The following is a 110,850-nucleotide window of genomic DNA, read 5'->3' as shown; positions in this document are numbered from 1 at the left end:
TGATCGATGACCGTACCGCTTACGGCCAGGGCGTGGCAGACGAGTTCGAGAAGGGCGTGAAGGCCTCCGGCGGCAAGGTGGTGGGTCGCGAGTTCACCAACGACAAGGCCACGGACTTCAGCTCCATCCTGACCTCGCTGAAGGGCAAGAAGCCCGACGTGATCTTCTTCGGCGGCATGGACGCCGTGGCCGGCCCGATGCTGCGCCAGATGAAGCAGCTGGGGATCGAAGCCAAGTTCATGGGCGGCGACGGCATCTGCTCGGGCGAGCTGCCCAAGCTGTCGGGCGGCACCATGGGTGACGGCCAGGTGGTGTGCGCCGAAGCCGGTGGCGTGGAAGGCGAATCCAAGAAGTCCATGGACGACTTCAAGGCCCGCTTCAAGGACAAGTACAAGGTCGAAGTGCAGATCTACGCACCGTACGTGTACGACGCGCTGAACGTGATGGTCGCCGCCATGGTGAAGGCCGGCTCGGCTGAACCCGCGAAGTACCTGCCGGTGCTGGCCAAGACCGAAGGCTACAAGGGCGTGACGGGCACGATCAGCTTCGACAACAAGGGCGACATCAAGAACGGCGCCCTGACCCTGTACACCTACAAGGGCGGTGCCCGCGAGCAGATCGCGGTCGTGCGCTAAGCATCAGTGCCTCGGCAGGCTCAGGCCTGCCGAGACCTGAAAGTCGAACGCCCACTTCGGTGGGCGTTTTTCATTGGTGGCTCGCCTGGCGAATGAGGGCTGGCAAGACCTGACCCCGTGTCAGGCCTGAACCCGTGTCAGGCCTGCATCGCACAAGACCTGACCCCACGCCAGGCCATGCAGCACAAGGCCACTTTCCGGGCCGCAGACAAGTGCCCCGGCAGGCGCCGGGCTCAGAACTGATTGCGGATCAGCCCCACGGCCAGGCCCTCGATGGCGAAGGGCTCGTCGCCGGTGACGACGATAGGCTGGAAGTCCGGGTTCTCGGGCAGCAAGGTGATGTGCTGGCGCTCCTTGCGGAAGCGCTTGACCGTGACCTCATCGCCGATGCGGGCGACGACGATCTGGCCGTTCTTGGCCTCGGCACATTTCTGCACGGCCAGCAGGTCGCCGTCCATGATGCCGACGTCACGCATGCTCTGGCCGCGCACGCGCAGCAGGTAGTCCGGCTTCCTGGCGAAGAGGCTGGGCTCGACGCTGTACTGCTGTTCGATGTGCTCCTGCGCCAGGATGGGCGCGCCGGCGGCCACGCGGCCCACCAGGGGCAGGGTCAGCTGGGCCAGGCCGGGAATGGGCAATGCAAATTGCGCATCGCTGCTGAGGGAATCGCGCAAGGTTTCCCGCATCGATTCCCTCATTTCGCGGGCCCTGTTGAGCGCCTTCAGCGCGGCCCCCGGCAGGCGAATGCCCCGGGAAGTGCCGCCCACCAGCTCGATCACGCCCTTGCGGGCCAGCGCCTGCAAATGTTCCTCGGCGGCATTGGCGGACTTGAAGCCCAGCTCGGCGGCGATTTCGGCACGGGTGGGCGGAGCGCCGGTTTCCTCGATACTCTGGCGCACCAGATCGAAAATCTGCTGCTGCCGGGCGGTGAGTTTGGGGCTGGCGTCCACGGGCGACCTTTCGGTGATGGGGCTGGCGCTGGCCTCCGGCCCCGGGATTCATGAGATCTGGATATTCATCCAGTGGCTGTATTTTTATCCAGGACCTCGGAAATTGCAAAACAAAGTTGCGGACTTGATCGTCATCCTCGGCACGGGCGGCACCATTGCCGGCAAAGCCGCCCAGGCCAATGACAACGTGGGCTACAAGGCCGGTGAGATCGGCGTCGACGCCCTGGTGGCGGGCGTGCCCGGCCTGTCGGCCTTCAGACTGGAGGCACGGCAGCTCGCCCAGCTGGACAGCAAGGACATGGACTTCCCGACCTGGCGCCGCCTGGCCCTGGCCGTGGAGGCGCAGCTGGCGCGCGAGGAGGTCCGCGGCGTGCTGATCACGCACGGCACGGATACCCTCGAGGAGACCGCCTACTTCCTGCACCGCGTGCTGGCGCCGGGCAAGCCGGTGGTGCTGACCGCCGCCATGCGCCCGGCCACGGCCCTGCAGCTGGACGGGCCCCAGAACATGCTGGATGCGGCCCATCTCCTGAACGATCCGGCGGCCTGCGGGGTGATGGTGTGCGTGGCGGGCCAGGTCTACGGCGCCGACCAGGTCCAGAAGGCCCACAGCTACCGCGTGGACGCCTTCCGCGGCCGCGACGGCACGGTGCTGGCGCAGGTGGAGGAGGGACGGGTGCGCTGGCTCTCGCGGGCCCTGGCGGCTCCGCAGGCCATCGGCAGCGCCTTGCTGCCGGCCGAGGGCGAGGCCTGGCCGCGCGTGGAGATCGTGCTCAACCATGCCCATGCCGACGGCCGCCTGGTGCGGCTGCTGGCGCACGAAGGCGTCGAGGGCCTGGTGGTGGCCGGTACGGGCAATGGCACGCTCAGCACGGCCCTGGAACAGGCCCTGCTGGACGCGCAGGCCGCGGGTATCCAGGTGCTGCGCAGCACGCGCTGCGATGGCGGGCCTGTGGCCGAGAACGGGCGTGGGCTCCCTGCGGCGGGCGGGCTCAGCCCTGTCAAGGCGCGGGTCGAGTTGCTGCTGCGCCTGCTGGGGGAGCCCGCGCAGTCCTGAGTGCAGCACCTGGCTCCGCCGCAGCAATGAAAAGCCGGTCGCAAGGACCGGCTTTTTTCATGGGGTCAGGTCTTGACTGGCTCAGACCAGGGTCAGGCTGACGTCGATATTGCCCCGGGTCGCATTGCTGTAGGGGCAGACCTGGTGGGCCGCGTCCACGAGTGCCTGGGCGGCGGCACGTTCCATGCCGGGCAGGCTGATGCGCATGGCCACCTGGATGCCGAAGCCTTGGGGGATGGGGCCGATGCCGACGTCGCTGGTGATGGAGACATCGTTGGGCACGGCGATCTTCTGCTTGGCGGCCACGGCCTTGATGGCGCCGATGAAGCAGGCGGAATAGCCGGCAGCGAACAGCTGCTCGGGGTTGGTGCCGTCGCCGCCGGCGCCGCCGAGTTCACGGGGCGTGGACAGGTCGATCTTCAGCTTGCCGTCACTGGATTCGGCCGTGCCCTGGCGGCCGCCCGTGGCGGTGGCGGTGGCGGTGTAGAGCACTTTTTCGAGAGCCATGATGAGTCCTTTCGTGGTGAGCCCGAGGGCGGGGGTGTCAGGCAGCGTCCTGGACGCTGCGTTGGAGTTGATTGCGCAAGGCATGCAGGCGCTGGGTGAGGGCAGCCAGCTCGTCCAGCGAGCAGGCGCTGGCGCAGGCCAGGGCTTCGGGAATCTTGCGGGCCGGGGCCTTCAGGGCGCGGCCTTCGCGGGTCAGGCTCAGCAGCACGCGGCGCTCGTCCTGGGCGTCGCGCAGACGCACCAGCAGCCCGGCCTGCTCCATGCGCTTGAGCAGCGGCGTCAGCGTGCCGGAGTCCAGCGAGAGGCGCTCGCCCAGGGCGCTGACGGACTGGCCGTCCTGCTCCCACAGGGCCAGCAGCACCAGGTACTGCGGATAGGTCAATCCCAGCGGCGCCAGCAGGGGCTTGTAGAGCTTGGTCATCGCCAATGAGCTGGAATACAGGGCAAAGCACAGCTGGCTGTCCAGGCGCAGCCACTGGTCACGGGGGTCCGCGGCCTTGCTGGAACTGCTCTTGCGCGAAGTCTTGTTCGATGCCATGGGGTGAACTGTAGACAACAATTAAATTGCACACAATTTAAATGGTCTTTCGATCAAGGCCGTCCAGGATCCGGGAATTCCCGCGTGCTGCAGGTGACACGGCCGGGCGGTGGGCTGTGCAAAGATCGCGCCCCTGATCATCCGCAAGTCGGGAAGGAGCGTTCGCATGCATGCAGTGGCATCCCTGCTGGTGGCCCTGGTGGGCCTGATCCACGTCTACATCCTGGTGCTGGAGATGTTCTGGTGGACGACCCCGAAGGGCCGCAAGGCCTTCGGCCTTACGCCTGAGTTCGCGCAGGCGAGCAAGGTCCTGGCGGCCAACCAGGGCCTCTACAACGGCTTCCTGGCCGCGGGGCTCTTCTGGGGCCTGCTGCGGGCAGACGTGCCCACCCAGGGCTTCTTCCTGGGCTGCGTCTTCGTGGCCGGCCTCTACGGTGCGGCGACGGCCAGCCGCAAGATCCTGTTCATCCAGAGTCTGCCGGCTGCGCTCGCAGGGCTGGCGCTGGCGCTGGCCTGAGCTCGGCCCGGCCCCCGCGCCTTGGGCGCGGGGGCCGGCGGCATCACGGTGTTGCAGCGGTGGACGCATCGCCCTGAGAGGCGGGGCCGGGGCTTCCCGCCTGCGCAGGCCTCAGGCCAGGGCGTGTGCCTGCCGCCCGGCCGGCCGGATCACAGCCCGGCAGCGGTGGTGATGGCCTCGATCTGCTCGCTGAGTTCCAGCCAGCGCATCTCCAGCTCGTCGATCTCGTCGCCCACGGCCTTGAGGCGGCGGCCGCTCTCCGCGATGGCTGCGGGGGCGAGGGCGCCCGTGGCCAGCTCGGCCTCCAGGGACTCGCGCTCCTGGCTCAGCTTGGCCAGCTGCTTGTCGATGGACTCGATCTCCTTGCGCAGCGGTCGCGTCTGCTCGTTGAGCTTGGCGCGGGCCTGCGCGGAAGCCTTGCGGTCCTCACGCTGATTGGCCGGGCTTGCGCTGCTCTGCGCCTTCTGGGCCTCGGCGGCGCTGCGGCTGGCCTCCTTGATGGCCCGGGCGGCCTCGCGGGCGGTTTCCAGCAGCCAGCGCTGGTAGTCGTCCAGGTCGCCATCGAAAGGCGAGACCTGACCCTTGGCGACCAGCCAGAACTCGTCGCAGACCTCGCGCAGCAAGGCGCGGTCGTGGCTGACCAGCATCACCGTGCCTTCGAACTCGTTGAGCGCCATGGACAGCGCCTCGCGGGTCTGCAGGTCCAGGTGGTTGGTCGGTTCGTCCAGCAGCAGCAGGTTGGGGCGCTGCCAGACCAGCATGGCCAGCACCAGGCGGGCCTTCTCGCCGCCGGAGAGGCTGCCCACGGCCTGGTTGACCATGTCGCCGGTGAAGCGGAACTGGCCGAGGAAGTCGCGCAGCTCCTGCTCGCGCGCCTGCGGGCTGACCTCCTTGGCCAGGCGGCTCATGTGGGCCAGCGGGCCTTCGTCGGGCCGCAGCACGTCCATCTCCTGCTGGGCGAAGTAGCCGATGGCCAGGCCCTTGCCCTCGGTGAGCGTGCCGGCGAGGGCCTTCTGCATGCGGGCGACGGTCTTGACCAGGGTGGACTTGCCCTGGCCGTTGGCGCCCAGGATGCCGATGCGCTGGCCGGCCAGCACGGTGCGGTTGATGTCGCGCACGATGGTGGTCTCGCCGTAGCCGCAGGCCACGTCGCGCAGCGAGAGCATGGGGTTGGGCAGGGACACCGGCTCGCGGAACTCGAAGGCGAAGTCCGCCGAGGCCAGCACCGGCGCGAGGCGCTCCATGCGCTCCAGCGCCTTGACCCGGCTCTGCGCCTGCTTGGCCTTGGTGGCCTTGGCCTTGAAGCGATCGATGAACTTCTGCAGGTGGGCAATGCGGTCCTGCTGCTTCTCGAAGGCCGCCTGATGCTGCTCCATGCGCTCGGCGCGCATGGCCTCGAAGGCCGTGTAGTTGCCGCCGTAGCGGGTCAGCTTGGCCTCGTCCAGGTGCAGGGTGACGCGGGTGATGGCGTCGAGAAACTCGCGGTCGTGGCTGATGATCAGCAGCGTGCCCTCGTAGCGCTGCAGCCAGGCTTCCAGCCAGACCAGGGCGTCCAGGTCCAGGTGGTTGGTGGGCTCGTCCAGCAGCATGAGGTCGGCCGGGCACATCAGCGCGCGGGCCAGCTGCAGGCGCATGCGCCAGCCGCCCGAGAAGCTGTTCACCGGGGCATCCACCTGCGTGCCCTTGAAGCCCAGGCCCATCAGCAGGGCCTGCGCGCGGGCACGGGCATCGAAGGCGCCGGCATCGCTCATGGCGACATGGCCCTCGGCGATGCCGTGGCCGTCCCCTTCGGCTTCGGCCTTGGCCAGCAGCTCGCGGGCGGCCATCAGGCGGGTGTCACCTTCCAGCACGAAGTCGGTGGCGGAGGCCTCGGTCTCGGGCATGTGCTGGGCGACCTCGGCCATGCGCCAGTGCTTCGGCACTTCCACATCGCCGCGGTCCGCATGCAGACGCTCGGTCAGCAGCGCAAAGAGGCTGGACTTGCCGGCGCCGTTGCGGCCCACGAGGCCGATCTTCTCGCCGGGTTGCAGCACCACGCTGGCATCGTCCAGCACGACCTTGGTGCCGCGTCGCAGCACCACATTCTTCAAGGTGATCATGTCTTGTTCAGTTGAGACCGGCGAGCAGGGACTCGCGGGTCACGAGCAGCACCTGGTCCTCGCCGGCGCTGCATTCCATCCAGGCCACTTCCAGGCGCGGGAAGGCGGCTTCGAAAAACTCGCGCTCGTTGCCGATCTCCAGCACCAGCGCGGCATTCGGGTTCATCTGCTGCGGCGCGCTGGCGAAGAGCTTGCGCACGAAGTCCATGCCGTCGCTGCCGCCGGCCAGGGCCAGCTCGGGCTCGGCGCGGTATTCGGCTGGCAGGGCGGCCATGGACTGGCTGTTGACGTAGGGCGGGTTGCAGAGGATGAGGTCGTAGGGGCCCTGCGCCGGGGCCAGCGCGTCGCCCTGCAGCAGGCGGATGCGGTCGGCCAGGCCGTGTCTGTCCACGTTGATGCGTGCGACGGCCAGGGCGTCCTCGGAGAGGTCGATGGCATCCACCTGCAGCTCCGGCCAGGCCATGGCGGCCAGGATGGCCAGGCTGCCGTTGCCGGTGCACAGGTCCAGGGCCCGTGCGGTGCTGTCGGACAGCCAGGGGTCGATGGTGGCCTCGGCGATCAGCTCGGCGATGAAGCTGCGCGGCACGATGGCGCGCTCGTCCACGTAGAAAGACACGCCCTGCAGCCAGGCCTCGCGGGTGAGATAGGCGGCGGGCTTGCGCGTGCGGATGCGCTCGTCCACCAGGGTGTCGATGCCGGCTTGCTGTGCGGCGTCCAGCAGGTCCTCCTCGTGGTCGCCCAGGCTGTCCAGCGGCAGTCCCAGCTTCCACAGGACCAGCCAGGCCGCCTCGTCAAAGGCATTGGTGGTGCCATGCCCAAACGCGACGCCCGCCTTGACGAGGCGGGCGGCTTGGGCTTCGATGCAGTCGATCAGCTTCACAGCAGCAATTGTTCCAGGCAGAGGCAGTAGATGGCGGCCAGCGGGCCGACCTGGTCCACGGGCACGTATTCGTCGATCTTGTGAATGCTGGCGTTGAGCGGCCCGAACTCGGCCACCTGCGGGCAGACCTTGGCGATGAAGCGGCCGTCCGAGGTGCCGCCGGTGGTGGACAGCTCGGTCTGCGCGCCCGTCACCTCGCGGATGGCCGCGCCCAGCGCGTCGCTGAGGCTGCCCACGGGCGTCAGGAAGGGCTCGCCGCTGAGGTTCCAGTCGAGCGCGTACTCGAGGCCGTGGCGGTCCAGCAGCGCATGGACGCGGGCCTTGAGGCTGTCCGGCGTCGACTCGGTGGAGAAGCGGAAGTTGAAGTCCAGCACCAGCTCGCCCGGGATGACGTTGGTGGCGCCGGTGCCGGCCGCGATATTGGAGATCTGGAAGGTGGTGGGCGGGAAGTAGCTGTTGCCGCGGTCCCATTCGGTGGCCGCGAGCTCGGCCAAGGCCGGCGCGGCCTGGTGCACCGGGTTGCGGGCCAACTGCGGATAGGCCACATGGCCCTGCACGCCGATCACGCGCAGGCGGCCTGAAAGCGAGCCGCGGCGGCCGTTCTTGACCGTGTCGCCCAGGCGCTGGACCGAGGTCGGTTCGCCGACGATGCAGAAGTCCAGGCGCTGGCCGCGTGCCTTCAGCCGTTCCACGCAGACCACGGTGCCGTCCTTGGCCGGGCCTTCCTCGTCGCTGGTCAGCAGGAAGGCGATGCCGCCTGCCGGCGCCGGATAGCGCTCCAGAAAGGCCTCGCAGGCGGTGACCATGGCGGCCAGCGAGGTCTTCATGTCCGCCGCGCCGCGGCCGTAGAGGCGGCCGTCGCGGTAGCTGGGCACGAAGGGATCGCTGGACCAGGCGCTCAGCGCGCCGGTGGGCACGACGTCCGTGTGGCCGGCGAAGACCAGCACCGGGCCATCGCTGGCGCTGCCCGGGCGCAGGGCCCAGAGGTTGCTGACGCGGGCTTCCTCGGGGCCGCTGTCCATGCGCTCCAGCTGGAAGCCCAGGGCGGCCAGGCGCGCGCCCAGCAGGTCCAGGCAGCCCTCGTCGCGCGGGGTCACGGAGGGGCGGCTGATCAGCTGCTCCAGCAGCTGCAGGGTGGGTTCGCCGAGGCGCTCGGCCAGCGCGCCGGCCTCGTTCACGCGGGGATTCATTCGGTGCGCACGTCCAGGGTGATGGAGGTGAAGCTGGCGGTGTCCTCGGCCGGCTCTTCCTTCTTCTTGTTGCCTTCGCCCTTGCCCAGCGCGGGGCCTTCGTTCTGCAGGCGCCACAGCAGGTTGGTCGGGGAGTCGGCAAAGGCCAGGCCTTCTTCCTTGCTGATGATGCCTTCCTTGATCAGGTGGGCGAAGTGTTCCTCGAAGGTCTGAGAGCCTTCGGCGATGGACTTCTCCATCGCTTCCTTGACGCCGTTGAAGTCCCCGTGCTCGATCAGCTCGGCGGTCAGCTTGGTGTTGACCAGGATCTCGGTGACGGGCACTCGGCCGCCGGACTGCGCGCGCACCAGGCGCTGGGACACCACCGCCTTGAGGCCCGCGGCCAGGTCATTCAGCAGGGCAGGGCGGCTTTCCGGTGTGTAGAAGGACAGGATGCGGTTCAGCGCGTGGTAGCTGTTGTTGCCGTGCAGGGTGGCCAGCACGAGGTGGCCCGACAGGGCGTAGGAGATGGCCGCGGTCATGGTCTCGCGGTCCCGGATTTCGCCGATCAGGATGCAGTCCGGCGACTGCCGCAGCGCGTTCTTCAGCGCCACGTGCAGCGAGGCGGTGTCCCGGCCCACCTCGCGCTGGTTGACCACCGAGCGCTTGTTGCTGAACAGGAACTCGACCGGATCCTCGATGGTCAGGATGTGCCCCGCCATGTTCTGGTTGCGCTGCTCCAGCATGGCGGCCAGCGTGGTGCTCTTGCCGGTGCCGGTGGCGCCCACCATCAGGATCAGGCCGCGCTTTTCCATCACCAGCTTGGAGAGGATGGGCGGGAGGTTGAGGCTGTCCAGCGAGGGGATGACGTGCGGGATGTGGCGGAACACGGCCGCGATGGAGCCGCGCTGGCGGAAGGCCGAGAGGCGGAAGCTGCCCACCTTGGAGATGGACACGGCCATGTTCAGCTCGCCCGTTTCGTCCAGTTCGGCCAGGTTGCGGGCGTCCAGCACCTCGGCGATCAGCTGGCGCGGCTGGCTGGGCGTCAGCAGCTGGTCGGACAGCTGCAGCATCTGGCCGTTGATGCGGATCAGCACCGGCATATTGGCCGAGAGATAGATGTCCGAGGCGCCCTTGTCCGCCATCAGGCGCAGGATGCGCTCCATGTTTCCGCTCATGCCGTCTCCACACCAAATCAGAAAGTCAAACGGGCTTCGCCGCCCGGGAAGGCGTGCGAAGCCCGAATCATCGCCTAGTTTTGCGGGCCGCAGCCCGGGGGAACGTCCTCAGGCGCGCAACAGTTCGTTGATGCTGGTCTTGGCGCGGGTGCCGGCATCGACCTTCTTGACGATGATGGCGGCGTAAAGGCTGTACTTGCCGTCCGCCTTGGGCAGGGAGCCGCTGATCACCACCGAGCCGGCGGGCACGCGGCCGTAGGAGACCTCGTCCTTCTCGCGGTCGTAGATGGGCGTGCTCTGGCCGATGTAGACGCCCATCGAGATGACCGAGTTCTCCTCGACGATCACGCCCTCCACCACCTCGGAGCGGGCGCCCACGAAGCAGTTGTCTTCGATGATGGTCGGGTTGGCCTGCAGGGGCTCCAGCACGCCGCCGATGCCCACGCCGCCGCTCAGGTGCACGTTCTTGCCGATCTGGGCGCAGGAGCCCACGGTGGCCCAGGTGTCGACCATGGTGCCTTCGTCCACATAGGCGCCGATGTTGACGTAGGAGGGCATCAGCACCACGTTCTTGGCCATGAAACTGCCGCGGCGGGCCACGGCGGGCGGCACCACGCGCACGCCGGTGGCGCGCAGCTGGTCTTCGCTGAGACCGGCGAACTTGGTGGGGACCTTGTCGAAGAAGGCCAGGTCGCCGCTGCCCATGGCGCGGTTGTCGTTGAGGCGGAAGGACAGCAGCACGGCCTTCTTGACCCACTGGTGCACCGTCCACTGGCCCACGGCCTGGCGCTCGGCCACGCGCAGACGGCCGGCGTCCAGCTCGGCCAGCACATGGTCCACGGCCTCGCGCACGGCGGCAGGGGCGCTGCTGGGGCTGAACTGGGTGCGGTCTTCCCAGGCTTGGTCGATGAGGGTCTGCAGGTCTTGGCTCATGGTGTTCTCGGGTCAGGAAGAGGGAGGGAAGGGCGCCGCCGCGATGGCAGGGGGGCGCCCCGTGCGCCGGGTACCGGGCTTCAGGCTGAGTACGCGCGGGTGAATTCGACGATGCGGTGGGCGGCTTCCAGGCATTCGGCTTCCTCGGCCACCAGGGCCAGGCGGATGCGCCCGCGGCCCGGATTGACGCCGTGGGCCTCGCGCGCCAGCAGGCTGCCAGGCAGGACCGCCACATTGTATTGAGCGAGCAATTCGAGGGTGAAGCGGATGTCATCCCCGCCCGGGACGCCGGCCCAGAGGTAGAAGCTGGCATCGGGCAGGGCCACGTCCAGCACCTCGGCCAGCAGGGGCGTCACCGCGGCGAACTTGGCGCGGTAGGCGTCCCGGTTGGCGACCACATGCGCCTCGTCATTCCAGGCGGCGATGCTGGCGGCCTGCACCATGGGGTTCATGGCGCTGCCGTGGTAGGTGCGGTAGAGCAGGAACTTCTTCAGCAGCGCGGCATCTCCGGCCACGAAGCCCGAGCGCAGCCCCGGCACGTTGGAGCGCTTGGAGAGGCTGGTGAAGGCCACGAGATTGCGGAAGTCCGGGCGGCCCAGCTGCACGGCGGCCTGCAGGCCGGAGAGCGGCGCTTCGTTGCGGAAGTAGATCTCGGAGTAGCACTCGTCCGAGGCGATCACGAAGCCATGGCGGTCCGAGAGCTCGAAGAGCTGGCGCCATTCCTCCAGGGGCATGACGGCGCCCGTCGGGTTGCCGGGCGAGCAGACGTAGAGCAGCTGGGTGCGGGCCCAGGTGGCGTCGTCGATCTGGCGCCAGTCGGCAGCGAAGTTGCGCGCCGGGTCGGAGTTGGCGAAGGCGGGCTTCGCACCGGCCAGCAGGGCCGCGCCTTCGTAGATCTGATAGAAGGGATTGGGGCAGACGACGGTGGCGCCGGGGCGCGAGGCGTCGATCACCGTCTGGGCGAAGGCGAACAGCGCCTCGCGAGAACCGTTGACGGGCAGCACCTGCCTGGCCGGGTCGAGGGCCAGGCCATAGCGGCGCTGCAGCCAGCCGCAAATGGCCTCGCGCAGCCGGGGCTCGCCAGCGGTGGCGGGGTAGACGGAGAGGCCCGAGAGATGCGCCATCAGCGCGTCCTCGATCAGCTTGGGGGCTGGGTGCTTGGGCTCGCCGATCCCGAGGCTGATGGGGCGCAGGGCCGGGTTGGGCTGCAGGTCCTTCGTGAGGGCGCGCAGGCGCTCGAAGGGGTAGGGCTGCAGCGTGTCCAGCAGGGGGTTGTGAGGCGTTTGCATCCAGCGGGGCGCCGCTCGTGGCGGCTCAAAGACGACCCTGGCAATTGTCGGCCCCACAGCGGCATTCCAGCCGGCCTTCATGGTGGGTCAGGCCGTAGGACACGGTTATTTCTTCGCCAATCGCGATTTCGCGCAGGGCGAAGAAGCGCACCTCGCCGTCCTGCACCTCGATGCGGGCATTGGCCGCGCAGCTGTGGTTGGTGAAGCGCATGGCGTCGTCGGAGCGGCTGCAGTCGATGGCGCGCGAGGGCGAGAGCTCCACCAGCATCAGGCGCGGCCGGCCCTGGGCGCGGCGCCGGGCCTCGGCCACGGTGATGGGCTCGCCCGTCAGGTCGCCGATGTGGCGGCCGGTGGCGATGGGCTCGTCCGCGAAGACGCCGAAGCCGTCGATGCGGCTGCGTTTCACGCGGACGGCGGCGTACTGGTGGGTGCTGCTGGTGCTGAAACTCATGAAGGATTGTGCCCCTCGCCCAGCCCCGCCGCGCTGGACGCGGGCGGGGCTGGGCGGTCCCCCGAGGGGACGGCGCTGAGGGCGGCCTGGCGCCGCCCTCAGCGCCAGAAGGGCCGGCTTGGGGCGGCCCGGTGCTCGGCCCGGTGCTCGGCCCGGCGCTCGGCCCGGCGCTCGGCCCGGAAGGCCAAGACTCGGCGTTCGGCCCTGATTGGCAAGGCCCGGCGGCGGCTTACAGCAGACCGGTCTCGGCGCCGTGCTGGGGCAGGTCCACGCGCGGCTGGGGCTTCCAGCCCTTCTTGCGGTGCTCGACGACGACGTTGGTGTAGATGCCGCCGCGCACATACCACTTGGCGGTGATGCGGATGAAGCGCGGGTTGGTGACCTTCACGATGTCTTCCAGGATGGTGTTGGTCACCTTCTCGTGGAAGGCGCCTTCATCGCGGTAGGACCACATGTACATCTTCAGGCTCTTGAGCTCGACGCAGTACTCGTCCGCGATCATGTCGATCGTGAAGTGGGCGAAGTCGGGCTGACCGGTCAGCGGGCAGAAGCAGGTGAACTCGGGCACCTGGAACTGGATGGCGTAGTCACGCTGCGGGGCCGGGTTGGGGAAGACGTGCAGTTCCTTGCTGGGGCGCGAGGGCGGGTTCACCGGCATTTCGCGCATCTTGGGCGCGGCCTTGGTGGATGCCTTGGTGGCGGGCTTTGCAGCGGCCTTGCTCACGGGCTTGGCGGCGGCGGTCTTGGTGTTCTTGCTCATGTGGATTCCAGGCCGGCGCCCGCCACTGACTTGGGCGTCAGCGCTGGCGCATGGGGAAGGATTTGGGGGAGGTGGGCGATGTTATCATCCGGCCCCGAGATTTGCCCCTGTTGAGGGGCATTTCTGTAAATAAATCAACGCCTTAGCTTCTGCTTCAACGCCGGCTTCGGCGCAACGCCTCGTGCGGACTTCGGGATTCTTAGAGCCAGCCTAGCCGTCCATGCGCCTGAACTCGATCAAGCTCTCGGGCTTCAAGTCCTTTGCCGAGCCCACCAATTTCCAGCTGCCGGGGCAACTGGTGGGCGTGGTCGGGCCCAATGGCTGCGGCAAGTCCAACATCATGGACGCCGTGCGCTGGGTGCTGGGCGAGAGCAAGGCCAGCGAGCTGCGTGGCGAGTCCATGCAGGACGTGATCTTCAACGGCTCCGGCAACCGCCGCCCGGCCAGCCGCGCCAGCGTGGAACTCGTGTTCAGCAACGAGGACGCCCGTGCCGGCGGCCAGTGGAACCAGTTCGCGGAGATCGCCGTCAAGCGCGTGCTGACCCGTGAAGGCGGCAGCAGCTACTTCATCAACAACCAGCCGGTGCGCCGCCGCGACGTGCAGGACGTGTTCCTGGGCACCGGCCTGGGCCCGCGCGCCTACGCCATCATCGGCCAGGGCACCATCAGCCGCATCATCGAGTCCAAGCCCGAGGAGCTGCGGCTGTTCCTGGAAGAAGCCGCGGGCGTCTCCAAGTACAAGGAACGCCGCCGCGAGACCGAGAACCGGCTCAAGGACACGCGCGAGAACCTCACCCGCGTGGAAGACATCCTCCGCGAGCTGAACAACAACCTCGAGAAGCTGGAGCGCCAAGCCGAGGTCGCCGCCAGCTACCGCTCCTTGCAGGACGCCGGCACGCTGAAGCTGCACCAGCTGTGGTTCCTCAAGCACCGCGACGCCGCCACCGAGCAGGACCGCGTCAAGAAGGAGCACCTGGACGCCGTCAACGCACTGGAAGCCCGCCTGGCGGAGCTGCGCGCCGTCGAGGCCGAGCTGGAGACCGTGCGCCAGGCCCATTACGCCGCGGGCGACGAGCTGCACGCCGCGCAGGGCCGCATGGCCGAGGCGCAGCTGGAGGTGAGCCGGCTGGAGGAGCGCATCCGCTATGTGGTCGAGGGCCGCCAGCGCGTCGAGAGTCGCCTGATCGAGCTGCAGGCCCAGAACCAGCAGTGGGAGGAGCGCGCCGCGCAGGCCGAGGCGGAGCTGGAGGACATCGCCGCGAAGATCGCCGAGGCCGAGGAGCAGAGCGAGATCCTCGCCGCCCAGGCCGAGGAGCAGGCCATGAACCTGCCCAACCACGAGGACGCGGTGCGGGCACACCAGGCCCGGGCCAACGAGCAGCGCACCCAGGTCAGCCAGGTCCAGCAGCAGATCCAGGTGCTGGCCGCCGAGAGCCGCAACATCGACGAGCAGAACCGCCAGCTGCGCACGCGCCGCGAGCGCCTGGCCACCGAGAGGCAAGGCCTGACCCTCCCGGACCAGGGCCGCCTGGAGGAACTCAAGCTCCAGAGTGCCGATGCCGACGAGCAGCGCGACCTCGCCGACGCCCGCCTGCACGAGCTGCAGGAGCAGGTGCCGCAGCTGGACGAGTCCCGCCGCGCCGCCCAGGACGACGCCAACCGCCAGCTGGCGCGCCAGGCCGATCTCTCCGCCCGCCTGGAGGCGCTCAAGGCCCTGCAGGAAAAGGTGCAGACCGAGGGCAAGCTCAAGCCCTGGCTCGCGAAGCACGGTCTGGACGGTCTGGCCGGCCTGTGGACGCGCCTGCACATCGAGACCGGCTGGGAAAACGCCCTCGAGGCCGCCCTGCGCGAGCGCATGGGCGCGCTGGAGGTCGGCCGCCTGGAGACGGTGCGCGCCTTCGCCACCGACGCGCCGCCCGCCCGCCTGGCCTTCTATTCGCCGCCCGCCGCGGCCATCGCCAACACCCACGAGACCCTGCCGCGCCTCACGGACCTGCTGCGGCTGGACGACGCCGGCCTGAAGGCCCTGCTCAACGACTGGCTGGAGGGCGTCTACACCGCGGCGTCGATGGACGAGGCCCTGGCCGGCCGCGGCAAGCTCTCGCACGGCGAGGTCATCATGACCCGCGAGGGTCACGCGGTGAGCCAGTTCGCCGTCAGCTTCTACGCGCCCGATTCCGAGGCCGCCGGCCTGCTGGCCCGCGCGCAGGAGATCGAGAACCTGGGTCGCGAGCTGCGCGCCCAGACCCTGATCGCCGACGACGCCAAGACCCACCTGATCCGCGCCGAGGCCGCCTACACCGAGGCCTCGCAGCGCCTGGCCGCCGTGCGGCGCGAGGCCAGCGAGTCTCAGACGCGCGCCCACCAGCTGCATGTGGAGCTGCTGCGCCTTTCGCAACAGGCCGAGGCCGCCAGCACCCGCAAGGCTCAGCTGGAGGACGAGATCGCCGAGATCGACGCCCAGTCCGAGGAGCTGCAGGAACGCCGCATGACCGGCGAGGCCCGCTTCGAGGAGCTGGACCTGCAGCTGGCGGATACGCAAGAGCGCCATGCGCAGCTGGAAGAGGGCGTGATCGCGGCCGAGCGCAAGCTGGCCGAGGCCCGCGAGCAGCTGCGGGCGCTGGAGCGCCGTGCGCAGGAATCGCAGTTCGCCGCCCGCGGCCTGGCCGCGCGTCGGGGCGAGCTGCAGCGCGGCATCGAGACCGCCGGCCAGCAGATCGCGCAGAACAAGGCCTCCGCCGAGAACCTGCAGGCCGAGCTGGACACCCTCAACGACGCCGCCGCGCAGGCCGGCCTGCAGGATGCGCTGGCCCTCAAGATGGAGCGCGAACAGCAGCTGGCCGCCGTGCGCAGCAGCTATGACGACCTCAGCCTGCGCCTGCGCCGCGCCGAGGAGCAGCGCCTGAGCTTCGAGCGCAGCCTGGAGCCCCTGCGCGAGCGCATCACCAAGCTGCAGCTGGACGAGCAGGCCGCGCAGCTGGGCGGCGCCCAGTACCTGGAGCAGCTGAGCGCCGCAGGCGTGGACCTGGAACAGCTGGCCAGGACGGTGGAAGAGGGCGAGGTCAAGCTGTGGGGCCTGCAGAGCGAGATCGACCGCATCAACCGCGAGATCGCCGCCCTGGGTGCCGTCAACCTGGCCGCGCTGGACGAGCTCACCGCAGCCCGCGAGCGCAAGACCTTCCTGGACTCGCAGTTCGGCGATCTCACCAGCGCCATCAACACGCTGGAAGACGCCATCCACAAGATCGACCTGGAGACGCGCGACCTGCTGTCCGCCACCTTCAATCAGGTCAACGAGCATTTCGGCCGCATGTTCCCCAGCCTCTTCGGTGGCGGCAACGCCAAGCTGGTGATGACGGGGGACGAGATCCTGGACGCCGGCGTGCAGGTCATGGCCCAACCGCCGGGCAAGAAGAACAGCACCATCCACCTGCTCTCGGGCGGCGAGAAGGCGCTGACGGCCATCGCGCTGGTGTTCGCCATCTTCCAGCTGAACCCGGCGCCCTTCTGCCTGCTGGACGAAGTGGACGCGCCGCTGGACGACGCCAACACCGAGCGCTATGCGCGCCTGGTCGCGCAGATGAGCGCGGGCACGCAGTTCCTCTTCATCTCGCACAACAAGATCGCGATGGAGATGGCGGAACAACTGATCGGGGTGACCATGCAGGAGCAGGGCGTGTCCCGTATCGTGGCGGTGGACATGGAAGCCGCCCTGACCATGGCAGAGAGCTGATGAGGACTATTGCAGTGGACCGCTTGGCGTGTGAAGTGATGGAGGTCGGGGCATGACGCTGACCGCAATGCTGGCCATCCTGGGCGGCCTGGTGCTGGCCGCCGTGATTGCCCATGGCGCCTGGACCGCCCGCAAGGCCGGCCCCAGGCGTGCCGACCCGCCGCAGGAGCCCGGCCTGGGCGAGCGCCAGGAGCCGGGGCTGGGCGAAGCCCGCGCCGCCGTGGGCGAGCCCTTCGCCGAGGACCCGGGCATGGCGGACACCGTCCCCATGCCCGGCCGCCACCCGCTGCCACGCAAGCCTTCGGCCCGCATCGACGCCCTGATCGATGCCATCGCCACCGTCACCGTGGAACTGCCGGTGAGCGGCGAAATGGCGCTGTCCCACCTGCCCGGCAGCCGCCGCGCCGGCACCAAGCCCTTCCACATCGAGGGTCTCAATGCCGAGACGGGGGACTGGGAGCTGCCCGCGCCGGGCCAGCGCTACAGCGAGTTCCAGGCCGGCGTGCAGATGGCCAACCGCAGCGGTGCCCTGAACGAGATCGAGTACTCGGAGTTCCTCCAGAAGGTGCAGGGCTTCGCCGACGGCATCACCGGTTTCCTGCAGGCCCCCGACATGCTGGACGTGGTGTCGCGGGCACGCGAGCTGGACCAGTTCGCCAGCGAACACGACGCCCAGCTGGCCGTGGTGCTGCGCGCCAAGACGGCTGCCTGGACCCTGGGTTATGTGCAGCAGATGGCCCTGCGCCACGGCTTCGTGCCCGGCGCCATTCCCGGCCGCCTGGTGCTGCCTGCGGCGGAGGAGGGCGCGCCGCCCGTGCTGCTGCTGAGCTTCGAGCCCCAGGCCGCGCTGGCCGAGGATCCGGCTGCCAGCAGCCTGCGCGAGCTGACCCTGTCCCTGGACGTGCCCCAGACACCCGAATCCCTGGAACCCTTCGCCGCCTGGCAGGAGTGTGCCCGCCAGTTGTCCCGCGACTTCGAGGCCGACGTCTGCGACGACCGGGGCCAGGTCTTGCCCCTGGTGGCCTTCCAGCACATCGGCCAGGAGCTCTCCACGCTCTACAAGGCCCTGGCCTCGCGCGACCTGGCCGCGGGCAGCCTGGCGGCGCGGCGGCTTTTCAGCTGACCCAGCCGGTAGTGGCAGGACTACACTGGGGGCCCGCCACTCCTGATGCCCGCCCTTGAGCACCAGCCTCCTGCTCATCGCCCTGCTGATCGCCGCCAGCGCCTTCTTCTCGATGGCCGAGCTGTCCCTGGCGGCCTCGCGCCGCCTGAAGCTGCGCCAGCTGGCCGAGGAAGGGGATGAGCGCGCCGAGCGCGTGCTGCAGGTCCAGGAGCAGCCGGGCCACTACTTCACCGTGATCCAGATGGGCGTCAACACCGTCGCCATCCTGGGCGGCATCGTGGGCGAGGGCGCCTTCACGCCGCATTTCGCGCAGGCCCTGTCCCTCGTGATGGCGCCCGAGCAGGCGCAGACCCTGGGCTTTGCGGCCTCCTTCGCTGTGATCACCGCACTGTTCATCGTGCTGGCGGACCTGGTGCCCAAGCGCCTGTCCATGAACGAGCCCGAGCGCGTGGCCCTGGTGCTGGTCGGGCCCATGCTGGCGCTCGTGAGCCTGCTCAAGCCCCTGGCCTGGGCCTTCAGCAGCCTCACCGAAGGCCTGATCCAGCTGATGGGCCGGCCGGCCACGCGCGACAACAGCATCACCCATCACGACATCCTGGCGCTGGCCGAGGCCGGCAACGAGGCGGGCGTGGTGGCCGATGCCGAGCAGCAGGTCATCGAGAACGTCTTCGAGCTGGACACCCGCACGGTGGAGAGCAGCATGACCACCCGCGAGCGCGTGGTCTTCTTCAGCCTGGATGACGACGACGCCCTGGTGCGCAACCGCATCGCCGAGGAACCGCACTCCACCTACCTCGTCTGCGACGGAGAAATCGACCAGGTGGTGGGCTATGTGGACGCCACCGACCTCTTCCAGCGCGTGCTGCGCGGCGAGCGCATCGAGCTGCGCGGCAGCAGCGGTCTGATCAAGAAAGTGCTGATCGTGCCGGACCGCATCACGCTGTCCGAGGTGCTGGCCCAGTTCCGCCAGGCCCACGAGGACTTTGCCGTCATCGTGAACGAGTACAGCCTCGTGGTCGGCGTGATCACGCTCAATGACGTCATGAGCACCGTGATGGGCAGCCTGGTGAGCCCGCACGACGAAGAGCAGATCGTGCGGCGCGAGGACGGCTCCTTCCTGGCCGACGGCATCACGCCCATCCCCGATGTGCAGCGCGCCCTGGGCCTGGAGGCCTGGCCGCACGCCGGCCAGTACGACACGCTGGCGGGCTTTCTGATGGTGATGCTGCGCCGCATCCCGAAGCGCACCGACCACGTGCTGTGGGAAGGCTGGCGTTTCGAAGTGATGGACGTCGACAGCCACCGGGTCGACCAGGTCATGATCGCGCGCGACGAAAGCCCCTCCGCCGGGGGGAGCCACGGCTGAGGGGCCCGGGCTTGGGCACAATCGCGGCCCATGAGCCAGAACGATCTTTTCGCCGCCACCCCTGAAGACGAGGCCACGCCCGCCGAGCGCGCCGCCCGCCTGCGCGAGCAGCTGAACCACCACGCCCATCTCTACTATGTGCTGGACGCGCCCGAGCTGCCGGACGCCGAATACGACCGCCTCTTCCAGGCCCTGCAGGCCCTGGAGGCCGCGCACCCGGAGCTGCTGACGCCGGACTCGCCCACGCAACGCGTGATCGGCCGCGTGCTCGACAACTTCATCCCGGTGCAGCATGCGGTGCCCATGCTCTCCATCCGCACCGAGACCGACACCGAGGCCAGCGGCGCCGAGAACTTCGACGCCCGCGTGCGCCGCGAGCTGGGCCTGGGCGCGGGCGATGCGCCGGTGGAGTACGCCGCCGAGCTCAAGTTCGACGGCCTGGCCATGAACCTGCGCTACGAGCAGGGCGTGCTGGTGCAGGCCGCCACCCGCGGGGATGGGCAGACCGGCGAAGACGTCACCCAGAACATCCGCACCATCGGCCAGATCCCGCTGAAGCTGAAGGGCCAGGCGCCGGAGGTGCTGGAGGTGCGCGGCGAGGTCTACATGCGCCGCGACGACTTCGACCAGCTCAACGAGAAGCAGCGCGCCAAGGGCGAGAAGACCTTCGTCAACCCGCGCAATGCGGCGGCCGGTGCGGTGCGCCAGCTGGATCCCGCCATCGCCGCGCAGCGCCCCCTGAGCTTCTTCGCCTACGGGCTGGGCGAGGTGCGCGGCTGGACCCTGCCCGCCACGCACAGCGGCCTGCTGGACGCCTTGGCGGCCTTCGGCCTGCCCGTCTGCAAGGACCGCGCCGTGGTGCAGGGCGCGGCCGGCCTGATCGCCTTCCACCGCGAGATGGGCGAGCGCCGCGATGCGCTGCCCTTCGACATCGACGGCATCGTCTACAAGGTCAACAGCCTGGCCCTGCAGCAGCGCCTGGGCTTTGTGACCCGCGAGCCGCGCTGGGCCGTGGCCCACAAGTACCCGGCCCAGGAGCAGATGACGCGCCTGCTGGACATCGACATCCAGGTCGGCCGCACCGGCAAGCTCACGCCCGTGGCCAAGCTGGAGCCCGTCTTCGTGGGGGGCACCACGGTCAGCAATGCCACGCTGCACAACGAGGACGAGGCCCGGCGCAAGGACGTGCGGGTGGGTGACACCGTCATCGTGCGCCGCGCCGGGGACGTGATCCCCGAGGTGGTGGGCGTGGTGCTGGAGCGCCGCCCCGCGGACGCCAGCGCGCCCTTCGACCTCTACCAGCGCCTGGGCGGCCAATGCCCCGTCTGCGGCAGCGGCATCGCGCGCGAAGAGGGCGAGGCCGACTGGCGCTGCACCGCCGGCCTCTTCTGCCCGGCCCAGCGCAAGCAGGCCCTGCTGCACTTCGCCAGCCGCCGCGCCATGGACATCGAGGGCTTCGGCGACGAGATTGTCTCCGCGCTGGTGGACGGCGGCCTGGTCAAGACGCCGGCCGATCTCTTCCGGCTCCAGCGCGATCAGCTGATCGGCCTGCGACTGGCGGGCGGCAGCAGCCTGCAGGCGCTCAGCGCCGACAACCTGCTCGCCGCCCTGCAGGCCGCTCGCACGCCGGCCCTGGGCCGGTTCCTCTTCGCGCTGGGCATCCGGCATGTGGGCGAGAGCACCGCGGCGGCCATCGCCAAGTTCTACGGCAGCTGGCAGGCCTTCCTGGCCACCGGCCGTCACACGCCACGTCTGATCCCCGACATCGGCAAGGAGGTGGCCGAGTCCATCGCCGCCTTCAATGCCGAGCCGCACAACCGCGAGGTGGTGACGGCCATGACGGGCCCTGAGGCGCAGGTCCAGCCCTCACAGCTGACGCCGTCGGTGCGCGTGCCGCTGAAGCAGCTGCTGGCCCTGGTGAAGGCGGTGGATGGCGAGGAGGGCGGCCGGCGGCTCAAGGGCATCGGCGGGGGCAGCATTGAGCGCCTGGCCGAGGCCTGCGGCACGCCGCAGGCCCTGGTGCAGTCCTCGCTGGCAGATGCCACGCTCGAATCGGCCCGCCTGGCCTTCGGCGAGCTCCTGGTGCAGCCGCTGTGGGCCGCGACGGTCGCGGAGCTGAACGCGCTGGGCAATGTCTGGGAGAGCGCGCCCGCCCAGCCCGAGGGGCAAGCCGGCGTGGCCGGACTCACCTTCGTGCTGACGGGCACCCTGCCGACGCTCTCACGCGACGCGGCCAAGGCGCTCATCGAGGCGGCGGGTGGCAAGGTCAGCGGCTCGGTCTCGAAGAAGACGCACTACGTCGTCGCGGGCGAGGAAGCCGGCTCCAAGCTGGACAAGGCCCGCGAGCTGGGCGTCACCGTGCTGGATGAGGCGGCGCTGCAGGCGCTGCTGAAGTCCGGCTGAGCCCGGCAGTGCTGGCCCCATGGCGGCATGCGCCGTCGCGGGGCCTCCCGCTCAGGCGAAGTCCGAGATCATCGACGGCCAGTCGTCCTCGCTGTCGCCGAAGCGCTTGCGGATGCCCTGCACCTCCTCCCAGTGCTCGAAGAAGACCGCCACGCACGCCGGGTCGAAGTGCGAGCCCGACTGGTTGCGGATCCATTGCGATGCGTCCTCGAGCGTCCAGGCCGGCTTGTAGGGCCGGGCCGAGGTCAGCGCATCGAAGACGTCCGCCACCGCGACGATGCGGCTGAAGATGGGAATGTCCTCGCCCCGCAGCCGGTTCGGGTAGCCGCTGCCATCGAACTTCTCGTGGTGGCCCAGCGCGATGATGGCCCCGGCCTGCAGGATCTCCGAGGTGCTGTCCCGCAGGATCTCGTAGCCATAGACGGTGTGCTGCTTCATCAGCTCGAACTCGTCCGGCGTGAGCCGCCCCGGCTTGAGCAGGATGGCGTCAGCCACGCCAACCTTGCCGATGTCATGCAGCGGTGCGGCCACCAGAATCAGCTCCTGCTGCGCCTGGCTCAGGCCCAGGGCGCGGGCGATGAGATGCGAGTAGTGCGCCATGCGCAGGATGTGGGCCCCGGTCTCGGGGTCGCGGTATTCCGCCGCGCGCGAGAGCCGGATCACCGTTTCGTGCTCGCGCTGCACGGCCTGCGCCGTGGCCTTGCGCACTTCCTCGGCCAGCCAGGTGGCGCGGTCGGCGAGCTGCCGGCGGGCATCGCCCAGCGCGAGCAGGTTGCACGCGCGGGCCTCGAACTCGGTGCGGTCCACGGGCTTGGTGAGGAAGTCGGACGCTCCCGCGCGCAGGGCCCGGTAGCGCACCTCCTTCTGGTCATTCGCCGTGACCATCAGGATGGGCACGGTCTCCAGGCCGGGCTTGGCCCGCACCGCCTGGATGAAGTCCAGCCCGTTGAGCAGGGGCATCATGTAGTCCACGATGATGAGGTCCACGTCCTGCCCGCCCAGCCAGGACAGGGCCTGCACGGCGTCGCCGAAGCTGCACACCTCGCAGCCGCCCAGCCGCTTCACCAGCGCCTCGAACAGCGCGAGGTTCACCGGCGCATCGTCGACGATCAGTACCTGGCGCTGGCGGCTCATGGGGCCTCTCCGGCCGGCAGCAGGCGCATCAGCGCGGGAATGCCGGCCATGAGCGCTTCCAGGCGATCGGCGACGCCAGTGCTGTCGCCGGCCTCGGTCTGCTCTTCTATCGCGGCGGCCAGGTCGGCCAGCGGCGTGGCGCCGAACATGCGCAGGGTGGACTTGAGGGCGTGGGAGGTGTGCATGAGGGTGTCGAGATCGCCGTCCGCCAGGGCCTGGCGCAGGCGCTGCTCGTCGACGGGCCACTGCTCCTGGAAGATGGGCGCGATGATGCCGACGATGTCCTGGTCGACGGCGGCGAGGCCGGCGGCAAGGTCAAACGCCGGATCGGGCGGCTCGGGTGGCTTGCTACCGGACGTAGACGGGCAGGCGCTGGCATAGCGGTCGACCAGGCGCTTGAACTCCCGCAGGTCCAGCGGCTTGGAGAGGTAGTCGTCCATGCCGGCGGCCAGGCAGCGGTCGCGGTCCCCCTGCATGGCCTTGGCCGTCATGGCCACGATGGGCGTGCGCGGTCCCTGCTCGGTGGCTCGATAGCGGCGCGTGGCCTCCAGGCCGTCGAGCACGGGCATCATTCTGTCCATCAGGATGAGGTCGAAGCGCTCTTCCGCGAGCCGGGCCAGGGCCCGCTCGCCGTTGTCGGCCAGCGTCACCTGATGCCCCCAGCGCTCCAGCAGCTGCTTTGCCAGCCGCTGGTTCACGGGATGGTCCTCCACCAGCAGCACGCGCAGCGAAGCGCCGGCCGGTGCGGCCTGCGCTTCGGCAACGTCGCCGGAGCCCCTGTCCATGGGCGCAAGCTCGTCCAGGCCTGCGGCCAACAGCGGCAGGGCGAGGTGGAAGCGGCTGCCTTCGCCGGGGGTGCTCTCCACCCAGATGCGGCCCTGCATGGCGTCCACGAGCCGTGCCGAGATCGTCAGCCCCAGCCCGGTGCCGCCATAGCGCCGCGTGATGGAGCTGTCTTCCTGCGAGAAGGGCTCGAAGATGGTGCCGAGCTTCTCGGCCGGGATGCCGATGCCGGTGTCGGCAATGGTGAACGTCACCTCGCCGGCACGGCCGGGGCGCAGGCTCAGCTCGACAAGGCCCCGCTCGGTGAACTTGATGGCATTGCCCAGCAGGTTGATCAGCACCTGGCGCAGCCGGCCCGGGTCTCCGAGCACGCGCGTGGGCAGGCCTGGCGCCATCGCGCAGCGCAGCGCGAGGCCCTTGTCCGCCGCACGCACGGCCAGCGGCTTCAGCACCTCCTGCACCAGCGGCTCCAGCACGAAGGGGATGTGCTCGATCTGCAGCTTGCCAGCCTCGATCTTGGAGAAATCCAGGATGTCGTTGATCACCCGCAGCAGCGCGTCGGCCGAGGAGCGCACGATGGTGAGGTACTCGCGCTGCTGGGCATCCAGCACGCCGTCCAGGGCCAGCTCGGTCATGCCGATGATCCCGTTCATGGGCGTGCGGATCTCGTGGCTCATATTGGCCAGGAAGTCGGACTTGGCGCGGTTGGCCGCCTCGGCCCCGTCCTTGGCGCGGTGCAGCTCCTCGGACACAGCGCGGGCCTCGGTGATGTCGGCGAGGTAGCCGTTCCACTCGATGCCGCCCTCGGGTGTCTGCTGCGTGCGGGCCTCGCCGTGGACCCACACGACGGCGCCGGTGTCCCGGTGCACCAGGCGGTAGTCCAGCGACCAGGCCTGCAGAAGCCGCGCCGACTGCTCGAAGGATTGCACCATGCGCTGGCGATCCTCGGGGTGGACGCGGGCCATCATGGCGTCGGGGTCGGCCACGGCCCTCTCGGGTCTCAGGCCGCAGATGCCCTGCAGGGCCGCACTGCAGAACACGATGCGCGGGGCGCCCTCGAGCGGCCGAAGGATCTGGAACACGGCCACCGGGATGCTCTCGGTGATGTCGCGCAGCCGGGCATGGGCCTCCTTCAGCGGCGTGACGTCCTGCCACAGGCCGGTGAAGACGAGCTGTCCGTCCGGCGTCAGCTCGGGCTCGGGGCGGCTCTCGCCGCGCAGCCAGCGTACCGAGCCATCCGGCAGGCGGATGCGGAAGTCGTCGCTCCAGGGCGTGCGCTGCTGGACGGAACGGGCCGTGCTGAGCGCGCAGCGTTCCAGGTCCTCCGGGAAGAGCTGGCGGGTGGACGCGTTGCCGTCCGCCAGCAACTCGGCCGGCTCGAGGCCGCGCAGTTCCTTGAGGCGCTCGCTGACGAAGGTGTAGCGCGGCGTCCCGCCCTCGGCGGGCACCTGGCACTGGTAGAGCACACCGGGCACGGCATTCGTGACGTGGCGCAGCCGGGACTCCGCGGCCTTCAGCGCGGCCTCCATCAGCTTTCGCTCGGTGATCTCGGTGCGGATGGCGATGAAGCGTTCAGGCTGGCCCTGGGTATCCAGCAGCGGCACGATGGTCGCCTGCACCCAGTACAGCCTGCCGCTCTTGGCGCGGTTGCAGATCTCGCCGTGCCAGACGCGGCCGGCCTGGATCGTCGACCACAGGTTCTCGAAGAACTCCGCCGGGTGGTGGCCGGAGTTGATGAGGCGGTGATTGGTGCCCAGCAGCTCCTCGCGGGAGTAGCCGCTGATCTCGATGAACTTGTCGTTCACGTAGACGATCTCGCCCGCCAGCGTGGTGATGCTCACGATGCCGTGCTGGTCAAGCGCGAACTTCTGGTGGGCCAGCTCGGTGAGGGCCGACTGCAGGCGCCGCTGGCTCTCTTCGCGCCCCCGCACGAGCTCGCCCATCAGGCGTGACAGCGATTCGAGGTTGTCATCCCGCAGCGGCGGCAGGCCGGCGTCGATGGACTGCATCAACTCCTGGGCGGTGTCACGCAGGGAGTCGATGGCGCGGGTGCGGCTCGCCAGCTCGGTGCGCAGCCGCTCGTTGGTGGCCGTCAGCTCGACCGAGCTCAGTTCCAGGCTGCGGGTCTTGAGGTCGATGTCGCGGTCGCTGTGCTCGTAGGCCTCGCCAACGCGCTGCAGAAAAGTATCCAGCCCGCCCAGCAGGTGCGCGGCCGCGGGCGAGAGGCTGCCCTGCGCCGCGAGCGTGGCGAGCTCGTCCAGCACCTGGGGCAGTTGGTCTTCCTCGCAGCCCAGCAGGCGGCGGGTCTGGCGGGCCAGCAGCTTGTGCAGGCGGCGCGGCGGGGCAGTCGTCATGCGGCGTTCAGGCTTCGGCGATGTGGGTGATGGTCATGGTCTGGTTGTGCAGCTTGCATTCCCGATTGCCGGTGAACGGGCTGATCTCGCCGTTGGAGTAGAAGCCGGCGATGCAGGCACCCTGACCGAAGACCTCGGCCACGGCCTCGATCTCCTCGTCCACGCGCCCGCCCATCACCAGCTTGCGGCCCACGCAGCTGACCAGCAGCGCCAGGCCCTGGCCATCGCCCGCGTGCATCTCGCGCGCCGCCTGCGCCGCGGCCTCAGCGCCCTCGACCAGGGCATCGGTGCCGGCATGCATCAGGCGCAGATAGCCCTCCGGATCGATCTCGCCGGCCAGCGTGAGGCTGCCGCTGGCCTCGTCCACGCCGAGGATGGTGCGGATCAGGCCGATCTCGGTGTGATCGCTGCCCAGCATCGCGAAGGGGAACAGCAGGCCCGAGGCCGGCAGGTCCCGGGCATGCTCGCCGAGGTAGCGCTTGTAGACGTCGAGTGCCGGCTCGCCATCGAGCTCGTACAGCACGTTGTGCTCGCAGCGCGTCACCTTGCGAGCCGGTCCGAAGGGGGACCAGCCGCCGAAGGATCCGTGCGAGAACTGCAGGGCCTCGCCGTAGAGGCCGAGGCACACCAGCTCGTCGCGGTGCACGCCGGACTGGTTCAGCACCCATGTCTCGGTGAAGGCGGCGGCATCCCCCGCCAGGCCGCCGGTGATGGGCACCTGCTGGCCCAGCACCTCGGCCATCCCCACGATCAGCGCGCTGCCGTTGATGGCCACGCCCTGGCCCAGCACGATGACGGCGCGCAGCCCCTCGGCGGGCAGCTGTCGGGCCAGGCGGCGGCCGGCCTCGGCGGAGTCCGCCATGCCGGTCAGGCGCGTGGAGACCTGCGCCAGCTGGCACCGGTCGAAGCGCACGGCGGTGATGACGCAGCTGTCGTCGGTGACGCCGTCGGCCGAGATCTCGCCCGCCGTGGTGCAGCCCATGCGCAGGGCGTTGGGGAAGGCGTCCGCCAGGGGCGCTGCCACGCGCTGCAGCCACGCGGCGGAGCCGAAGACCAGCAGCAGGCCGGGCCGGATGGCGCGCAGGGGCGCCAGCGCGTCGGCGGTCGGGGCACCGGCGCGGGGCCGGAGCGTCAGCTGTTCGACTTGCATCTCGGGCACCTTTCAGGCCAGCCAGACGATGCAGGAAGTTTTGCATGGCCTGGCGCGGCCCCGGGGGGGCACTTCCGTTCGGAATGCACGCTTGGGCACGCTGCATGCGCCCGGCGCGCCTCGCCAGAAGCATTCCTGGCCCGCAGGGGCCTGCGGCCTTCGGGCTCTGCCGCGGCGCAAGGGGCCCGGATGCCGATGCCCAGCGCCGTCCCGGGCGGCACGATGTTGCAGCCGGCGGCCCTGTGCGGCTTGAAGGGCCCCGCCAGGAAGGCCAGGCACCAGCGCAACGCGCAGTCGGGGATCAGGACGGCCAGGGACAGCGCGCAGGCCGACCAGATGGCTCATTTACCTGACGCGAGGATGGCGAGTGCTGGTCCCTGTGGCTGGCTGAGGCGACCAGCCGCAGGATGCCGGAGCGGCTCAACACAGCCACCACCGCACGGCTGCGCCCGCTCTGCGCAAGAGGTGGCTCAGGCCGCCTGCCGCTGCGGCAGCTTCAGCACTCCGATGGCCAGGGCCGTGCCCAGCAGCACGATGCCGCAGCCCGCCGCCATGTGCAGGGTGAAGGACTCGCCCAGGAAGACCGCGCCCCACAGCACCGCGAAGACCGGGATCAGGAAGGTCACCGACAGCGCGTAGCTGGGCCCGGCCCGCTTCATCAGCCGGAAGTAGAGGATGTAGGCGAGGCCCGAGCACAGCAGGGCCAGCGCGATGGCACTGAGCCAGGCCGTCTGCCCTGGCATCTGCGCCGGCCATTGCACCGCCGCCGGCAGGGCCAGCAGCACGGCGGCGAAGGCCTGGCTGCCGGTGGCCACGGCCAGGGGGCGGGTGTGGCTGAGGTATTTCTTCGTGGCGCTGGCCGCGAGGCCGTAGCAGCAGGTCGCGCCCAGGCAGGCCAGGATGGCCCAGCCGCTGCCGCCGGGCTTGAAGCTGGCCTGCTCCCAGGCCAGGAAGACCACGCCGCCGAAGCCCACCAGCAGGCCCAGGCGCCGGCCCAGGTCCAGGCGCTGGCCCAGCCAGATCGAGGCCACCAGGGCGCCCCAGATGGGCGTGGTGGCGTTGAGGATGCTGGACAGGCCCGCCGTGATGGACAGGGCCGCATAGCTGAAGAAGGCGAAGGGCAGGGCGCTGTTGAGCAGGGCCACCAGCATCAGCGGGCGCCAGTCGCGGCGCAGCTCGTACAGGCCCTCGCGGCCCCCCTGCCAGGCCAGCAGAGGCAGCAGGAACAGACCCGCGCCCGCCACACGGACAAAGGCCAGGGCCAGGGGCCCGAACGAGGGGGCGCCCAGGCGCAGGAAGAGGAAGGAGGCGCCCCAGATGGCCGCCAGCAGCGTCAGTTCGGCCACATCGAGCCGGGCATGGTCTTGCATGGTGTCAGGTCTTGCTTCGTGTGGATCGGGCCGCGTGATGCCACAGCTGCAGCACGGCGTAGGAACGGTAGGGGCTGAAGGCCTGGGCGTGCAGGGCCAGGGCCTTGGGGCTGGGAGCGGGCTGGCCGGGCTCGGTGAGCTGCTGCTTCAGCACGACGTCACCGGGCGGGAAGAGATCGGGGGCGCTCCAGCCGCGCATCAGCATGTACTGCGCGGTCCAGGGGCCGATGCCGGGCAGGGCCTGCACCTCGGCCAGCGCCTCCTCCTGCGTGCCCCGCTGATGGGCATAGGCCAGTGTCGGCCACTGCCGGGCCAGGGCGATCAGGGCCTGGGCCCGGGTGCGGATGATGCCCAGCTCGGCGATGGCCTCCACCGGCAGGACGGCGATGGTCTCGGGCTGGGGGAAGAGCCGCTGCACTTCGGGTGTGCGGTGGCCTTCGGGCAGCAGCTCGCCGAAGCGCTCGACGAAGCGCGAGGCCAGGGTGCGGGCCGCCGCCACCGTCACCTGCTGGCCCAGCACGGCGCGCACGGCCAGCTCAAAACGGTCCACGCAGCCGGGCAGGCGCAGGCCGGGCTCCAGCGCGGGCAGACTCGTGAGCTGCTGGTGGATGGCCTCAGGGGCGGCGTCCAGGTCCAGCCAGCGGCGCACGAGCGGGATCAGGCTGCCCGCCGCCACCCACAGCGTGGAGCAGGGCGACAGCAGCACCGTGCTGCGCTCGGGCTGGAACCGGACCACCAGTCGGCCCACGGCCCAGCGGCCCTGGTGCTGCAGGCGCAGGCTGCGGCTGAGCAGCTGCTGGCGGCGGTCCACCTGCTCCACGCCGGGCACGGCACGGGCCTCGAGAAAGGCCAGCAGGGCGTCGACGGCCAGGGGCGGGCGGTAGGCCAGGCGCAGGCCCGGCTCGCCGCAGGCGGTGACGGAAGGCGGTGGTTCGCCCGCCTTGCGCAGGCTGCCCGGCTGCAGGCGGTAGTGCTGCAGGAAGAGGGCGTTGAAGCGCCGCAGGCTGCCGAAGCCCGCGGCCTCGGCCACCTCGGCCATGGCCAGGGGACTGTCCATCAGCAGCTGCTTGGCCAGCAGCAGGCGCCGCGTGTGCAGGAAGGCCAGGGGCGAGACGCCATGCTCGGCCTCGAAGATGCGCTGGAGGTGGCGGCTGCTGATGCCCAGCCGCTCGGCCAGGGCGCTGACGTTCTGGCGCGGATCGGCCTCGATCAGCTGCGCGGCCTGTCGGGCCAGGGTGCGGCTGGCGTCGGTCACGCTCCAGCGCAGGTCCTGGGCCGGCGCGGTCTCGGGGCGGCAGCGCAGGCAGGGGCGGTAGCCGGCGGCCTCGGCCTGGGCCGCGTTGGCGAAGAAGTGGCAGTTCTCGCGCCGCGGCGTCTTCACCCGACACACCGGCCGGCAGTAGATGCCGGTGGAGCTCACGCCCACGAACCAGAGCCCGTCAAAACGCGCGTCGCGCGCCAGCAGGGCGGGGTAGCAGTGCTCGGGGCTGAGCTGGGGGCTGGGTGCAAGGCTTGACATGGGCCCATCTTAGGCGGCCCACCGACCCGGGACTGGACGAAATCGGACCTGTGAACGCTGGCCGCGCCGCCCTGTCGCGCCGCTCACATCGCCTTGAAGAGGTGGACGTAGGCCCGGCTCACCGGCAGCTCCTGGCTCAGCCCGCGAAAGCGCAGGAAGAGCCGGCTCAGCTCGTCTCGCCGGGTGCCGGCCAGGTGGGCCAGGTTGACCAGGGTGGCGCGGTGCACCCGGCAGAAATCCTGCGGGTCCAGTTGCTGGGCCAGTTCGGCGATGGGGGTGCGGATCAGGTACTCGCCCTCGGCCGTGCGCACGCAGGTGTACTTGTCATCGGCATGGAAGTAGATGACTTCGGCGATGGGGATCTGGTGCATCAGCTCGCCCTGGCTGGCGCGGACGTAGCGCAGCAGCGGCGCCGGCGCAGCCGTGCCCTGGAGGCGGCCCAGGGCCTGGGCCAGGGCGCCGCCATCGCCGCCATCGCCGCAGTCTGCGGGCGTAGGCGCCGCCAGGCTGGCCTGCAGGCGCTGCACGGTCTTCAGCAGGCGGTCCGTCTTGACCGGCTTGAGCACGTAGTCCAGGGCTGCCTGCTCGAAGGCCTGGCAGGCGAACTCGTCGAAGGCGGTCACGAAGACCACGCGGGTCGGGCCCTCGATGCCCTCGGCCACCTCCAGCCCGGTGAGGCCAGGCATCTGGATGTCCAGGAAAGCGATGTCGGGCTGCAGGGCCTCGATCTGGGCGGCGGCTTCCCGGCCGCTGCGGGCCAGGGCCACGATCTCCAGCTCGGGCCACAGCTGCGCGAGCTCGGACTTCAGGTGCTCGGCCAGGTGGATTTCATCGTCGGCGATCAGGGCGCGCAGGCTCATGGCTTGGGTTCGAGTAGGTCCAGGGGCAGACGCAGCAGGGCCTGGCAGCCTTGCTCGTCCAGGGTCAGTTGCAGCTCGGCACGCTCGCCATAGCGGGTGGCGATGCGCTCGCGGATGTTCTTCAGCGCCAGACCATGGCCCGGGCGGGCGCGGCGCGGGCGGGATTGCGAGCCCAGGCCATCGTCCCGCACCTCCAGCAGGAGATGGCGGTCCTGCACCCAGGCCCGCACGCGCACCTCGCCGCCCTCGTCCTTGCCTTCCAGGCCATGGACGATGGCGTTCTCGACCAGGGGCTGCAGCAGCAGGGGCGGCAGGCGCAGGGCCTCGGCCTGGGGTGTGGCCTCGATGTCAAAGCGCAGGCGCTCGCCCATGCGGATCTGCATCAGCCCCAGGTAGCTGCGGGCCAGCTGCAGCTCGGCGGCCAGCGGGCAGCTGTCCTCGCGCAGGGCCGAGAGGCTGGCGCGCAGGTAGTCGGTGAAGTGCTCCAGCATTTCCAGCGCGCGGTCCGGGGCCGGCTTGATCAGGCTCTGCACGGCCGCCAGGCTGTTGAAGAGGAAGTGCGGCTCGATCTGAGCCTGCAGGCGCAGCAGCTGGGCCTCGGTGGCCAGCAGCTGCAGGGCCTGGCGGCGGCGGTGCTGGTGATCCAGGTACCAGCCGACCAGGGCAAACACGAGGGAGAGGAAGAGGAAGCGGCTCAGGCCCTGGGGGCTGTCGAAGGGCGTCTCCACACGGGCCTGCATCCACCAGCCCAGCAGCTGGCCGAAGAGCAGCAGGCCCGAAGCGATGCACAGCATGGGCATCAGGCTGAAGAAGAGCCCGGCGCGCCAGCCGCCGGCATTGAGGCGGTCCAGGGTGGACTGGGGCAGCAGCCGCTCGCTGAGGCGGTAGCCGCCGTGGATCATGAAGGCGATCAGGAAGCCGCAGGCATAGCTGGCGAGCACACTGGCGAGATTCAGCGGCCGCGCGCCGAAGACCAGGGTCACGGCCAGGAGCCCCGTAGGAAAGGCCAGGGCGAAGCCGCTGGTGATCAGCAGGCGTGCCAGCAGGGACTCCCTGCGCACCTTGGCCAGGCGGAAGTAGCGCCTGAAGGCCAGCTGGAGTTCGTCGGCGAAGCGGGGCGGGGTGCTCATGTCGGGGCGATGAAGGAGACACGGAAGCAGCGTAGGCGGCGAGTGTCCCTCACGCACCGGCCCTGCGACGAACGGCAAGCGCGGGCGCCGGATGGCAAGCGGCCGGTGCCTTGCTCACATGGCCTTGAAGAGATGCACGTAGGCGCGGCTCACCGCCAGCTCGCCGTCCAGGCCCTGCAGGCGCAGGAAGAGCTTGCCGTTGCCGTCGCGCCGCGTGCACTGCAGGTGGTCGACATTGACCAGAGTGGCGCGGTGCACCTGCCAGAAGCGCTGCGGGTCCAGCTGAGTCAGCAGCTCGCTGATGGGCGTGCGGATCAGGAACTCGGACGCAGCGGTGCGCACGACGGTGTACTTGTCGTCGGCCTGGCAGTAGAGGATGTCCTCCACCGGGATCTGGTGCGTCAGCTGGCCCTGGTTTGCGCGCAGATGGCGCAGCGGCGGCTTGCCGGCGGCGGAAGTGTCGGACAGCAGCTGACGCAGGAGCCGCTGCAGCTGGTCATCCGGCGCCTGCCCGGAGGGCCCCAGGGCGAGGGCGCGCTGCAGGCGCTCGACCGTCCTTTGCAGCCGCTCGGCCCGGACCGGCTTGAGCACATAGTCCACGGCTTCCTGCTCGAAGGCCTCCAGCGCATGCTGGTCGTAGGCGGTGACAAAGACCACGCGGGTGGGGCCCTCGATGCCCTGGGCCACCTCCAGGCCGCTGAGGCCGGGCATCTGAATGTCCAGGAAGGCGATGTCGGGCTGCAGGCGGGCGATCTGCTCGGCGGCCTCGGCGCCGTTGGCCGCCACGGCCACGATGCGCAGGGCCGGCCAGAGCTCACGCAGACGGTCTTGCAGCACGCGGTTGAGGTGGGGCTCGTCGTCGGCCAGCAGGGCGGTGGCCGCGGGGGCGGGTTGGTCAGTCATGCGTGTCGGAGGAATGGGGGCGCAGCTGGGGAAGGGTCAGGCGGACCCGAGTGCCCACGCCGCCCGGCCCGTCCATCAGCGCCAGGGAGGCGTCCGGGCCATAGGCCGCGAGCAGGCGCTCGCGGATGTTCTGCAAGGCGAGGCCATGGCCCCGGCGCGGGCGCTGTCGGGCGAGGGCGAGGCCGATGCCGCTGTCCTCGATGTCGATCTGCAGCCCCGGGCCCTGCGCCCGCGCCCGCAGCTGCAGCAGGCCGCCCGCCAGCTGCGGCTCCAGGCCGTGGTGGATGGCGTTCTCGATCAGGGGCTGCAGGAGCAGGGGCGGAATGCGGGCCTCGCGCAAGGTCTCGGGCACATCCAGCCGCGTCTGCAGGCGATCGCCCATGCGGCATTGCATCACCTCCAGGTAAGCCCGGGCGAGGTCCAGCTCCTGCGCCAGGCTCACATCCTGGGCCCGCAGCTGCTGCAGGCTGGCGCGCAGGTAGTCGGTGAAGGCGTCCAGCATGTGCTTGGCGCGCGGAGGGTCGTAGTCGATCAGGCCCTGGACATTGGCCAGGGTGTTGAAGAGGAAGTGCGGCTCGATCTGGGCCTGCAGCAGGCGCAGCTGGGCTTCGCTGAGCTGGCTCTGCGCCTTCTCTGCGCGAAGCTGGGCGCGCATGCGCCAGAGGCTCAGGCCCGCAAAGAGCGCGCCGCAGAACAGGAAGGTGATGAGCGTGCTCTTGTCGGGCAGGCGGGGCAACGGAAGGTAGCCCAGGCGCTGCCAGCGATGCCAGGTGTCTACCATCGTCAACCCCAGGCCGCTGCACAGGGTGGGGATCCCCACGAACACGAGCACGCTCCGGAAATCCCTGCCGTCGTTGAGCCCTGCCAGGCTCGATGCCGGCAGGCTGAGCTCCACCAGGCGAAAGCAGGCCAGGGTCATCGAGGCGATCAGGCTGCCCAGCTGCATGGACATGGCGAGGCTGGGGCGCCACCAGCCGGTGTCCAGCAGATTGCCCGACAGCAGGGCCGCCAGCACCACCATGCTGGCCCCGAACCCTGCACCGACCAGGATGCACAGGAGCAGGCGCAGCCACCCGGGCTGCGCATGAGTCTTGCTCAGGCGCCAGGTGCTGAACCAGGCGGTGGTCCAGGAGGGCTTCATGGGGGCGGCATCAGACCAGTCATGGCGTGCAGTGTAGGCAGGCACCGGTCCTGCTGCTGCCGGCACGCGACGGACAGACGCGCCCGGGCGCGAATCGACGAGGGCGTGCTGCAGGCCGCGCGCCCGGGTTACATCAAGGTCACGGAGCCCGCTTTCACCCATGCCTACAATCGCGCTGAAACAAACCTACAAGGACGATGCAGCCCCCGGCTGCCGAGGCACAACGCATGCAAGTTCACGCTTCCATCTTCAAGGCTTATGACATCCGTGGCGTCGTGGGCCAGACCCTGGACGAGACCCTGGCCGAGCACCTGGGCCGGGCCTTCGGCACCGAAGCCCTGAAGCTGGGCGAGAAAGCCGTGGCCGTGGGCCGCGATGGCCGGCTCTCGGGTCCCGGCCTCGTGGCGGCCCTGGTCCGCGGCCTGCAGTCCACGGGCATCGACGTCGTGGACATCGGCGCCGTGACCACGCCCATGCTCTACTACGTGGCCGCCACGCGCGGCAAGCACGGCTGCAACTCGGGCATCCAGGTCACGGGCAGCCACAATCCCAAGGACTACAACGGCTTCAAGATGGTGCTCAAGGGTGCCGCCGTGTATGGCGAGCAGATCCAGGACATCCGCCGCCGCATCGAGGCCGAGGACTACGCCACCGGCCAGGGTCGCGTGGGCGCCATGGACATCGGCGCCGAGTACAGCCACCGCATCGTCAAGGACTGCAAGCTGGCCCGCCCGATGAAGATCGTGGTGGACAGCGGCAACGGCATTCCCGGTGCCAGCGCGCCCGCCATCCTGCGCGCCCTGGGCTGCGAGGTGATCGACATCTACTCCAAGGTCGACGGCGACTTCCCCAACCATCACCCGGATCCCTCGCGCCCCGAGAACCTCGAGGACCTGAAGCGCATCGTCCATGCCTGCGACGCCGAACTGGGCCTGGCCTTCGACGGCGACGGCGACCGTCTGGGCATCGTCACCAAGGACGGCCAGATGATCATGCCGGATCGCCAGATCATGCTGCTGGCCGCCGACATCCTCAAGCGCAATCCCGGCGCCGAGATCATCTTCGACGTCAAGTGCACGCAACGCCTGGCCCCCTGGATCCGCGAGCACGGCGGCAAGCCGCTGATGTGGATGACGGGCCATTCCCTGGCCAAGGCCAAGCTGAAGGAGACCGGTGCGCCCATGGCCGGGGAGCTCTCGGGCCACATCTTCTTCAACGAGCGCTGGTACGGCTTTGACGACGCCATGTACACGGCCGGCCGCATGCTGGAGATCCTCTCGCGCCATGCCGACCCCAGCGCCGTGCTCAACGCGCTGCCCACCAGCTTCGCCACGCCCGAGCTGAACGTGCCCTGCGCCGAGGGCGAGCACCACAGCGTGGTCGCCACGCTCAAGGAGGTGGCCGAGTTCCCCGATGCCAAGGAGATCGTCACCATCGACGGCCTGCGCATCGAGTACGAAGACGGCTTCGGCCTCATCCGCGCCTCCAACACCACGCCGGTGCTGGTGCTGCGCTTCGAGGGCCACACGCCCGAGGCCCTGGAGCGCATCGAGCATGCGGTGCTGGCCCAGCTCAAGCGCGTGAAGCCGGACGCCACCTTCGCGGCCGGCCACTGAAGGCTTGGGCACGCCGCCTTCTTCCGCACGCCCACCCGGTGCCTGGGCCGAGCGCCTGGCGCGCTGGGGCTATGCGGCGGCCTTGCGCCTGGCCACGCCGCTGTACTTCCTGAAGCTGTGGCGGCGGGGCGGGGCCGAGCCTCTGTACCGCGCTCACTGGGCCGAGCGGCTCGGCTTCGGTGAGCGCACGGCGCCGGGCGCGCTGTGGCTGCATGCAGTGTCCATGGGCGAGACGCGGGCCGCCGCGCCCCTCATCGCCGCCCTGCGCGCCAGGCGGCCAGACCTGCGCCTGCTCCTGACCCATTCGACAGCCACCGGCCGCGAGACCGGGCGCGAACTGCTGCGAGAGGGTGATGCCCAGCGCTGGCTGCCCCTGGACACCCCCGGTGCCGTGCGCCGCTTCCTGGACCGCCATCAGCCTATTGCCGGGGTGCTGATGGAAACCGAGATCTGGCCCAGCCTGATGGCCGAGGCTGCGCGCCGCCGCCTGCCCGTGGTGCTGGCCAATGCGCGCCTGTCCGCCAAGAGCGCCCGCCAGGGTCAGCGCCTGCGGGCCCTGCTGCATCCGGCCGCCGCACGCCTGGCCCTGGCCCTGGCGCAGACCGCCGATGACGCCCGGCGCCTGCGCGAGGCGGGTGTCGGCGAGGTGCAGGTCTGCGGCAATCTGAAGTACGACCTCCAGCCTGACGAGGCGCTGCTGGCGCGCGGACAGGCCTGGGCCGCCGCGCAGCCCCAGCCGCGCCGCCCGGTGCTGCTGATGGCCGTCAGCCGCGAGGGCGAGGAGGCGGCGCTGCTGCGCGCCTGGCGTCAACGCCCCGAGGCCGGTGGTGCGCGGCCGCTGCTCTTGATCGTGCCCCGGCATCCGCAGCGTTTCGATGAGGTGGCCACACTGGTGCGCGACGCCGGTTTCAGCCTGGCGCGGCGCAGCAGCTGGGTGGGGCAAGACCTGCCCCCGCCCGAGGCCTGGTCAGCCGAGGTCTGGCTGGGTGACTCCCTGCGCGAGATGCCGCTCTACTACGGCCTGGCCGATCTGGCCCTGCTGGGCGGCAGCTTCGAGCCCCTGGGCGGCCAGAACCTGATCGAGGCGGCGGCCTGCGGCTGCCCGCTGCTGATGGGCCCGCACACCTTCAATTTCAACGAGGCCGCGGCGCTGGCCGAACAGGCCGGGGCGGCATGCCGGGTACCGAGCCTGGCCGAGGCGGTGACGATGGCGACCGGCCTGCTGGCCGAGCCGGGTGCCCTGGCGCAGCAGGCGGCGCGGGCACGTGACTTTGCAGCCGAGCACCGGGGGGCCGCCGAACGCATGGCGCAGGCGCTTGCCGGCCGGCTGCCCCAGCGCTGAAGCGGCGCGGGGCTGACGCTGGGCTGAAGCCGGACTCACGTCGGACAGACGCCTGGGGGCACTGCACCCGCAGGGTCAGGTCTTGCCTGCCCGCGCCCCTGCGTGGGCGCTCAGCCCTTGGGCACCAGCAGGCCGTCCTGCCGCAGCTTGCGGTAGAGGGTGCTGCGGCCGATGCCCAGCTGGCGTGCGGCCAGCGAGAGGTTGCCGCCCGCCGCCCGGATGGCGTCGCGGATGGCCAGCGCCTCGGTCTCGCGCAGGGGCGGCGGCTGCAGGCCCATGCCGCTGTTGCGCGAGGGCGTGGGGCTCAGCAGGCCGCTGGCCGCGACCGGTGCGGGCCTGTTCAGGTAGCTGCCCGGCAGGGCGCCGCCGGCCAGCCCCTCGCCCATGCCCGTGGCCACGCCGGTGGCCAGCCCGGCTCCTGCGCTGGCCCAGCTGACCAGGCGCTGCGCGGGCCAGCGCAGCTTCAGGTGCAGGGTTTGCGGCAGCTGCTCGTGGCGAGTGGGTATCTGCACCGGCAGGGGCTGGTCGTGCTGTGCTGCGGTGATCAGCTGCTCCATGCTGAGGCCGAACAGGCTCTGCACCGACTCCCGGTGCAGGGTGGCCGTGCCACTGCCCAGCAGGTCCAGGCCGCGGCGGTTGATGCCCAGCACATGGCCGTCCTCGGCGAGGGCGAGCACGCCTTCCTGCAGCGTGCCCAGGCCCTCGGCCTGGCCGTGCATCTGCAGCTGCGGGGACTGGCGGAAGCGGTCGGCGAACCACTGGGACTCGATCAGCCGCGCCGCCAGGCTCGCCAGGGCCAGGGTGTGCGGGTGGTAGGAGCGGCGGTCGCCCGAGACGTCCAGCACGCCCAGCAGCGCGCCCTTGTGGTCGAAGATGGGGGCGGCCGAGCAGGTCAGGAAGTGCATGGAGCGCAGGTAGTGCTCCGCGCCGTGGACCAGCGTGGGGGCCTCGGTCATCAGGGCGGTGCCGATGGCATTGGTGCCCTTGTCCGCCTCGGCCCAGCGGGCGCCGGGACTCAGAGCCACGCGCTGGGCGCGGGCCAGGAAGCTGGGGTCGCCCAGGGCATGGAGCACCGTGCCGCTTGCGTCGCTGAGCACGACCATGCTCTGGGCATGGGCCAGCTGCTCGTAGAGCATCTCCATGACGGGCAGAGCCTGGGTGCACAAGCGCGCGTTGCGATGCTGCACCTCCTGCAGCGCGGTCTCGCTCAGCCGGTGCAGGTCCGGGGCCTGTGCCGGCTGCAGGCCGAAGGCCTGGCTGCGCTCATGGGAATGCTGGATGGTCTGCTGGTGCAGCTGCTGCGCGACCAGCATGGAGGCGCTGGCTGTTGCAGCACCGGCCTGGGTCTGGGACACAAAGGCTGTGGACAAGTCGTTCCCCCTGACTTTCATCACGGGCCGACTATCACGGAAGCCCTGCCGCCTGACAAGCGGGAAACTCTGGTGAGCAGGGGGGCGCATGGCCCCCCAAGCAGGGACAGCCCGCGCGCACGCCTGTGCGCTGGGCGATCGGCAGGGGCCGCTGGCTCAGGGCGTGCCGACGCGGATGACCCGACGGCTCTTGGCGTCCGCTTCTTCCAGCAGTTGGGCGCTGCGGGCGGTTTCCTGCTCCCAGTCCTGGACGCTGCGGATGATGCTGGACTTGATCAGCACCACCAGCTCGCGCTTGCGGCCGCTGTTGGCCCGGTTGCCGAAGAGCGTGGCGGTGAGCGGGGTCGCGTCCGCGCCGGGCAGGCCGGAGCCGCGCCTGCTGCTCTCCTGCTGCATCAGGCCGCCGATGGCGACGATGGCGCCATCGGGCACGCGCACCACGGTGTCGGTCTCGTTGACGGTGCTGGAGGCCAGCGGCAGGCGGTAGTTGCCGGCCGCGCCCAGGTCCACCTGCTTGGTCCGCTCGGTCACGCTGGTGACGGAGGGGTGCACGTGCAGGGTGATCATGTCGCCGTCGTCGATCTGGGGGGTGACGTCCAGGGCGATGCCTGAGAAGAAGGGCGTCAGCGTCAGCGTGGGCATGACCACGCCGCCGTTGTTGGTGGTGTTGCCCGTGCCGGTGTTGGCATTGCCGCCGGAGATGCCGGTGACGAAGTAGTCGTCCGACCCGACCTTGAGCACCGCCTTCTGGTTGTTGAGCGTGGCCACGCGGGGGCTGGACAGGATCTGCGTGTCACCGTGGCTTTCCAGGAAGCTGATCAGGCCCTGGAAGCCGCCCTTGCTCAGCGCCAGCCCCAGGGTGCCATTGCCTGCGGAGGGCAGGGGGATGAGGTCGGACCAGGCCGGGCTCTGGTTCGCGGTGGACAGCACCGGCAGGTTGTTCAGGTTGCTGACCAGCGGGTTGACGATGGTGTTGACGCCGCTCGGGATGGAGGGGTTGACGCTGGTCTGGCCCAGGGCGCCGCGCTTGCCGAGGATGGACCAGTCGATGCCGCTCTGGTAGCCCTCGCGCAGCTCGACCTCGACGATCTTGGCCTCCAGCATGACCTGGCGCTCCACGGCAGCGCGCGTGGCGCGCAGAAAGGCCTCGACGGTGCGCAGCTCCTCCGGCATGGCCCGCACGGCCACGGTGCTGGCCTGCGGGCTGACGATCACGCTGCGACCCTCGCCGGTCCCGACGAGATGGCGCAGGGCCTCCTGGGTCTCGGCCCAGAAGTCGGACTTGGTGGCCGTGCTCACGTGGCTGCTCTCGGGCTGCTGCTGCGCCTGGCTGGCGCCCGTCGAGCCGGTGCCGGTACCGTTGCTCGAGGTGTTGCCCGTCTGGCTGGCGACCATGGCCGCGCCGGCACTGACCCGCAGGTCGCTGCGGCCCACGCGCTGACCGGGCAGGTAGTTGAGGCTGAACACGCGGGTCTGCATCGTGGCCGGGTAGACCGTGACCCGGCGGCCCTCGATGCGGAAGTCGTAGCCGTAGACATCGCGCAGCGACTCCAGGGCCTCGCGCAGCGTGATGCCCTTGAGGGTCAGGGACAGCTGACCGCTGACGCCGGGGTGGACGATCATGCTGTAGCGGGTGTCGGCCACCAGGGACAGGTAGACGTCACGCGCCTGGGCGCCGTTGACGACGAGATCGAAGCGCGGCTCCGCCGGCACGCTGGCCGGCGGGGCCGGCGCCGCGGCCGGCGCACTGGCGGCTGCGGCCGCCGACTGGGCCTCGGCCTGCGCGGCACGGGCGCGGGCGGCGTCCAGCTCGGCGCGCAAGGCGGCCACGGGCTGGGCCAGCTGCAGGGGCTTCTCGGCGCAGGCACTCAGCAGGCCCAGGCCCAGCAGCAGGGCGGCATGGCCAAGGCGCTGCGGACCCGGGCGCGGGGCGGGCCGGAGGGCGGACTGGGCGGGGCGTTTCATGGGCGATCCCTTTTCTCTTGAGACTTGTCGGGCGAACCGGATTCGGGGCTGGGCTTCCTGCTGACACCGCTGACCATGGGCAGGGCATGCAGCCCCTCGCGGCTGCGCAACCAGACCCCATGCTCGTTGACGCGCTCAACGAGCAGGGCCTCGGGGCCGCTGCCGATGCGTTCGCCCTGCGCGTAGCGGCGGCTGCCGATCAGCGCATAGGCCTTGCCCTCGGTGATCAGCACCTGGGCGTTCTCGGGCAGGGCCAGCGCGGCCAGCGGGCCTGCGCCGGATGCGGCTGGCGCGCGCAGCACGGCGGGGGGCTGCATGGGGTCGCGCAGCGAGGGCTGGGCGACCGCCGGGCCGGCCTGGCTCAGTGCCAGTCCCAATGCCAGCAGGGCGCCGAGACGCAGCGGCTGTCGCAGGCCCGGTGAAAGACGTGGGTTCATGACTGGGGCCTCAGCACATACATCTGCACGCTCATGCGGTGCGCCCCCTCCAGCGCGTCGCCCTGGATCTGCAAGGGGCCCCAGCGCAGCTCGGGCAGGGCCTGCTCGAGCCGGGCCAGATAGCGCATGAGCTCGAGGTAGTCGCCCCGCATCTCCAGGTCCACGGCCTGCCACTGCAGGCCCTGCGGCGCGACGAGCCGGCCGGCCATCTCGGCGGCCGGGCGCGCGCCGCTGTCCAGGCGGGTGAGCTGCAGGCGTTCCTGCTTCTGCAGCAGGCTGGTGAGCAGCTGGGGGAGCTGGGGCAGGGTGCCGCTGCCCTGGCGCAGCTGGTCCAGCTGCTGGGACTGGGTCTGCAGGCTGTCGTTCAGCTGGCTCAGCTCACGGCGCCGGCGTGCCAGCTCGGAGTCGCCCTGGCTCAGCGCATTGAGCTGGTTGATCTGGTCGCGCAGGCGCTGCAGGTCCTGCCCCTGGCGCTGCAGCAGCCCCTGCTGTTCGCGCTGCTCGCGCATCATGGGGTCCAGCAAGAGGGTGTCCACGGCCAGCACCAGCACCACGGCCAGGCACAGGAAGAGGAAGACCCGCTCGCGCAGGCTCAAGGCATCGATGCGGGCCGCGATGCGGCTCCAGCGCTTCAGGGCGTCCTGGAGGAAGAGGGGCGCGTTCATGGCCGGGCTCCGGTGCTGGCCGCCACCTTCACGCCCGGGTCGGCCCCGCGAAGCTGGAAGGCCCAGATGGGCTGGCCGGCGCCGCCTGCGCCTGGTGGCAGCTGCAGGCGGCCGGCGATGGCCGTGGCGCCGCCATTGCCGGCCTGGGCAGCCGAGACCATCTCCAGCCTGAGCTCGGCCATCACGACCCGGTGCAGCAGCGCCTGCCCCTGCAGCTGGGTCAGCCAGGCGCGCAGGGCGGCGGGGTCCAGCGTGCCACCACTGAGCTCCAGCTGGCCGGATTGCCAGCGCAGGCCCTGCAGCCAGACCGAGGCAGGCACGGTGCTGGCGACGAGGGCCAGCAGGTCGCTGTGCCGTTCACCGGCCATCTGGTGGCCGCTGCGCAGCGACTGCAGCAGTTCAGCCTGCCCCTCCTGCTGCTCCTTCAGCACCTTGATCTGGGATTCCAGGGCCTTGAGGTCGGTGGTGGCCGGCAGGCCGGCCAGGCTGCGGCTCAGGGCCTGCTGCTCGGCCTGCAGGGCTTGCTGCCGTGCCAGGAATTCGGCTCGCCGCTGCTCGGCGCGCCCATGGATCCAGCCGGCCAGCAGCAGGCTGCCGACCAGCACGAGGCCCAGGCCCTGCGCCATCGCCGTCGCGGTGAAATGCCGCCGCGGCTTGAGCAGGATGGGAGTGAGGAGGTTGATCTGTTGTGCCATGGCGATCTAGGGGCGGGCCGATTCGTCGCGCAGGGCGGCACCCAGCAGGGGCAGGCAGGCGGCAGGCAAGACCTGACCCTGGGCCAGGGCGTCCCCGGTGAAGAGCTGCTGCGGCAGCAGGGCCAGGGTGCGCAGCCCCAGCTCCTTCTGCAGCAGCCGGGCCACCGCTTCCGCATGGTCGGCGCTGAGCACATAGAGCCGGCTCAGCGGCCTTCCGGGCCAGGACCGCTCCCAGACGTCGATGGAGCGCTGCAGCTCGATGATGAGGCTGGATTCCTCGGACTCCATGCTGCCGAAACTGAGCTCGTCACCGGGCATGTACTCGAAGCCCAGGGGCACCTCCTCCCGGACGGCCTCCTTGGCCGTGCTGGTGGCGCGCTCGAAGAGGCGGTCGTCGGCGTCGAGACGCCGGGTGTAGTAGAGCTCCTCGCCGGCGCAGATGGTCAGCAGGCACTGGCCGGGCAGCAGCATGAGGGCGGCGGTGGCCTTGTCGGCCAGACCGTCCATGGCCGCCTGCGCCGTCTGCAGGTTGCGCTGGGCGGTTTCCCAGACATCGACGACCCGTGTCTCCTTCGCACTCGCCGTCCCGGCCTGGCAGACGCGCTCGATGGCCGCATTGCGGGCCGCGAAGACCAGCATCTCCTTCTGGCTGCGGGAGTCGTCGCCGGCCTGCAGCACGTCGATCGTCAGCTGCTCCAGCTTGCCCTCGACCAGCTCCTTGAGCTGCCAGCGCGCCGCGGCCTTGAGCTCGTCGGGCGGCACATTGGGGGCGGGGAGCTTGTAGACGGCGTAGTCGTCCAGCTCCAGCAGGGCGATGACCTGGCCGCCACTCAGGCCCAGGCTGCCGAGCTTGTGCAGCCACTGTGGTGTGTCTTCGTCGCCCCGGGCGAGCTCGCCCACGCTCAGGACCTCGCGGGGCCAGGTCTTGCCGGGTGCCAGCTCGACCCAGCTGAAGCCCTCGGACGAAGCGCGAAAGGCCAGCACGCCGCCCTGGCCCAGGGCCTTGCGCCAGGGGCTGCCCAGCTTGTGCAGCAGTGTCTTCATGGCCGGCCTCCGGGCTGGAGGCGCTGTGTGCGGATCAACTCAGTTCTCCCGCTGGTAGATGATGGAGTCGGTGCCCGTGTAGAGCCCGAAGCTGGCCCGGGCGCTGGGGTCCTTGTCCGCGGCCGTGCCACACCAGGGCCAGCGCAGGTGGCTCAGATTGGCGCCGCTGCTGGCAGCGGGCGCGGGCGGTGGGGACCAGCTGAGGCAGCTGGCATCCGTGGCGGTGCTGCCCAGGGCGAGGGCCAGGTCGTAGCTGCCGCTGCGGCCGGCGGCCGGCTTGGCCAGCGTGATCAAGGCCTGACCCTGGTTGACGGTGATGGGGCTGGCGAGCATGGTGGCGTCCGAGCTGGTCATGGTCTTGCGGTAGTTCCCGAAGCTGATCTGGCTGCTGCTGATCCGGGTGCAGCTGTCCTGAGTGTTGATCTGGTAGACGCTGCCATCCCAGTACTGCGCCTGCAGTGGCACGCTGAGGGGGCGATGCTGGGAGCCTATTGCATTTTGCAGGCGCAGGCGACCATAGCGCAGGGCAACTGTCGCGACCAAGCCGCGCTCGGCACCGTTGGCCGGGACATCGGTGTCGAGATTGGGCGCGCTCACGCCGCTGGCCTCGCCGTCCGAGGGCAGGATGCCGAAGCTGGCATTGAAGGGTCCATCGGGGCTGCTGGCGCCGCCGGCACCGGTGGCGCGGGCGGCGTTGAGGACCAGGGTCGCGCTGGCGGCGCCGTTGCTCCAGCTGCCGGTGCTGCTCACCGCGCTGAGGCGCCCGCCGCCGGTCTTGAAGGTGGTGCTGCCGGCCACGCCCGCGGGCCCGAGGTTGGCGGGCACCGTCAGGTTCAGCTTGGCATAGCTGCCGGTGTAGTTGAGGGTCCGGCTGCCCAGCGCATTGCGCGCCTCCAGGTCGAAGCCGAGCTGGAAGTTCTCGCCCAGGTAGCTGAAACCGGCGGCCGGGGTGCAGGAGGCCGTGCTGCGGTGGGTCACCGAGCCGTTGGAGACGGCAAAGCTGGCGGGGATGAAGCGGCCCACCATCGCGTTCTGGACGCCGCCGGCATTGAAGAAGTAGCCGCGCATGTTGAGACCGAGGTAGCCGGTCAGCACATTGCTGGTGTCGAACTGGAAGCCGCCCACCTCGGTGTACTGGAGGTTGCTGACGGTGGTGCTGCCGCCGGTGACGGCCACCGAGCCATTGTTGAGGGTGCCCAGGGCCGGGATGCCGCTGGCAGGGCGCAGGACCGCCGTGTGTGCGAAACCGGGTGCGATGCCTCCTGCGGTGATCGCGGCGAAGCCGACATTGGCATCCGGCACCCCGTCGTTGGTGCTGACGCCGGTGGCGTCGCCCGCGTCGCCGACGTCGGCGGCGTTGCTCCAGCGGTAGGCCGCCACCGTGGCACTGAAGTTGGCGCCGGCCGCTCCCAGGATGGCATCGCTGGGGCCGCTGCCGTTGGGGTTGTTGGTGCTGCCCATCTTGATCCCGCTGACGACGATGGCGAAGGGCCGCACCGTCATCAGGCTGCTGCTGCCGCTGATGGCATTGGTGGCGTAGGTGCCGGTCTCGTCCGCGACGCTGAGGGTGTACTGGCCGACGTCGCTGGTGCCGAGATTGAAGGTGGCGGCGCCGGTGCTGAAGTTCAGCGTGAGGTTGCTGGCGGCAGGCTTGGCCGTGGGGATGCTCAGGGCAGGCGAGACTACGCTGGGTGCCGTCCAGGCGCCGCCGCTGTCCGTGCGCCAGAGCTTGAGGTTGCGACTGCCGGTGTAGTCGGTGGCGGGGCCGCAGGCGCCGGTGACCGCGTCCTTCTTCACCAGCGTGAGCTTCATGTCGTGCGGGCGGCCGGCCACGCCGATCCAGCTGCCGGCGATCTTGTCGTTGAGGTCCTCGGTCCAGACGAAGGCGTTGTCGCGGAACTGCACCGTGGCGGAGGTGCTGTTCGCCAGGGTGCTGGTGTCCGTCACCAGCACGGTGAGGTCCCGGGCGGCCGCATGGCTCAGCGTGAAGCGGGCCACGCCGGCATCGCCGCTGACAAAGGTGTAGGTGGCCTGACCGTTATTGCTGCCTGCCGAGAAGCCGCCACCCGGTGCCGGGCTGCCCAGAGCCCAGGTGCCCATGCCGCTGGACGTGCGCAGCGTGACGGTGCCGGTGTAGCCGGTGATGGTGTTGCCGCCGCTGTCCTTGGCCGTCACGGTGATGGTTTGCGGCGAGCAGGTGGAGGCCGAGCCCGTGCCGCTGATCACGAAGCTTGCGATGGCGGGCACGCAGCTGTTGAGGTTGCGCGTCGTGCCGTCCCAGTTCTTGCCGGCGCGCTGGTAGTTGTAGATGGCGCTGATGTCGCTGGCCCCGAGGGCCGTGTTGAAGACCATGAACTCGTCCAGCGGCGCGCGGAAGGCCTGCAGGCTCAGGCTGTCGCAGGAGCTGCCGATATAGCGCAGGCCGTAGCTGCTGCTGGCGCTGTTGATGCGCAGTCCCAGCGTCTCGCGGTAGCTGCCGTCCAGGTAGAGCTGGGTGCTGCTGCCGCTGCCGACCAGGGCGATGTGGTGCCAGCCGCTGGCGAGGTTCAGCACCTGCGAGCCGATGACGGGCCCGTTGGCATTGGTGTAGACCCGCCAGCGGTAGGCGTCGTTGTCGCGGGTGTACATGAAGTCGCCGATGCAGCTGCCGCTGACGGGATCCAGCGCGGCCAGCGAGTGGATGTTGTTGGTGTTGTCGATCGCGAAGGGCGTGAGGTACCAGGTCGCGATGGTGTAGGAACCCGCCAGCGGCACCTTGCTGGTGGTGGTGAGGTAGCTGTTGAGCGCGCTGCTGTTGAAGTAGCGCCCCACCACGCCGCCTGCCGCGGTGCTGGGCTTGGCGCCGGAGGACGTGGCGTGGTAGCTGCCGCGGCTGTCGCGGGCTTCGCCCGAGCTGCCGTTGTAGCTGCATTCATCGAAGTGGTAGTCGGCGACCAGGCCCACGCTGGTGGCGTCGCAGGTGCTGAGACCATCGATGGCAGCCTGGTCGGCTGCGCTGAGTGCGATGCTGGAGCCCGAGGAGAAACTCAGCGAGCCCTTGATGGCCAGGAGGCCTGTCAGGGTCGCATAGTTGCCCATGATGATGCTGTTGCCGTTGTTTCCATAGATCACTCCACGGAAATTGGCATAGCTGCCGAAGCTCACGTCGGCTGAGGTCGCCAGCTCGATCAGGCCGTTGACCGTGGGCCCGGCACTGTTGAAGTTCAGGTAGTTCGCCGCTGACATGAGGTTGCCCATGTACACCTTGACGGCGCCGCCCAGGTTGATGGTGACGTTGTTGCTGATCGTCCAGTTGTTGATGTAGTAGGTACCCGCGCCCAGGGTGACGGTGCTGCTGGCAGCCACATTGAAATTGGCGATGTAGTAGGTGCCTCCTGTGGTGCTGAAGCTGCCGCTGGCATTGACCGTGGCATAGGTGCCGGCCGCGAGCGGGCTGCTGCTGACCGTGCCGCCGCCGCTGAAGCTGGGGAAGCTGGCGGGCACGAGCGAGGGGAAGGTGGTCGCGTTGTTGTTGCGGATGCCGGTGGTCGGCAGATTGGGGCCGGTGCCGCTGGTGCTCAGGCCGTTGACGATGAAGTCCCCCGGCAGGCTCAGGGAGCCGCCGCTGCCCGCGGTGAGGGCATTGGCGGTGGGGATCGGGCCGCACTGGGCCCGTGCCGGCGTGGCGCAGAACAGCGCCAGCCACAGGCACAGCAGGCCCAGCAGGGGCAGGTGCCGTGCGCGGGAGAGGGTCCAGGAGGTGTTCATCGTGCCACCCGCTTGCTGAGGCTGCGTTCCACATAAGTCGCCGAAGGCGCTGCGCCCGCCGGGCAGGCACCGCCCACCGGCTGGTTGCAGGCGATCGAGGTGATGTCGTAGAACACAAGGCTGGTCGCGCCGTCGGAGGCTGTCCCGGTGGCCGGCGTGCGTGCACAGAAGACCGTGACCGTGAATTCGGAGAGGGCGGCGTCGGTGGCTGGCGCGAAGCTCAGCTGCGTGGTGCTGAAGCAGGCCGGCGCGGCCGCCGGCGGGAGTGGATTGCGCAGCAGCTCGTAGCTGGCCCATTCCAGCCCGGCATGGGCCGCCTGGTAGGCCCGGGCGGCGGACAGCTCGGCGGCCGAGCCCATGTGCTGGCGCTGGCTGAACAGGGCCATGGCGGCGCCCAGCGCGCCCAGCACGACCAGGATGAAGATCAGGGTGGCCATGGTGAAACCGGCCTGCGCTGCGCGCCTCATGGCAGGTTCTCCACGTGCACGGCCCGGAAGAGCTGCACGGTCTCCCCGCCCAGCACCGTGTCGGCCTGCAGCGCCAGGCGCAGGTTGACGGTGCCGGCCCGGTAGGCCACCACGGCGCTCTCGTAGACGAAGTTGCAGCTCGTGACGCCCTTGGCCAGCAGGGCGCTGCGGCCTCCGACGGGCGGATCCGGCTGGGCGGCCTGGAAGCCGTAGCCGCTGTAGCGCGTGAGCGTGCCCGCGGTGAGGTCGCAGCGGTAGGTGACGGGATCGCTGACCGCGTAGACCCGGTAGGGCGGGGCCATCAGGCTCACGGGCAGGCCGGGATTGCTGGCGAGGGTGATGGTGGTCGGGGTGCCGGCGGCATTGCTGGCGATGCGCCGGTTGCTCGAGCTGCTGATGGCCGCGTAGGCATTGGCATCCGGCACATTGACGCCCAGGTTGTACCAGACCAGCTGCTGGCTGTTCCCGAGGGCAAGACCTGGCCCCACGAGCTTGAAGCTGGCCGCCGGCGTGCCGAAGACCAGGGCGCCGACGCCTTCGGTCTGGTAGCGCGCGGCGCCCGTGGTGGGCACCAGCTCCAGGGTGGTGCCGCTGGCATTGATGCGCACGCTGTTCGGCAGGGATTCCGCAAGGTCCCGCGCGATGCGCCGCAGGGCGAGGTCGGTGCGGGCGGCCACGTCCGCGCGGGCGGCGCTGTCCAGGTAGCCGCGCACGGCCGGCGCGATGAAGATGGACACGCCCGCCAGGATGCCTCCCATCACCACGATGACCATGACGGCCTCGATCAGCGTGAATCCACGCTGGCCTGCGAGGGGGCGGCGCTCAGCCGGCATTGGGCGCATGGCGGGTGCGGTAGCCCTGGAGGGTGACCGAGGTGTTGCCGGGGCCGCTGACCTGCACGGTGATGCGCAGGGCGTCGCCCGCCGGGACGGTCTTCAGTGCGACGGGCGCGACCTGCACGCTCGCGCTGTAGCCGCTCAGACCGGCGACGGGCGTGTTGGTGATGTCGACGATGCCGCTCATGGCGAAGCCGTGGTAGTCGTTGACATTGTCGAACTGCGGGGAGGTGTAGCGCGTCTCGCCGGCCTCCGGACCCAGGGCTTCGGCCGTCGTGGCGCAGCCTGCCGCGGACGTGGCGGTGGCGGCGGCCGCGTCGTCCGGGTCGCAGAAAGTGAAGGGCTGGAGCTGCACTTCCTGCAGCAGGGATTCGGCGATGGCCAGGGCCTGCCGCTGGGCCTGGGGGTTGGCGCTGGCACGCGTCGCCTGGGCGAAGACCTGCAGCACGCCGGCCAGGGCCAGCCCCAGGACCATGATGAAGACCAGCAGCTCCACCAGGGTCAGGCCGGCCTGAGGCCGCGTGGCGGTGGTGAGAGCAGGGCGCAGTGGCATGGCCGGCATGCTAGGGCAAGCGGGCCGGTGGTGGCGCTTCAAGGAAGCGCGTGAAAGAGGCCCGTTTCGTTTTCAAGGCGGTAGCTCTTGCTGTAGCTGCCATGGCTGACCGTGAGATCGAGGGCGCTGCCGCTGGCGGTGCTGGTGAGCCCGGTGCTGGTGGCGAAGAAGGTCGTGCTCACCGGGCTGGCCAGACTCAGGCAGGGGCTGTTGCGCGTCGGGCAGGTGACCGCGACCAGCGGCGTGCCGTCCCCGTAGGCGAAGGTGGCACCCGTGCTGCTGAAGGTGGCCACGATGGCCCGGCGCTGGTTGAGGGCCAGGCGCTGGACTTCCAGGCAGCGCGAGCGCAGGTCGTCTCCAAAGGCCCGCAGCCGCCAGCCGTCGAGATCGGCGAATTTGGGGGCGGCATAGACCGCCAGTGCCGCGACCAGCACCAGCGTGATGATCAGCTCGACCAGCGTGAAGCCCGCCGCGGTGCGGCGGGCCGCTGAGCTCATCAGAGGATGCCGGTCGCCGTGAAGACGGCGCTGGCGCCACTGGGGCCGTTCACCACGCAGTCGGACTTGGTGGCGTCGGCAGCCACGGCGGCGGGCGTGGTGATGGTGTAGCCCGAGGGCACGTCGCCGGACTGCAGGGCCTTCTTGACGTCGTCGCAGTCCACGATCTTGACACCCGCGCCCGTGCCCTTGGCCTTGCGCTCGGCGTAGTTGATGGCGGACGCCGAGCTCAGTGCGCCGGCGACACCCTGCACGGCCGCCGCCTTGGCATCGCTGCCGAAGTCGACGAACTTGGGCAGGGCGATGGCCGCCAGGGCGCCCAGGATGACGATCACCATCACCAGCTCGATGAGGGTGAAACCAGCTTGATTGTTCTTGCGCATGCGGAAAGCTCCGTGATTCAGGCCTGGCCTGACATCCGGCGTGACGGCCCACGCCTCCACTCCAAGACCGGATGTGTGCTCACGGTATCGGCTTTCGAGCTCCAGGGTGAAGGACTTCTTTCACGAACTCCTGCAAGGTGTTGCCCAGCCAGCGCATTCCTGCGATTTGGCTCAAATGCCGAACGAAAAAAAGAGCGCGGGGAGGGCATGCGGTGCCAGCGCTCATCCCGGACGGCGCCGGGGCGGGAGGGGCGCCCGCTGGCCGCCTCAGCCACCCGGGGCGGCACCTGGTATGTCCGGCATTTGCGGACTTCGGCTTTGAATCCTCCGGCTTGACAAGCCGTCCGGAAGAACAGTGTGGTTTTTTAAATCCCCCATTGTCCGCGCGGAATAATGCTGCGCATCCCGGTCTGAATCCGGCTTGCCACCTGCTGGGCACAGCTTAACAAAGTCCAGGGGATTTCTGTAAGAGGGCACTGGGCCCAATGACCTATTGGATGGATGAATCATGCGCAAATTGTCGCGATTTCTTTTTCTTCTTGAAATTGTGCCGCTGCTGGTATTTGTCGCCATCCGCGCCCTGGGTCTGGACATGACGCAGCGCATCCTGGTGGCCGGCAGCTGCGCCCTGGCAGCGCTGCTGCTGCTGCGGGTGCTGCGGGTGGTCTACACGCCGCTGTTCTTCGCGACGAATGTCTTCTTCGTCTTCGCGGCCTCGCTGCTGCTCTCGCCCTTTGACGGGCTCAGCGCCTTCTTCCTCTATCTGGGCGAGGTGGGGATGTTCGTGACCATCCTCCTGATCGGCTTCGTCTGGCTGCTGAGCCAGGATGCCGGCCTTTTCCATCCCAGCACGGCCTCCGGCATCACGCACAAGCGCTATTCCTGGCTGCTGCTGCTGGTCTATGCGGCCTGCCTGCCCATCGCCTGGACCTTCAAGGGCAACGAAAACCTGGCGGGAGCCCTGCCGTTCATGATGATCACGGTCGCAGAAAAGGTCTTCTACCACCTCCAGCTGCGGGAAATCAAACGGGCCGCATGATGGGTTTGGAGGGCGCTCGATCGGGATTGGTGGGCCATATTCGATATGGCCCCGTTTCCTGTTCTTGCGGGGTCATCCAGTATTTATTTCCGTAGTGGCTTCAATACTGGACTGTGGCGAATGCAGATATTATTCGATGCGCTCAGGCCGGGCGCCGAATCAATTCGCTCGATGATCCGAAGAATCCCGGTGAAGTGTTGGTGAGCTGCGGCAGATTCGTGCGGAGAGATATCCGCCCCTGCATCATCTTCATGTCGGAAACTCGCCGCGCGCGGTCCCGGTGCCTGATATGCGGCAGCGCCTGCCGCCGGGGGCTCAGCTCCGCCCCATGGCCGCCTGACCGAGGCTCCACAAGGGCATGAAGACGCCCAGGGCCAGCACGAAGACCATCACGCCGATGACCAGCAGCAGCAGGGGCTCGATGGCGGAGGAGAGGCCCTTGATGGCGCAGTCGGTCTCGCGCTCGTACATCTCGGCGATCTCCAGCAGCAGCTGGTCCAGTTCGCCGGTCTCCTCGCCCACGGCGATCATCTGCAGCACGATGGGGGTGAAGACGCCCGCGGCCGTGGCGCAGCGCGAGATGCTCTCGCCGCGCTCCACGCCGTCGCGCATCTGCTCCACGCGGCTGGCGATGAAGGCGTTGTCCACCGTCTGGGCCACCACGTTCATGGCCTGGCTGACGGGCACGCCGCTCTTGGTCGCCAGCGAGAAGCTGCGGGCGAAACGGGCCAGCGTGGCCTTGAGCACGATGGGGCCGGCGATGGGCAGGCGCAGCTTGACGCGGTCCCAGCGGTAGCGCCCTTCCTCAGTGGCCAGCCAGGCCCGCACCATCAGCATCAGGCCCACCGCGCCGGCCAGCAGCAGCGGCCACCAGCGGACCATCCAGGCGGAGAAACCCAGCAGCAGCCGCGTCATCAGCGGCAGCTGGGCCTTGAAGCCGGCGAAGACCGTGGCAAAGGTGGGCAGCACGAAGATATTGAGCACCACGATGGCGATGGCGATGGCCGCCAGCACCATGACCGGGTAGCGCAGCGCCTGCTTGATGCGGGCCCGGGTGTCCAGCTCGAACTCCAGGTGCTGGGCCAGGCGCAGCAGGACGTCCGGCATGCGGCCGGTCATCTCGCCGATCTGCATCATCGCGATGTAGAAGGAATTGAAGATGCCCGGGTGCCGCGCCATGGCCGCGGACAGCTCGCGGCCCTGGTCCAGGCTGGCGCGCAGGTCCTGCAGCAGGTGGATCAGGCTGGCCTGGGCGGTGGAGGCCTGCAGGCCGGCGAGCGACCGCAGAATGGGCACGCCGGCCTTCTGCAGGGTGTAGAGCTGGCGGGTGAGGATCAGGCAGTCGTCCATGCTGACCGGTGCGCGGCGCAGCTGCTCCCACCAGGAGGGGCTGTTGTCGGACAGGCTCTTCTGCGCGCTGGCCTCGATGCGGACGGGGATCACCCCGCCGGCCATCAGCTGGGCGGCCACGGCGTCGCTGTTGTCGGCATCGGTGTGGCCCTGGACGAGCTCACCCCGGTTGTTGCGCCCCTGCCAGGCAAAGCTCCTCATGCTCAGTCGCCCTGGTCGAAGCCGATGCGCATGGCCTCGGCCAAGGTGGTCTTGCCGGCCTTGACCAGGGCCAGGCTGCGATCCGCCAGGGTCTTGCCGCGCAGGGCCTCGCGGGCGGCGCCCATGAAGGCGCCGGCGTCGCCGCGCTGCACGGCCAGGGCCATCTCGGCGTTCATCTCCAGCATCTCGTAGATGCCCTTGCGGCCCTGGTAACCCGTGCCATTGCAGTGGGAGCAGCCATGGCCGCGCAGGCTCTTGACGCTGCCGGCTTCGTCGCCTGCCACGGCCACCAGCCAGGCGTGTTCCTGGGCATTGGGTGCATGCGGCTCGGCGCACTGCGTGCACACGGCCCGCAGCAGGCGCTGGGCAAACACCGCCTGCAGGGAGCTGGCCACCATGAAGGGCGGGGCGCCCATGTCCAGCAGACGGAAGGGGGTGCTGAGGCTGTCCCGAGTGTGCAGGGTGGACAGCACCATGTGGCCGGTGATGGCAGCGCGCAGGCCGATCTCCACCGTCTGCGCGTCCCGCATTTCGCCGACCAGGATCACGTCCGGATCCTGGCGCAGGCAGGCACGCAGCACGCGGGCGAAGTCCAGCTCGATCTTTTCGTTGACCTGGACCTGGGTCAGCCCCGGCAGGCGGTACTCGACCGGGTCTTCCACGGTGATGATCTTGCTCTTCTCGGCGTCCAGCTCGGCCAGCGCGGCATAGAGCGTGGTCGTCTTGCCGGAGCCCGTGGGGCCGGTGACCAGCACCATGCCGGCCTGCTGCGAGAGGATCTCGCGGAAGCGGGCCAGCATGTCTTCGGGCATGTCCAGCTGGTGCAGGCGGCGTACCGCATTGCCTTGCCCCAGCAGGCGCATCACCACGGACTCGCCGTACTGGCCGGGCAGGGTGGAGAGGCGCACGTCCACGGTCTTGTCCCGCAGGCGCAGGGTGAAGCGGCCGTCCTGGGGCAGGCGCTTCTCGGAGATGTCCAGCGCGGCCATCAGCTTCAGGCGCTGGGCCAGGGCGGGCGCGATGCGCTTGTCGGCCTGGGTCTGGATCTGCAGCTGGCCGTCGATGCGGGTGCGGATCAGCAGCTCGGTCTCCTGGGGCTCGATGTGGACGTCCGAGGCGCCGGCCTGGCTGGCGTCCTCGAAGACAGACTGCAGCAGGCGCACCACCGGCGCGCCCTCCTGGCCCACGCTGGCCTGCAGGGCGCCGAAGTCCACCGCATCGCCGATGTCCTTCTCCAGGGCCTTGGCCAGGCCGGAGATCTCCTCGCTGCGCCGGTAGTGGCGGTCGAAGGCCGCGGGCAGCTGGCTCTCGGCCACCACGGCCATGGCGATGCGGCGCTTGAGCAGGCGCGAGAGCTCGTCGTAGGCAAAGAGGTCCAGCGGGTCGGCCAGCGCCACCAGCAGGGTGTCGTTGCGCTCCTCCAGCACCAGGGCGCGGAAGCGGCGGGCGGGCGTCTCGGGCAGCAGGCGCACCAGCTCGGTCTTGAGCGGGAAAGTCTTGAGGTTGACGAAGGGGATGCGCAGCTGGCGGGCCAGCACATGGGCCAGGGCCTCTTCGCTGATCAGGCCGGCGTCGATCAGCAGCCGGCCCAGCTTCTTGCCGCTGCTGCGCTGCATCTCCAGCGCCTGCGTCAGCTGCCCCTCGGTGATCAGCTCCTGCTGGACCAGCACATCGCCCAGGCGCAGTTTCTGGGGGCGGCCGCTGTTGCGTTCGGCGTCGGAAGCGTTGGCGGAGGCAGGTGCGGTGCTGGGGCTGTCCATCGAATTCATGCGTTGCTGGTGGCGCGGACCTCGGCCAGGCTGGTAACGCCCTGCAGTACCTTGACGATGCCGTCCTGGCGCAGGGTGCGCATGCCTTCCTTCATGGCCTGGGTCTGGATCTCCTCGGCGCGGCTGCCGGTCTGGATCAGGCGGCGGATCTCGCGCGAGACGCTCAGCAGCTCGTGCAGCCCGGCCCGGCCCCTGAAGCCCGTGTTCTCGCACTGGGGGCAGCCCGCGCTGTGATAGTGCATCAGCTGGCCGCCGCTGCCATGAAGCTGGCGCCACTGGGCGAGCAGATCGTCACGGCCGGGCCGAATGTCTGGGGCGAAGGCGTGCAGATAGTCGTCCACCAGCTCCTCCAGGTCGGCCGCCGGCAGTGGCGAGCTCTTGAGGCAGTGCGGGCACAGCCGCCGTACCAGGCGCTGAGCCAGCACGGCCAGCAGGGAGTCGGCGAAGTTGAAGGGGTCCATGCCCATGTCCAGCAGCCGGGTGATGGTCTCCGGTGCGCTGTTGGTGTGCAGGGTGGAGAGCACCAGGTGGCCCGTCAGCGAGGCCTCGACAGCGATCTGGGCCGTCTCTTCGTCGCGGATCTCGCCCACCATGATCACGTCCGGGTCGGCCCGCAGGAAGGCGCGCAGGGCCTTGGCGAAGGTCCAGTCGATCTTGGGGTTCACCTGGACCTGGCGCAGGCCCTGCTGGGTGATTTCCACCGGGTCCTCGGCCGTCCAGATCTTGCGCTCGGGCGTGTTGATGCGCGAGAGCACCGAGTGCAGGGTGGTCGTCTTGCCCGAGCCCGTGGGCCCCACGCACAGCACCATGCCGTAGGGGCGCTCGATGGCCGTCGTCAGCCGGGCCATGTTGTCGGGCGAGAGGCCCAGCTTCTCCATGGGGATGGGCCGGGCGGAGGACAGCAGGCGCATCACCACGTCCTCCAGGCCGTTGTTGGTCGGGATGGTGGCCACGCGCAGCTCCAGGCGGTGCTGGGGCGAGAAGCGGGCGAAGTTGATCTTGCCGTCCTGGGGCTTGCGGCGTTCGGAGATGTCCAGATCGCACATGATCTTGATGCGGGCGATCATGGCGTTGCGGTAGGTGTGGGGCAGCTCCAGGTAGGGCTGCATCTGGCCGTCCCGGCGGAAACGGATCTTGAGCTTTTCGCGGCCGGGGTGGGTCTCGATGTGGATGTCGGAGACGCCTTGCTGGCTGGCCTCGATGATCATGGTGTTGATCAGGCGCACCAGGGAGTTGTCGGACTGCTCGATCTGTGGCTCGTCCTCGCGGCTGCCGCGCTCCTGGACCTCGCGCTCCAGGCTCTCGATCAGTTTGTCGGTGTTGTCGAACTCGAAGTCGGGCTGCAGGCCGGGCAGGGGGATCTCGCGGGGCGCGATGCTCTCGCTGCCGAAGCGGTCGTAGGTGGCGGGCAGGGCGAACTGCAGGCTGCCGACCTTGGTCAGCGCCGGCGCCACCTTGAGCTGGGTGACGAATTCGATCTCGTCCAGGGCGTCGCGCCGGGTGGGGTCCTCCATGGCGACGATCAGCCGCCCGTCGCGCAGGACCAGGGGCAGGACCTCCAGGCGCCGGGCCACCGAGAAGGGCAGCTTGCGCACCGCGTCGGGCTCGACCGGGAAGCGCTCCAGATCCACCAGCGGATAGCCCATCTTGCGCGCCAGCGCGGACTGCAGCTGTTGGCGGGTCACGATGCCCTTGCGCACCAGCAGCTCGCCCAGCGGGACTGAGCGGTCGCTGCGCTGCTGGGCCAGGGCGTCTTCCAGCTGGTCGTAGCTGATCAGCTCCATGGCCAGCAGGGCTTCGCCGATGCGCACCATGGGCATCTTGGCCTGCTGCTCGATGGCCTGCAGCAGCTGCTCGGGCGTGACGATCTGACGGGCCAGGAGGATGTCGCCCACGCGCTGGCTGCGGAGCTTCTGCTGCTCCTGGGCCACGGCCTCGACGTCCTCGATGCGGGCCACCTGGTCCTTCACCAGGACGTCTCCCAGGCGCTCGCCGATGTCATGGCTGTCCACGCACTCGCGGGGAATGAAGACGCAGCGGACGGCGTCGTCGAACTCGCTGACCGGCACGAAGAGGAACAAGCCCAGGGCGTTCTCGTGGTGGCCGATGGTCATGCCCTTGAGCTCGCCGCCGCCGGTGAAACGCACCTTGAACTCCACGCGGGGGCGCTGGTCCAGGTTCAGGGCCTCGGGCGGCTGCTCCGGCTGCCGGGGGGCTGCAGGGATGGCCTGCAGCAGCTTCAGGGCACGGAACTGGCTGAACTTGAGTGCGACCGGGCTGCGCGCCGGCGGCACCAGCAGCTGGGCCACGCGCTCCTGGGCCTGCATCTGCAGCAGCTGGCCCTGGGTGCGGCTGTTGTTGAGGCCCAGGATCTCGCAGGGCTGGGGGGCCTCGCTGGGGGGGACAGGTGCATAGGCGGCGTAGGGCGGTGTGGGCCAGGCAAACACGGCATCCATCCCCGCGTCCGATCCGGACCCGGGCTCGGGCCAGTCAATCGTCGCGGACAGGTCGTTCATCTCAAGGACTCCAGGGGCAGAGGCGGCGGCGCACACCGGCGGCATGCCCGGACGGGCCGGCCTAGGCCGCATGCTAATCGCAAGGGCAGGGGGCGGATAGCCGGAACTGGCCGCGCCGGGGCAGGCTGTTGCATTGCTGCCGCCGGTCCGAGGGGGGCGAACGACGTGCCTGGATGACGAGGGAGGCAAGAACTGGCCCCCGCGGGTCCGCGGCCTGAGCCGGTCCGGGCCGTGGATCGCCGGGCGGCCGGCGGGCGGGGCTCAGCCCAGGCCCTCGTCCTCGCTGTAGCTGCGCCAGCGCTGGCTGGCCTTCTGCATCAGCTGGACCTGCTGGCGAAAGCGCGGGCAGGCCGCGCACAGGGGCATGTGCAGGGCAATCAGCAGTCGTTCGCGCCGGCTGGCCGGCCGCTCCTGGGCCAGCAGCAGCATCTGCGTGACCTGGCGGCAGTTGGGCAGCAGCAGGCGCAGGATGGGAATGAAGAGCTTGCGTAGCAGTTTCATGCGGCGGCTCCCGGGCCGGCGCCGGCAAACCAGTTGAGTTCCAGACATTCGCGCAGCCTCAGCCGCGCGCGGTGAAGCATCACCCAGAGGTTGGTCGGGCTGATGGCCAGGACCTTACAGATCTCCTCGGTGTCCAGCTCCAGCCACTCGCGCATCATGAACAGCCGGCCCTGCTGGCCGGGCAGCTTGTCCACGCAGGCCTCCAGCACGCGCATGAAGTCCATCTGGCGCAGGGCGGCTTCCGGGTCGCTGCCCCAGTCGCCGGGGGCCTCGCGCCAATGGCCGGTGCTGTCGAAGAGCTGTTCGTCCAGGTCTTCCTCGTCCTCACGGCTGGTGGAGAGCTCGCGGCAGTTGCGGCGGATCTGGTCCACCAGCTTGTGCTTGAGCACGCCCACCAGCCAGGTCTTGAGCTGGGAACGGCCGGCAAAGCCGTCTGGGCGCTCCAGCGCGGCCAGCAGGGTCTCGGAGACGGCGTCCTCGGCCCAGGCCTCGTTGCGCAGCTGCAGGCGGGCGTACTTGAGCAGCTGCGGGCGCAGGCTCTCCAGCTCGGCGGGGGCGATGCTCATGGTGGGATGAAGGGGTGGGCGGGGTCGGGCACGGAATGATTGCCGCGCAGTGTAAGGACTGTCAGGCCTCTTGCGACACACCCCGCGTGGGTCGATGATGGCCGCCTCGCGGCGCGCCTTCCGCGCCCCCGCTGTCCACTCAACACTGTCAACAAGGAACCATCATGTCGCACAGCAAGACTCTCAGCACCGCACTGGCCGCCGCACTCGCCCTGGGCCTGGTCCAGCAGGCGCAGGCCGAGGACAAGGGCGCCAAGGAGAAGTGCTATGGCATCGCCAAGGCCGGTCAGAACGACTGCGCCAACCTCAACGGCAGCCACAGCTGCGCCGGCCAGGCCACCACCAACAATGCGCCGGAAGAATGGCGCTATGTGGCCAAGGGCAGCTGCAAGAGTCAGGGCGGCCTCAGCACCGAGGAAGCCCGTGCCAAGATGAAGAAGTGAGCCATGCAGGCCGCGGACGCAGATCCGGCGCTGTGCGGCATCGGCTGGCGCCACGGGCATGAGGCCGAGCTGCTGGAGCGCCGGCCCCCGCTGCCCTTCATCGAGGTGCACTCGGAGAACTACTTCCAGCCCGGCGGGGCGGCCCTGCAGACGCTCATGCTCGCGCGGGAGTACTACCCGGTGAGCCTGCATGGCGTGGGCCTCTCCCTGGGATCGGCCAGCGGCCTGGACGCGGGGCACCTGGACCGGCTTGCGCGGCTCGCCGAGCGGGTGCAGCCCCTGCGCATCTCCGATCACGCCAGCTTCGCCCGCGTCCCGATGGAGGGTCAGGTCTTGCATGGGGCCGACCTGCTGCCCGTGCCCTTCAGCCGGCGCTGCCTGGATCGCATGGTCAGCCAGGTGCAGCAAGCGCAGGAGCGGCTGAGGCAGCCCCTGCTGGTCGAGAACCTCAGCGCCTACCTCGCCTGGACACCCGAGGCCGAGGAAGGCCCCCTGGCCGAGGTCGAGTTCCTGGACCAGCTGTGCCGCCGCAGCGGCTGCGGCCTGCTGCTGGACCTCAACAACCTCATGGTCAACGCCCTCAACAGGCATGGCGGCGCCTGGGAGCCGGCCCAGCAGGACTGCCTGGACTGGGTGCAGGCCCTGCATGGCGTGCCGGGGGAGATCCACCTGGCCGGGCACAGCCGGCAGCAGGGCCTGATCGTGGACGATCATGGCGATCACGTGGCTGATCCCGTGTGGCGCCTCTATCGCCAGACCTTGCGGCATTTCGGGCGGGTCATCCCCACGCTGGTCGAATGGGACACCCGCCTGCCGCCCCTGGACCTGCTGCTGGCCGAGGCCCGGCGGGCCGATGAGATCGCGGCGGAGGTCCTGCAGGACCGGGCGCCCCAGCCACAGGCGCGCCATGCCCTCGGACATTGAGCGCCAGGCCGCCCTGCTGAAGGCCATCCTGCAGGGCGACAGCGGCTCGCTGGCGGCTCTGGGCCTGCGCGGCGTGCTGCCCGGCGAGGCGCAGGCCGCGGTGCAGGAGGGCCTGCTGGCCTATCGCGGCAATGTCATCGCCCTGTCCGAGCGGGCCCTGGCGGGCGCTTTCCCGCACCTGGCGGCGCTGCTGGGCCGTCAGTTCGGCAGCCTGGCGTGGGCCTTCTGGAAAGCCAGTCCGCCGACCTGCGGGGACCTGGGCGAGTGGGGCGCCGCGCTGCCGGACTTCCTGCGGCGCACGGCCGACGACGCCCTGGCCGACCTGGCCACGCTGGAGTGGGCCCTGCACCAGGCGGAGCGTGCGCCGGATGCCGTGCTGGACGCCCCGTCGCTGGCTCTGCTGCAGGGCGAACCGCAGGCGCTGCGCCTGGCCCTGCGGCCAGGGCTGGCGCTGCTGTCGCTGTCCGACGAAGCGCTGTCCCTGCTGGCCCCTCATCGCGCCTGGCTGCACCCCCCGAGGCAGGGGGCGCCGGCCGTGCTGGCGTGGCGTAAGGACTGGCGCGGCCGGGCGACTCAACTGCAGGCGGCCGAGGCCGCCTTCATGCGCAGTGCACTGGCCGGCGACAGCCTGGAGACAGCCCTGGCGGCTTCGGTGCAGGCCGACGACGAAGGGGTGGACTTCACGGCCTTCCTCCAGCAGGCGCTGCGTGAGCAATGGCTGATGGCCGTCCGGCCCCTCGAGGCCGAGGGCGGCAAAGAGGAAAACAACGATGAACACCCTGATGAAGCTTCCGCGCCGCCTGCTGGCTAGCGCCTGCCACGTCGGCCCGGATGCAGAGCAGCCCTGGCCGTCGCCCCTGTTCCGCTGGGGCCAGTCGCTGGCCCTGCTGGCGGCGCGGGTCTATGTGGCCCGGGTCTTCTTCCTGTCCGGGCTGACCAAGCTGCGGGACTGGGACACCACCCTCGCGCTGTTCCAGGACGAATACCAGGTGCCGCTCCTGCCGCCGGAGGTGGCGGCCTATGCGGGCACGGCGGGCGAGGTGCTGCTGCCGGTCCTGCTGCTGCTGGGCCTGGGCACGCGCTTCGCGGCGGCCGGCCTCTCCGTGGTCAACGTGATGGCCGTGCTGAGCCTGGCCGAGATCGCGCCCGCGGCCCTGGCCGGGCATCAGTGGTGGGGCAGCCTGCTGCTGGGCTTGCTCCTGTGGGGTGCGGGCCGGTTCTCGGTGGACCAGGCCTTGCAGCCAAGGCTCAGGGCCTGAGACAGGAGCGCAGGCAAGACCTGGCCCCCGCGCCGGCTCAGTCGTTGGGCTTGAAGCTGATCACCAGCACCGGTGGCACGCGGCCGTCGGTGTCTCGGGGCAGGCGGTCGGTGCGCTCGATGGCGCGCTGCACGGCACGGTCCCAGTCGGCATCGCCGCTGGACTTGGTGAGGCGGCTGCTGATGATCTTGCCGTCCGGCGCGCAGCGCACCTCGACCTCGGCCTGCGGATTGGCGCCGCTGCTGGCGGTGTAGATGATGTTGGGCCGGATCGCCGCCTTGATGCGCCCGGCGTAGGTGGCCGAGGGGCCCGAGCTGTGCTGGGCCGTGCCCGTGCTGCCCGGCGAGCCATTGGCGCCGGCCATGCCCATCATGCGCTCCAGGTTCTGCTTGCGCAGCGCATCGAGCTTGGCCTGCGCGTCCTTGGCGGCCTTCTCCTGCTTCTGCTTTTCCAGCTTCTCCTGCTTGGCGAGCTCTTCCTTCTTCAGGCGCTCCTGCTCCTTGAGCTTGTCGCGCTCCTTCTCCTTCTCGAGCTCCTTCTGCTTCTCCAGCTCCTTCTTGCGCTGGAGTTCGAGCTCGGCCTGGCGGCGCTCGTCTTCCTTGCGCTTCTTTTCCTTGGCGATGGCGATCTCGGCCTCGCGCTGCTCGGGCTGCGCTTCGGGGACGGGCGGCGGCGTCTTGGCCTTGGGCTGTTCGGGTTCGGGCTGGGGCTCGGGCTCCTGCAGGCGCGGCGCTGCGGCCTGGGGCACCAGGGACCACAGCTCGGCCTCGAAGGCGGGCTCGGTCTGGGTGTGCCATTGCACGCCCAGACTCAGGCCCAGCACCAGCAGGGCATGGGCCAGCAGGGCCAGGCCGAAGCCGCGGCCCATGGCAGGCGCCTGCGGCGGGCGCAGGGGATCGGCGGACAGGGCGCTCATGGCCTGAGCCTCCCCGGGCGATGCGTCGCGATGGAGTCCGGGCGGACAGCCGGCATGCTCATGCTCATGGCGGGGCTCAGCGGCTCGCTTCGGCGGCGGCGCCGCTCTTCACGGCCAGGCCCACACGCTGGATGCCGGCGCTCTGCAGGCTGTCCATGACCTTGACCACGGCCTCGTACTTGACGTTCTTGTCCGCCGAGATGACCACCGGCGTGCTGGCGTCACCGCCCTGCGCCTGCTTGACCTGGCGAGGCAGGTCCTTCAATGTGGTGGGCTCGGGCTCGGACTTGTCCAGCTTGAACTTGAGCTTCTCGTCGGGCCCCACGACCACGTGGATCACATGGTCCGGCTGCTGGCGGCTCTTGCCCACGCTGGGCAGGTCCACCAGGCCGGTGGTGATCAGCGGCGCGCTGACCATGAAGATGATCAGCAGCACCAGCATCACGTCGATGAAGGGCACCATGTTGATCTCGTTGATGGTGCGGCGGCGTCCACGGCCGCGGGAGGCAAGGGCAGCCATGGCGGATCAGCGGGTGGTGGGCGCGGCGGCGGGCGTGCCGGCATTGCGCTGCAGGATGTTGGAGAACTCCTCGATGAAGGTCTCCAGCGTGATTGCGCTGCGGTCGATCTGGCGCGCGAAGCGGTTGTAGGCCAGCACCGCCGGAATGGCCGCGAACAGGCCGATGGCCGTGGCCACCAGCGCTTCAGCGATGCCGGGGGCCACGGTGGCCAGGGTCACCTGCTGCAGATTGGACAGGCCCACGAAGGCATGCATGATCCCCCAGATGGTGCCGAAGAGGCCTACATAAGGCGACACCGAACCGACCGAGGCCAGGAAGGACAGGTGGGACTCCATGGCGTCCAGCTCGCGCTGGAAACTGGCCCGCATGGCGCGCCGGGCGCCGTCCAGCAGGGCACTGGCCTCGGACACGCGACGCTCGCGCAGCTTCAGGAACTCGCGCATGCCGGAGGCGAAGATGCGCTCCAGCGGCGCGCCGTCGCTCTTGCTGGAAACGGCGTTGTAGAGGTCGTTGAGGTTCTTGCCCGACCAGAACTCCTGCTCGAAGGCCTCGTTGCTGGACTTCACCCGGCCCAGGGCGATGAACTTCGAGAAGATCACGCTCCAGCTGGCCAGGGAGACGGTCAGCAGGGCGCCGATCACCAGCTTGACCACGAAGCTGGCATTGGCGATGAGGGTGAAGATGGAGAGGTCTTGGTTCATCTCGGTTCGCTTGGAGCAGCGGGGAAGAATCAGTGATGAGGGCGGCAATGAAGGTGCGAAGTATGCCCGGCGCGGCGGGACATCGGTCTCAGCCTGCCGCCAGGGCCAGGGTGGACAGCCGCTCGAGCAAGTCCTGCGGCATGCGGGCCGGGCGGAAACTCGCGGCGTCCACGCAGCCTATGCGGATTTCGCCTTCGGCCAGTAACTGTCCGTCACGCCAGGCCTGCTGGAACAAGGTCATGCTGGCTCTGCCCTGTTCGCGCAGCTCGACGGTGACGCGGAGCCAGTCGTCCAGTCTGGCCGGCGCCAGGTAGTCCAGCGCCGTGCGGCTGACCACGAACATGCGGCCCTGCTCCAGGCGCATCCGCTCCTGGCTGAAGCCCAGCTCGCGCAGCCACTCGGTGCGGGCGCGCTCGAAGAACTTGAGGTAGTTGGCGTAGAAGACCACGCCGCCGGCGTCGGTGTCTTCCCAGTACACGCGCAGGGCGTGGCAGTAGTGCTGGCGCTCATCCGCCTCGGGAGCCAGGGGGCTGCTCATGCGCGTCGCAGGCTGGGCAGCAGCGCGGCCAGGCGCCAGACGGCCTCGTCCAGGTCCTCGTCGCTGCTGGCGAAGGACAGGCGCAGGAAGCGCGAGGCCAGCGCGGGGCCGAAGTCCCGGCCCGGGGTCAGGGCGATCTGGGCGCGGCGCATCAGCTCGAAGCTGAAGTCCCAGGCGTTGTCGGTGAAAGCGGAGACGTCCATCCAGACGTAGAAGGCGCCGTCCGGCATCACCGGCACCTCCAGGCCCAGGGCCTGCAGCGCGGGGACGATGCGGTCGCGGCGGGCCTTGAGCACGGCGCGGCGGCGTTCGTATTCGGCCAGCGAGGCCTCCTCGAAGCAGGCCAGCGCGGCATGCTGGGCGATGCTGGAGGGGCAGATGAAGAGGTTCTGCGCCAGTTTCTCGACGGGCCCCACCAGGGCCGGCGGCAACACGAGCCAGCCCAGGCGCCAGCCCGTCATGCCGAAGTACTTGGAGAAGCTGTTGATCGAGATGATGTCCTCGCCCAGGGCCAGGGCGCTGTGGCCGAAGGCTTCCTCGTAGGACAGGCCCAGGTAGATCTCGTCGATCAGCGTGAGGCCGCCACGCTGGCGCACGGCGGCCACGATGCGTGCCAGCTCGGCGGGCTCGATGGAGGTGCCCGTCGGGTTGCTGGGCGAGGCCAGCAGCACCGCGCGGGTGTGCGCGTTCCACGCCGCTTCCACCTGGGCGCAGCTGGGCTGGAAGCGCTGGTCGGCGCCGGCCGGCAGCAGCACGGCCTGGGCATCGGCCGCGGCCACGAAATGGCGGTTGCAAGGGTAGCTGGGGTCCGGCATGAGGACCTCATCCCCGCGCTCGAACAGGGCCAGGCTCACGAGCTGCAGTGCTGCCGAGGCGCCCGCCGTGATCACGATGCGCGAGGCCGGCACATCCAGCCCGAAGTGCTGTCCGTACCAGGCGCTGATGGCCTGGCGCAGGGCCGGCAGGCCGGCGGCCGCCGTGTACTGCGTGCGTCCTTCGGCAATGCAGCGCGCGGCCGCCTCTGCCACGCCCGGGCTGGCCCCGAAGTCGGGCTCGCCGATGTTCAGGTAGATCATGCGGCGACCGCCCTGGGCGGGGTCGCACAGCGCCGTGCGGGCCAGTTCATCGGCCGCCTTGGCGCATTCCATGACGTAGAAGGGATCGATGCGATCCAGTCGCTGGGCCAGCTTCATCCGGGGCTGCGAGGGTGGGCTTGCAAGCGTGCGCCCGCAAGCGTGGGCTTGTGAAATTCCGCTCAGCGGGCCGGCTTGCGCTGGGCCTGCACTTCCACGGGGCGCAGGTCCCCGGCCGCGCGGTCCAGCACGCCGTTGACGTACTTGTGGCCGTCGGTGCCGCCGAAGGACTTGGCCAGCTCCACGGCCTCGTTGATCGCAACCTTGTAGGGGATGTCGATGCAGTGCTTGAGCTCGTAGGCACCAATCATCAGGATGCCGTGCTCGATGGGCGAGAGCTCGGTGGTCTTGCGGTCCACGTGGCGGCCCAGCACGCCGTCGAGGTCGGCGGCTTCATGCACGCTGCCGTTGAACAGGGCGTCGAAGTGGGCCTTGTCGCACTTGTCGAAGCCCTGCTGCTCGCGCATGTGGGCCTCGATGGCGGCCGGCTCGTCACCGGTCACCAGCCATTGGTACAGCGCCTGCAGCGCGAATTCACGCGAGCGGCGGCGGGCCGACTTGGCGCCGGCGCGCTTGACGCCGGGCTTGGCCGCGGAGTTGGCTGCCGGCTTGGCGGCGGGCTTGGCTGCAGCGGGGGAGGGGGTCTTGTCGTTCATGCTCACTGCAGGGCTTTCAGAAGATGGGCCATCTCGACGGCCACGCGTGCGGCGTCCGCGCCCTTTTCCGCGGCACGGGCCCAGGCCTGGGGCTCGTTCTCGACGGTGAGGATGGCATTGGCGACGGGCAGGTTGGCGTCCAGCGAGACCCGGGTCACGCCCGCGCCGCTTTCATTGGCCACCAGCTCGAAGTGGTAGGTCTCGCCGCGGATGATGCAGCCCAGTGCGATCAGGGCGTCGAAGCGCTCGCTGTCGGCCATGGTCTGCAGGGCCACGGGCACTTCCAGCGCGCCTGGCACCGTCACATGGCGGATCTGGTGGCTGGGCACGCCCATGGCGGCCAGCGCCTCCAGGCAGCTCTGCGCCAGGGTGTTGGTGAGGGTCTCGTTGAAGCGCGCCTGAACGATGCCGATGCGCAGGTCCTGGCCGTCCAGGGCGGCCTGCTGTCCCTTGTCTGCTCCTTGCATGGGCTTCTTACTCCTTGTGGGTGCCGGACTGGGCACTCATGAAACCGGTGACTTCCAGGCCATAGCCGGTCATGCTGGGCATGCGACGCGGGCTGCCCAGCAGCTTCATCCTGTGCACGCCGAGCTCGCGCAGGATCTGGGCGCCGACGCCGTAGGTGCGCAGGTCCATCGCCGTGGCGCGCGGCGCCGAGGCATCGCCCGACTCGAAGCGGCCCAGCAGGGCCTCAGCCGATTCACCGCAGTTCAGCAGCACGGCCACGCCGGCAGGCGATTGCTTCAATGCTGCCAGGGCCTGGGGCAGGGGCCAGGAGTGGCCGCACTGGCCGGCATCCAGCAGGTCCAGGGCCGAGAAGGGCTCATGCACGCGCACCAGCACTTCGTCAGAGGGCTGCCACTGACCATGGCTGAGGGCCAGGTGCACGGCGCCGGTGCGGTCCTTGAAGACGGCGCAGTCGAAGCTGCCCTGGTGCGTCTGCAGCGAACGGCGGCTGACCAGTTCGACCAGGGATTCATTGCGGCTGCGGTACTCGATCAGGTCGGCGATGGTGCCGATCTTGATGCCGTGCTCCTGGGCGAAGACCTCCAGGTCCGGCAGGCGGGCCATGGTGCCATCGTCCTTCATGATCTCGCAGATCACGGCGGCGGGCGTCAGGCCGGCCATGCGGGAGAGGTCACAGCCGGCTTCGGTATGGCCAGCGCGCATCAGCACGCCGCCGTCCTGCGCCTGCAGGGGGAAGATGTGGCCGGGCTGGACGAGGTCTCGCGCTTCGGCGTTGCGCGCCACGGCAGCCTGCACCGTGCGAGCGCGGTCCGCGGCCGAGATGCCGGTGGTGACGCCCGTGGCCGCCTCGATGGACACGGTGAAGGCCGTGCCATGCTGCGTGCCGTTGCGCGTGGCCATGGGCGGCAGCTGAAGGCGCTCGCAACGCTCACGGGTCAGCGTGAGGCAGATCAGGCCACGGCCGAACTTGGCCATGAAGTTGATGGCTTCGGGCGTGACGTGGTCCGCAGCCAGGACGAGGTCACCCTCGTTCTCGCGGTCTTCTTCGTCAACCAGGATGACCATGCGGCCGGCGGCCAGTTCGGCGACCAGCTCGGGGACAGGAGAGATAGGCATAGGGGCGGATTGTAGAGGGGCGGGGCGACCATCCGGTATTTCCCGGGGGCCGAGTTGCACAGATCCCTGGGGCGCGTCCCCTAGTCTGGCCACCGGCCTTGATCCGGTGCCGTCCCCTCGTGCCGTCTCCATTCTCCTTTCGCTTGCCAAGACCAGGCTGCACGGCAAGCCAGCGCAGGGCCGCCTCATGCTTGATTGAACCCATCGGCGGGGCAGGCACGCCGTGGCAGGGCAGGGGCGCCGTTCATGAATCGCAGGTCCGCCTCATGCTTGCTTGACCCCATCGTTGCTTGACCCCATCGGGGGCTCGGCACGCCGTGGCGGCTCAGAGGGCGTCATTCATGAAGCGCAGGGGCGCCCCGTCGGCCAGTCCTTTCTGGGACCGTTCTGGGACGGAAGCAAGGCGAGGGCGGGATCGTTCAATAGCCCAGCGATGCGCGGCGCAGGCGCAGCCGGAGGTCCCCGTCCACCAGCGCTGTTTCCAGCCACTCGAACCTGGGAGCTGCCGTCAGTTCAGGCAGCAGGCCCAGGGCAGCCATGCCGCGGCCCTCGCCCAACAAGGCAGGGGCCAGATAGATCAGCAACTCATCGACCAGGCCGGCCTTCAGCAAGGCACCGTTGAGGGTGGCACCCGCTTCCACATGGAGTTCATTGATCCCGCGCCGACCGAGCTCCGCCAGCAGGGCGGGCAGGTCGACCTTCGGCTCCGGGGCCTGGCCACCTGGGTGGCAGGCCGGCTGATCGCCGGGGTGCCCGGTGCGCGGGTCACCCGGGTGCCCAACTGGCAAGGCCAGGGTCTCGACGCCTTCGGGCCAGGGAGTGGTCGAGGTCGCGCCCGCATGGATCAGCAGCACCTTGCCGGGAGACTGGAGGATGCGGGCGGTAGCGGGCGTCTGCAGCCGGGAATCCGCGATCACGCGCAGCGGCTGGAGTGGCGGCGATTCGATGCCTGGCAGGCGCAGGTCCAGGCGCGGGTCATCGTCCCTGACCGTGCCCAGGCCGGTGAGGATGGCACCGGCGCGCTGCCGCCACCACTGGCCGTCCTCCCGTGCGCCCGGGCCGGTGATCCACTGGCTGCGGCCGTCCGGCAGCGCTGTGCGGCCGTCCAGGCTGGCGGCGATCTTCATGCGGACGTGGGGCCGGCCTCGCACCATGCGGCTCAGGAAGCCGATGTTGATCTCGCGGGCCTCGGCCGCGCCAAGGCCCAGCTCGCAGGCGATGCCCGCTGCTTCCAGGTGTGCGCGGCCCTTGCCGGCTACGAGTGGATTGGGGTCCAGCAGGGCCAGGTGCACACGCCCGACCTTCGCGGCGGCCAGCGCCTCGCAGCAAGGCGGGGTCCGCCCATGGTGGGCGCAGGGTTCCAGCGTGACGTAGACCTGGGCGCCCGCCAGCGCAGCCTCGTCGTGACCCCGTGCTCGGGCGTCGCGCAGGGCCATCACCTCGGCATGGGGGCCGCCCGCCTGCTGCGTGTGGCCGGCGCCGAGCAGACGCCCGGCCCGGTCGGTGATCACGCAGCCGACGCGGGGATTGGGGTCGCTGAGCCCGATGGCCTGCCGTGACAGCGACAGGGCCAGAGCCATGGCTTCCTCGGGTGAGAGTGCGCGATCATCAAGGCGGTCAGTGGTCACGATGGGTGTCAGCGGGTGGATGGTTGGCGTGTTGACCTGTTGGCGCGGGAGCATGCCGGCAATTTGGCGGGCCTGGCTGCCCGTCAAGGCTTTGCCCTGCGGCAGATCGGGGCGAAGAATAGCGCGCTCTGCAGGCCCCGGCGACGTCCGATGCCGACGCGAGCGCGGGATCGCTCGCCTGGGCTGTGTCCCTCCCGCCGAGTGCTGATGTGGGCGCATCCGTAGCTCCTGACCTGCGTGCCAATGCAAGGAGCGGCAAGGCAACGCAAGGTACGGCAAGGCACGGCGCGGCACAGCAAAGAACCTCACAGCACCGCACAGCAAGGTGCCGCACGGCACCGAAACGCACATCACCGAAACGCACGGCACCGCGCGGCACGGCACGGTGAGGCACGGCACGGTGAGGCACGGCACGGTGAGGCACGGTGCGGTGAGGCACGGTGCGGTGAGGCACGGTGCGGTGAGGGGTGGTGCGGTGAGGGGTGGTGCGGTGAGGGGTGGTGCCACGGTGCGTTGACCCACGCCGATGGAGACGCCGTCTACTCCGGCGGTTGATGAGGCCGGGTGCCGAGGTCCAGGAGCCGGCCCGCGGCCGGATCCGGTGGCAGGCCGCCAGGGCAGGGCAGACCAGCGCGGATCACCAGGAAGTTCTGCTGGGTCATCGGGCCATCGACGTTGAGGTAGTCCAGCGGGTGCTCAGGGTTGCTGATGCGCCCGTCGTGGTCATGATCGGCGCTGTAGCGGCAGACACGGAATCGCTCCGGGTCAGCGGCAGTGCCGCCCAGTTCGCTGCGGCCGCTCCATCGCTGGTCCGGGCCGCGCGGAAAGACCAGGCAGTGGTAGTTCACCACCGGCAATCCCCTGGCGACTGCGCTGGACGCATTGCTGACGCAGTGTGGCGGCGCGGGCGAGGCCGCGGCATCGCTGAGGTGCAGCACGACTGTGAGCGGCACGGCAGTGGACCGTGGTTTGTCAGGCGAGGGGCTGTCCTCCAGGTCGAAACGGATCTCCCCGCTGAGCAGCAACGCGCCTCCACCGACCATGCGCGAGCGGCAATCGGCGATGTCGGCCACCCGGAGCTCGTCGACACTGCGCCCGCCTAGCTCGCAAAGGCCCAGGACCCAGCCTGTGCTGGCATCCATCAGCCAGGCTTGTGCGGGATCGCCCTCAGGCGAGAAGGCCAGCCATCCCGGTTCCAGCAGCCGGGCTGACTCCGGGATCGCGGCATGGCGTGCACGGGTCAGGGCCACATCGCCGGTGGCCTGCGCACTGAAGGCCAGCAGCGCAGCGGCGGGCTGGGCGGGCGCCAGCCGGGCGGGCCATCGAAGGGCCTGCCATTCACCGAATCTGTCCTGCCAGCGCAGCTGCAGATCGATGTCCTGCAAGGGCCCCTCGGGGCCGCTCAGCACGCGCTGGCGAAAGCCATAGCGGCTGCTGTCGAGATCCTCATGCCAGGTGGTCTCGCCTGCGTCGAGGCCGGCATCTGCCGCGTCGGCTTTCGGGCCGAGCGGGGTTGCCGAATCACGGGCTGCCGAACCATGGACCGCAGCACCATGGGCTTCGATCGGGGCTGCGTCGAGCATGCCGCTGCGCAGGCGCTCGATCCTGGCTTCGGCCAGCACCGCGGCCGCGGCGCGCTCGCGGGCGAAGTCGCTGTAGGCGCGGGCGCTTGCCTGCCCCTTGAGCAAGAGCAGCATGCCGGCACTCAGGAGAAGACTGGCCAGCAAGGCCTCGACCAGGCTCCAGCCTGTCATGCGAGCCGGCCGATGGCCAGGGTGTGCTCTCATGGTTTGCCTCCGCGGTGTTCGGGTGTTCATGGGGTCCAGCCTCCAGGCAGCCGCGCCCAGCTGCCTCTCAGATCACTCAGCCGGCGCATCAGTGGGGCGTCATGGACGATCTGCACCTGGCCCGCCAGGGTGATCGCCCCTGCGCCGAGCAGGGCACCGTCGATGCGCAGCACGCCTGCCGCCGCATGCAGGCGGGCGGCGCCGTGGCTGTAGATCAGGCCGTGGAACTGCAGCGGGGTGTCGATGTCCAGGGCGTCATCGCACAGAAGCAGCAACGGGTTCTCGCTGCTGCCCAGCGAGAGGGGGCTGCGCAGTTGCAAGGGCCCCAGCACCCACAGCCAGGCATGGCCGGACCGGACGCGGGCCTCCAGGGCCGCGCTGCAGTCCGGCACGCCGCGGCAATCGAGCACGGACAGCCCGGTGCGTCCGCGGTACTGCGAAGGCGGCATGGCGAAGTAGCGCTGGAAGAAGGCATCCGGCGGCAAGGCCAGCTCGGGCTCCAGGCGGCGGATCAGGCGCTCCGCCGTGCTGCCCGGAGGCCCCTGGATGTGAGCAGCGGTGGCTCTCACCTCGCCGCCCGCCTGCAGCACCCAGGCGCTGTCCGGATCGGGGGGCAGCGCCAGGCCGGCCCGCGTGTCAGCCAGTCCGAGCAGGTCCACCTTGGCTGCGCCGACCACGGCGCTTCCGGGGGCTTGTGCGAGCGCTGAGGACAGCACGACCAGCTGCGCCTGCCCCTTGTCAGGCATGGGACTGGACGCCGCCGTGCCCACCAGTTCGCAGGGGCTCTGGCCCTCCGCACAGGACTGGGCCAGCAGGCGCAACGTCCGTCGATGCCAGGCTGAAGCATCTGCACGCTCCTGCCCCTGGAATTCCAGGCTGAAGCGAGCAAGTCGGTCGGTGAAGTGCCCGCCATCAGAGGGGCTGGCACTGGGTGCGGGTGTGCTGCCATCGGGGCAGCGGCAAGTCCATGTGCCGGCGTCGACGGTGCATGCAAAGGGTCGCCCCTGCCAGGACGGGCGCACCTGTCGGTGCCCCCGCTCGTCCACCAGGCTCACGCTGTCTCCAAAGGCGGGGCCTTCGCTGGTGCCGGGCCGGCAGGCGGTGTCGAGATGGGGGCTGTTCAGCAGGTGCAGGCCCCAGTCCAGACCGCTTTCCTGCAGGCTCTGGCGCTGATGTCCCTGCACAAGGGCCTCGCTGCCCATCTGCTCGCCCTGTATCACCCGGCTGCTCAGCAGGGCCACCATGCCCAGGAGCAACAGCAGGACCATGAGCGTGGCGAGCGTGGCCACGCCGGCTACTGGATGCCGTCGATCCAGGGGGCGCGGGGCGCGAGTCAGGGTGTGGACTCGAACAGAGGGTCGGGTAGGCATGCGGACCTTGTGGGTTGAAGGGGCCATGGGCTCCGTCATGTGGGCTGCAGCATGCAGAGGCTGACGGAACGGCGCCGGGTTCCACTCGGCGGGTGCAATGGCCCGGCGTGCGGACGAAGTGTGCGAGCCCATGGCCGGCGACGCACCGGGCCTTCCGCGGAAGGCCCGGTGCCTGCCAAGAGCGTCGACGGAAGCGCAGCCGCTGGGCATCTGCGCGCCGCCCTCGCCGCAGAGGTCGCCACCGTGATCGTGGTGGCACTTGCCGCTGTTGGCGTAGCGGCGGGTGCGGCTGCGGCCGGTGCGGATCGCAGGGTCAAAGCTCAACATGAGGCCGCGGTCCATTCCAGGCGTTGGTTGCGAACGTGGATGCTGCTGCTGATGCTGCGCACCGTGTGAGGGTCCAGGCGCGACTGCCCCACCAGCAGCACGTGGAGCGTTTGCGCCTGCAGGCGGGTGTCGCAGGACCGGACCTCGCGTGGGGAACCGGCGCAGGGACAGGCGTCCGGCAGGCTGCCCTCCGAGCCGGCCAGGCGGACTTCCATGCGGATGAAGCGGACGGTGTTGCTGTCGCTCCAGGGCTGCCAGCTGTGTTCCAGCAGGTATTGCAGCTGCGTGCCCTGCAGGCGAAAGCCACGCTCGATGCGCCGCCGGGCCTCCCCAGCTTCGGCCCGGACGTAAACCAGGCGCAAGCCGTCACCGGCGCTTTCGTCGGGGATGGGCGCGCCGCCCCGCAGCAGTTGGAGGCGCGGGGCTTCAGCTGGGCGTGAGGGCAGGCGTCCGCGCTCGGGCATCAGCTCGTGGGCCGCAGGATCGGCACCGCTGCGGTGGACTTCGTGGCGCATCAGGGCGATGGCGTTGCGCAGTTCCTGCTGGAGAAGGGTCTCTGCCAGCAGATGCCTGTGCTCGCGCCACTGGCTGAGCATGAGGGTGCCGGCCACGGCGCACAGGAAGAGGCCCACCGCCATGCCGACCATCAGGTCCACAAGGGTCCATCCACCCTGACCGCTCCCCGGGGTGGCCTTGCCCCGGCCAGGACCGCAAGGCTGCGACCGGGCGCTGGAGCGCTGCAGCAGGCTGCTCATTGGGGCCAGCACGGGGCGCTGGGACTGCCCGTGGCATCTGAAGCGTTGTGGGTGAGCTGCCGGCCTTCCAGTGTCAGGCTCAGGACGGCGCAGGTCCTGTCATGGGCCTGGGGGCTGGTGTGCAGCGGGGTGGCCAGGGCGACGAAACCTTTGCTGAAGGGCTCGATTTCGGCGTCGTCGGCGTCGTCGGCGGCCTTGGGCAGGTCGAGCAGGCGCAGCTGGTAGTGCTGCAGCGAGCTGGTCCCGAAGCCAAGCTCCGCCAGGCTCCCTGCATAGCGCCGGTGGCTGCTGCGGTAGCGGGCTTGGGCGTTCAGCAACTCGGACAAGGCCGTCTGCGCTTCGCTGCGACGGGCCCTGTGCATGGCGCCTTGAAAGTGCGGCCATGCGAGGGCGGCCAGGGTGGCGGTGATGCAGAGAGCCACCAGGAGCTCGACCAGGCTCAGCCCGGCCCGCTGCCCGCGTGACGGTGGCGGGCCCGAGGAGTGCTGCTGTGCTGTTGGCGCGATGGCGGCATCCGGCGCAGGCACGCAGGGGCACTGCGGGCCCGGAAGCCGTGCGCGCCGTGCCTGGCTGGGCCGTGGCTTGGGCGCTTCGGAAGGCGGTGAAAGGTACATGGAGGGCTCCCTAGGGCTGCGGGCAGGGTTCAGGCCAGCGGAGGCAGGCACGGGGGCAGGGCACTGGGCTCCCATTCCCGCGCGCAGGCGCGGACGCGTCCGGCTGGGCTCAGCAGGTACCAGATGCCACGGCCCGTGGCGGACTGCTCGATCCGGAAGGTGCCGGCGCTGGTGACAAAGCCCTCGCCGGGATGCAGGGTGACGCCCGGCACATTGGCCATGAGCCGCGTGCCGCTGCTGCTGGCGATCCAGCGGTATCTGATGGGCGGGGCATCAGCTTCGCAGTGGGCGCCGGTGGCGCTGCAGACGCAACGGTCATGCGGGGCAAGGTGCAGCACGTAGCAAGTCCCGCCGGGCACGCGCTTGACGCTGAGCCGCAAGGCCTGCTCCCCGCTGAGCGCGAGGCTCCGCGCCAGCTGCAGGTCATGGGCGAAGTCCACCGCCAGCGTCTCCAGGCGGCGGCGCAGGACGGCGCTCTGCAGTGCGGGCCAGGCGATCTGACCCAGCACGCCGAGCACGGCCATGGTGATGAGGGCGCTGATGAGCCCGAAGCCTTGCTGATGGGCACGGGCTGGGCGTGGTGCCGGCAGGGGCGCCCGATTTGGAGCGGCAAGGGCTGCGGCAGGGGGCGCTGCGGCTGCGGCAGGGGCTGAAGCCGGTGGCTGTGCTGGACGCCGTGCAGGATGTCCTGCCGGAGCCTGGCCTGGCAGCGGGGGTGGGCGGTGGGCCGGGATGTGGGCCGGGATGTGGGCAGTAAGAGGTCGCACGGCAGGCCTTCGTCAGGGAAGGCTTGCAGGGTAGGACCGGTGCCGGTGCGGTGCATCCCCAGGCTGCGTGAGGGCAGCCGGGTCTGGTCCGCAAGGCTGCGGACTTTATGCGTTAGCGCGGCGGATTTGCCGGGTCAGATGTCCCGGATCAGCTGCCGGAATTCGTCGACGTCCTCGAAGCTGCGGTAGACCGAGGCAAAGCGGACGTAGGCCACTTTGTCGATGCGCTTGAGCTCGCGCATGACCAGCTCGCCGAGCTTGGTGGACGGGATCTCGCGGGCGCCGCTGGTCAGCAGCTTGTCCTGGATGCGCTCCAGTGCAGCGTCGATCTGCTCGATGCTCACCGGCCGTTTGCGCAGGGCCAGTTGCATGGAGGCCCGCAGTTTGGCGGGGTCGAAGTCGGCGCGGGTGCCGTCCTTCTTGACCACCGCGGGCAGGGCGATCTCGGCCCGTTCGTAGGTGGTGAAGCGCTTGTCGCAGCTCAGACAGCGCCGCCGACGGCGGACCACATCGCCCTCATCTGACTCGCGGGTCTCGGCGACCTGGGTTTCGTGATGGGAACAGAAGGGGCAACGCATCGGCGGCGGACCGGCTTAGCGGTAGACGGGGAACTGGCGGGTCAGCGCAGCGACCTTCTCGCGCACCGTGGCCAGGTTGGCTTCGTCGTGCGGCTTGTCGAGCACGTCGGCGATCAGGTGGGCGGTGGCGCGCACCTGCTCTTCCTTGAAGCCGCGCGTGGTCATGGCCGGCGTGCCCAGACGGATGCCGCTGGTCACCATGGGCTTCTGCGGATCGTTGGGAATGCCGTTCTTGTTGCAGGTCATGTGGGCGGCGCCCAGGATGGCCTCGGCTTCCTTGCCGGTCAGGCCCTTGGGACGCAGATCCACCAGCATGACATGGCTCTCGGTGCGGCCGGACACGATGCGCAGGCCGCGCTCGATCAGGGTCTCGGCCAGCACCTTGGCGTTCTTGACCACCTGCTCCTGGTAGGCCTTGAACTCAGGGCTGAGGGCTTCCTTGAAGGCCACGGCCTTGCCGGCGATGACGTGCATCAGCGGGCCGCCCTGGATGCCGGGGAAGATGGCCGAATTGATCTTCTTGCTGATCTCTTCGCTGTTGGTCAGGATGATGCCGCCGCGCGGGCCACGCAGGCTCTTGTGGGTGGTGGAGGTCACCACGTCGGCATGGGGCAGGGGGTTGGGGTAGACGCCCGCGGCGATCAGGCCGGCATAGTGGGCCATGTCCACCATGAAATAGGCGCCGATTTCCTTGGCGATCTTGCCGAAGCGCTCGAAGTCGATGCGCAGCGAGTAGGCGGATGCGCCAGCGATGATCAGCTTGGGCTTGTGCTCGCGGGCGATGCGCTCCATGGCGTCGTAGTCGATGGCTTCGTTGGCGTCGAGGCCGTAGGACACGACCTTGAACCACTTGCCCGACATGTTCAGCGGCATGCCGTGCGTCAGGTGGCCGCCTTCGGCCAGGCTCATGCCCATGATGGTGTCGCCGGGCTGCAGCAGGCCGAAGAACACGCCCTGATTGGCCTGCGAGCCGGAGTTGGGCTGCACATTGGCGAACTGGGCGCCGAAGAGCTGCTTCAGGCGGTCGATGGCCAGCTGCTCGACGACGTCGACATACTCACAGCCACCGTAGTAGCGCTTGCCGGGGTAGCCCTCGGCGTACTTGTTGGTCAGCTGGCTGCCCTGGGCCTGCATGACGGCCGGCGAGGTGTAGTTCTCGGAGGCGATCAGCTCGATGTGCTCTTCCTGGCGGCGGTTCTCGTTCTGGATGGCAGTCCAGAGGTCGGGATCGATGGCGGCCAGGGTGGATTGGGTGCGGTCGAACATGGTGTCAGTGGGAATCTAGGGTTGTAGCCGGGCCCGGACCACAAGAAAGCATCTCGATGCTCCTTGCTCGGCTGCCCAGGCGAACGGCGGATCTGCCGGCCACCGGGGGTGCACAGGCAGCCGCGCTCCCCGGTGGTCACCCACCTTGGCCCCTCACTGCAGCAGGGGCGTCATCGCCAGTTGCGCGGCCCGTGGAGTGTAGCGGGTCCCGCCGCCGGGCTGGGGGACCATTCCACACCTGCAGGGTCGGTCTCCTTTGACCTCCACAGGGCTAGCGCAATGGAAAAAGCCCCGGGCGGGAGACGCCGGGGCTTGGCATGGCCTTGCAGGCCTGAGGGCGAAGGCGAGGGCGAGGGCGAGGGCGAGGGCGAGGGCGTTGCCGCAGCCAGCCCGCGCTCGCTCGGGACACCTCAGCGCAACAGGGCCACCTGCTGAGGGGCCGAGGACGCCATGGGAGCCTGGGGCTCGACAGCGGGGCGGGGCGTCGGGGCACGGCCTGCCGCCACGGCCTTGAGTTGCTCGTGCTCATTGAGGACCCGGCCTGCATAGCCGGCGTCATCGCTCAGGTTGGCGGCGCCGACGTAGTACTTCAGGCCGTCCTCCAGGCTGCCACCGCGCTGGATGCATTCTTTCAGCACCTGCACACCCACGCGCAGGTTGGTGACCGGGTCGAAGGCGGCATGGGTGCCACCGAAGGCCTCGTACTTGTCATCGTGGACGCGGGTCATCACCTGCATGAGCCCCTGGGCGCCCACCGTGCTCTGCGCAAAAGGGTTGAAGCCGGACTCGACGGCCATGATGGCGAGGATCAGGGTGGGCTCGACCTTGGCCTTCTGGCCCACGACCCAGGCTTCCTGGACCAGGCGGGCGACCGGCTCGGGGGCGACCTTGTAACGCCGTGCCAGCCACTGCGCCACGGCGGCCTGCGGGCGGCTGAGCTCCTTGGGATTGGTGGCGGTGGCGCGCTGGATGGCGGTGGGGTCGCTCAGGGTGTTGAGCACGTCGCCGCTGGCTTCGGCACGGGCTTCCTGGCGGGCGCTGAGCCAGCCCAGGGTCTGGCTTTCGAGTTGATGGCGCAGGTCTGCCTGGCTGGCAAAGGTGGCCAGCAGGGCGACGACGGTGAGCCCGAGCAGGGCCAAGGTGTTGTGGCTGACGACCAGCAGTCCCTGGCCGATGTCTTTGAGAAATACCTCAGTCGCGATGCGGGCATGGCGTCCGAGGCTCAACAGGTTAGCTTGCGCTGTCATGTGACTCCTTTCTTCTCCGCCCGATCCCCACCCCGCGCAGGACGCGGGGCAAAGACCGACGGTGATAATGGGCCGCCTGGTGTGCGGACGGGCATGAAGCCCTTCCACAGGCGGCGTCCATTGGCAGCGGTCGTGCGCTTGAACCCTGGAACGGCGCACGGGTTAACCCTCGCTGGTGCAAGGCTGGCCGGATTCTAAGGATGAAAAATAACCGGTCAAGCTTATAAGTGCTTGTCTTAATAGCTAATAGTTATGAAATATCGAGATCTGCGGGCCTTCATGGCCGGCCTGGAAGCCCAGGGTGAGCTGCTCCGCGTGAAGGATCCCGTCAGTACGCACCTGGAGATGACGGCCCTGTGCGACCGGGTGCTGCGCGCCGAAGGACCGGCCCTGCTGTTCGAGCAGCCGGTCACCCCCCAAGGCGCGGGGGGGCGGCAAATGCCGGTCCTTGGAAACTTGTTCGGCACGCCGCGCCGGGTGGCGCTGGGCATGGGGGCGGACAGCCTGGCCGAGCTGCGGGACGTGGGCCAATTGCTGGCCAACCTGAAGGAGCCCGAGCCACCCAAGGGTCTGAAGGACGCCGGCAAGCTGCTGCAGATGGGCAAGGCGCTGTGGGACATGAAGCCCAGCCTGGTGTCCCGGCCAGCCTGCCAGGCCAACATTCTGGAGGGAGATGCGCTCGATTTGGGGCGGCTCCCTATTCAGTACTGCTGGCCGGGCGACGCCGCGCCCTTGCTGACCTGGGGCCTGGTCATCACGCGCGGGCCGCAATCCATCCCCAAGCCACGACTGCGGCAGAACCTGGGCATCTACCGCCAGCAGCTGATCGGGCCGCGGCAGCTGATCATGCGCTGGCTGGCCCATCGGGGCGGGGCGCTGGATTTTCGTGATTTCGCCCTGGCCCATCCGGGCCAGCCTTTCCCCATCGCCGTGGCACTGGGGGCGGATCCGGCCACCACCCTGGGCGCCGTGACGCCGGTGCCGGACAGCCTGTCCGAGTACCAGTTCGCCGGCCTGCTGCGGGGCTCGCGCACCGAGCTGGCGGACACCGCCGTGGGCGAGGGCGGTCGCATGCTGCAGGTGCCGGCCACCGCCGAGATCATCCTGGAGGGGCACATCCCGCCCGCAGCGCCTGGCTTCGAGGGCCGCAGCGAGCACGGCGTGCCGCTCAAGGAGATCAAGGGCTACCTCTATGCCCTGGAGGGCCCGTATGGCGACCACACCGGGTACTACAACGAGCAGGACTGGTTCCCCGTTTTCGAGGTGCAGCGCCTGACGCACCGGGACGATCCCATCTACCACAGCACCTACACCGGTAAGCCGCCTGACGAGCCCGCGGTGCTGGGCGTGGCGCTGAACGAAGTCTTCGTGCCCATCCTGCAGAAGCAGTTCCCGGAGATCGTCGACTTCTACCTCCCGCCGGAGGGCTGCAGCTACCGCATGGCGGTGATCTCCATCCGCAAGAGCTACCCGGGGCACGCCAAGCGGCTGATGTTCGGCCTGTGGAGCTTCCTGCGGCAATTCATGTATACGAAGTTCATCGTCATCGTCGACGAGGATGTGGACGTGCGCGACTGGAAAGAGGTGGTCTGGGCCATCACCACCCGCATGGACCCGGTGCGCGACACCACGCTGGTGGAGAACACGCCCATCGACTACCTCGACTTCGCGTCCCCCGTCAGCGGGCTGGGAGGCAAGATGGGCATGGACGCCACCAACAAGTGGCCGGGCGAGACCAGCCGGGAATGGGGACGCACCATCACCATGCCGGAAGCGGTGCAGCAGTCCAGTCAGCGGCTCTTCGACCAGCTCTTCGCCGGCCGGTCATAGGCGTCCCGGGGGGTGAAGTCCAGGCGGGATCGCTCGGGGTTAACCAGGATCCATGGGGCCGTCGGCGCTGCTTGAAGTCTCCTGGCCCGCCGGCTAAGTTTGAGGAGCCTAACGATAGGCATTCCAACTGGCGCAGTCTCTGCGCGCCAGGAGCCCTCCGGTCATTCACCGCTGAGCTCCACCGGTGGCGCCAGCCACCCACCCCTCCGTGCGAAAGCCCGGGGGGGTTCCTCTTTCTGGGGGGCGTTTCCGCGTGAGGGGTGCCGTGAGGGGGCGGTTTCCGCGGCTCAGTGCCCGGCCAGCTGCCCCAGGACCTCGTAGAAGACGTAGCGCATGCGGCGATAGCCGGCCTCAGAGGGCGTCCAGTCATAAGGGGACAGATCCTCCAGCGGCCGCCCGCCGACCGGCGCCGCAAGCAGCGTCAAGGGGTAGCGCTCGGCCTGTGCGGCGGTCTCGAAGGCGCGCAGGCTGCGGGGCATGTGCTCCGCATGCGTGACCAGCACCAGGCGCTGAATCCCCCGTTCGCGCAGCAAAGGCAGGCTCAGGCGGGCGTTCTCGCGGGTGTCCCGCGCGGCGGGCTCGGCAAGGGACAGGGGAAGGCCGAACTCCTCGCGAGCCACCTGTTCCGCCACCAGGCTCTCCGGCACGTCGCCCGGCTTCGCCGGTGAAGGCAGGCCGCCGGTGAAGCCCAGCGGCCAGTCACAGCGCCGGGCCAGGCGGACGCCCTGCCTCAGCCGTTCAAGCGTACCCAGCTTGAGGTCGGGCCCGTCCCGCTCGGCCGTCCATTGGTGGATGCCGCCGCCCAGCACCAGCACCAGCGTCCGGGGCGGCGCCGCGCAGTCGCTGGCTTCGAGCCGCAGCGCGGGAGGCGGGCGCAGCAGGGCGTGCTGCAGCAGCAGGGCCGGTGCTTCGCACAGGGACAGCCACATCAGCGCAAAGACCGGCGGCAGCGCCCAGCGCCAGCGGCCGGCACGCCGCCACAGCAGCGCGCCGGCCAGCAGGGGCGGCAGCAGGAGGCCGGGGGGAGCCAGCAAGGCCAGGCACAGGGCCTTGAAGGGGGTGTAGAGATCCATGGCGGGGCAATGCGTCCGTGCGCGGGAGGATGCCGGGGCAGCTGCCGGCGCTGAGTCAGGGCGCGATTTGAGCATGCACCGCAGCGTCCGCTGCACAATGCGGGCTGTCGACGCGGGACTGCGTCATTGGAGGATCACACGATGAGCCATGTCGGCACGGGCCGCATCACGCTGGGAGGCGGCTGTTTCTGGTGCACCGAGGCGGTGTTCGCCCGCGTCCGAGGCGTGCAGGCCGTGGAGCCCGGCTATTGCAATGGCGAGCTGCCGGACCCCAGCTACGAGCAGGTCTGTACGGGCCGGACGGGCCATGCCGAGGTGGTTCGCATCGACTACGACCCGACCCAGGTGAGCCTCCGCCAGCTGCTGGAAGTGTTCTTCTGCATCCACGACCCGACCAGCCTGAACCGCCAGGGGGCGGACGTCGGCACGCAGTACCGCTCCGGCATCTATTACGAGCACCCGGACGACGAATCCCTGGCCCGCAGCTTCCTGGCGGAGGCCGACGCGGCCCTGGGCGGGCGGGTGGTGACCGAGCTCCAGCCCCTGCGCCTCTACAGCAGCGCCGAGCCCTATCACCACCAGTATTTCGCCCGCAACCCGGACCAGGGCTACTGCGTGTTCGTGGTCGCCGGCAAGGTCGACAAGTTCATGAAGACCTTCGGACATCTGCTGCGTGACGATGCCGGGACAGACTGACACCGCTAAGCCCTGGCGGCCGTCCATGCGGGGCCTGCGGCAGGGGAGGGGCAGGGCATGACCGTGCTCAGCGAACCCATGATCGCCTGGCACAGCCTGCGTCACGCCTATCCCGGTGGCGCCCTGCTGTACTTCGACGACTTCGTGCTGGCGCCGCGCCATCACCTGCTGGTGCATGGCCCCTCGGGCGTCGGCAAGTCGACCCTGCTGAACCTGATGGCCGGCCTGCTGCGCCCCTCGGACGGCCAGCTTCGCCTGGCCGGTGTGGAGCTCGGGCAGTTGCAGGGGGCGGCCGTGGACCGCTGGCGAGGCAGTCAGCTGGGCCTGGTGTCGCAGCGCCTGCACCTGAGCCCGTCGCTCAATGTGCTGGAGAACCTGCGCCTGCCTTTCCTGGCCGCCGGCCTGCCCGTCGACAAGGAACGCATCGGCCTTGTGGTGACCAGCCTGGGCCTGGAAGGCCTGGCCAAGCGCCGTGCGGCCCAGCTCAACCAGGGGCAGCTGCAGCGGGTGATCCTGGCTCGCGCCCTGTTGCGCGGGCCGCGCATTCTGCTGGCTGACGAGCCCACCGCCAATCTGGATGAAGAGGCGAGCGAACGCATGATCGGCCTGCTGTGCCAGGCCGCGTCCGAACATCACGTCACCCTGGTGGTGACCACGCATGACGCACGCGTGGTGCAACGCTTCCAGGCCCTGCTGCCCGTGCAGCTGCACCGCCTGCGCAACCTGGGCTGGCTGGCTTCGGGCCTGACCGCGGGGCTCAGTACCGTGCTGGGAGGTCAGCCCGGATGAAACGATGGGGATCTGCCATGGGGCCGACGCTGCCCTGGCTGGCCTGGCGCCATCTGTGGTCCAGGCCGCAATACGCCGGCATGAGCCTGCTGCTGCTGAGTCTCGCCCTGACCGCCGCGGGGCTGCTGATGCAGCTGAGCCAGCGCATTCCCCAGCGCCTGGAGCGCGAGCTCCAGGGCATGGAGCTGCTGGTCGGACCCAAGGGCGACCCCTGGCGGCAGACCCTGTCTGCCATCCAGCTGCTCAGCGAGCCCGGTGGCACGCTGCCCTATGAAGCGGTGCCCCTGCTGCGGGGGCTGCCGCAGGTGAAGCAGGCCGTGCCTGTGCTGCTGGGGGGGCGGCATCGGGGATTTGCGGTGATCGGTACCGAAGCGCCCTTCCTGGCCCTGCGCCAGGCGCGGCTCGCCAAGGGGCGCGGCTTCGAGCATGTGATGGAGGTGGTGCTGGGGGCGGATGCCGCCGAAGGCCTGGGCCTGGCCGTGGGTGCTGAGTTCAGCGGCCTCGAGCTGCCGGATCTCAAGCCGGCGGGGGCCTTGCCCAGGGCGTTTGTCGTCGTCGGCATCCTGGGGCGTCAGGGCTCGGCACTGGACGGCCTGATCCTGACCGATCTGAGCTCTCTGTGGGCCCTGCGTCAGCCGGCAGCCACGCGAGCGCCGGCGCTGTCAGCGGGCCTGACCGGGCTTGAGGGACAGCCAGGGGCCGACACGGGCGAAGAGAGCCTGGGCGATATCAGCCACGTGCTGGTCAGCCCGGCCAGTCCGGAAGCCCTGGGCGTGCTGCTCCCCTGGCTCAATGCACAGGCCCATCTGCAGGCGGCCGTGCCGCGCGACGAGATCGACCGCATGGCGGCCGCCCTGGGCTGGCTGCCGGCGCTGCTCAAGACGCTGCTGGTCCTGCTGCTGCTGTGCGCCTGGCTGGCGGCCTTTGCGCTGATGCTGCAGGCCCAGGAGCAGCGCCGCCAGGACCTGGTCCTCCTGCGGGTGCTGGGCGCCCCCGCCAGCCGTGTGGCGCTGCTGCCTCTGCTGGAATGGTTGTGGCTGGCCGTCCTGGCCCTGGTGCTGGCCTGGGGGCTCAGCGAGCTGGCCTGGATGAGCCTGCGACACCTGGCAGCGCCAGAGCAGCTGCATTGGCTTGGCACGCAGGGTCACGCCCTTCAGCATGGGCTGCTCCTGGTGCTGCTGGCTGCCCTGCTGGCCCTGGCCGGCGCGGCCTGGCCGGCCTGGTGCGCCTGGCATCTGCAGGTGTCGCGGATGCTGCAGCCGGGCGAGTAATCCCCTCAAGGACGGACGGCCTCCGGGGGATGCCTGATGGCAGGGTGCCCGGCGGTGTGCACAATGCCGCTGTTTTCACCCTGACGGCCCCTGTCTTGGTCCACACCCGCTTACGCTCCAGCGCGCTGCATCCCGCCCTTGCCGGTAGGGTGGGCGTGCCTGCGCATGCGCTGTGCCGCGGTCCCGGTCACGCCCTGCGCACGAGGTGCCGGGGATGAGCGGGCTCGGTGGCGTCCGCCGCCCTCGCGGCTGGCCGGTCGTGGCGCTGCATGCCTGGCTGGCCCTGTGCCTGCTGCTGGCCCAGGGCCTGGGCCAGGGGCACCGTGCGGCCCACCAAAGCTTCAGGTTGGCAGCAGCGGCGGCCGAGCAGGGTCCTTCGGATGCCTGGGGCCATGCGCTGGGCTCCACGGACTGCCAGCTCTTCGACCAGCTTGCCCACGGCGATCATCTGTGCGGCGCCGAGCCGGCCGCGGTCCTGCTGGCGCTGACCACGGTGGTGGTCGCCAGCCCCGCGCCGGTGTCCGCCGACACCGCACGGGCCACCCCGCGGGCCCGCGGCCCCCCGTTCTTGCCTGAGTCTCCGCCCCGCACAGGGGCATGAAGCTCGCCCGGCGGCGCCAGTGCGCCGCGGGCGTGCGGGTGCCATCGCGCCCGCCACTCAGACCCGGCGCGGCCCTCGGTGCCCGCCCATGCCAGGGGGCCTCCTTCAGCAGGCCCAGCATCCATGCAAGACAACGCTCTCCATCCGGTCCGGCGCGCGGCGCGCCAGGGCCTTGCCGCCTCGATCCACTCGACCACCTGTATGCCAGCCTGGCCGCGCACCGCGCTGCTGCTGGCCCTGCTCGGCGCCCAGTGGGTGCATGCCGAGGGCAATCCCACTGACAGACAGACCCTGGACGCCGTCCAGGTGACGGGCAATCCCCTGGGCAACAAGGAGCTGGCCCAGCCCGGCCAGTCCCTGGCTGGCGATGCGCTGCTGCTGCGCCGCGGTGCCAGCGTGGGCGAGACGGTCGAGGGCCTGCCCGGCATCGCCGCCACGTCCTTCGGCCCCAATGCCAGCCGGCCCACCATCCGCGGACTGGACGGCGAGCGGGTGCGCATGCTCAACAACGCGGGGGGCTCGCTGGACGTCTCCAGCCTCAGCTATGACCATGCGGTGCCGGTCGATCCTCTGGTGGTGGACCGCATCGAGGTGCTGCGCGGCGCCGCGGCCCTGCTGTATGGCGGCAATGCGATCGGTGGCGTGGTCAACACCATCGACAACCGCATCCCGCGCAGCCCGCTCCAGGGCCTGTCGGGTGCCACGGAGTTCAGGCTGGGTGGCGCCTCGAACGAGCGCGCCCTGGCTGCGGTGCTGGACGGCGGGCAGGGGCCCTGGGCCTGGCATGCCGATGCTTCGCGACGCCTGGCCGACGACCAGAGGACGCCAGGCTTCACCGCCCCGGACGGGCAGTCCATGAACCATGTGCGCAATTCCGCCAGTGCGTCCCGCAGTGCGGCTGTCGGGGGATCCTGGGTCGATCGGGACGGCTATGCCGGCCTGAGTTTCGACGACTACCGCAACGACTACGGCGTGACGGTGGAGCCCGACGTGAAGATCGCCATGCAGCGCCAGCGCGTGGCCGGTGCCGGCGAATGGCGCTGGAACGACGGTCCCCTGCGCAAGCTGCAGTGGCAGTTCAGCCGGGCCCGCTACCAGCACGATGAGATCGAGGGCGATGGCTCCCTGGGGACACGTTTTGCCCAGCGGGGTTCCGAGCTTCGGCTGCAGGCCGAGCACGCACCGCTGGCCGGTGCACGCGGCGTGCTGGGCTGGCAGCTGGAGCAGAGCCGTTTCGAGGTCCAGGGCGAGGAGGCCCTGATGCCCAGCAACCGCAACCGCGCCCAGGGGCTTTTCATCCTCGAGCAGTGGAGCGACGGGCCCTGGCAGCTGGGCCTGGGTGCGCGGCGCGACCAGGTCCGTGTGCGGTCCGACGGTGATGCCTCCGACGCCGCGGATGCGCGCTTCGGCCCCGCGACGGAGCGGCGTTTCTCGCCGGCCAGCGCCTCGGCCAGCCTCAGTTGGCATCCGATGCCGGCCCTGGGGCTGAGCCTCAATGTCAACCACTCCGAGCGCGCGCCTTCGGCAGGCGAGCTGTTCGCCAGCGGCGTGCATGTGGCCACTGGCGCCTTCGAGCAGGGCGACGCCACGCTGGGCCTGGAGCATGCCAGCGGCCTGGACCTGGGGATGCACTGGAAGCACGGCAGCGGCAGCGTGGAGATCAATGCCTACCGGACCCGCTTCAAGGACTACATCGCCCTGCGCGCGACCGGTGCCACCGTGCCGGGTGAGGGCGAGGAGTCGCTGCCGGTCTATGCCTACCAGGCCGTCGCGGCGCGCGTGCAGGGGCTGGAGCTCCAGGTGCAGCAGGACCTGCAGCTGGGCTGGTTGCCGGGTGCGCTGTCAGGCTGGCAATGGCAGGCGGGGCTGCAGCTGGATTGGGTCCAGGGCCAGGACCTGAGCCACGGAGAGCCACTGCCACGCATGGCGCCACGGCGCAGCACACTGAGCCTGGACGGGCAGGGCGGTGCCTGGGGCCTGCGCCTGGAGATCCAGCAGGCCGCGGCCCAGAACCGGGTGCCGGCCATCGACCGCCCGACGCCGGGCTACACCCTGGCGCGGCTCTCGCTGAGCCGGCAGTTCCGCTGGCAGCAGGCGGATGCCCTGTGGTACCTCAAGCTCGACAATCTCGGCAACGCCCTGGGCTACCGTGCGGCGAGCATGTCCACCATCCGCGACTGGGCGCCGCTGCCCGGGCGCAGCGTGTCCACCGGGGTGCAGCTGCGCTTCTGAGCAAGACCGGCCGGGATCTCAGGGCGCGAGGCGCTCCTTGATCCAGGCCTGCCCCTCCTGCTTGTAGGTGATGCGGTCATGCAGACGGGACTTGCGGCCCTGCCAGAACTCCCAACGCTCGGGCACCAGGCGGTAGCCCCCCCAATGCGGGGGGCGGCTGGGGCTCAGCCCGTGCATCGCGGCGGCCTTGGCGGCGTTGGCCACCAGCACCGCTCGGGAGCTGATCACCTGGCTTTGCGGGGAGGCCCAGGCTCCCAGGCGGGAGTCCAGGGGGCGCGAGTGGAAATAGGCGTCCGATTCCTCGGCGCTGACCTTCTCGACCCGGCCCTCGATGCGCACCACGCGCTCCAGCTCCACCCAGTGGAACTGCAGGGCCGCGAAGGGATGGATGGCGAGCTCACGGCCCTTGCGGCTGTCGTAGTTGGTGTACCAGACGATGCCGCGCTGATCGAGGCCCTTGATCAGCACGATGCGGGTGGACGGGCGACCGTCCTCGCCCACAGTGGCCAGGGTCATGGCATTGGGCTCGGGCAGCTCGGCTTTCAGGGCTTCATCGAGCCACTGGCGGAACTGGATCAGGGGCTCGCTGGAGGCCTGGGACTCGTCCAGCTCGGCCAGCTCGTAGCTCTTGCGCAGATCGGAAAGCTTGTTCATACCGGGAGTATCACTCAGGCGGGAACTCCTTAAGTGAAGCCCCCTATGGGGCGGCCATGGGGCAGCAGGCATGCTGCAGGGCAACAGTCGCTAAACAGGCGGCGAGATGAAAAAGGTGATTCGAATGGATGAACGACGGCCTGTTGTCGTCGTGCTGGCCGCGGGCCAGGGCTGCCGTTTCAAAGGCCCCGGCCACAAGCTCCATCAAGAGCTGAAGGCCGGGGAAACGGTGCTGCAGCGTACCGTTGCCCAGGTGCGGGCCGCGGGCCTGCCATGGGTGATCGTCACGACGCAAGCCATGCAGGAGCAGGTTCAGAGCCTGGTCCAGCGGCTGGATCAGCTGGTGGTGCTGCCCGAGCGCGGCGTGCAGGGTCAGGTCTTGCCTGTCGGCATGGGGCACAGCATTGCGGCGGGTGTCTCCGCCACTGGTGATGCGCCCGGCTGGGTGCTGCTGCCGGGTGACATGCCCAGCGTCAGCCCCGCTACCTTGCGTGCCGTGGCCGAGGGCCTGGGCGAGCAGGCCGTGGCCTTTGCCCAGCACCGGGGGCGCAGTGGCCAGCCCCTGGCCTTCTCGGCCGAGCTGTACTCGGACCTGGTCGGCCTGCAGGGCGACGAAGGCGCGCGCCGCCTGGTGGCGCGCTACCCGGCGGTGGGCATTGAGGTGCCGGACCCCGGCGTGCTGGAAAGCGTGGACACCGTGGAGGACCTGCAGCGTCTGCGGGAGCGTGAGCTTGCCGGGCCGCCTGACCATGCTGCCCAGGCGGCCATGGTGGGCAGCACCTGGATATGAAAAAGCGCCCCCGATGAGCCATCGGGGGCGCTTTCAATCCTGAGGGCGGCGGGGGCCGCCGCGGTGATCAGATCGGCGCGTCGTCGCTGCTCTTGTCGGTCTTCTTGATGCGCACCGGGCCGCGCTTGCGCTCGGCCGGAGCGGCAGCAACCTTCTTGGCCACTTCGCCGCTGGCGTCCGCGCCGGAGGCCTTGCCGGCGGACTTGCTGGCGTCTTCGTCCAGTGCTTCCTGCGTGATCACGCGGGTGTAGGGCGCCAGGATCTGGACCAACTGGCCGTAGATGCGGGGATTGCCGGCGACGATCTCGCGCTGGTGCAGGAAGTCGGCCTCGCCGGTGAAGTTGCCCACCAGGCCACCGGCCTCAGCAATGATCAGGGAGCCTGCGGCCACGTCCCAGGGGTTCAGGCCGGTTTCGAAGAAGGCGTCGTAGTAGCCGGCGGCCACGTAGCAGAGGTCCAGGGCCGCGGCGCCCGGGCGGCGCAGGCCGGCGCATTCCTGCATCACGGCCTCGAACATCTTCAGGTAGCGCTTGAAGTTGTCACCGCGGCGGAAGGGGAAGCCGGTGCCGATCAGGGCGTCGCTCATGCGGGTGCGGCGCGACACGCGCAGGCGGCGGTCGTTCAGGTAGGCGCCGCGGCCCTTGGTGGCGTAGAAGAGGTCGTTGCGGGTCGGGTCATAGACCACGGCCTGCTGGACCACATTGCGGTGGGCCAGGGCGATGGACACCGCGTAGACGGGGAAGCCGTGGATAAAGTTGGTGGTGCCATCGAGCGGGTCGATGATCCACTGGAATTCGGAATTCTTGTTGCCGTGCTCACGGCCCGATTCTTCGGCCAGGATGCCGTGCTCGGGATAGGCCTGCAGCAGGGTCTCGATGATGAGCTGCTCGGCGGCCTGGTCCACCTCCGTCACGAAGTCATTGGGCGACTTGCTGTTGATCTTGAGGATGTCGAGGTCCAGGGAGGCGCGGTTGATGATGGATCCCGCTGCACGGGCCGCCTTGATGGCGACGTTGAGCATGGGATGGAGTGAAGCTTGCGTCATGCGTGACCCTGCAAACGAAAGAGGTGGACTGGCGAAGGAAAAGAGCGGAGCGCTTGCATGGGCGCACGCCAGACCTTCGACAGTCGGCACACGGCATCCACGGCGCGGATAATCGACCATTTTAGCCGAGAAGCTCATGCCCGCCAGCGTGGAATCCACACGATTTGTCCTGATTCAGACCAGCCACCCCGGCAACGTGGGTGCCGCTGCACGGGCCATGAAGGTCATGGGCTTCTCCGAGCTGGTGCTGGTGCGCCCTCGTTTTGCCGACGTGCTCTGCCAGGAGGACACCATCGCCATGGCCAGCGGCGCGGCGGACATCCTCGCCCGCGCCCGCATCGTGCAGACGCTGGAGGAGGCGCTGGACGGCGTGACCTTCGCCTGCGCCACCGCCATGACGCCGCGGGATTTCGGCCCGCCGACCTCGGCGCCCCGGCCGCTGTTCGCGGAGCTGGCGATCTCGGGTCACACGCTGGGCCTGGTCTTTGGCTCCGAGCGCTACGGCATGAGCAATGAGGATGTCTACCGCTGCCATGCGGTGCTCTCCATTCCCACGCATCCGGACTATGGCTCGCTGAACCTGTCCCAGGCCGTGCAGCTGCTGGCCTATGAATGGCGCCAGGCCCTGGGCGGCTTCGAGGTGGCGGCCCGCACGGCGGATCCCCTGCTGGCCGATGGCCGCGCGGTGCAGGGCCTGCTGGGCCATCTGCAGGAGGCGCTGGAGCACATCGGCTACCTGGACCCCGCCGCGCCCAAGAAGCTGATGCCGCGCCTGAACCAGCTCTTCAACCGCGCCCAGCTGACGCAGGAAGAGGTGCACATCCTGCGCGGCATGGCCCGCAGCATGCTGCGCCTTCACACGCCAGGCACCCCCAGGGACGAGGCCGCCGAGGACTGACACCAATCTCCCCATGGCCCCGGCTGGCAACCCCCGCCGCTACACTGGCGCTCCCTTGTTCACGACCCCCCGGCACCGCCACCATGTTCAAGCGCCTGCGTGAAGACATCCAGCTGATCCTCGAGCGCGACCCCGCCGCGCGCAGCAGCTGGGAGGTGCTGACCTGTTATCCCGGCCTGCATGCGCTGGTGCTGCACCGCCGGGCCCACTGGTGCTGGACCCACGGCTTCAAGTGGCTGGGGCGTTTCATCTCGCACCTGTCGCGTTTCCTGACCGGCATCGAAATCCATCCTGGCGCCACCATCGCCCGGCGCGTCTTCATCGACCACGGCATGGGCATCGTGATCGGCGAGATGGCCGAGATTGGCGAGGGGTGCACCATCTACCAGGGCGTGACCCTGGGCGGCACCTCTCTGGTGAAGGGCGCCAAGCGGCACCCGACGCTGGAGCCGGGCGTCATCGTGGGGGCCAATGCCTGCGTGCTGGGCGGCTTCACCGTGGGCGCCGGCGCGCGCATCGGCTCAGGCGCAGTGGTGACAAAGCCTGTGCCCGCGGGGGCGACGGCCGTCGGCAACCCGGCCCGCATCATCGAGGCCCAGGCGGAGGCCCAGCGCGAGGCCGCGGCGGCACGCATGGGCTTCTCGGCCTACGGCGTCACGCAGGGCGACGATCCGGTGGCGATGGCCATGAAAGGGCTGATCGACAACGCCGCCGGCCACGAGCACCAGATCGCTCTGCTGTGGCAGGCCATCGCCAAGCTCTCCGAGACCCAGCGCAGCGACTGCGTGCCGCAGGATGCGCAGCAGGACGAGTGCTTTGACGCCGCATCGCTGAGCCGCCTGGTCAAGTAGGCCTCGGCGCAGCCATGACAAAGGGCGCCACGCGGCGCCCTTTTTGCCATGCAGGCGGTGCTCAGGCCTCGGGTCGTACGCGCACGGCGTTCTTCGGCCTGAAGGTCTTGACGCGGTCCTCGCGCGTTTCCAGGTAAGGGCCGCCGATGAGGTCGATGCAGTAGGGGATGGCGGCAAAGATGCCGCTGACCAGCACCTCGCCCGTGGGCGACTTCAGGCCCTCGAGGGTCTCGGCAATGCTCTTGGGCTGGCCCGGCAGGTTCAAGACGAGCGCCTTGCCGCGGATCACCGCCGTCTGGCGCGAGAGGATGGCCGTGGGCACGAAGCGCAGGGAGATCTGGCGCATCTGCTCGCCGAAGCCGGGCATCTCGCGATCGGCCACATCCAGTGTGGCCTCCGGTGTCACGTCGCGCGGGGCGGGGCCGGTGCCGCCGGTGGTCAGCACCAGGTCACAGCGGGCTTCGTCCACCAGTTCGCGCAGGGTGGCAGCGATCAGCGGGCGCTCGTCGGGGATCAGGCGCGCCTCGAAATGCAGCGGGTTGTGCAGGGCCTGGGCCAGCCAGTCCTTCAGCGCGGGCAGGCCCTTGTCCTCGTAGACGCCGGTGGAGGCGCGGTCCGAGATGGAGACGATGCCGATGCGGACCGGCTCGAATCCCGAGGATGCGGCGGGCTCACTCATCGCCATCGCCATCGCCATCGAGGCCTTCCGCCGATGCCTCCTGCGCCACGCGCTTGGCCTCGGCCTTGATGAACTGGAAGAGCTCGCGGAAGGCGCGCCCGCTGCGCTGCTCGGGGGCCACGGAGGCGTCCTTGCGCGCGGCGCGCACGAGGCTGCGCAGCTGCTGCACGTCCACGCCCGGATGCTGGCCGATGAAGTCCTGGAGCGCCTCGTCCTGGGCGAGCAGGCGCTCGCGCCAGGCTTCGCTCTCGTGCAGGGTGAGGCTGTCCTGGGCGCGGCCCAGCTTGAAGTCGGCCACGGCCTGGCGCACGGGCTCGGCGTCGATCTTGCGCATCAGCTTGCCGATGTACTGCATCTGCCGGCGACGCCCCTCGAAATTGGTGATCTTCTTGGCCGCCTTGATGGCGTCCAGCAGGATCTCGGGCAGGTTCAGCGGCTCCAGGCGGCTGGCGGGCAGGGTCAGCAGGTCCTCGCCCAGGGACTGCAGGTCGTGCATGTCGCGCTTGAGCTGGCTCTTGCTGGGGCGGCTGAAGTCGTCGTCAGCGCCGGTGTCGTCGTAGGAATGGTGCATGGGTGCTCGATACGGCAGGGGCGTTTGCCGGTGGCCTGCGTGCTGCAGGCGGCGGGTCGCCAAGCCTCGTATGATAGTCGCCCACCCCGGCCGCCTGTCGGTCAGACACTTTTCCAGCCCATGTCCAACACCATCGCCACGACCACCGAGAACCCCGCTTCGAGCGCTCATGCCGTCCACGGCTTTGCCTACAGCCAGGACCAGTTCCGCCAGCTGGTGGAGGATGCCCTGAACGAGGCGCGCCGCCTGGGTGCCAGCGATGCCGGCGCCGAAGTCTCCGAAGGCTGTGGCCTCTCGGTCTCGGTGCGGCGGGGCGAGCTGGAGAACGTCGAGCGCAACCGGGACAAGACGCTGGGCATCTCGGTCTACCTGGGGCAGCGTCGCGGCAATGCCAGCACTTCCGACTTCTCTCCGCAGGCCCTGAAGGACACCGTCCGCGCCGCCTTCGACATCGCCCGCTTCACGGCCGAGGACGCCTTCGCCGGCCTGCCCGACGAGCAAGACCTGGCCCTGGACGCCAGCCAGCGCCCGGAGCTGGACCTCTTCCATCCCTGGGACTTGGACGCCGAAGCTGCCGCACAACTGGCCCTGCGCTGCGAGGCGGCCTGCTTCGCCACCGATCCGCGCATCACGAATTCAGAAGGCGCGGCAGTGTCTGCCCAGCAGTCGCACTTCATCGCCGGCAATACGCGGGGCTTCATGGGCGGCTATGCGAGCTCGCGGCACACCCTGTCGGTGGCGCCCATCGCGGGCCGTGGCGCCGGCATGCAGCGTGACGCCTGGTACAGCTCCATGCGCGCGGCCCAGGACCTGGCCTCGCCCGAGGCCATCGGCCGCTACGCCGCAGAGCGGGCGCTGTCCCGTCTCAAGGCCCGGCGCGTCAAGACGGCCGAGGTCCCGGTGTTGTTTGAATCGACCGTGGCGGCCGGCCTGCTGGGCGCCCTGGTGCAGGCCACCAGCGGCGGCGCCCTGTACCGCAAGGCCAGCTTCCTGCTGGACAGCCTCGGCACGCCCGTGCTGGCCCCGCACATCGACGTGCAGGAGGACCCGCACGAGCCCAAGGGCAAGGGCAGCACGCCCTTCGACGACGAGGGCGTGATCACCCGTCCGCGCACCGTGGTCGAGGCCGGCGTGCTGCAGGGCTATTTCCTGTCGACCTACTCGGCCCGCAAGCTGGGCCTGCGCACCACGGGCCATGCGGGCGGCTCGCACAATCTGCGCATGAGCAGCCGCAACACGGCCCCGGGGGATGACCTCCCCACCATGCTTCGCCGCCTGGGCCGCGGCCTGTTCGTGACCGAGCTGATGGGGCAGGGCGTCAACTACGTCACCGGCGACTATTCCCGCGGCGCCAGCGGCTACTGGGTGGAGAACGGCGAGATCGCCTTCCCCGTCCATGAGGTGACCATCGCCGGCAATGTGCGCCAGATGTTCCAGGACATCATCGGCATCGGCAACGACGTCTACACGCTGGGCAGCAAGTCGGTGGGTTCCATCCTGGTCTCCCGCATGAAGCTCGCGGGCGCCTGAGCCGCGCCGCCGGCTGCGAACAGAGGCCCGCCGCGTGCGGGCCTTTTTTCTGCCGGCATGAGGCAGAAAAGGGGCGGAAATCAGTTTCGTGAAAGCCTCGTTTCAGCCAGTTTTCAGACTGGGCGCGTGACGCACGAAATCGTGCGGCGTTTCACGGGTTTGTACCTGTCAGCACCCAGGAGGGGCACTCCTAGAATCATTTTCAACCTGGGATTTCCCCCGCGTTTGACCACTTTTCTAGGAGTCGTGTATGGAACGTCGTTCCTTCGTGAAGCAGGCTGGCCTGGCAGGTGTTCTGGCAGCCGCTTCGGCACCGGCCATCGTGCATGCGCAAGCGAATATCCGCTGGCGTCTGGCTTCCAGTTTCCCCAAGTCCCTGGACACCATTTTTGGCGCTGCCGATGTCTTCGCGAAGAAGGTTTCGGAGATGACGGGCGGCAAGTTCCAGGTCTCCGTGCACGCCGGCGGCGAGCTGATGCCTCCCTTCGGCGTGGTGGATGGCGTGCAGAACGGTACCGTGGAGATGGCGCACACGGCGCCCTACTATTTCTTCGGCAAGGATGAAACCTTCGCCCTGGGTTGCGCCATTCCCTTCGGCCTGAACAGCCGCCAGATGTCCGCCTGGATGGTGGAGGGCAATGGCCTGAAGCTGATGCGCGAGTTCTATCGCAACTACAACATCATCAACTTCCTGGGCGGCAATACCGGTGCGCAGATGGGCGGGTGGTATCGCAAGGAAATCAAGTCCGTGGCCGACATCAAGGGCATGAAGATGCGCATCGGTGGCTTTGCCGGCCGCGTGCTGGAGCGCATGGGCGGCGTGCCGCAGAACATCCCGGGCGGTGAAATCTATTCGGCGCTGGAAAAGGGCACCATCGACGCCGCCGAGTGGGTCGGTCCCTACGACGACCAGAAACTGGGCTTCAACAAGGTCGCTCCCAACTACTACTACCCCGGCTGGTGGGAAGGCGGCCCGCAGCTGGACTTCTACATCAACACCAAGGCCTATGACGGCCTGAGCGCCGAGTACAAGGCCATCGTCGAATGCGCGGCCGCCCAGGCCCACATCGACATGCAGGCCAAGTACGACGCCAAGAACCCGCAGGCCCTCAAGAGCCTGGTGGGTTCGGGGACCAAGCTGTTCAAGTTCCCGCGCGACGTGATGGACCTGGCCTTCAAGGAATCCATGGCCATCTACAGCGAGCTGTCGGCCAAGAACCCGAACTGGAAGAAGGTCTACGAGGATCTGGCCGCCTTCCGGCGCGACCAGAACCTGTGGTTCCGCTTCGCCGAAGCCGGCTTCGACGACTTCATGCAGGCTCAGAAGCTCTGAGTCCGCCAGCGCCCCGCGGCGCCCGGCCTCTCGCATGCAGCCCCCACGCCACCCGGCCTGGGGGCTTTTTGCTGCCTGCCTCGTTTCGGGTGATGGAAAGGCGGGGCCTGGGAGGTGATCTGTTGCCACAATGTGGAATCAGAAGCCCTGATCGAGCGCTTGATCTCAGGGTTCTGGTGGTCGATCTCTCGTACTGCGAAAGGCGGGAAGGAGAGACCGCAGGCCTGATGCCGAAATTTCACGATACGCAATCAACATTTCAGATCGCAAAAAGAAGGCCTGCTGCGGCGCAGCAGGATTTCTCATCATGGCAAAAATCGTTTTGCGATGCGAAATTTGAAAGATAAGTTGTTGATTTTAAATGAAAAGATTTTTAGTCTTATATAAGACATAAGTCGCCACAAAAGCTGGCCCAGGCCCTAGATTTGAGTCCAACGAGTTCTTCGTTTCACATCTCACCAGGAGCTAAGCATGACGACTCTGACCCGTGAACAGCAAATCGCCGCCCTCGAGAAGGACTGGGCCGAAAACCCCCGTTGGAAGGGCATCAAGCGCGGTTACACCGCCGCCGACGTGGTGCGCCTGCGCGGCTCCCTGAAGATCGAGCACACCCTGGCCCAGCGTGGTGCCGAGAAGCTGTGGAACCTGGTCAACACCGAGCCCTTCATCAATGCCCTGGGCGCCCTGACCGGCAACCAGGCCATGCAGCAGGTCAAGGCCGGCCTGAAGGCTATCTACCTGTCTGGCTGGCAGGTCGCGGGTGATGCCAACAGCAATGGCGAGATGTACCCCGACCAGTCGCTGTACTCGGTTGATTCCGTGCCGAAGGTCGTCAAGCGCATCAACGCGACCTTCAAGCGCGCCGACGAGATCCAGTGGAGCGAAGGCAAGAACGACACCGACTTCTTCGCCCCCATCGTGGCTGACGCCGAAGCCGGTTTCGGCGGCGTGCTGAATGCCTTCGAGCTGATGAAGTCGATGATCGAGGCCGGTGCCGCCGGTGTGCACTTCGAAGACCAGCTGGCTGCCGCCAAGAAGTGCGGTCACATGGGCGGCAAGGTGCTGGTCCCGACCCGCGAAGCCGTGGCCAAGCTGGTCGCCGCCCGTCTGGCCGCCGACGTGATGGGCACGCCGACCGTGCTGCTGGCCCGTACCGACGCCGAGGCCGGTGACCTGGTCACCACCGACGTGGACGACAACGACAAGCCCTTCTGCACCGGCGAGCGCACTGTGGAAGGCTTCTTCCGCACCCGCAACGGCCTGGACCAGGCCATCAGCCGCGGCCTGGCCTACGCTCCCTACGCTGACATGATCTGGTGCGAGACCGGCAAGCCCGACCTGGCCTTCGCCAAGGCCTTCGCGGACGCCATCCATGCCAAGTTCCCCGGCAAGCTGCTGGCCTACAACTGCTCGCCGTCCTTCAACTGGAAGAAGAACCTGGACGACGCCACCATCGCCAAGTTCCAGCGCGAGCTGGGCGCCATGGGCTACAAGTTCCAGTTCATCACGCTGGCCGGCTTCCACAGCCTGAACTACTCGATGTTCGACCTGGCCTATGGCTACGCGCGCAACAACATGAGCGCCTTCGTCGAGCTGCAGGAGAAGGAGTTCGCCGCTGCCGACCGTGGCTTCACCGCCGTCAAGCACCAGCGCGAGGTCGGCACCGGCTACTTCGATGCCGTGACCACCACCATCGAAGCCGAGGCCTCCACCGCTGCACTGAAGGGCTCGACGGAAGACGAGCAGTTCTTCGACAAGAAGCACGGCTGATCGGTCGACCCCAACGGCAGCCCGGCTCGAGCCCGGGCTCCGGGTAGAACATCAGCGTGGACCATCAGCGTGGACCACAAGGCAAGGCCTGACCCCGTAAGGTGTCAGGCCTTTTTTGTGAGCTTGACCCACCGAGGTGCTGCGCGGCTGAGCTGTGGCCACGCCCTGCTGGATGCGGAGCTGGGGGATGGGTGGGCGTGATTGCGCAGGTCAAGGCGCGTGGCCGAAGGCCCGGGGGACACGGAGCCATCGCGCCCACCCGCCCCCGGCGGGCGCTCAGTGTTCGCATGAGACCCGCGAGCAGGGCACCCCATGAGGCCTCCCCGGATCACGCACTCAAGCGCAATCCCGCAGAAGCTCCATGTAATCCTCCGCACTCGCCTCTCGTGGATTCGTCCCATGACAGTGATCCTTCAGCGCCCGCTCGATGATGAGGCCGGCATCCGACACATCCAGCCCCATGTCAGACAGTCGGGTGGGGAGGGCCAGGTCTTGCGTGCGCTGGCGCAGGGCCTCGGCCAGGGCTTCGGGTGCGGCATCCGCCAGGCCCATGGCCTGGGCCATCCGTGCCAGCTTGGCCTCCGCCTGCAGGCTCGGATGGCTGGCATTGAAGCGCAGCACCGCCGGCAGAAAGACCGCATTGAGCGTGCCGTGGTGCGCTTTCGGGTGCAGCCCGCCGATCGCGTGGCTCAGCGAATGAACGCAGCCCAGTCCCTTCTGGAAGGCCATGGCGCCCATGGCGCTGGCGCACATCATCTGCAGGCGCGCGTCGAGGTCATCCCCCTGGCGGACGGCCCGCTCGATGGCCCCCCAGCCCCGGCGCAGGCCCTCCAGCGCGATGCCGTCCGCCACCGGATTGAAGGCCGCGGACATGAAGGTCTCCAGGCAGTGGGCGAGGGCGTCCATGCCCGTCGCGGCCGTCAGGCCTGGGGGCAGGGCCTGGGTGAGGACTGGGTCGCACAGGGCCAGCCGCGGCAGCAGGTGCCAGGAATGGAAGCCCAGCTTGCGGCCGTCGTCCGTGATCAGCAGCGAGCCGCGCGCCACCTCGCTGCCCGTGCCCGCCGTGGTAGGTACAGCGATCAGGGGCAGGGCCTGCGGGCCGATGCGTCCACTTCCACCTTCGATGGTCGCGTAGTGGTGCAGCGGCCCTTCATGCGTGGCCCTCAGGGCCAGGCCCTTGGCCAGGTCGATGCTGGAGCCACCACCGATGGCGATCAGCCCGTCGCAGCCCTCGTCGCGCCAGTGCTGCCAGGCCTCGCGGACCGCCGCCTCGGTCGGGTTGCCCGGCGTGCCGTCATAGAGGGCCAGCGGCCAGCCGCCGAGACCTTCCAGCGCCATGTCCAGTACGCCCGCGGCGCGCACGCCGCGATCGGTGATCACCAGGGGTTTGCGAAAGCCCAGTGCGCGCGCCTCCTCGTCCAGGCGCAGTCGCGCGCCCGCCTCGAGATAGACGGGATTGACGAAGCGGATCAATGCCATGAGCGGTCCTTCCGGTTTTCAAGCCCTTGCCAGCAGCCCCGGGCCGGTCTGCGAAAATGCCCGCCCTGGCCGCCGCGCGATGCGCTGCAGCCTAAGCCCTGGAGTCCTCTTTGAGTAGCACCTTGTTGACACCGCGCATGGCCGCGGTGCTGGAACGCATCCACCGCGCCAACCGGCCGGCCTTCCACAGCCTGACGCCCAAGCAGGCGCGCATCGGCTATCTGATGGGCGCCGAGATCCTGGACCTGCCGCGCGTACCGCTGGCCCGCGTCGAGAACCTGACCGTGCCCGGCGCCGAAGGCCCGCTGCAGGCCCGGCTCTATGCGCCCAGTGATGCCGTCCTGCCCGTGCTGCTGTACTTCCATGGCGGCGGCTTCACCATCGGCAGTCTCGAGACGCATGACAGCCTGTGCCGGCAGCTGGCCCTGCGCAGCGGCTGTGCCGTGATCGCGCTGGACTACCGCCTGGCACCCGAGCACAAGTTTCCCGCGGCCGTCGACGACTGCTGGGCCGCCATGAAGTGGCTGCCCGGCGGCGCCTCGGCCCTCGGCCTGGATGGCAGCCGGCTGGCGGTCGGTGGAGACAGCGCGGGCGGCACCCTGGCCGCCGTCTGTGCCCTGCATGCGCGCGACCTTGGCCAGCCGCTGGCCCTGCAGCTGCTGATCACGCCGGGCACCACGGCCCATGCGGACACGGCCTCGCACAAGTTCTTCTCTCAGGGCTTCCTGCTGGATGCCTCGTCCATCCAGTGGTTCTTCGACCACTACATCGAGCATCACCATCGCAAGGACTGGCGCTTTGCGCCGCTGGAGGCCCCGGACCATGCCGGGCTAGCGCCCGCCGCGCTGATCCTGGCCGAATGCGATCCGCTGGTGGACGAAGGCCTGGCCTACGGCGACCTGCTGCGCAGCCAGGGCGTGGCGGTGCAGTTGGAGCTCTACCGCGGCGTCACCCACGATTTCATCAAGATGGGCCGTACCATCCCCGAAGCCCTGCAGGCCCTGGACGCCTGCGCCGAGGCCCTCAAGGAGGCCCTGAAGCCATGACCCACGTGACCGACATGTCCCGACAGGACTTCCGCTGCCTGGAACGCCTGCGCGTGCGCTGGGCCGAAATCGACGCGCAGCAGATCGTCTTCAACGCCCACTACCTGGGCTATTTCGACACCGCCGTGGGCGCCTACTGGCGTGCGCTGGCCTTGCCCTATGCCGACACCATGAAGGCGCTGGGCGGCGACCTCTTCGTGCGCAAGTCCACCGTCGAGTACCTGGGCTCCGCCCACTATGACGACCTGCTGGACATCGGCGTGCGCTGCGCCCGCGTGGGCACCACCTCGCTGACCGTGCAGTGCGCCGTCTTCCGGGGCGACGAGCTGCTGGTGCATGGCGAGCTGGTCTATGTCTTTGCCGACGCCAGCACGCAGCGCCCGCTGCCCGTGCCTCAGGCCCTGCGCGACACGCTGCTGGGCTTCGAGGCCGGCGAGCCCATGGTCAGCGTCCGCGTGGGCGACTGGGACCTGCTCGGCGAGCACGCCGGTGCCATCCGCCAGGCGGTCTTCGTGCAGGAACAGAAGATCCCGGCCGAGATGGAGTGGGACGCTGCCGATGCCAGCTGCGTGCACGCGGTGGCCTACAACCGCCTGGGCGTGCCCCTGGCCACGGGGCGCCTGCTGGAACATGTGCCGGGCGTGGCCAAGATCGGCCGCATGGCGGTGATGCGCAGCATGCGCGGCGCCCGCATCGGCCGCGAGGTGCTGGAGGCGCTCATGCAGGCCGCGCGCGAGCGTGGCGAGCGCGAGGTGCTGCTGCATGCGCAGCTCTCGGCGGCCAGCTTCTACATGCGCGCCGGCTTCCTGCAGCGCGGGCCGCTGTTCGAGGAAGCGGGCATCCAGCACGTGGAGATGGTGCGCGGGCTCTGAACCCGCATCCGCGGCCGGCGCTCAGACCGGCACGAACTGCTCCAGGTGCCGCGGTCCCTGGATGAAGGGGGCGAGTGCGGCGGCCAGGGCGGGCTCGGTCTGCGCGCCGGTGTCAGCGGCGTGAATCTCCATCCAGGTCTGCAAGGCGCCCGCGCCCGCGTCCAGGCGGCGCATCAGGCGTACGCTGCCCGCGGGCACGGCCTGCGCGAAGGCCTGCAGCGCCGCCGCTGCATCCGCCTCATTCACGCGGTAGTAGACGAAGCGCTCGACGCCCGGGCGTTCCTGGCTCATTGCGGCTCCGTGATCTCGTAGGGCAGGGCCTGCTGCGTCAGCGCCGGGCCCTGGGCCGAGCCCAGGTGCAGGCTGCCGGACTGCAGGGCCGCCAGCTTGGTCTCCACCAGCAGCAGGCTGCCCGCGCCCTGGGCCGCCACACCGGCGACCAGACCGGCGGGCTGCTCCGGGTCCTCGCTGTGGAAGACCTCCTGTCCGACCTGCGCCGGGGCAGGGCAGGCAAAGGCGAAGGTCCGCCGCTTGATGGTGCCGCGGTACTGGCTGCGGGCCACGACTTCCTGGCCCGGGTAGCAGCCCTTCTGGAAGTTGACGCCCCCCAGCAGCTCCAGGTTCAGCATCTGCGGCACGAACTGCTCGACGGTCGGGCTGCGCACCCAGGCCAGGCCGGAGGCGATGTCCAGCGCGGCCCAGTCGGAAGGCCCAAGGGCCGGCAGCTCAGGCCGCGCCGCGTCAGCCGGGAGCAGCACCAGATAGCGCGCCACGGTGCCGCCCTGCGTGCCGGCATCCGGCAGGCGGGCGCCCCAGGCCTGGCGACCATCCGGCAGTGCCTTGCCGAGGGTGGACCAGGGCGCCTCGCTGCCATCAGCACCCAGCCACTGCTGCGCTGTGCGGCCGGCCATGCCCCACACGACCCAGCCGCCAGGCTGGCCGGCGCTGGCATCGCTGAGCTTGCACTTGGCGCGCATCACGAACATGGCGAGGCGCTTCTGGGTCTGCGGCAGCAGCTCGGCGGGCAGGGCCAGCAGCACGGCGTCGGTGGCCGGCTTGAAGGCCACCATCGTGGCCAGCAGGCGGCCCTTGGCCGAGCAGTAGCCTGCCAGGCGGGCCTGCTCGGGCTTCTGGAGGGCCAGGTCTTGCGTCAGCTGGCTGTGCAGGAACTTGGCGGCTTCCTCGCCCTGGGCGGCAATGACGCCCCAGTCGTCCAGAGGGACGGCGCCGTCGATCGGGCCGGTCAGTGAGGGGCGGGGCAGGGCGGTGGTGGCGGTGGTGCTGGGCGATGCTTGGCTCATGGGCGAATTATGATTTGCCCGGCCTGCCCCTGGGCGCAGCAAGGTTGAGCCTTGCCAAGCTCGCCTGCATTGTTCTGTCGCCCGGATACCGACGCCTGCATGTTCAAGTTCCTTCGCACTGTGTTCCTTCTGCTCCTGCTCGCGGCGCTCGCGCTGGCGGGGGCTGCCTGGTGGTGGCTGCAGCGGCCGCTGACGCTCGATGCGCCCACGGTGGAGCTGTCCATCGAGCCCGGCGCTTCGCCGCGCGAAGTGGCCGGGGCCTGGGTGCTGGCAGGCGTCCAGGAGGATGCGCGGCTGCTGTACCACTGGTTCCGCTGGTCCGGTCAGGCGCGCCAGATCCGTGCCGGCAGCTACGAGATCCACCAGGGCATCACCCCCCGCGGCCTGCTGGACAAGATGGTCCGCGGTGAAGAGGTGATGGAGCAGGTGCGCCTGATCGAAGGCTGGACCTGGCGCCAGTTCCGCGCCGCCCTGGCCAAGGCACCCGCGCTCAAGCAGACCCTGCAGGACCAGGACGACGCCACTGTGATGAGCCGCCTGGGCCTGCCCGGCATCTCGCCCGAGGGGCGCTTCTATCCCGATACCTATGCCTACAGCCGTGGCGTCAGCGATCTCACGGTGCTCAAGCGGGCGCACCAGGCCATGCAGCGCAAGCTGGAGGCCGCCTGGGCCGCACGCGCCCAGGGCCTGCCGCTCAAGAGCGCCGAGGAGGCCCTGATCCTGGCCTCCATCGTGGAAAAGGAGACGGGGGCCGCGGCCGACCGCCCCATGGTGGCCTCGGTGTTCGTGAATCGCTTGCGCATCGGCATGCCACTGCAGACGGACCCGACGGTCATCTACGGCCTGGGCAGCGCCTTCGATGGCAACCTGCGCAAGCGCGATTTGCTGACGGACACACCCTACAACACCTACACGCGCGGCGGCCTGCCGCCCACGCCCATCGCCATGCCCGGCGTGGCCGCGCTGCAGGCGACACTGCACCCGGCGCCCAGCAAGGCCCTGTACTTCGTGGCACGGGGCGACGGCAGCAGCGTCTTCTCCGACGACCTGGCCGCGCATAATCGCGCCGTCAATCAATACCAGCGTGGCCGCTGAGCCCGCGCCTTCCAGGATCCAACAAGCGTGAGCGGCCGATTCATTTCCTTCGAAGGCATCGACGGGGCGGGCAAGTCCACCCACATCGCTGCTGTCAGCGAACGCCTGCGCCAGGCCGGCGCCGAGGTGCTCAACACCCGCGAGCCGGGCGGCACGCCTCTGGCCGAGCGCCTGCGCGAGCTGGTCCTGCATGAGCCCATGGATGTGCTGACCGAGGCTCTGCTGGTCTTCGCGGGGCGGCGTGACCATGTGCGCCAGGTCATCGAGCCCGCCCTGGCCGCCGGCCGCACCGTGGTCTGCGACCGCTTCACCGATGCCAGCTTCGCCTACCAGGGCGGTGGCAACGGCCTGTCGCTGCCGGTGCTCGAACAGCTGGAGGCCTGGGTCACCGAAGGCCGCCAGCCGGACCTGACGATCTGGTTCGACCTCCCGCCAGCGACGGCCGCCGCACGACGCGCCGCGGCCCGCGAGGCCGACCGCTTCGAGCAGCAGGACCTGCACTTCTTCGAACGCGTGCGCGCCGGCTATGCCGCACGGGCCGCGGCCGCTCCGCAGCGTTTCGCCCGCATCGACGCCAGCGGCGACGTCGCCAGCGTGGCGGCCCAGATCGTGGCCGTGCTGGAGCAGCGAGGATGGTGAGCATCAAGGAAGACGGCGCCTTGCCGCTGCCCTGGCTGGGCGCCCCGCTGAGCCATGCCCTGCAGCAGGCGCGTTCACATGCCTTGCTGGTGCAAGGTCCCGAGGGCGTGGGGCAGCTGGAGATGGCCCTGGCCCTGGCGCAGTCCTGGCTGTGCGAATCGCCCCATGCCACGGGCCTGGCTTGCGGGCGCTGTGCCAGCTGCCATCTGTTCCAGTCGCGCTCGCATCCCGACTTCCTGCTGCTGGTGCCGGATGCCCTGCGCGAGGCCCTGGGCCTCGAGGCCGACGAGGGCGAAGGCAGCAAGGACGGTGAAGGCAAGGCCAGCAAGAGCAAGCCCAGCCGCGAGATCAAGGTCGACGCTGTCCGCGCCATGCTCGGCTTCGCCCAGGTCACGGCGGCCCGCGGGCGGGCCAAGGTGGTGGTGCTGTTTCCCGCCGAAAGCCTCAACACGGTCGCGGCCAATGCCCTGCTGAAGACCCTGGAAGAGCCTGCCGGCCTGCTGCGCTTCGTGCTGGCGAGCACGGCGCCGGAGAGCCTGCTGCCCACCATCCGCAGCCGCTGCCAGCCCGTGCCCTTGGGCCTGCCCCCGCGCGAGCAGGCCCTGGCCTGGCTGGCCGAGCGTGGCGTGGCCTCGCCCGAGGTCCTGCTTGATGCTTGCGGCGGTCGCCCGCAGCAGGCGCTGCAGTGGTCCGAGGACGGCGTGGCGGCCAAGAGCTGGCTGGAGCTGCCGCGGCGCATCGCCCGCAATGAATCCGCGGCGTTGGCGGACTGGCCGGTGCCGCGTGCCATCGAGGCCCTGCAGCGTCTGGCCACCGATCTGATCCGGACGGCGCATGGCGCACCGCCGGCCTACTTTCCCCGCGAGTCCCTGCCTGCGCCGCGCAATCCGGAGGCCATGCAGGAATGGGCGCGTGTGCTCAAGGACGCCGCCCGGCATGCCGAACATCCGCTCAACGCGCCGCTGCTGCTGGAGTCGCTGGTGGGGCAGGGGCAGCGGCTGATGCGGGTGTCGGTGCGCAAGGAGGCCTGAGGGCGCCCTGCGCACCGCTGAGGCCAGGGCCCGGCAGCCGGTTTGCCGAGATGTCCCTTCAATTGCTCACAGATCCATCGACCGCGGTCCGTCACCGCGCCTGAGGCATTCGTTACACTTGTCCGCATGAGTGACATCCCCGCCAAGTCCCAGGCCGCAGCCCTGGCTGCCGCGCAGCCCGGTGGGGGCGCCCGCCCCAGCATGATGCAGCTGGTCTTCAAGGAGAAGGGCGCTCTGTATGCGGCCTACATCCCGGCCTTCGCCGACGGCGGGCTTTTCGTGCCCACGCCGCGCGAATACAAGCTGGGCGAAGACATCTATCTGATCCTCACCCTGCCAGACGATCCGCAGCGCTACCCCATTGCCGGCAAGGTGGCCTGGATCACGCCGGCCAACGCCTCGGGCGGCCGCACCCAGGGTGTGGGCGTCAAGTTCCCTGGCGACGAAAAGACCCGCCTGATCCGCCTGAAGATCGAGGAGATCCTGGGCACGGCCATCTCCTCCACGAAGCCAACGCAGACGCTCTGAGCCGGCCTCGCCAGGAGCCGCCGCCGCCGCGGGCTGCGGCAGGATGTGCATCCTGCGGGCTCCTCGGGGCATGCCAGGCCCGGCGCGGTGCCAGGCGCCATCCATCGCAATGCCATGTTCATCGATTCCCACTGTCATCTGAGCTTTCCGGAGCTCAGCGCCCAGCTGCCAGACATCCTCGCGGCCATGCAGGCGGCGCAGGTCCGCCAGGCCCTGACCATCTGCACGACCATGGAGGAGTTCCCCAGCGTGCTTGCGCTGGCGCAGGCCCATGCTCAGCTCTTTGCGAGCGTGGGCGTGCACCCCGACAACGAAGACATCCATGAGCCCAGCGAGGATGAGCTCGTGGCTGCCAGCCAGCACGAGAAGGTGCTGGCCATCGGCGAGACCGGCCTGGACTATTACCGCCTCAACGGTCGCAGCCTGGACGACATGGAGTGGCAGCGCGAGCGCTTCCGCACCCACATCCGCGCAGCACGCCGGGCCGGCAAGCCGATGGTGATCCACACCCGCTCCAGCGCTGCTGACACCCTGCGCCTCCTCAACGAAGAAGGCGGCGAGCAGGCGGGCGGCGTCTTCCATTGCTTCACCGAAAGCCTGGACGTGGCCAAGGCCGCGGTGGACAGGGGCTACTACATCTCCTTCTCCGGCATCCTCACCTTCAAGAACGCGGGCGATCTGCGCGAGGTGGCCGCGGCCCTGCCGTTGGACCACCTGCTGATCGAGACCGACAGCCCCTACCTGGCGCCCGTGCCCTACCGCGGCAAGACCAACAGCCCCGCTTACGTGCCCCATGTGGCCGCGCAGCTGGCTGCCATCAAGGGTCTCAGCGTGGAGGCCGTGGCCGAGGCCACGACGGCCAACACGCGCCGCCTCTTCCGCATGCCGGCATGAGCAAGGCAGGGCGCTGGCTGCTGACGGTCACCCTGGCTTCAGGCCTGATGGGGACGTTGGCGGCGGCCGCCGAGCCGCCGGCGCTACCGGCACGCGTGTCCGTCTTCCGTGCCGCGACGGACGAGGAGTTCCGGGACCTGATGCTGGCGGCCGCCCGGGACCAGCCCAGCTTCGTGATGAAGCTGCTGCTGGCCGGCGTGGACCCCAACCAGGCCGATGCGCAGGGCAACACGCCCCTGCACAAGGCCATCATGGAGGAGTCCGAGCGGGTGGTGAAGCTGCTCCTCGACCATCCCCAGACGGACGTCAATGCCCTGAACCAGGCCGGTGAGACGCCCGTGATGCTGGCCGCCCTTCGCGGCCGCCTGCCCTGGGTGCAGGCCCTGGTGCAGCGCGGGGCGCTGATCAACGAGGCTGGCTTCACGGCCCTGCATTACGCCTGCAGCGGGCCGGACAACGGCGTCAGCGCCTGGCTGGTCACGCAGGGTGCGGAGCTCGATGCCCGCTCGCCCAATGGCAGCACGCCGCTGATGATGGCCGCCGGCTACGGCTCGCCCGACAGCGTGGACATCCTGCTGCAGGCCGGCGCCGATGCCCGCCTGGTCAATGACAAGGGCCTGAGCGCACTGGACTTCGCGCGGCAGTCCGGCCGGCCGGAGCTGGTGCGGCGCCTTCAGGTGGCCCTGCAGCCGCCGAATCCCTACTGAGCCGGGCGAGGGGAGCGCCGGGACGGCCGGTCCCGCACCTGACAGCCACGTCAGGTTTTTTCCGACACGCGCTTTGTCCGGTGCCCGACTGGGCCGAGGCGGCGGCTTTGCCTACAGTGGACCCATCACAAGGCGCCACGCCTGCAGGAGACCCTGATGTCCACCCGCCCGACCCCTTTCAGTGCCAATCCCTTCGCCATGCTGCTGGACCCCGAGCAGTACGCCCGCGAGGCGGCCCACTCCGACCGCCTGAACCGCCTGCGCAGCCGCATCTACCGGCCGCTGGACAAGCCCCTGATCCCCAAGGCTGTCAGTGCCGATCAGGCCGCCTTCGACCGCCTGGTCGACAGCAGCCGTGTCGCGCCTGAGGACTTCCTGGATGACGAAGGCATCGACGCGGGCATGCAGTCCGTGTCGGTCGAGTCCAGCCACTGAGCCGCTTGGCAAGCCCCGCAGATACTGGGGCTTGCACGCTTGCGGCGAGGGCGGCATCGCGCACAATGCGGCCGGTCCCCGTCATGGCCAGCGTTGCGCTGCCCGGGAGGGCTGTTTCTCTGCTGTGCCGCATGTCCCGTCTCCCTGGCCCCCACACTGTCCTGAACCGCCAGCGCCGATTGCTCGGCGCGGCCGGCCTGCTGGCCCTGGGGCTGCCCGCCTGGGCCCTGCCGCAGGGCGGCGGCAACGCCGCAGCGCCCCCGCCGCAGACCGCGACGCCGGTGCGCATCGAGGCCTCGCGCACGCTCACCCGCATCCGTGACACCGGCGTGATCGTGATGGGCTACCGGCCCGCCTCCCTGCCGTTCTCCTACCTGGACGGGCGCCTGAAGCCGGTGGGCTACTCGGTCGAGCTGTGCGAGCGGGTGATTGACGCCATCCGCGAACAGCTGCAGTTGCCGGACCTGGAGGTCAAGCAGATCGCCGTCAACTCGGCCACCCGCATGCCCCTGGTCGCCAATGGCACGCTGGACCTGGAGTGCGGCATCACCACCCACACGGCCGAGCGCGCACGCAGCCAGTCTTTCTCGACGACCACCTATGTGGCGGAAAGCCGCCTGTTGTCTCGCCGCAGCCAGCTGATGCGCACCGTCGAGGACCTGCGCGGCCTGACCGTGGCCTCGACCATTGGCACGACCAGCCTTCAGTACATGCACCAGCTCAATGTGCAGAAGGGCCTGGGCTTCCGCATCCTCGTGGGCCAGGACGATCAGGAGTCTTTCCGCCTGCTGCAGACCGGCCGCGCCGTGGCCTATGCCATGGACGACGTGCTGCTGCGCAGCCTGATCGCCCAGGTGCGCGATCCCCAGGAGTACTTCATCGCCGAGCAGGCGCTGTCGGTGGAGCCCTATGCCATCGGCCTGCCGGCCAACGATCCGGCCTTCAAGCGCCTCGTCGACGGCGTCATCATGAGCCTCTACCGCAGCGGCGAGATCCACGCGATCTACCAGCGCTGGTTCCAGAGCCCCATTCCCCCGCGCAACCTGAACCTGCAGCTGCCGATGGGTGAGGCGTTCAAGCGGGTGATCGCGAAGCCGACGGATTCGTCGGATCCGGGGGCCTACCGCTGAGCGAAGCCGTGCGCCCGCACCCCGCATCACGAAACAAAGGCCGGCCGGTTCCCGATTGGCTTTGGGCCTTGGTGGGGCTGGTCGTGATCGCGCTGTCCTTGCCTCTGGCCATCAGCATCTTTTCCAGCGGTGAGCTGATGCACGTCTGCCCGGGCCGGACGCCTCGCACCCTCCCGCTGGACCAAAGGGACTGGCAGCTGTTGTCAGGCGTGGCAGCCTAGCTCGCTGCCTGTGGCTGGTCCGCCATTGCCTGTGCGGGCGCTCTCCTGATCATTCGCCCCATCCGGCTGTGGGCTCGCTGGCCGGCACTGCTGGGGGACGGTTCTGGTGGGCCTCGCCCTGTGGCGGGTGTGCCACCCGCAGCCCTGGTCCCGATGCCCTGAAAGGCTGCGGCTCTGCGCCCGGGAAGGCCCGGGAAGGCCCGGGGAGTGGCCTGCGTGGCCATCACAGGCGTTGCGGGGGCTCGCGTTCAACTGGCGCTGCGGAACCGCTCCAGCTCGATCCCATGCCGATGCAGCTTGTCATAGAGCGTCTTCTTGGGCGTCCCCAGCAGCTCCATCACCGCGGGGATCTTGCCGTGGCAGCGGCGCAGAGCCTGCTCGATCAGGGTCTTCTCGATCAGGTCCATCTGCTTGGCCAGCGTCAGCGGGGTGGGCTCGATCAGCTGGGCCTCGTTGCCGCCGGTCAGGCCCAGCACGAAACGGTCGGCGGCGTTGCGGATCTCGCGCACATTGCCGGGCCAGTCGTGGGACATCAGCTCGCGCAGGCGCTGCGGGTCCAGCTCCGGCGCGGGGCGCTCGTAGCGGGCCGCGGCCTGGGCGATGAAGTGCTGGAAGAGCAGGGGGATGTCCTCGCGGCGCTCGCGCAGGGGCGGCAGCGTGAGGGTGGCCACGTTGAGGCGGTAGTAGAGGTCGCCCCGGAACTGCTGGGCCTCGCTCATGGCCTTGAGGTCGGCCTTGGTGGCGGCGATCACGCGGACGTTGATGGGCACCTCCTCGTTGGAGCCCAGGCGTTCCAGGCGGCGTTCCTGCAGCACTCGCAGCAGCTTGATCTGCAGAGGCACGGGCATGGTCTCGATCTCGTCCAGCAGCAGGGTGCCGCCATTGGCGAATTCCAGCTTGCCCACGCGGCGCTTGGCGGCCGAGGTGAAGGCGCCGGGCTCATGGCCAAAAAGCTCGCTCTCGAAGAGGTTCTCGGGCAGGCCGCCGCAGTTGATGGCCACGAAATGCCGGTCGCGGCGCTTGCTCTGGTCATGCAGGCAGCGGGCCACCAGCTCCTTGCCGGTGCCCGTCTCGCCCAGGATCATCACGTCGGCCGAGGTGTCGGCCAGGTTGAGGATCTGCTTGCGCACCTGCTGCATGGCGCCGGACTGCCCCAGCAGCACGGCCTCGATGCCATTGGCGCGTTGCAGCTGCGAGCGCAGTTCGTCGACAGCGTTGCGCAGCATGCGCTTGTCGAGCGCGCGCAGGGCGGTCTCGACGAAACGCTCGGGCGCGAAGGGTTTCTCGATGAAGTCGTAGGCGCCGATGCGCATGGCCTGCACCGCCATGGCGACGTCCCCGTGCGCGGTGATCAGCACCACGGGAATGCTGGGGTCCACGTTCATCACGTGCTCCAGCAGGCGCATGCCGTCCATGCCGGGCAGGCGGACGTCACTCATCACCACGATCTGAGCGCCGGGCACGATCTCGGGCAGCGCCTCCTCGGCGGTGCCGCAGGCCTGGACCTCCAGCCCGGCCAGTTCCAGCGATTGCGACAGACTCAGCCGGACCGGCGGGTCGTCCTCGACGAAGAGAACCTTGTATCCCTCAAACATGTCATTCCCAGGCCAGATCAAACTCGAAACACATGCCGCCGGCCTCCGCGTGCGGCATGTCCTCGGGCGGTACAGCCCTGAGCGTACCGCCGAATTCATGGACGATCTTCGACGAGATCACCAGCCCCAGCCCCAGGCCCTGGCCCGCGGGCTTGGTGGTGAAGAAGGGCTCGAACAGGCGCGGCACCAGGGCAGGGTCCAGCCCTTTGCCGTTGTCGCGCACCTGCACGCGCACGCGCTCGCCGTCGAGCCGCGCGCTGATCAGCAGCCGCCGGGGCGAGACCTCGTCCATCGCATCGATGGCATTGCCCACCAGGTTCACCAGCACCTGCTCCAGGCGGTTGGCGTCCGCCTTGACCCGCAGGTTCTCCGGCAGGGTCAGGTCTTGCCTGACCTCGACCTGGGCCGCGCGCAGCCGGTGCTCCAGCAGCAGCAGCACGTTGGCGATGGCGGTCTGCAGCACGGCCGGCTCGGCGGCGTTCTCGGCCTTGCGGGCGAAGCTCTTGAGCTGGCGGGTGATGGCTGCCATGCGCTCCACCACGCTGTCGATGGCCTTGAGATTCTCGGCCACGGTCTGGGTGCGGCCGGCCTCCAGGAAGCGCAGGGTGTTGGCTGACAAGGCGCGCAGGGCCGTCAGCGGCTGGTTGAGCTCATGCGAGATGCCGGCGGACATCTGCCCCAGCACGGCCAGCTTGCCCGCCTGCACCAGCTCGGTCTCGGCCTGCAGGGTCTGGGCGATCTGGCGCTTGAGCTCCTCGTTGGTGGCACGCAGCTCGCGGGTGCGGTGGTCCACCAGGCGTTCCAGCTCGCCGTGGGCCTTCTGGAGGGCAGTCTGGGCCTGGAAGACCTGGCGCAGGGCGCGGCGGCGCGAGGCCAGGTAGAGGCTCATCAGGCCCACACTGGCGCCGAAAGCGCCACCGCCCCAGGTGGCGTAATGTGCCTGGCGCCAGACCTCGGCCGGGTCGGACAGGGTGACCAGGCGCACCCCCAGCGGCGCCGCTGCGCGCTGCTGGGCCAGCAGCAGGCCGCCCTCGCGCAGACCCTTGGCGGCGGGCACGGCGACCAGCAGGGCGTCCTGCTTCTCCATGCCTTCGGTGTCCACCCCCATGCCCTGCAGATCGGCGCCGGGGTAACGGCCCGAGGCCAGCAGTGCGGCGCGCACCTCGGGCGTCACATGGCCGAGGATGCGGTACTTCCACTCGGGCACGGAGGACATGATCAGCACGTCGTTGTCGTCCACCACCAGCAGCTTCTCGCCGTGCGAGCGCAGGCCCAGGTCCACCCAGGTGGCCTCCAGCGGTGCGAGGTTGAGACGCACCACCACGGCGGCCTGAAGTTGCCGCTGGCGCCGCACCAGGTGCAGCATGAAGTACTCGGTGCTGCCATTGCCCTCGTTGACGGCGAAGAAGTGCTGGGCCTGGGCCTGCAGGGCGTCGCGCAGGCGGGCCTGCTCGCCGGCGCTCAAGGGGTTGTTGCCGGTATTGCTGGCCTGGCTGCTGGCCAGCACATTGCCCTGGGCGTCCACCAGGTAGGAGGCGCTGGCGCCCGCGCGCACGGTGATGCGTGCCAGCTTCAGGTCGGCACGGCGGCGCAGGGTGGTGTCCTGGGGCTGGGCGATCAGGGCCTGCACCTCCTCGTCGATGGCGATCAGGTTGGGCAGGTAGTCGTGGCGCGCCAGCTCGGCCTCCAGCGCAGCGGTGTAGAGCTCCAGCCGCTCGCTGGCCACGGCGGCCAGCTGCGCCATGCCGGCGTTCTCGCTCAGGCGCTGGCCCAGCAGCATGCCCAGGGCCACCAGGCCCAGGGTCAGCCAGACATGGGCATTGGGCTTGCGCAGGCGTGCGGCCCAACGCCGCCACCAGGGGCGGGTATCGGGCGGGGGCAGGGCTTGCAGCAGGGCAGGGGGCGCGCTCATCAGGTGGCGTAGTGTGCCCAATCGCTGGCGGGGTGTCGCGCCTGCGCCCCGCGTCATGCCGCCCCTGCTGCGGGCTGGGGTCGGCCCGTCTGGCGCCCCGCGTGTGGATTTCCGCACAGGGGCTTGGCAGGCTGGGCGGAATTCCGCCCAGTTACGACGGTGTGACGAACGACACCTTTCTACACAGGCAAGACTTGACCCCCGACAAAGCAGCGCCGGACTGCGACTGGTCTTCGAAACAAAGGGTAAACACCAAGAATCCCGATCTGGCGATCCTGGTGTTTACCCGGAATTTCTGCGACATGGCACGGCTCGTGCAGTAACTGTGCCCAGTGGGGCGGCCGTTTCGCCCGGCAAAAAAGCAAAGGAAGACCTGTTATGGAGACTTTTCTGCAACAGATCATCAATGGCCTGGTGCTCGGGAGCATGTATGCGCTCGTGGCACTGGGCTACACGATGGTCTACGGCATCATCAACCTCATCAATTTCGCCCATGGCGAGATCCTGATGGCCGGTGCACTCACCAGCTGGACGGTCGTCACGCTGCTGGCTGACGCCGGCCTGCCGGGCTGGGCGCTGATGGTGATTGCGCTGATGTGCGCGGTGGCCGTGTGCACCTTCCTGAACTTTGCGATCGAGAAGATCGCCTACCGCCCGCTGCGCAACGCGCCGCGCCTGGCGCCGCTGATCACGGCGATGGGCATGTCGCTGCTGCTGCAGACGCTGGCGATGATTGTGTGGAAGCCGAACCCGAAGCCCTTCCCGCTGCTGCTGCCCACCGAGCCCTTCAACCTGGGCGGCCCGGTGATCACGGTGACGCAGGTGCTGATCCTGGTGCTGACGGTGG

The 110,850-nt window shown here is 69.4% G+C and carries 101 protein-coding genes and 1 riboswitch (1 of these 102 only partly in view); of the genes, 37 read left to right on the top strand and 64 right to left on the bottom strand.

Annotation, left to right across the window (positions count from 1 at the left end):
- Positions 1-635 carry the 3' portion of a branched-chain amino acid ABC transporter substrate-binding protein gene (locus ABDJ40_RS12070; protein ID WP_269632784.1) on the top strand. 508 nt of this gene lie to the left of the window's left edge, so 635 of the gene's 1,143 nt are visible here — the last part of the coding sequence; its start codon lies beyond the left edge, outside the window; the stop codon is at positions 633-635.
- 233 nt (positions 636-868) lie between these two features.
- Here ABDJ40_RS12070 and lexA read toward each other — a convergent pair whose 3' ends face one another.
- Positions 869-1,585: a transcriptional repressor LexA gene (gene lexA / locus ABDJ40_RS12065; RefSeq protein WP_269632785.1), complete on the bottom strand. Its 717-nt coding sequence runs from the start codon at positions 1,583-1,585 to the stop codon at positions 869-871.
- Positions 1,586-1,688: 103 nt separating this feature from the next.
- On the opposite strand from lexA, the gene ABDJ40_RS12060 reads away from it, so the two are divergent.
- Positions 1,689-2,642 (top strand): asparaginase, encoded by a 954-nt coding sequence (locus tag ABDJ40_RS12060; RefSeq protein WP_347609997.1) that lies wholly within the window; start codon positions 1,689-1,691, stop codon positions 2,640-2,642.
- Between the two features lie 81 nt (positions 2,643-2,723).
- On the opposite strand, the gene ABDJ40_RS12055 is transcribed toward ABDJ40_RS12060, so the two are convergent.
- Positions 2,724-3,149 carry an organic hydroperoxide resistance protein gene (locus ABDJ40_RS12055; RefSeq protein ID WP_347609995.1) on the bottom strand — a complete coding sequence of 142 codons (426 nt, stop codon included), beginning with the start codon at positions 3,147-3,149 and terminating at the stop codon, positions 2,724-2,726.
- 37 nt (positions 3,150-3,186) lie between these two features.
- A complete protein-coding gene (locus ABDJ40_RS12050) occupies positions 3,187-3,687 on the bottom strand; it encodes a MarR family winged helix-turn-helix transcriptional regulator (RefSeq protein WP_347609993.1) in 501 nt (166 codons plus the stop codon).
- A 166-nt stretch (positions 3,688-3,853) separates the two neighbouring features.
- Between ABDJ40_RS12050 and ABDJ40_RS12045 the strand changes: the two genes are divergently transcribed.
- Positions 3,854-4,204 (top strand): DUF1304 domain-containing protein, encoded by a 351-nt coding sequence (locus ABDJ40_RS12045; RefSeq protein ID WP_347609991.1) that lies wholly within the window; start codon positions 3,854-3,856, stop codon positions 4,202-4,204.
- Positions 4,205-4,353: 149 nt separating this feature from the next.
- On the opposite strand, the gene ABDJ40_RS12040 is transcribed toward ABDJ40_RS12045, so the two are convergent.
- The 8 genes from ABDJ40_RS12040 to queF form a co-directional block, all read right to left on the bottom strand.
- On the bottom strand, positions 4,354-6,303 hold the full coding sequence (locus ABDJ40_RS12040; RefSeq protein WP_347609989.1) for an ATP-binding cassette domain-containing protein: 1,950 nt from the start codon (positions 6,301-6,303) through the stop codon (positions 4,354-4,356).
- Positions 6,304-6,310: 7 nt separating this feature from the next.
- Positions 6,311-7,183, bottom strand: a complete 873-nt coding sequence (prmB, locus tag ABDJ40_RS12035; protein ID WP_347609987.1) for a 50S ribosomal protein L3 N(5)-glutamine methyltransferase — start codon at positions 7,181-7,183, stop codon at positions 6,311-6,313.
- Positions 7,180-8,373 carry a succinyl-diaminopimelate desuccinylase gene (gene dapE, locus ABDJ40_RS12030; protein WP_347609985.1) on the bottom strand — a complete coding sequence of 398 codons (1,194 nt, stop codon included), beginning with the start codon at positions 8,371-8,373 and terminating at the stop codon, positions 7,180-7,182. The genes prmB and dapE overlap by 4 nt, the downstream gene beginning before the upstream one ends.
- Complete coding sequence (locus tag ABDJ40_RS12025; protein WP_269632793.1) at positions 8,370-9,530, bottom strand: PilT/PilU family type 4a pilus ATPase; 1,161 nt, start codon at positions 9,528-9,530, stop codon at positions 8,370-8,372. The genes dapE and ABDJ40_RS12025 overlap by 4 nt, the downstream gene beginning before the upstream one ends.
- 108 nt (positions 9,531-9,638) lie before the next feature.
- Positions 9,639-10,463, bottom strand: coding sequence for a 2,3,4,5-tetrahydropyridine-2,6-dicarboxylate N-succinyltransferase (gene dapD / locus ABDJ40_RS12020; RefSeq protein WP_347609982.1), 825 nt, complete (start codon positions 10,461-10,463; stop codon positions 9,639-9,641).
- An 80-nt stretch (positions 10,464-10,543) separates the two neighbouring features.
- On the bottom strand, positions 10,544-11,752 hold the full coding sequence (gene dapC, locus ABDJ40_RS12015) for a succinyldiaminopimelate transaminase (RefSeq protein WP_347609980.1): 1,209 nt from the start codon (positions 11,750-11,752) through the stop codon (positions 10,544-10,546).
- Positions 11,753-11,777: 25 nt separating this feature from the next.
- A complete protein-coding gene (locus ABDJ40_RS12010) occupies positions 11,778-12,203 on the bottom strand; it encodes an SET domain-containing protein (RefSeq protein ID WP_347609978.1) in 426 nt (141 codons plus the stop codon).
- Between the two features lie 229 nt (positions 12,204-12,432).
- On the bottom strand, positions 12,433-12,861 hold the full coding sequence (gene queF / locus ABDJ40_RS12005; RefSeq protein WP_347610400.1) for a preQ(1) synthase: 429 nt from the start codon (positions 12,859-12,861) through the stop codon (positions 12,433-12,435).
- A gap of 322 nt (positions 12,862-13,183) precedes the next feature.
- On the opposite strand from queF, the gene smc reads away from it, so the two are divergent.
- Genes smc through ligA form a run of 4 tightly spaced genes read left to right on the top strand, consistent with a single transcriptional unit; the run spans position 13,184 to position 21,588 of the window.
- Positions 13,184-16,696 (top strand): chromosome segregation protein SMC, encoded by a 3,513-nt coding sequence (smc, locus tag ABDJ40_RS12000; protein WP_347609976.1) that lies wholly within the window; start codon positions 13,184-13,186, stop codon positions 16,694-16,696.
- Between the two features lie 52 nt (positions 16,697-16,748).
- Positions 16,749-17,819, top strand: a complete 1,071-nt coding sequence (locus ABDJ40_RS11995; RefSeq protein ID WP_269632798.1) for a cell division protein ZipA C-terminal FtsZ-binding domain-containing protein — start codon at positions 16,749-16,751, stop codon at positions 17,817-17,819.
- A gap of 55 nt (positions 17,820-17,874) precedes the next feature.
- A complete protein-coding gene (paeA, locus tag ABDJ40_RS11990; protein ID WP_347609973.1) occupies positions 17,875-19,185 on the top strand; it encodes a polyamine export protein PaeA in 1,311 nt (436 codons plus the stop codon).
- A gap of 30 nt (positions 19,186-19,215) precedes the next feature.
- Positions 19,216-21,588, top strand: a complete 2,373-nt coding sequence (gene ligA / locus ABDJ40_RS11985) for an NAD-dependent DNA ligase LigA (protein WP_347609971.1) — start codon at positions 19,216-19,218, stop codon at positions 21,586-21,588.
- Between the two features lie 51 nt (positions 21,589-21,639).
- Here the strand turns inward: ligA and ABDJ40_RS11980 are convergent, their stop codons facing one another.
- The 9 genes from ABDJ40_RS11980 to ABDJ40_RS11940 all read right to left on the bottom strand — a co-directional run bounded on the left by ABDJ40_RS11980 (position 21,640) and on the right by ABDJ40_RS11940 (position 33,932).
- Positions 21,640-22,722, bottom strand: coding sequence for an HD domain-containing phosphohydrolase (locus ABDJ40_RS11980; RefSeq protein WP_347609969.1), 1,083 nt, complete (start codon positions 22,720-22,722; stop codon positions 21,640-21,642).
- On the bottom strand, positions 22,719-25,859 hold the full coding sequence (locus tag ABDJ40_RS11975) for a PAS domain-containing protein (RefSeq protein ID WP_347609967.1): 3,141 nt from the start codon (positions 25,857-25,859) through the stop codon (positions 22,719-22,721). Before ABDJ40_RS11975 ends, ABDJ40_RS11980 begins: the two co-directional genes overlap by 4 nt.
- 7 nt (positions 25,860-25,866) lie before the next feature.
- Positions 25,867-27,009, bottom strand: coding sequence for an FIST signal transduction protein (locus tag ABDJ40_RS11970; RefSeq protein WP_347609965.1), 1,143 nt, complete (start codon positions 27,007-27,009; stop codon positions 25,867-25,869).
- A gap of 470 nt (positions 27,010-27,479) precedes the next feature.
- Complete coding sequence (locus ABDJ40_RS11965) at positions 27,480-28,379, bottom strand: DMT family transporter (protein ID WP_347609963.1); 900 nt, start codon at positions 28,377-28,379, stop codon at positions 27,480-27,482.
- A 4-nt stretch (positions 28,380-28,383) separates the two neighbouring features.
- The gene (locus ABDJ40_RS11960; RefSeq protein ID WP_347609961.1) at positions 28,384-29,898 is read right to left on the bottom strand and encodes an Ada metal-binding domain-containing protein; all 1,515 of its coding nucleotides are present in this window, start codon (positions 29,896-29,898) and stop codon (positions 28,384-28,386) included.
- A gap of 83 nt (positions 29,899-29,981) precedes the next feature.
- Positions 29,982-30,758, bottom strand: coding sequence for a LytR/AlgR family response regulator transcription factor (locus ABDJ40_RS11955; RefSeq protein ID WP_347609959.1), 777 nt, complete (start codon positions 30,756-30,758; stop codon positions 29,982-29,984).
- Positions 30,755-31,888 carry a sensor histidine kinase gene (locus ABDJ40_RS11950; protein WP_347609957.1) on the bottom strand — a complete coding sequence of 378 codons (1,134 nt, stop codon included), beginning with the start codon at positions 31,886-31,888 and terminating at the stop codon, positions 30,755-30,757. Before ABDJ40_RS11950 ends, ABDJ40_RS11955 begins: the two co-directional genes overlap by 4 nt.
- A 114-nt stretch (positions 31,889-32,002) precedes the next feature.
- On the bottom strand, positions 32,003-32,791 hold the full coding sequence (locus tag ABDJ40_RS11945; protein ID WP_347609955.1) for a LytR/AlgR family response regulator transcription factor: 789 nt from the start codon (positions 32,789-32,791) through the stop codon (positions 32,003-32,005).
- A complete protein-coding gene (locus ABDJ40_RS11940; RefSeq protein WP_347609953.1) occupies positions 32,784-33,932 on the bottom strand; it encodes a sensor histidine kinase in 1,149 nt (382 codons plus the stop codon). Before ABDJ40_RS11940 ends, ABDJ40_RS11945 begins: the two co-directional genes overlap by 8 nt.
- Before the next feature lie 227 nt (positions 33,933-34,159).
- On the opposite strand from ABDJ40_RS11940, the gene ABDJ40_RS11935 reads away from it, so the two are divergent.
- Together ABDJ40_RS11935 and ABDJ40_RS11930 are read left to right on the top strand one after the other, a co-directional pair.
- Positions 34,160-35,548 (top strand): phosphomannomutase/phosphoglucomutase, encoded by a 1,389-nt coding sequence (locus tag ABDJ40_RS11935; RefSeq protein ID WP_347609951.1) that lies wholly within the window; start codon positions 34,160-34,162, stop codon positions 35,546-35,548.
- Between the two features lie 4 nt (positions 35,549-35,552).
- Positions 35,553-36,890 carry a 3-deoxy-D-manno-octulosonic acid transferase gene (locus ABDJ40_RS11930; RefSeq protein WP_347609949.1) on the top strand — a complete coding sequence of 446 codons (1,338 nt, stop codon included), beginning with the start codon at positions 35,553-35,555 and terminating at the stop codon, positions 36,888-36,890.
- Positions 36,891-37,000: 110 nt separating this feature from the next.
- On the opposite strand, the gene ABDJ40_RS11925 is transcribed toward ABDJ40_RS11930, so the two are convergent.
- The 12 genes from ABDJ40_RS11925 to ABDJ40_RS11870 all read right to left on the bottom strand — a co-directional run bounded on the left by ABDJ40_RS11925 (position 37,001) and on the right by ABDJ40_RS11870 (position 49,549).
- Entirely contained in the window at positions 37,001-38,260 is a 1,260-nt protein-coding gene (locus ABDJ40_RS11925; RefSeq protein WP_347609947.1) for a GAF domain-containing protein, read from the bottom strand.
- A 156-nt stretch (positions 38,261-38,416) separates the two neighbouring features.
- Positions 38,417-40,225: a secretin N-terminal domain-containing protein gene (locus ABDJ40_RS11920; RefSeq protein WP_347609945.1), complete on the bottom strand. Its 1,809-nt coding sequence runs from the start codon at positions 40,223-40,225 to the stop codon at positions 38,417-38,419.
- The gene (locus ABDJ40_RS11915) at positions 40,222-40,662 is read right to left on the bottom strand and encodes a hypothetical protein (protein ID WP_347609943.1); all 441 of its coding nucleotides are present in this window, start codon (positions 40,660-40,662) and stop codon (positions 40,222-40,224) included. Before ABDJ40_RS11915 ends, ABDJ40_RS11920 begins: the two co-directional genes overlap by 4 nt.
- Entirely contained in the window at positions 40,659-41,327 is a 669-nt protein-coding gene (locus ABDJ40_RS11910; RefSeq protein ID WP_347609941.1) for a type II secretion system protein GspM, read from the bottom strand. The genes ABDJ40_RS11915 and ABDJ40_RS11910 overlap by 4 nt, the downstream gene beginning before the upstream one ends.
- On the bottom strand, positions 41,324-42,022 hold the full coding sequence (locus ABDJ40_RS11905) for a PilN domain-containing protein (RefSeq protein WP_347609938.1): 699 nt from the start codon (positions 42,020-42,022) through the stop codon (positions 41,324-41,326). The genes ABDJ40_RS11910 and ABDJ40_RS11905 overlap by 4 nt, the downstream gene beginning before the upstream one ends.
- Positions 42,023-42,028: 6 nt before the next feature.
- Positions 42,029-43,066 carry a hypothetical protein gene (locus ABDJ40_RS11900; RefSeq protein WP_347609936.1) on the bottom strand — a complete coding sequence of 346 codons (1,038 nt, stop codon included), beginning with the start codon at positions 43,064-43,066 and terminating at the stop codon, positions 42,029-42,031.
- Positions 43,067-43,105: 39 nt separating this feature from the next.
- Positions 43,106-46,813, bottom strand: coding sequence for a DUF6701 domain-containing protein (locus ABDJ40_RS11895; protein WP_347609934.1), 3,708 nt, complete (start codon positions 46,811-46,813; stop codon positions 43,106-43,108).
- The gene (locus ABDJ40_RS11890; protein WP_347609932.1) at positions 46,810-47,280 is read right to left on the bottom strand and encodes an agglutinin biogenesis protein MshP; all 471 of its coding nucleotides are present in this window, start codon (positions 47,278-47,280) and stop codon (positions 46,810-46,812) included. The genes ABDJ40_RS11895 and ABDJ40_RS11890 overlap by 4 nt, the downstream gene beginning before the upstream one ends.
- A complete protein-coding gene (locus ABDJ40_RS11885) occupies positions 47,277-48,122 on the bottom strand; it encodes a type II secretion system protein (protein ID WP_347609930.1) in 846 nt (281 codons plus the stop codon). Before ABDJ40_RS11885 ends, ABDJ40_RS11890 begins: the two co-directional genes overlap by 4 nt.
- Complete coding sequence (locus tag ABDJ40_RS11880) at positions 48,103-48,669, bottom strand: prepilin-type N-terminal cleavage/methylation domain-containing protein (RefSeq protein WP_347609928.1); 567 nt, start codon at positions 48,667-48,669, stop codon at positions 48,103-48,105. Before ABDJ40_RS11880 ends, ABDJ40_RS11885 begins: the two co-directional genes overlap by 20 nt.
- 38 nt (positions 48,670-48,707) lie before the next feature.
- The gene (locus ABDJ40_RS11875) at positions 48,708-49,166 is read right to left on the bottom strand and encodes a prepilin-type N-terminal cleavage/methylation domain-containing protein (protein ID WP_347609926.1); all 459 of its coding nucleotides are present in this window, start codon (positions 49,164-49,166) and stop codon (positions 48,708-48,710) included.
- Complete coding sequence (locus tag ABDJ40_RS11870) at positions 49,166-49,549, bottom strand: type II secretion system protein (RefSeq protein WP_269632824.1); 384 nt, start codon at positions 49,547-49,549, stop codon at positions 49,166-49,168. Before ABDJ40_RS11870 ends, ABDJ40_RS11875 begins: the two co-directional genes overlap by 1 nt.
- Positions 49,550-50,057: 508 nt before the next feature.
- Between ABDJ40_RS11870 and ABDJ40_RS11865 the strand changes: the two genes are divergently transcribed.
- A complete protein-coding gene (locus tag ABDJ40_RS11865) occupies positions 50,058-50,588 on the top strand; it encodes a hypothetical protein (RefSeq protein ID WP_347609924.1) in 531 nt (176 codons plus the stop codon).
- A 315-nt stretch (positions 50,589-50,903) separates the two neighbouring features.
- Here ABDJ40_RS11865 and ABDJ40_RS11860 read toward each other — a convergent pair whose 3' ends face one another.
- The 5 genes from ABDJ40_RS11860 to ABDJ40_RS11840 form a co-directional block, all read right to left on the bottom strand.
- Entirely contained in the window at positions 50,904-52,139 is a 1,236-nt protein-coding gene (locus tag ABDJ40_RS11860; RefSeq protein WP_347609922.1) for a type II secretion system F family protein, read from the bottom strand.
- A gap of 2 nt (positions 52,140-52,141) precedes the next feature.
- Positions 52,142-53,899: a GspE/PulE family protein gene (locus ABDJ40_RS11855; protein WP_347610398.1), complete on the bottom strand. Its 1,758-nt coding sequence runs from the start codon at positions 53,897-53,899 to the stop codon at positions 52,142-52,144.
- 5 nt (positions 53,900-53,904) lie between these two features.
- Complete coding sequence (locus ABDJ40_RS11850) at positions 53,905-56,424, bottom strand: GspE/PulE family protein (RefSeq protein ID WP_347609920.1); 2,520 nt, start codon at positions 56,422-56,424, stop codon at positions 53,905-53,907.
- Between the two features lie 261 nt (positions 56,425-56,685).
- The gene (locus tag ABDJ40_RS11845) at positions 56,686-56,925 is read right to left on the bottom strand and encodes an anti-sigma factor family protein (RefSeq protein WP_347609918.1); all 240 of its coding nucleotides are present in this window, start codon (positions 56,923-56,925) and stop codon (positions 56,686-56,688) included.
- A complete protein-coding gene (locus ABDJ40_RS11840; protein ID WP_269632829.1) occupies positions 56,922-57,491 on the bottom strand; it encodes a sigma-70 family RNA polymerase sigma factor in 570 nt (189 codons plus the stop codon). Before ABDJ40_RS11840 ends, ABDJ40_RS11845 begins: the two co-directional genes overlap by 4 nt.
- 164 nt (positions 57,492-57,655) lie before the next feature.
- Between ABDJ40_RS11840 and ABDJ40_RS11835 the strand changes: the two genes are divergently transcribed.
- Genes ABDJ40_RS11835 through ABDJ40_RS11820 form a run of 4 tightly spaced genes read left to right on the top strand, consistent with a single transcriptional unit; the run spans position 57,656 to position 60,117 of the window.
- Positions 57,656-57,934, top strand: coding sequence for a BufA1 family periplasmic bufferin-type metallophore (locus ABDJ40_RS11835; RefSeq protein ID WP_269632830.1), 279 nt, complete (start codon positions 57,656-57,658; stop codon positions 57,932-57,934).
- Positions 57,935-57,937: 3 nt separating this feature from the next.
- The gene (locus ABDJ40_RS11830) at positions 57,938-58,858 is read left to right on the top strand and encodes an MbnB/TglH/ChrH family RiPP precursor modification enzyme (RefSeq protein ID WP_347609915.1); all 921 of its coding nucleotides are present in this window, start codon (positions 57,938-57,940) and stop codon (positions 58,856-58,858) included.
- Entirely contained in the window at positions 58,842-59,669 is an 828-nt protein-coding gene (locus ABDJ40_RS11825) for an HvfC/BufC family peptide modification chaperone (RefSeq protein WP_347609912.1), read from the top strand. Before ABDJ40_RS11830 ends, ABDJ40_RS11825 begins: the two co-directional genes overlap by 17 nt.
- The gene (locus tag ABDJ40_RS11820) at positions 59,629-60,117 is read left to right on the top strand and encodes a DoxX family protein (protein WP_347609910.1); all 489 of its coding nucleotides are present in this window, start codon (positions 59,629-59,631) and stop codon (positions 60,115-60,117) included. The genes ABDJ40_RS11825 and ABDJ40_RS11820 overlap by 41 nt, the downstream gene beginning before the upstream one ends.
- Before the next feature lie 37 nt (positions 60,118-60,154).
- Here the strand turns inward: ABDJ40_RS11820 and tolA are convergent, their stop codons facing one another.
- From tolA to ABDJ40_RS11735, 17 genes are all read right to left on the bottom strand, one after another.
- On the bottom strand, positions 60,155-61,033 hold the full coding sequence (tolA, locus tag ABDJ40_RS11815; RefSeq protein WP_347609908.1) for a cell envelope integrity protein TolA: 879 nt from the start codon (positions 61,031-61,033) through the stop codon (positions 60,155-60,157).
- A 76-nt stretch (positions 61,034-61,109) separates the two neighbouring features.
- Complete coding sequence (gene tolR, locus ABDJ40_RS11810) at positions 61,110-61,553, bottom strand: protein TolR (protein WP_269632835.1); 444 nt, start codon at positions 61,551-61,553, stop codon at positions 61,110-61,112.
- 6 nt (positions 61,554-61,559) lie between these two features.
- Positions 61,560-62,255 (bottom strand): protein TolQ, encoded by a 696-nt coding sequence (tolQ, locus tag ABDJ40_RS11805; protein ID WP_269632836.1) that lies wholly within the window; start codon positions 62,253-62,255, stop codon positions 61,560-61,562.
- A gap of 88 nt (positions 62,256-62,343) precedes the next feature.
- A complete protein-coding gene (gene ybgC, locus ABDJ40_RS11800) occupies positions 62,344-62,793 on the bottom strand; it encodes a tol-pal system-associated acyl-CoA thioesterase (protein ID WP_269632837.1) in 450 nt (149 codons plus the stop codon).
- Positions 62,790-63,986, bottom strand: a complete 1,197-nt coding sequence (locus tag ABDJ40_RS11795; protein ID WP_347609905.1) for a pyridoxal phosphate-dependent aminotransferase — start codon at positions 63,984-63,986, stop codon at positions 62,790-62,792. Before ABDJ40_RS11795 ends, ybgC begins: the two co-directional genes overlap by 4 nt.
- A gap of 62 nt (positions 63,987-64,048) precedes the next feature.
- Positions 64,049-64,582, bottom strand: a complete 534-nt coding sequence (gene nusB / locus ABDJ40_RS11790) for a transcription antitermination factor NusB (protein ID WP_347609903.1) — start codon at positions 64,580-64,582, stop codon at positions 64,049-64,051.
- A gap of 2 nt (positions 64,583-64,584) precedes the next feature.
- Positions 64,585-65,049, bottom strand: coding sequence for a 6,7-dimethyl-8-ribityllumazine synthase (ribH, locus tag ABDJ40_RS11785; protein ID WP_269632840.1), 465 nt, complete (start codon positions 65,047-65,049; stop codon positions 64,585-64,587).
- Positions 65,050-65,056: 7 nt separating this feature from the next.
- Complete coding sequence (gene ribBA / locus ABDJ40_RS11780; protein ID WP_347609900.1) at positions 65,057-66,166, bottom strand: bifunctional 3,4-dihydroxy-2-butanone-4-phosphate synthase/GTP cyclohydrolase II; 1,110 nt, start codon at positions 66,164-66,166, stop codon at positions 65,057-65,059.
- Positions 66,167-66,585: 419 nt separating this feature from the next.
- Positions 66,586-67,848, bottom strand: a complete 1,263-nt coding sequence (gene ribD, locus ABDJ40_RS11775) for a bifunctional diaminohydroxyphosphoribosylaminopyrimidine deaminase/5-amino-6-(5-phosphoribosylamino)uracil reductase RibD (RefSeq protein WP_430765638.1) — start codon at positions 67,846-67,848, stop codon at positions 66,586-66,588.
- Positions 67,849-68,333: 485 nt separating this feature from the next.
- On the bottom strand, positions 68,334-69,581 hold the full coding sequence (locus ABDJ40_RS11770; RefSeq protein ID WP_347609898.1) for a hypothetical protein: 1,248 nt from the start codon (positions 69,579-69,581) through the stop codon (positions 68,334-68,336).
- A 26-nt stretch (positions 69,582-69,607) separates the two neighbouring features.
- The gene (locus ABDJ40_RS11765; protein WP_347609896.1) at positions 69,608-70,870 is read right to left on the bottom strand and encodes a hypothetical protein; all 1,263 of its coding nucleotides are present in this window, start codon (positions 70,868-70,870) and stop codon (positions 69,608-69,610) included.
- 401 nt (positions 70,871-71,271) lie between these two features.
- Positions 71,272-71,925, bottom strand: a complete 654-nt coding sequence (locus ABDJ40_RS11760) for a PilW family protein (RefSeq protein WP_488473452.1) — start codon at positions 71,923-71,925, stop codon at positions 71,272-71,274.
- Between the two features lie 104 nt (positions 71,926-72,029).
- Positions 72,030-72,647, bottom strand: coding sequence for a type IV pilin protein (locus tag ABDJ40_RS11755; protein WP_347609892.1), 618 nt, complete (start codon positions 72,645-72,647; stop codon positions 72,030-72,032).
- A 29-nt stretch (positions 72,648-72,676) separates the two neighbouring features.
- Positions 72,677-73,171 (bottom strand): pilus assembly FimT family protein, encoded by a 495-nt coding sequence (locus tag ABDJ40_RS11750; protein WP_347609890.1) that lies wholly within the window; start codon positions 73,169-73,171, stop codon positions 72,677-72,679.
- A gap of 377 nt (positions 73,172-73,548) precedes the next feature.
- A complete protein-coding gene (nrdR, locus tag ABDJ40_RS11745; protein WP_183105134.1) occupies positions 73,549-73,992 on the bottom strand; it encodes a transcriptional regulator NrdR in 444 nt (147 codons plus the stop codon).
- A gap of 15 nt (positions 73,993-74,007) precedes the next feature.
- Positions 74,008-75,258: a serine hydroxymethyltransferase gene (glyA, locus tag ABDJ40_RS11740; RefSeq protein WP_347609887.1), complete on the bottom strand. Its 1,251-nt coding sequence runs from the start codon at positions 75,256-75,258 to the stop codon at positions 74,008-74,010.
- A gap of 66 nt (positions 75,259-75,324) precedes the next feature.
- Positions 75,325-75,452, bottom strand: a riboswitch (ZMP/ZTP riboswitch).
- Between the two features lie 216 nt (positions 75,453-75,668).
- Positions 75,669-76,505, bottom strand: a complete 837-nt coding sequence (locus tag ABDJ40_RS11735) for a lytic transglycosylase domain-containing protein (protein ID WP_347609885.1) — start codon at positions 76,503-76,505, stop codon at positions 75,669-75,671.
- A gap of 252 nt (positions 76,506-76,757) precedes the next feature.
- Between ABDJ40_RS11735 and ABDJ40_RS11730 the strand changes: the two genes are divergently transcribed.
- A complete protein-coding gene (locus tag ABDJ40_RS11730) occupies positions 76,758-78,335 on the top strand; it encodes a UbiD family decarboxylase (protein WP_347609883.1) in 1,578 nt (525 codons plus the stop codon).
- A 287-nt stretch (positions 78,336-78,622) separates the two neighbouring features.
- On the opposite strand, the gene ABDJ40_RS11725 is transcribed toward ABDJ40_RS11730, so the two are convergent.
- Entirely contained in the window at positions 78,623-79,408 is a 786-nt protein-coding gene (locus ABDJ40_RS11725; protein ID WP_347609881.1) for a YdcF family protein, read from the bottom strand.
- A 141-nt stretch (positions 79,409-79,549) separates the two neighbouring features.
- Between ABDJ40_RS11725 and msrA the strand changes: the two genes are divergently transcribed.
- The 5 genes from msrA to ABDJ40_RS11700 all read left to right on the top strand — a co-directional run bounded on the left by msrA (position 79,550) and on the right by ABDJ40_RS11700 (position 84,997).
- Entirely contained in the window at positions 79,550-80,104 is a 555-nt protein-coding gene (gene msrA / locus ABDJ40_RS11720) for a peptide-methionine (S)-S-oxide reductase MsrA (protein ID WP_347609879.1), read from the top strand.
- A gap of 57 nt (positions 80,105-80,161) precedes the next feature.
- Positions 80,162-80,893: an ABC transporter ATP-binding protein gene (locus tag ABDJ40_RS11715; protein WP_269632853.1), complete on the top strand. Its 732-nt coding sequence runs from the start codon at positions 80,162-80,164 to the stop codon at positions 80,891-80,893.
- A 17-nt stretch (positions 80,894-80,910) separates the two neighbouring features.
- Positions 80,911-82,164, top strand: coding sequence for an FtsX-like permease family protein (locus ABDJ40_RS11710; protein ID WP_347609876.1), 1,254 nt, complete (start codon positions 80,911-80,913; stop codon positions 82,162-82,164).
- 214 nt (positions 82,165-82,378) lie between these two features.
- On the top strand, positions 82,379-82,765 hold the full coding sequence (locus tag ABDJ40_RS11705; protein WP_347609874.1) for a hypothetical protein: 387 nt from the start codon (positions 82,379-82,381) through the stop codon (positions 82,763-82,765).
- 123 nt (positions 82,766-82,888) lie between these two features.
- The gene (locus tag ABDJ40_RS11700; RefSeq protein ID WP_347609872.1) at positions 82,889-84,997 is read left to right on the top strand and encodes a TonB-dependent receptor; all 2,109 of its coding nucleotides are present in this window, start codon (positions 82,889-82,891) and stop codon (positions 84,995-84,997) included.
- Positions 84,998-85,015: 18 nt separating this feature from the next.
- On the opposite strand, the gene pdxH is transcribed toward ABDJ40_RS11700, so the two are convergent.
- Positions 85,016-85,651, bottom strand: coding sequence for a pyridoxamine 5'-phosphate oxidase (gene pdxH, locus ABDJ40_RS11695; protein WP_347609870.1), 636 nt, complete (start codon positions 85,649-85,651; stop codon positions 85,016-85,018).
- Between the two features lie 124 nt (positions 85,652-85,775).
- Between pdxH and ABDJ40_RS11690 the strand changes: the two genes are divergently transcribed.
- Entirely contained in the window at positions 85,776-86,441 is a 666-nt protein-coding gene (locus ABDJ40_RS11690) for a nucleotidyltransferase family protein (protein WP_347609868.1), read from the top strand.
- 67 nt (positions 86,442-86,508) lie between these two features.
- On the opposite strand, the gene ABDJ40_RS11685 is transcribed toward ABDJ40_RS11690, so the two are convergent.
- Positions 86,509-87,486, bottom strand: coding sequence for an inositol monophosphatase family protein (locus tag ABDJ40_RS11685; protein ID WP_347609866.1), 978 nt, complete (start codon positions 87,484-87,486; stop codon positions 86,509-86,511).
- A gap of 136 nt (positions 87,487-87,622) precedes the next feature.
- On the opposite strand from ABDJ40_RS11685, the gene ABDJ40_RS11680 reads away from it, so the two are divergent.
- Together ABDJ40_RS11680 and cysE are read left to right on the top strand one after the other, a co-directional pair.
- A complete protein-coding gene (locus ABDJ40_RS11680; RefSeq protein WP_347609864.1) occupies positions 87,623-88,384 on the top strand; it encodes an RNA methyltransferase in 762 nt (253 codons plus the stop codon).
- 83 nt (positions 88,385-88,467) lie between these two features.
- A complete protein-coding gene (gene cysE / locus ABDJ40_RS11675) occupies positions 88,468-89,235 on the top strand; it encodes a serine O-acetyltransferase (RefSeq protein ID WP_269632861.1) in 768 nt (255 codons plus the stop codon).
- A gap of 61 nt (positions 89,236-89,296) precedes the next feature.
- Here cysE and mog read toward each other — a convergent pair whose 3' ends face one another.
- On the bottom strand, positions 89,297-89,914 hold the full coding sequence (mog, locus tag ABDJ40_RS11670) for a molybdopterin adenylyltransferase (protein WP_347609861.1): 618 nt from the start codon (positions 89,912-89,914) through the stop codon (positions 89,297-89,299).
- Positions 89,907-90,485, bottom strand: coding sequence for a ribosome biogenesis factor YjgA (yjgA, locus tag ABDJ40_RS11665; protein ID WP_347609859.1), 579 nt, complete (start codon positions 90,483-90,485; stop codon positions 89,907-89,909). The genes mog and yjgA overlap by 8 nt, the downstream gene beginning before the upstream one ends.
- A 120-nt stretch (positions 90,486-90,605) precedes the next feature.
- Between yjgA and pmbA the strand changes: the two genes are divergently transcribed.
- The 3 genes from pmbA to aceA all read left to right on the top strand — a co-directional run bounded on the left by pmbA (position 90,606) and on the right by aceA (position 95,118).
- The gene (pmbA, locus tag ABDJ40_RS11660; protein ID WP_347609857.1) at positions 90,606-92,015 is read left to right on the top strand and encodes a metalloprotease PmbA; all 1,410 of its coding nucleotides are present in this window, start codon (positions 90,606-90,608) and stop codon (positions 92,013-92,015) included.
- Between the two features lie 250 nt (positions 92,016-92,265).
- On the top strand, positions 92,266-93,348 hold the full coding sequence (locus tag ABDJ40_RS11655) for a TRAP transporter substrate-binding protein (protein WP_347609855.1): 1,083 nt from the start codon (positions 92,266-92,268) through the stop codon (positions 93,346-93,348).
- Between the two features lie 471 nt (positions 93,349-93,819).
- Complete coding sequence (aceA, locus tag ABDJ40_RS11650; RefSeq protein ID WP_430765637.1) at positions 93,820-95,118, top strand: isocitrate lyase; 1,299 nt, start codon at positions 93,820-93,822, stop codon at positions 95,116-95,118.
- A gap of 336 nt (positions 95,119-95,454) precedes the next feature.
- Here aceA and ABDJ40_RS11645 read toward each other — a convergent pair whose 3' ends face one another.
- On the bottom strand, positions 95,455-96,597 hold the full coding sequence (locus ABDJ40_RS11645) for an iron-containing alcohol dehydrogenase (protein ID WP_347609853.1): 1,143 nt from the start codon (positions 96,595-96,597) through the stop codon (positions 95,455-95,457).
- A gap of 137 nt (positions 96,598-96,734) precedes the next feature.
- On the opposite strand from ABDJ40_RS11645, the gene ABDJ40_RS11640 reads away from it, so the two are divergent.
- Together ABDJ40_RS11640 and ABDJ40_RS11635 are read left to right on the top strand one after the other, a co-directional pair.
- Positions 96,735-97,643 carry an alpha/beta hydrolase gene (locus ABDJ40_RS11640; RefSeq protein ID WP_347610394.1) on the top strand — a complete coding sequence of 303 codons (909 nt, stop codon included), beginning with the start codon at positions 96,735-96,737 and terminating at the stop codon, positions 97,641-97,643.
- 14 nt (positions 97,644-97,657) lie between these two features.
- Positions 97,658-98,515, top strand: a complete 858-nt coding sequence (locus ABDJ40_RS11635) for a YbgC/FadM family acyl-CoA thioesterase (protein ID WP_347610392.1) — start codon at positions 97,658-97,660, stop codon at positions 98,513-98,515.
- A 21-nt stretch (positions 98,516-98,536) separates the two neighbouring features.
- On the opposite strand, the gene ABDJ40_RS11630 is transcribed toward ABDJ40_RS11635, so the two are convergent.
- Together ABDJ40_RS11630 and ygfZ are read right to left on the bottom strand one after the other, a co-directional pair.
- The gene (locus tag ABDJ40_RS11630) at positions 98,537-98,806 is read right to left on the bottom strand and encodes a DUF4936 family protein (RefSeq protein ID WP_347609851.1); all 270 of its coding nucleotides are present in this window, start codon (positions 98,804-98,806) and stop codon (positions 98,537-98,539) included.
- A complete protein-coding gene (gene ygfZ / locus ABDJ40_RS11625; protein WP_347609849.1) occupies positions 98,803-99,816 on the bottom strand; it encodes a CAF17-like 4Fe-4S cluster assembly/insertion protein YgfZ in 1,014 nt (337 codons plus the stop codon). The genes ABDJ40_RS11630 and ygfZ overlap by 4 nt, the downstream gene beginning before the upstream one ends.
- Positions 99,817-99,915: 99 nt before the next feature.
- Here ygfZ and mltG point away from each other — a divergent pair, with 99 nt between their 5' ends.
- The 8 genes from mltG to ABDJ40_RS11585 all read left to right on the top strand — a co-directional run bounded on the left by mltG (position 99,916) and on the right by ABDJ40_RS11585 (position 106,275).
- Complete coding sequence (gene mltG / locus ABDJ40_RS11620) at positions 99,916-100,911, top strand: endolytic transglycosylase MltG (RefSeq protein ID WP_347609847.1); 996 nt, start codon at positions 99,916-99,918, stop codon at positions 100,909-100,911.
- A gap of 27 nt (positions 100,912-100,938) precedes the next feature.
- Positions 100,939-101,550: a dTMP kinase gene (tmk, locus tag ABDJ40_RS11615; protein ID WP_269632870.1), complete on the top strand. Its 612-nt coding sequence runs from the start codon at positions 100,939-100,941 to the stop codon at positions 101,548-101,550.
- Positions 101,544-102,581, top strand: coding sequence for a DNA polymerase III subunit delta' (locus tag ABDJ40_RS11610; RefSeq protein ID WP_347609845.1), 1,038 nt, complete (start codon positions 101,544-101,546; stop codon positions 102,579-102,581). The genes tmk and ABDJ40_RS11610 overlap by 7 nt, the downstream gene beginning before the upstream one ends.
- Before the next feature lie 204 nt (positions 102,582-102,785).
- Positions 102,786-103,109, top strand: a complete 324-nt coding sequence (locus ABDJ40_RS11605; RefSeq protein WP_269632896.1) for a PilZ domain-containing protein — start codon at positions 102,786-102,788, stop codon at positions 103,107-103,109.
- Between the two features lie 114 nt (positions 103,110-103,223).
- Entirely contained in the window at positions 103,224-104,003 is a 780-nt protein-coding gene (locus ABDJ40_RS11600) for a TatD family hydrolase (protein ID WP_347609843.1), read from the top strand.
- Entirely contained in the window at positions 104,000-104,710 is a 711-nt protein-coding gene (locus tag ABDJ40_RS11595) for an ankyrin repeat domain-containing protein (RefSeq protein WP_347609841.1), read from the top strand. Before ABDJ40_RS11600 ends, ABDJ40_RS11595 begins: the two co-directional genes overlap by 4 nt.
- Before the next feature lie 156 nt (positions 104,711-104,866).
- Positions 104,867-105,145 (top strand): hypothetical protein, encoded by a 279-nt coding sequence (locus ABDJ40_RS11590; protein ID WP_347609840.1) that lies wholly within the window; start codon positions 104,867-104,869, stop codon positions 105,143-105,145.
- A 131-nt stretch (positions 105,146-105,276) separates the two neighbouring features.
- Positions 105,277-106,275: an amino acid ABC transporter substrate-binding protein gene (locus ABDJ40_RS11585; protein WP_347609839.1), complete on the top strand. Its 999-nt coding sequence runs from the start codon at positions 105,277-105,279 to the stop codon at positions 106,273-106,275.
- Between the two features lie 469 nt (positions 106,276-106,744).
- Here ABDJ40_RS11585 and ABDJ40_RS11580 read toward each other — a convergent pair whose 3' ends face one another.
- Both ABDJ40_RS11580 and ABDJ40_RS11575 read right to left on the bottom strand, forming a co-directional pair.
- Positions 106,745-108,091: a sigma-54-dependent transcriptional regulator gene (locus ABDJ40_RS11580; RefSeq protein ID WP_347609837.1), complete on the bottom strand. Its 1,347-nt coding sequence runs from the start codon at positions 108,089-108,091 to the stop codon at positions 106,745-106,747.
- A 1-nt stretch (position 108,092) separates the two neighbouring features.
- On the bottom strand, positions 108,093-110,003 hold the full coding sequence (locus tag ABDJ40_RS11575; protein ID WP_347609835.1) for a sensor histidine kinase: 1,911 nt from the start codon (positions 110,001-110,003) through the stop codon (positions 108,093-108,095).
- A 378-nt stretch (positions 110,004-110,381) separates the two neighbouring features.
- Here ABDJ40_RS11575 and ABDJ40_RS11570 point away from each other — a divergent pair.
- Positions 110,382-110,850 (top strand): branched-chain amino acid ABC transporter permease (locus ABDJ40_RS11570; RefSeq protein ID WP_347609833.1); only part of this gene is annotated, 469 nt, incomplete at its 3' end.

This window comes from Roseateles flavus (genome assembly GCF_039872765.1).
In the GTDB taxonomy this organism is placed as follows: domain Bacteria; phylum Pseudomonadota; class Gammaproteobacteria; order Burkholderiales; family Burkholderiaceae_C; genus Roseateles_B; species Roseateles_B flavus.
This window is presented reverse-complemented; position numbering and strand designations above follow the sequence as displayed.

Excerpts from the sequence above, each read along its gene's own strand:
- ABDJ40_RS12055 (WP_347609995.1), bottom strand. The coding sequence starts at position 3,149 with ATGGCTCTCGAAAAAGTGCTCTACACCGCCACCGCCACCGCCACGGGC.
- ABDJ40_RS12050 (WP_347609993.1), bottom strand. The coding sequence starts at position 3,687 with ATGGCATCGAACAAGACTTCGCGCAAGAGCAGTTCCAGCAAGGCCGCG.
- ABDJ40_RS12045 (WP_347609991.1), top strand. The coding sequence starts at position 3,854 with ATGCATGCAGTGGCATCCCTGCTGGTGGCCCTGGTGGGCCTGATCCAC.
- ABDJ40_RS12040 (WP_347609989.1), bottom strand. The coding sequence starts at position 6,303 with ATGATCACCTTGAAGAATGTGGTGCTGCGACGCGGCACCAAGGTCGTG.
- dapE (WP_347609985.1), bottom strand. The coding sequence starts at position 8,373 with ATGAATCCCCGCGTGAACGAGGCCGGCGCGCTGGCCGAGCGCCTCGGC.
- ABDJ40_RS12025 (WP_269632793.1), bottom strand. The coding sequence starts at position 9,530 with ATGAGCGGAAACATGGAGCGCATCCTGCGCCTGATGGCGGACAAGGGC.
- dapD (WP_347609982.1), bottom strand. The coding sequence starts at position 10,463 with ATGAGCCAAGACCTGCAGACCCTCATCGACCAAGCCTGGGAAGACCGC.
- dapC (WP_347609980.1), bottom strand. The coding sequence starts at position 11,752 with ATGCAAACGCCTCACAACCCCCTGCTGGACACGCTGCAGCCCTACCCC.
- ABDJ40_RS12010 (WP_347609978.1), bottom strand. The coding sequence starts at position 12,203 with ATGAGTTTCAGCACCAGCAGCACCCACCAGTACGCCGCCGTCCGCGTG.
- queF (WP_347610400.1), bottom strand. The coding sequence starts at position 12,861 with ATGCCGGTGAACCCGCCCTCGCGCCCCAGCAAGGAACTGCACGTCTTC.
- smc (WP_347609976.1), top strand. The coding sequence starts at position 13,184 with ATGCGCCTGAACTCGATCAAGCTCTCGGGCTTCAAGTCCTTTGCCGAG.
- ABDJ40_RS11995 (WP_269632798.1), top strand. The coding sequence starts at position 16,749 with ATGACGCTGACCGCAATGCTGGCCATCCTGGGCGGCCTGGTGCTGGCC.
- ligA (WP_347609971.1), top strand. The coding sequence starts at position 19,216 with ATGAGCCAGAACGATCTTTTCGCCGCCACCCCTGAAGACGAGGCCACG.
- ABDJ40_RS11980 (WP_347609969.1), bottom strand. The coding sequence starts at position 22,722 with ATGAGCCGCCAGCGCCAGGTACTGATCGTCGACGATGCGCCGGTGAAC.
- ABDJ40_RS11975 (WP_347609967.1), bottom strand. The coding sequence starts at position 25,859 with ATGACGACTGCCCCGCCGCGCCGCCTGCACAAGCTGCTGGCCCGCCAG.
- ABDJ40_RS11970 (WP_347609965.1), bottom strand. The coding sequence starts at position 27,009 with ATGCAAGTCGAACAGCTGACGCTCCGGCCCCGCGCCGGTGCCCCGACC.
- ABDJ40_RS11965 (WP_347609963.1), bottom strand. The coding sequence starts at position 28,379 with ATGCAAGACCATGCCCGGCTCGATGTGGCCGAACTGACGCTGCTGGCG.
- ABDJ40_RS11960 (WP_347609961.1), bottom strand. The coding sequence starts at position 29,898 with ATGTCAAGCCTTGCACCCAGCCCCCAGCTCAGCCCCGAGCACTGCTAC.
- ABDJ40_RS11955 (WP_347609959.1), bottom strand. The coding sequence starts at position 30,758 with ATGAGCCTGCGCGCCCTGATCGCCGACGATGAAATCCACCTGGCCGAG.
- ABDJ40_RS11950 (WP_347609957.1), bottom strand. The coding sequence starts at position 31,888 with ATGAGCACCCCGCCCCGCTTCGCCGACGAACTCCAGCTGGCCTTCAGG.
- ABDJ40_RS11945 (WP_347609955.1), bottom strand. The coding sequence starts at position 32,791 with ATGACTGACCAACCCGCCCCCGCGGCCACCGCCCTGCTGGCCGACGAC.
- ABDJ40_RS11940 (WP_347609953.1), bottom strand. The coding sequence starts at position 33,932 with ATGAAGCCCTCCTGGACCACCGCCTGGTTCAGCACCTGGCGCCTGAGC.
- ABDJ40_RS11935 (WP_347609951.1), top strand. The coding sequence starts at position 34,160 with ATGCAAGTTCACGCTTCCATCTTCAAGGCTTATGACATCCGTGGCGTC.
- ABDJ40_RS11920 (WP_347609945.1), bottom strand. The coding sequence starts at position 40,225 with ATGAAACGCCCCGCCCAGTCCGCCCTCCGGCCCGCCCCGCGCCCGGGT.
- ABDJ40_RS11915 (WP_347609943.1), bottom strand. The coding sequence starts at position 40,662 with ATGAACCCACGTCTTTCACCGGGCCTGCGACAGCCGCTGCGTCTCGGC.
- ABDJ40_RS11910 (WP_347609941.1), bottom strand. The coding sequence starts at position 41,327 with ATGAACGCGCCCCTCTTCCTCCAGGACGCCCTGAAGCGCTGGAGCCGC.
- ABDJ40_RS11905 (WP_347609938.1), bottom strand. The coding sequence starts at position 42,022 with ATGGCACAACAGATCAACCTCCTCACTCCCATCCTGCTCAAGCCGCGG.
- ABDJ40_RS11900 (WP_347609936.1), bottom strand. The coding sequence starts at position 43,066 with ATGAAGACACTGCTGCACAAGCTGGGCAGCCCCTGGCGCAAGGCCCTG.
- ABDJ40_RS11895 (WP_347609934.1), bottom strand. The coding sequence starts at position 46,813 with ATGAACACCTCCTGGACCCTCTCCCGCGCACGGCACCTGCCCCTGCTG.
- ABDJ40_RS11890 (WP_347609932.1), bottom strand. The coding sequence starts at position 47,280 with ATGAGGCGCGCAGCGCAGGCCGGTTTCACCATGGCCACCCTGATCTTC.
- ABDJ40_RS11885 (WP_347609930.1), bottom strand. The coding sequence starts at position 48,122 with ATGCGCCCAATGCCGGCTGAGCGCCGCCCCCTCGCAGGCCAGCGTGGA.
- ABDJ40_RS11880 (WP_347609928.1), bottom strand. The coding sequence starts at position 48,669 with ATGCCACTGCGCCCTGCTCTCACCACCGCCACGCGGCCTCAGGCCGGC.
- ABDJ40_RS11875 (WP_347609926.1), bottom strand. The coding sequence starts at position 49,166 with ATGAGCTCAGCGGCCCGCCGCACCGCGGCGGGCTTCACGCTGGTCGAG.
- ABDJ40_RS11870 (WP_269632824.1), bottom strand. The coding sequence starts at position 49,549 with ATGCGCAAGAACAATCAAGCTGGTTTCACCCTCATCGAGCTGGTGATG.
- ABDJ40_RS11865 (WP_347609924.1), top strand. The coding sequence starts at position 50,058 with ATGCGCAAATTGTCGCGATTTCTTTTTCTTCTTGAAATTGTGCCGCTG.
- ABDJ40_RS11860 (WP_347609922.1), bottom strand. The coding sequence starts at position 52,139 with ATGAGGAGCTTTGCCTGGCAGGGGCGCAACAACCGGGGTGAGCTCGTC.
- ABDJ40_RS11855 (WP_347610398.1), bottom strand. The coding sequence starts at position 53,899 with ATGGACAGCCCCAGCACCGCACCTGCCTCCGCCAACGCTTCCGACGCC.
- ABDJ40_RS11850 (WP_347609920.1), bottom strand. The coding sequence starts at position 56,424 with ATGAACGACCTGTCCGCGACGATTGACTGGCCCGAGCCCGGGTCCGGA.
- ABDJ40_RS11845 (WP_347609918.1), bottom strand. The coding sequence starts at position 56,925 with ATGAAACTGCTACGCAAGCTCTTCATTCCCATCCTGCGCCTGCTGCTG.
- ABDJ40_RS11840 (WP_269632829.1), bottom strand. The coding sequence starts at position 57,491 with ATGAGCATCGCCCCCGCCGAGCTGGAGAGCCTGCGCCCGCAGCTGCTC.
- ABDJ40_RS11835 (WP_269632830.1), top strand. The coding sequence starts at position 57,656 with ATGTCGCACAGCAAGACTCTCAGCACCGCACTGGCCGCCGCACTCGCC.
- ABDJ40_RS11830 (WP_347609915.1), top strand. The coding sequence starts at position 57,938 with ATGCAGGCCGCGGACGCAGATCCGGCGCTGTGCGGCATCGGCTGGCGC.
- ABDJ40_RS11825 (WP_347609912.1), top strand. The coding sequence starts at position 58,842 with ATGCCCTCGGACATTGAGCGCCAGGCCGCCCTGCTGAAGGCCATCCTG.
- ABDJ40_RS11820 (WP_347609910.1), top strand. The coding sequence starts at position 59,629 with ATGAACACCCTGATGAAGCTTCCGCGCCGCCTGCTGGCTAGCGCCTGC.
- tolA (WP_347609908.1), bottom strand. The coding sequence starts at position 61,033 with ATGAGCGCCCTGTCCGCCGATCCCCTGCGCCCGCCGCAGGCGCCTGCC.
- tolR (WP_269632835.1), bottom strand. The coding sequence starts at position 61,553 with ATGGCTGCCCTTGCCTCCCGCGGCCGTGGACGCCGCCGCACCATCAAC.
- tolQ (WP_269632836.1), bottom strand. The coding sequence starts at position 62,255 with ATGAACCAAGACCTCTCCATCTTCACCCTCATCGCCAATGCCAGCTTC.
- ybgC (WP_269632837.1), bottom strand. The coding sequence starts at position 62,793 with ATGAGCAGCCCCCTGGCTCCCGAGGCGGATGAGCGCCAGCACTACTGC.
- ABDJ40_RS11795 (WP_347609905.1), bottom strand. The coding sequence starts at position 63,986 with ATGAAGCTGGCCCAGCGACTGGATCGCATCGATCCCTTCTACGTCATG.
- nusB (WP_347609903.1), bottom strand. The coding sequence starts at position 64,582 with ATGAACGACAAGACCCCCTCCCCCGCTGCAGCCAAGCCCGCCGCCAAG.
- ribH (WP_269632840.1), bottom strand. The coding sequence starts at position 65,049 with ATGCAAGGAGCAGACAAGGGACAGCAGGCCGCCCTGGACGGCCAGGAC.
- ribBA (WP_347609900.1), bottom strand. The coding sequence starts at position 66,166 with ATGCCTATCTCTCCTGTCCCCGAGCTGGTCGCCGAACTGGCCGCCGGC.
- ribD (WP_430765638.1), bottom strand. The coding sequence starts at position 67,848 with ATGCTCCCGCGCCAACAGGTCAACACGCCAACCATCCACCCGCTGACA.
- ABDJ40_RS11770 (WP_347609898.1), bottom strand. The coding sequence starts at position 69,581 with ATGAGAGCACACCCTGGCCATCGGCCGGCTCGCATGACAGGCTGGAGC.
- ABDJ40_RS11760 (WP_488473452.1), bottom strand. The coding sequence starts at position 71,925 with ATGGTCGGCATGGCGGTGGGCCTCTTCCTGTGCGCCGTGGCCGGCACC.
- ABDJ40_RS11755 (WP_347609892.1), bottom strand. The coding sequence starts at position 72,647 with ATGTACCTTTCACCGCCTTCCGAAGCGCCCAAGCCACGGCCCAGCCAG.
- ABDJ40_RS11750 (WP_347609890.1), bottom strand. The coding sequence starts at position 73,171 with ATGGCCGTGCTCGGCGTGCTGGGTCAGATCGCCTGGCCCGCACTGCAG.
- nrdR (WP_183105134.1), bottom strand. The coding sequence starts at position 73,992 with ATGCGTTGCCCCTTCTGTTCCCATCACGAAACCCAGGTCGCCGAGACC.
- glyA (WP_347609887.1), bottom strand. The coding sequence starts at position 75,258 with ATGTTCGACCGCACCCAATCCACCCTGGCCGCCATCGATCCCGACCTC.
- ABDJ40_RS11735 (WP_347609885.1), bottom strand. The coding sequence starts at position 76,505 with ATGACAGCGCAAGCTAACCTGTTGAGCCTCGGACGCCATGCCCGCATC.
- ABDJ40_RS11730 (WP_347609883.1), top strand. The coding sequence starts at position 76,758 with ATGAAATATCGAGATCTGCGGGCCTTCATGGCCGGCCTGGAAGCCCAG.
- ABDJ40_RS11725 (WP_347609881.1), bottom strand. The coding sequence starts at position 79,408 with ATGGATCTCTACACCCCCTTCAAGGCCCTGTGCCTGGCCTTGCTGGCT.
- msrA (WP_347609879.1), top strand. The coding sequence starts at position 79,550 with ATGAGCCATGTCGGCACGGGCCGCATCACGCTGGGAGGCGGCTGTTTC.
- ABDJ40_RS11715 (WP_269632853.1), top strand. The coding sequence starts at position 80,162 with ATGACCGTGCTCAGCGAACCCATGATCGCCTGGCACAGCCTGCGTCAC.
- ABDJ40_RS11710 (WP_347609876.1), top strand. The coding sequence starts at position 80,911 with ATGGGGCCGACGCTGCCCTGGCTGGCCTGGCGCCATCTGTGGTCCAGG.
- ABDJ40_RS11705 (WP_347609874.1), top strand. The coding sequence starts at position 82,379 with ATGAGCGGGCTCGGTGGCGTCCGCCGCCCTCGCGGCTGGCCGGTCGTG.
- ABDJ40_RS11700 (WP_347609872.1), top strand. The coding sequence starts at position 82,889 with ATGCAAGACAACGCTCTCCATCCGGTCCGGCGCGCGGCGCGCCAGGGC.
- pdxH (WP_347609870.1), bottom strand. The coding sequence starts at position 85,651 with ATGAACAAGCTTTCCGATCTGCGCAAGAGCTACGAGCTGGCCGAGCTG.
- ABDJ40_RS11690 (WP_347609868.1), top strand. The coding sequence starts at position 85,776 with ATGGATGAACGACGGCCTGTTGTCGTCGTGCTGGCCGCGGGCCAGGGC.
- ABDJ40_RS11685 (WP_347609866.1), bottom strand. The coding sequence starts at position 87,486 with ATGACGCAAGCTTCACTCCATCCCATGCTCAACGTCGCCATCAAGGCG.
- ABDJ40_RS11680 (WP_347609864.1), top strand. The coding sequence starts at position 87,623 with ATGCCCGCCAGCGTGGAATCCACACGATTTGTCCTGATTCAGACCAGC.
- cysE (WP_269632861.1), top strand. The coding sequence starts at position 88,468 with ATGTTCAAGCGCCTGCGTGAAGACATCCAGCTGATCCTCGAGCGCGAC.
- mog (WP_347609861.1), bottom strand. The coding sequence starts at position 89,914 with ATGAGTGAGCCCGCCGCATCCTCGGGATTCGAGCCGGTCCGCATCGGC.
- yjgA (WP_347609859.1), bottom strand. The coding sequence starts at position 90,485 with ATGCACCATTCCTACGACGACACCGGCGCTGACGACGACTTCAGCCGC.
- pmbA (WP_347609857.1), top strand. The coding sequence starts at position 90,606 with ATGTCCAACACCATCGCCACGACCACCGAGAACCCCGCTTCGAGCGCT.
- ABDJ40_RS11655 (WP_347609855.1), top strand. The coding sequence starts at position 92,266 with ATGGAACGTCGTTCCTTCGTGAAGCAGGCTGGCCTGGCAGGTGTTCTG.
- aceA (WP_430765637.1), top strand. The coding sequence starts at position 93,820 with ATGACGACTCTGACCCGTGAACAGCAAATCGCCGCCCTCGAGAAGGAC.
- ABDJ40_RS11645 (WP_347609853.1), bottom strand. The coding sequence starts at position 96,597 with ATGGCATTGATCCGCTTCGTCAATCCCGTCTATCTCGAGGCGGGCGCG.
- ABDJ40_RS11640 (WP_347610394.1), top strand. The coding sequence starts at position 96,735 with ATGGCCGCGGTGCTGGAACGCATCCACCGCGCCAACCGGCCGGCCTTC.
- ABDJ40_RS11635 (WP_347610392.1), top strand. The coding sequence starts at position 97,658 with ATGTCCCGACAGGACTTCCGCTGCCTGGAACGCCTGCGCGTGCGCTGG.
- ABDJ40_RS11630 (WP_347609851.1), bottom strand. The coding sequence starts at position 98,806 with ATGAGCCAGGAACGCCCGGGCGTCGAGCGCTTCGTCTACTACCGCGTG.
- ygfZ (WP_347609849.1), bottom strand. The coding sequence starts at position 99,816 with ATGAGCCAAGCATCGCCCAGCACCACCGCCACCACCGCCCTGCCCCGC.
- mltG (WP_347609847.1), top strand. The coding sequence starts at position 99,916 with ATGTTCAAGTTCCTTCGCACTGTGTTCCTTCTGCTCCTGCTCGCGGCG.
- ABDJ40_RS11610 (WP_347609845.1), top strand. The coding sequence starts at position 101,544 with ATGGTGAGCATCAAGGAAGACGGCGCCTTGCCGCTGCCCTGGCTGGGC.
- ABDJ40_RS11605 (WP_269632896.1), top strand. The coding sequence starts at position 102,786 with ATGCAGCTGGTCTTCAAGGAGAAGGGCGCTCTGTATGCGGCCTACATC.
- ABDJ40_RS11600 (WP_347609843.1), top strand. The coding sequence starts at position 103,224 with ATGTTCATCGATTCCCACTGTCATCTGAGCTTTCCGGAGCTCAGCGCC.
- ABDJ40_RS11595 (WP_347609841.1), top strand. The coding sequence starts at position 104,000 with ATGAGCAAGGCAGGGCGCTGGCTGCTGACGGTCACCCTGGCTTCAGGC.
- ABDJ40_RS11590 (WP_347609840.1), top strand. The coding sequence starts at position 104,867 with ATGTCCACCCGCCCGACCCCTTTCAGTGCCAATCCCTTCGCCATGCTG.
- ABDJ40_RS11585 (WP_347609839.1), top strand. The coding sequence starts at position 105,277 with ATGTCCCGTCTCCCTGGCCCCCACACTGTCCTGAACCGCCAGCGCCGA.
- ABDJ40_RS11580 (WP_347609837.1), bottom strand. The coding sequence starts at position 108,091 with ATGTTTGAGGGATACAAGGTTCTCTTCGTCGAGGACGACCCGCCGGTC.
- ABDJ40_RS11575 (WP_347609835.1), bottom strand. The coding sequence starts at position 110,003 with ATGAGCGCGCCCCCTGCCCTGCTGCAAGCCCTGCCCCCGCCCGATACC.